Source organism: Streptomyces sp. JLBG701, assembly GCF_058544905.1.
Genome location: NZ_CM178588.1, coordinates 2771759 through 2885412, shown reverse-complemented (window position 1 = coordinate 2885412; position 113654 = coordinate 2771759). Strand labels below are relative to the sequence as shown.

The following is a 113654-nucleotide window of genomic DNA, read 5'->3' as shown; positions in this document are numbered from 1 at the left end:
GATGACGACGGTCCACGCCTACACCAACGACCAGCGCATCCTGGACTTCCCGCACTCGGACCTGCGCCGCGCCCGCGCCGCCGCCGAGAACATCATCCCGACCACCACCGGTGCCGCCAAGGCCACCGCGCTGGTCCTCCCGCAGCTCAAGGGCAAGCTGGACGGCATCGCCATGCGCGTCCCGGTCCCCACCGGCTCGGCCACCGACCTGGTCGTGACGCTGCAGCGCGAGGTCACCAAGGACGAGGTCAACGCCGCGTTCAAGAAGGCCTCCGAGGACGGCGACCTGGCGGGCTACCTGTCGTACACCGAGGACCCGATCGTCTCCTCGGACATCGTCAGCGACCCGGCCTCCTGCACCTTCGACTCCTCCCTGACCATGGTCCAGGAGGGCACCTCGGTGAAGATCCTCGGCTGGTACGACAACGAGTGGGGCTACTCCAACCGCCTCGTCGACCTGACGGTCTTCGTCGGCAACCAGCTCTGACAGACAGAGCAGGCACTTCGATGTGACAGCAGGGCTCGGGCGGCGCAGGTACGCGCCGTCCGGGCCCTGACTCACGTACGCGAACAAGAGCCCTTCCAGGAGTCCCCATATGAAGACGATCGACGAACTTCTCGCCGAAGGCGTGGACGGCAAGCGGGTCTTCGTCCGCGCCGACCTCAACGTGCCGATGGCCGACGGCCTCATCACCGACGACGGCCGCATCCGCGCCGTACTGCCCACCGTCAAGGCCCTCGCCGAAGCGGGCGCCAAGGTGGTCGTCGCCTCCCACCTGGGCCGCCCCAAGGGCGCCCCGGACCCGGCCTTCTCCCTGCTCCAGGCCGCCGAGCGGCTCGCCGAACTCCTCGGCGCCCCGGTCGCGTTCGCCCAGGACACCGTCGGCCCCGCCGCCCACGACGCGGTGAACGGCCTGCAGCCCGGCCAGGTCGCGGTCATCGAGAACCTGCGCTTCAACGCCGGCGAGACGTCCAAGGACGACACCGAGCGCGGCGAGTTCGCCGACCAGCTGGCCGCGCTCGCCGACGTGTACGTCGGTGACGGCTTCGGTGCCGTGCACCGCAAGCACGCCTCCGTCTACGACCTCCCGGCGCGCCTGCCGCACTACGCCGGATACCTCATCGCCACCGAGGTCGGTGTCCTGAAGAAGCTCACCGAGGACGTCCAGCGGCCCTACGCCGTCGTGCTGGGCGGAGCCAAGGTCTCCGACAAGCTCGCCGTCATCGACCAGCTCCTCGGCAAGGCCGACCGCATCCTCATCGGCGGCGGCATGGTGTTCACCTTCCTCAAGGCCAAGGGGTCCGAGATCGGCGCCTCCCTGGTCCAGGAGGACCAGATCCCGGCCGTCAAGGAGTACATCGAGCGCGCCGAGAAGAACGGCATCGAGCTGGTCCTCCCCGTCGACGTGCTGGTCGGCACCGCCTTCCCGGACCTGAAGACCAAGGCTCCCGCGAACCCCACCACCGTCGCCGCGGACGCGATGCCCGCCGACCAGATGGGCCTGGACATCGGTCCGGAGTCCCGCAAGCTGTACGCCTCGAAGCTCGCCGACGCCGCCACCGTCTTCTGGAACGGCCCCATGGGCGTCTTCGAGCACCCCGACTACGCCGAGGGCACCCGGGCGGTCGCCCAGGCACTGCTCGACTCCCCGGCCTTCACGGTCGTCGGCGGCGGCGACTCCGCCGCGGCCGTCCGCATCCTGGGCTTCGACGAAACCGCATTCGGCCACATCTCGACCGGTGGCGGCGCCTCCCTCGAATACCTCGAGGGCAAGACGCTCCCCGGCCTTGCCGCACTGGAGGACTGACCCCGCATGACCACTCGCACGCCGCTGATGGCGGGCAACTGGAAGATGAACCTCAACCACCTCGAGGCCATCGCCCACGTCCAGAAGCTCGCCTTCGCCCTCGCGGACAAGGACTACGAGGCCGTCGAGGTCGCCGTCCTTCCGCCCTTCACCGACCTGCGCTCCGTGCAGACCCTGGTCGACGGCGACAAGCTGAAGATCAAGTACGGCGCCCAGGACATCTCGGCACAGGACTCCGGCGCCTACACCGGCGAGATCTCCGGCGCCATGCTGGCCAAGCTGAAGTGCACGTACGTGGCCGTCGGCCACTCCGAGCGCCGCCAGTACCACGCCGAGACCGACGAGGTCGTCAACGCCAAGGTCAAGGCCGCCTACAAGCACGGTCTGACCCCGATCCTGTGCGTCGGTGAGGAGCTGGACGTCCGCGAGGCGGGCAACCACGTCACGCACACGCTCGCCCAGGTCGAGGGCGGCCTCAAGGACCTCCCGGCCGAGCAGGCCGAGACCGTCGTGATCGCCTACGAGCCGGTCTGGGCCATCGGCACCGGCAAGGTCTGCGGCGCCGAGGACGCCCAGGAGGTCTGCGCGGCGATCCGCGGCAAGCTGGCCGAGCTGTACACGCAGGAACTGGCAGACCAGGTCCGCATCCAGTACGGCGGCTCGGTCAAGGCCGGCAATGTCGCCGAGATCATGGCGCAGGCCGACATCGACGGCGCCCTGGTGGGCGGTGCGTCGCTGGACGCCGACGAGTTCGTCAAGATCGTCCGCTTCCGCGACCAGTGAGTATGCGGTAGCGGGGATCCGTCGTACCCTTGCGGGGCGTAGTGCCGCGCGGCAGAGCCGCATATTGACAGCGCCACTGCGCCCCGTTGTTTATCCGAATCCGAGGAAGTTGGTCCAGCCGTGGTTTTGGGGTTCTCGATCGCCCTGATCGTCTTCAGCCTGCTGCTGATGCTGCTGGTGCTGATGCACAAGGGGAAGGGCGGCGGCCTCTCCGACATGTTCGGTGGCGGCATGCAGTCGTCCGTCGGCGGCTCCTCGGTCGCCGAGCGCAACCTCGACCGCATCACCCTGGTGATCGGTCTGCTGTGGTTCGCGTGCATCGTCGTCCTCGGCCTCATCATGAAGACGAACAGCTGATCGGTACGTCGCTGACGCACATTCCGTACGTAAGGCCCCATGTTCGGTACGCGCATCAAAGCGCGGCCTATCATGGGGCTTGCGTCTAGGTGTGGGGGCTGTAACTCCAACCACTGGACGCGCGTTGGGCCTTACGTAGACTGAGGCGCTCGCAACGAAGCGAAAACGCCGACTCGCTTCGCGGCACCATCACGCAGGGAGTTACGACCGTGGCAAGTGGCAACGCGATCCGAGGAAGCCGGGTCGGGGCGGGGCCGATGGGCGAGGCCGAGCGGGGCGAGTCCGCGCCCCGGCTGCGCATCTCCTTCTGGTGCTCCAACGGGCACGAGACGCAGCCCAGCTTCGCCAGCGACGCGCAGGTACCCGAAACCTGGGACTGCCCGCGCTGCGGCTTTCCCGCCGGACAAGACCGGGACAACCCGCCGGACCCGCCGCGCACCGAGCCGTACAAGACGCACCTCGCGTATGTACGGGAGCGGAGAAGCGACGCGGACGGCGAGGCGATCCTCGCCGAGGCGCTCGCCAAACTGCGAGGCGAAATCTAGAAGTTGATCCGGCCGGGCGGCCCTGCCAGCGCCTGGCCGGACGTGTTTCACGCCCCGGCGGCCGACCGCCCCCGGACCGATTGTCAGTGGTGCCCTCTACGGTTTGTGAATCGGCGAATCGTGAGGGGGAGTCGTGACGACGGTCGAGGCTGCGGGCGTGGATGCGCCCGCGTGGCGTGGGGGTTTCGGACGGCTGTGGAGTGCCGCCGTCGTCTCCCGGTTCGGGGACGCGCTGCGTACGACCGCGCTGCCGCTGCTCGCTGTCCAGCTCACGGACGATCCGCTCGTCATCGCCTCCGTGACCGCCTGCGGCTACCTCCCGTGGCTTCTGTTCGGGCTGCTCGGCGGGGCCGTGGCGGACCGGGTGGACCAGCGGCGCGCGATGTGGGCCGTGGACACCGTACGAGGGCTGCTGGTCGCGGGTTTCGCGGTGGCCGTGGGACTCGGCCACGCGTCGGTCGCGCTGCTGCTCGCGCTCGCCTTCTCCCTGACCACGTTGCAGACGCTGTTCGACAACGCCTCGACGGCGCTGCTGCCCTCCCTGGTGAACCGCGAGGCCCTCGGCAGCGCCAACGCCCGGCTGATGACCGGCCAGCAGCTCGCGGGCGGACTCCTGGCCGGACCGTTCGTGCCGCTGCTGCTCACCGCCGGGGCCTTCATGCCCTTCGCCGCCGACGCGGCCACCTATCTGCTCGCCGCCGCCCTCGTGGCCTCCCTGCGGATACCGGCACCCGAGCGCGCACCGCGCCCGGCCGGCAGCACCCTCCGTGCGGAGGTGGGCGAGGGACTGCGGGCGCTGTGGGGCGACTGGTCGCTGCGCGCGGCCTGTGTGGCGACGCTGCTCTGCAACATCGGCATGGGCGCCCTGATCGCGACACTCGTGCTGCACGTGACCCGCTGGCTGCACGCGGGCAACACGGGGTACGCGGCCGCGACGACCGTCTATGCGGTCGGCAGCCTCGCCGGCGGCCTTGTCGCCCGGCGGATCGCGGACCGGGCCGGGCGGGTCGGCGCCCTGCTCGTGGCCGGGACCGTCCAGACGGCCTCCCTGCTGCTCGTCGGCACGGTCCGCCACCTGGGCGCGCTGCTCGTGGGGATGCTGCTCCTCGGCGCCATGGGCATGGTGTGGAACGTCAACCAGGTCACGCTGATGCAGCAGCGCAGTCCCGAGTCCATGGTGGGCCGCATAGCCTCCGCGTTCCGCACCGCCTCCACGTCCGGAGCGCCGCTCGGTGCCCTCCTCGGCGGGGCCGTGGCGGGGACGTACGGGCTGAACGGGCCCGCGCTGCTGGCGGCCGTGCTCTTCGGGCTCGCCGTCATCTCGTTGATACCGGCGGTCAAGCCCGACGTACCTGTTGTTGCACCGCGCGACGACGACACGACAGGTCATGTCCCACGCTGATCAATTAGGTTGGGACGGGCAGCGGGGCAAGGCAGACAGCAGCACACGCAGGCACGAAAGAAGGCTGAAGTCCGAGATGAACGCAGACAGCCGTACCCGGCTCAACCAGACGCCCGAGTGGACCGCTCTCGCCAAGCACCGCGAGGAGCTCGGCGACGCGCGGCTGCGGGAGTTGTTCGCCGCCGATCCGGGGCGCGGCTCCGGGTACACGCTCCAGGTCGGCGACCTGCACGTCGACTACTCCAAGCACCTCGTCACCGACGAGACCCTGCGGCTGCTGCGCGAACTGGCCGCCGCGACCGACGTCTTCGGCCTCCGGGACGCCATGTTCCGCGGCGAGAAGATCAACACCACCGAGGACCGGGCCGTGCTGCACACCGCGCTGCGCGCCCCACGGGACGCGGTGATCGAGGTCGACGGGGAGAACGTCGTGCCGGCCGTGCACGCCGTGCTCGACAAGATGGCCGGCTTCTCCGAGCGCGTCCGCTCCGGCGCCTGGACCGGCCACACCGGCAAGCGCATCAAGAACGTGGTCAACATCGGTATCGGCGGCTCCGACCTGGGCCCGGCGATGGCGTACGAGGTGCTGCGCAGCTTCACCGACCGCGACCTCACGGTCCGCTTCGTGTCGAACGTGGACGGCGCCGACCTGCACGAGGCCGTGAGGGACCTGGACCCGGCCGAGACGCTGTTCATCATCGCCTCGAAGACGTTCACCACGATCGAGACGATCACCAACGCGACCTCGGCCCGGAACTGGCTGCTGACCGAGCTGAAGGCCGGTCAGGAAGCCGTCGCCAAGCACTTCGTGGCGCTGTCGACCAACGCCGAGAAGGTGTCGGACTTCGGTATCGACACGGCGAACATGTTCGAGTTCTGGGACTGGGTCGGCGGGCGGTACTCCTACGACTCGGCGATCGGCCTGTCGCTGATGATCGCCATCGGCGCGGACCGCTTCCGGGAGATGCTCGACGGGTTCCGGCTCGTCGACGAGCACTTCCGCACCGCGCCCGCCGAGTCCAACGTGCCGTTGCTGCTCGGCCTGTTGGGTGTCTGGTACGGCAACTTCCACGACGCCCAGTCGCATGCCGTGCTGCCCTACAGCCACTACCTGTCCAAGTTCACCGCGTACCTCCAGCAGCTCGACATGGAGTCCAACGGCAAGTACGTCGACCGGGACGGCCAGGAGGTCGACTGGCAGACCGGGCCCGTCGTGTGGGGCACGCCCGGCACCAACGGGCAGCACGCCTACTACCAACTGATCCACCAGGGCACGAAGTTGATCCCGGCGGACTTCATCGGCTTCGCCGAGCCTGTCGCCGACCTGCTGCCCGGTCTGGTCGCCCAGCACGACCTGCTGATGGCCAACTTCTTCGCCCAGACCCAGGCGTTGGCCTTCGGCAAGACGCCGGACGAGGTGCGGGCGGAGGGTGTGGCCGAGGAGCTGGTGCCGCACAAGACCTTCAAGGGCAACCACCCCACCACCACCATCCTGGCCCGCGAGCTGACCCCGTCGGTCCTCGGCCAGCTCATCGCCCTCTACGAGCACAAGGTGTTCGTCCAGGGCGCGATCTGGAACATCGACTCCTTCGACCAGTGGGGCGTCGAGCTCGGCAAGGTGCTGGCCAAGCGCGTAGAACCCGCGCTCACCGAGGGCGCCGACGTACCCGGCCTGGACGCGTCCACCCAGGCCCTGGTCGCCAAGTACCGGGAGCTGCGCGGGCGTTGAGCCCACCGGAAGAGCTGAAGCCCCCGTGCGACCGGAGGCCGTACGGGGGCTTCAGCGGGATGCCGGTGCCGGGTGTATCAGGGCGAAGCCGGCGGATACAGCGACCTCGGCAGCCGGGAAGCCGCCGCCGAGTCCAGCAGCCACAGGGTGCGCTGCCTGCCGTACGCGCCCGCCGCCGGGGCCTGCACCTCGCCCGCGCCCGACAGGGCGATGGCCGCGGCCTGCGCCTTGTCCTCGCCGGCCGCCAGCAGCCACACCTCACGGGCCGCCCGGATCGCCGGGAGGGTGAGGGTGACCCGGGTCGGCGGGGGCTTGGGGGCGCCGTGGACGCCGACCACCGTGCGCTCGGTCTCGCGTACGGCCGGCAGCTCCGGGAAGAGCGAGGCAACGTGGGTGTCCGGGCCGACGCCCAGCATCAGGACGTCGAAGGTGGGCACCGAGCCGTGGTTCTCGGGGCCCGCGGCCAGCGCCAGCTCCTCCGCGTAGGCGGCCGCGGCCGCTTCCGCGTCGGCGCCGTGGGGACCGTCCGACGCGGGCATGGCATGCACACGCTTCGGGTCCAGCGGTACGGAGTCCAGCAGGGCCTCCCGGGCCTGCGTGACATTGCGCTCCGGATCGCCCTCGGGCAGGAACCGCTCGTCCCCCCACCACAGGTCGAGGCGGCCCCAGTCGATGGCGTCCCGGGCGGGCGCGGCCGCCAGTGCGGCGAGCAGGCCGTTGCCGTTGCGGCCGCCGGTGAGCACGACCGAGGCGTAGCCGCGCGAGGCCTGCGCGTCCACGATCTTCGTGATCAGGCGGGCCGCGGCGGCCTGGGCCATCAACTCCTTGTCGCGGTGGACGACCAGTTGGGGAGTGCTCACTGCGGATCCGCTTTCCTGACCGGGGGCATCTGTGCCGGCGTGGGCCGGTCGGTGTCGCCGTTGCCCGCCGACGTGCTGGACGTCAGGCCGGGGGCCTCCGGGTCCGGTACCGCGCGGACCGGGAGCGGGACGGACGGTGTGGGCTGGGCGATCGCCTCGACCCTCTCCATGGCCGACTGGAGCCCGCCCAGCCGGTCCACGCCGAACCGCAGGGCGGACGCGTAGGTGTCGTCCGGGTCGAGCCTGCGCAGCTCCTCCGCGAGCAGTTCGGAGGTCTCGCGGCGCTTGAGCGCCACCGCGCGGTCGGGCTGGCCGGGCAGCGCCAGCGTGGCCATGCGGCCGTCCGACCGGTGCAGCGTGATGGGGCCGGCGGTCGTCTCCAGGCGTACCTGGGTCAGGCCGGGACCGGCGGAGACCGCGCGCCGGACGTGCACATGGAGGCGGTCGGCGAGCCACATGGCGAGCAGTTCGACGCTCGGGTTGGACTCCTCGCCCGCCACTTCGGCGGAGACGATCTCGGCGTCGATCTGGTCGAGTGCGGCCGCCAGCATCGAGCGCCACGGGGTGATCCGGGCCCAGGCCAGGTCGGTGTCGCCCGGCTCGTAGCTCTCGGCGCGGGACCGTAGTTCGTCGACGGGCTTCTCCGCCGCGAAGCTGTCGGTGACCCGGCGCTGGCTCAGGGCGCCCAGCGGGTCGCTCGCCGTGTCGCGCGGGGCGTCCACCGACCACCAGACGACGACCGGCGCGTCCGGCAGCAGCAGCGGCAGCACCACGGACTGGGCGTGGTCGGAGACCTCGCCGTACAGCCGGAGTATGACCGTCTCGCCGCTACCGGCGTCCGCGCCCACCCGGACCTCGGCGTCGAGGCGGGACTGGGTGCGGCCCCGGGGCGAGCGGGAGACGCGCTTGATGACCACGAGCGTGCGCGAGGGGTGCTCGTGCGACGCGTCGTTGGCGGCCTTGAGTGCGTCGTAGGCGTTCTCCTCGTCCGTCACGACGACGAGGGTGAGGACCATGCCGACGGCGGGGGTGCCGATGGCGCGGCGGCCCTTGACGAGCGCCTTGTTGATCTTGCTGGCCGTGGTGTCGGTCAGGTCTATCTTCATGGCCTGCGCCAGCTCCGTCCGTCTCGTGCGAGCATCTCGTCCGCCTCCACGGGGCCCCAGGTGCCCGACTGGTACTGCGCGGGCTTGCCGTGCTTGTCCCAGTACTGCTCGATCGGGTCGAGGATCTGCCAGGACAGCTCGACCTCCTCGGTGCGCGGGAAGAGGTTCGAGTCGCCGAGCAGGACGTCGAGGATCAGCCGCTCGTAAGCCTCGGGGCTGGACTCCGTGAACGACTCGCCGTAGGCGAAGTCCATGGACACGTCCCGGATCTCCATCGAGGTGCCGGGCACCTTGGAGCCGAAGCGGACGGTGATGCCCTCGTCGGGCTGGACGCGGATGACGATCGCGTTCTGGCCCAGCTCCTCCGTCGCCGTGTGGTCGAAGGGAGAGTGCGGGGCGCGCTGGAAGACGACCGCGATCTCGGTGACGCGGCGGCCCAGACGCTTGCCGGTGCGCAGGTAGAAGGGGACGCCCGCCCAGCGGCGGTTGTCGACCTCCAGCTTGATCGCGGCGTACGTGTCGGTCTTCGACTTGGGGTCGATGCCCTCCTCCTGGAGGTACCCGACCGCCTTCTCGCCGCCCTGCCAGCCGGCCGCGTACTGCCCGCGGACCGTGTCCGCGCCCAGGTCCTTCGGCAGCTTGACCGCACCGAGCACCTTGGTCTTCTCGGCGGCGAGCGCGTCCGCGTCGAAGGAGGCGGGCTCCTCCATGGCAGTCAGAGCCATCAGCTGGAGGAGGTGGTTCTGGATGACGTCACGGGCGGCGCCGATGCCGTCGTAGTAGCCGGCCCGGCCGCCGATGCCGATGTCCTCGGCCATCGTGATCTGTACGTGGTCCACGAACGACCGGTTCCAGATCGGCTCGAACATCTGGTTGGCGAAGCGCAGCGCCAGGATGTTCTGGACCGTCTCCTTGCCCAGATAGTGGTCGATGCGGAAGACCTGGTCCGGGGCGAAGACCTCCTCGACCGTCGAGTTGAGCTCCTCGGCCGACTCGAGGTCGTGGCCGAAGGGCTTCTCGATGACCGCGCGCCGCCAGGATCCGCCGTCCTGGTCCGCCAGACCGTGCTTCTTCAGCTGCTTGATGACCACCGGGAAGGCGGACGGCGGCACGGAGAGGTAGAAGGCGAAGTTGCCGCCCGTCCCCTGCGCCTTGTCCAGCTCCTGGATGGTGGAGCGCAGCCGCTCGAAGGAGTCGTCGTCGTCGAAGGTGCCCTGGACGAAGCGCATCCCCTGGATGAGCTGCTGCCAGACCTCCTCGCGGAACGGCGTACGGGCGTGTTCCTTGACGGCGTCGTGGACCTCCTGGGCGAAGTCCTCGTTCTGCCACTCGCGGCGGGCGAAGCCGACGAGTGAGAAGCCCGGGGGCAGCAGCCCGCGGTTGGCGAGGTCGTAAACAGCGGGCATCAGCTTTTTACGGGACAAATCGCCTGTGACACCGAAGATGACCAGGCCCGACGGCCCCGCGATACGCGGGAGCCGTCGGTCGGCGGGGTCACGAAGCGGATTCGCTCCGGAACCGGACAGAGGAGCCAAGGTCTCAGCCCTCCGAAGGGGCGAGGCGCTCGAGTTCCGCCTCGGTCGACTTGAGCAGGTCGTTCCAGGACGCCTCGAACTTCTCGACGCCCTCGTCTTCCAGGAGCTGCACCACGTCGTCGTACGAGATCCCGAGCGCCTCGACGGCGTCGAGGTCGGCGCGGGCCTGCTCGTACGTGCCGGCGATGGTGTTGCCGATGATCTGACCGTGGTCCTCGGTGGCGAAGAGGGTGGCCTCCGGCATGGTGTTCACCGTGTTCGGCGCGACCAGGTCGTCGACGTACAGGGTGTCCTTGTACGCCTTGTCCTTGACGCCCGTCGAGGCCCACAGCGGGCGCTGCTTGTTGGCCTGCGCCTTGTCGAGGGCCGCCCAGCGGTCGGTCGAGAAGACCTCCTCGTACGCCTGGTAGGCGAGCCGCGCGTTGGCGAGGCCGGCCTTGCCACGGGCGGCCTTGGCGGCGTCCGTGCCGAGCGCGTCGATCCGCTTGTCGATCTCGGTGTCCACGCGGGACACGAAGAAGGAGGCGACGGAGTGGATCTTCGAGAGGTCGAGACCCTTCTCGCGCGCCTTCTCCAGACCCGCGAGGTAGGCGTCCATGACCTCGCGGTAGCGCTCCAGGGAGAAGATCAGCGTGACGTTGACGCTGATGCCGAGGCCGATGACCTCGGTGATCGCCGGGAGGCCCGCCTTGGTGGCCGGGATCTTGATGAGCGTGTTGGGACGGTCCACCAGCCAGGCCAGCTGCTTGGCCTCGGCGATGGTCGCCCGGGTGTTGTGCGCCAGACGCGGGTCGACCTCGATCGACACCCGGCCGTCCTGGCCCTGCGTGGCGTCGTAGACCGGGCGCAGGATGTCGGCGGCGTCGCGGACGTCCGCCGTGGTGATCATGCGGAGGGCTTCTTCGACGGTGACCTTGCGGGCGGCGAGGTCGGCCACCTGCGGCTCGTAACCGTCGCCGCTGCTGATCGCCTTCTGGAAGATCGACGGGTTGGTGGTGACGCCCACGACGTGCTGCTGGTCGATCAGTTCGGCGAGGTTGCCGGACGTGATCCGCTGGCGCGACAGGTCGTCCAGCCAGATCGCGACGCCTTCCTCGGAGAGGCGCTTGAGTGCGTCTGTCATGGAAATTGCATCTCCTACGTGTCGTATATCAGCGTCAGCGCTGGGCGGCGGCGATGGATTCCCGCGCCTTGGCGGCCACATTCTCGGCAGTGAAGCCGAACTCCTGGAAGAGCACCTTGCCGTCGGCGGAAGCACCGAAGTGCTCCAGGGAAACGATGCGACCCGCGTCCCCGACGAAGCGGTGCCACGTCAGACCGATACCGGCCTCGACCGCGACACGCGCCTTGACGGACGGGGGCAGAACGCTGTCCCGGTACCCCTGCTCCTGCTCGTCGAACCACTCCACGGACGGCATCGACACGACGCGCGTCGGAACGCCGTCGGCCTCCAGCTGCTCGCGCGCCCCGACGGCCACGTGGACCTCGGAACCGGTCGCGATGAGGATCACCTCGGGCGTGCCCGTGGAGGCCTCGAACAGGATGTAACCGCCCTTGGCGGCATCCTCGTTGGCCTCGTACGTGGGCACACCCTGACGGGTGAGCGCCAGACCGTGCGGGGCACCCTTGCCGAAGACCTTCGTCCAGCGCTTGAGGATCTCGCGCCAGGCGATGGTGGTCTCGTTGGCGTCCGCCGGGCGGACCACGTTCAGACCGGGGATCGCGCGCAGCGAGGCCAGGTGCTCGACCGGCTGGTGCGTGGGGCCGTCCTCGCCGAGACCGATCGAGTCGTGCGTCCACACGTACGTCACCGGCACGTGCATCAGAGCCGAAAGCCGCACCGCGTTGCGCATGTAGTCGGAGAAGACGAGGAACGTACCGCCGTAGACACGGGTGTTGCCGTGCAGGGCGATGCCGTTCATCTCCGCGGCCATGGAGTGCTCGCGGATACCGAAGTGGATGGTGCGGCCGTACGGGTTCGCCTCGGGCAGCGGGTTGTCCGCGGGGAGGAACGAACTCGTCTTGTCGATCGTCGTGTTGTTGGAGCCGGCCAGGTCGGCCGAGCCGCCCCACAGCTCCGGGATGACCGCACCCAGCGCCTGGAGCACCTTGCCGGACGCGGCGCGCGTGGCGACGCCCTTGCCCGTCTCGAAGACCGGGAGCTTCTCCTCCCAGCCCTTGGGCAGCTCGCCCGCGGCGATGCGGTCGAACTCGGCGGCGCGCTCGGCGTTGTTGTTGCGCCACTCCTGGAAGGACTTCTCCCACTCGGCCTTGGCCTGACGGCCGCGATCCAGCGCCGCGCGCGTGTGGTTGAGGACCTCGTCCGAGACCTCGAAGGACTTCTCCGGGTCGAAGCCGAGGACGCGCTTGGTGGCCGCGACCTCGTCGTCGCCGAGCGCCGAGCCGTGCGCGGCCTCGGTGTTCTGCGCGTTCGGGGCCGGCCAGGCGATGATCGAGCGCATCGCGATGAAGGACGGCTTGTCCGTCACCAGCTTCGCGGCCTCGATGGCGTTGTAGATGGCGTGCGGGTCGAGGTCGCCGTCCGGCTTCGGGGCGACACGCTGGACATGCCAGCCGTACGCCTCGTAGCGCTTGACGGTGTCCTCGGAGACGGCCGTCTCGGTGTCGCCCTCGATCGAGATGTGGTTGTCGTCCCACAGCAGGATCAGGTTGCCGAGCTCCTGGTGACCGGCCATCGAGGACGCCTCGGCGGAGATGCCCTCCTGGAGGCAGCCGTCACCGGCGATCGCGTAGATGAAGTGGTCGAAGGGCGACTCGCCCTGCGGGGCCTCGGGGTCGAACAGACCGCGCTCGTAGCGGGCGGCCATCGCCATGCCCACGGCGTTGGCGACACCCTGGCCCAGCGGGCCGGTGGTGGTCTCCACACCGGTGGTGTGCCCGTACTCGGGGTGACCCGGGGTCTTGGAACCCCATGTCCGGAAAGCCTTCAGGTCGTCCAGCTCAAGGCCGAAACCAGCCAGGTAGAGCTGCGTGTAGAGGGTCAGGGACGAGTGGCCCGCGGACAGCACGAAACGGTCGCGCCCGACCCAGTCGGCGTCCGCCGGGTCGTGCCGCATCACCTTCTGGAAGAGGGTGTACGCGGCGGGGGCCAGGCTCATCGCCGTACCGGGATGGCCGTTGCCGACCTTTTGTACGGCGTCGGCGGCCAGGACGCGGGCGGTGTCAACGGCCCGCTGGTCCAACTCGGTCCACTCGAGGTCTGTGGTGGTCGGCTTGGTGCTCACCCTGGGTCAGGGCTCCTCTCCACATGTCACGCATGTCGAATGCCGGTGCACTGGGCGCCCCGGCCGTTGTCGAGCCTACCCCCGTGAGTACGTGCGTTTTTTCGACTCATTCCAGACTGCCGGGAGTCCGGGGGATCCGCCTCCCGGCTGGTCGGATCACGTTCGGCAAGTGAATACGGAGGCGCTCGTCCGAGTGCTCAACAGAGTGCCGTCGAGCTCTTCCGGAGGCGCCGCCCAACACGACCCCACCCCCGCGAATATCCGGGTCTGGGCAACGTCTACAGTGGCGTGGTACGCGCGAGCCTTTACCCGGACTTCACATGGGGAGGCTTGCTGGGATGTCTCTGTCAGGGGTGTGCGTGACGGCCGTTGAATCCCGTCCAGCGGGGATTATCGGGACGAGCCAGAGCCCGAGCCACCGGCCGATCGGGGCCCGTGTCAAGGCGTTCGTGGCGCTGACCAAGCCGCGGATCATCGAGCTGCTGCTCATCACCACCGTTCCGGTGATGTTCCTGGCGGAGCAGGGTGTGCCGGACCTCCGGCTGGTCCTCCTCACCTGCGTCGGCGGCTACCTCTCCGCGGGCGGCGCCAACGCCCTCAACATGTACATCGACCGCGACATCGACGCGCTCATGGACCGCACCTCACAGCGCCCCCTGGTCACCGGCATGGTCAGCCCGCGCGAATGCCTCGCCTTCGGCAGCGCCCTCGCGGTCGTCTCGACGCTCCTGTTCGGCCTGACCGTCAACTGGCTGTCGGCCTGGCTGTCCCTCGGCGCACTCCTCTTCTACGTGGTCGTCTACACGGTGATCCTCAAGCGCCGTACCTCGCAGAACATCGTGTGGGGCGGCATCGCCGGCTGCATGCCGGTCCTGATCGGCTGGTCCGCGGTCACGGGCTCCCTCTCCTGGGCGCCGGTCATCCTCTTCCTCGTCATCTTCTTCTGGACGCCGCCGCACTACTGGCCGCTGTCCATGAAGGTGCGGGAGGACTACGCGCGCGTGGGCGTCCCGATGCTGCCGGTCATCGCCTCCAACAAGGTCGTCGCCAAGCAGATCGTCATCTACAGCTGGGTGATGGTCGCGGTCTCCCTCCTGCTGACGCCCCTCGGCTACACGGGCTGGTTCTACACGGCGGTCGCCCTGGCGGCGGGCGGCTGGTGGCTGTGGGAGGCACACGCGCTGCAGAATCGCGCACGGGGCGAGGTGACCGGCGTGAAGCTCAAGGAGATGCGCCTGTTCCACTGGTCCATCACCTACGTCTCGCTGCTGTTCGTGGCGGTGGCGGTGGACCCCTTCCTCCGCTAGCACTTCGTACGTCTCGTATACGTCGTCTGCGGGCGGGGTGCGTGGTCAAGGCCACGCACCCCGCCCGTCGCCGTTTGATCTACCCATCGGTAGCATCCTGACCATGGCAGACACGCAGCAGGTTGACGCGAAGGCCGAGCGCAAGGTGACCCGGCTCGCCAAGCAGATCAACGCCTTCTCCAAGGCGCACGGCGGGGCCGAGGGCCAGATCGCGTACATCGGCGAGCGGGGCGCCCGCATCGTCCTCGTCGGCGAGGACGGCGGCTGGGGCGATCTGGTCGCCCCCACGATGGCGATCGCCGAGCAGGCGGTGGCGAAGTCCGGGATCACGGTCCACGAGGACTTCGACGGCGAGTTCGCGGCCAAGGTGAAGACGAGCGAGTACGAGTGGAAGCGCATGGCCGGCATCCAGATCGGCGGCTGAGAAGCGAACCTCGGGGGCGACGGCTGACAGCCGTCGGTCATTCACACAGGGTGTGCGTGACCAACACCTGATCCCCGTTTCACCCGTTAGGCCCTGAGAAAGGACAAGGGCCAGCCACGGGAGTCCGGATGATCGAAACGCCGTCCCTCGTGGACCAGTACTGCCACGGCGTACTGAGAACAGAGCTGGGCCTCGGTACCTTCGAGGCCCAGCTGGCCCGCACCGAGGGCCCGCCCGCGCCCGGAACGACTCTGTTCGACACCCAGACGGGCTTCGCCGTACGCCGTTGGTGCCCCCCTCTCCTCGGCCTTGAGCCGCACTCCCCGCCCGCCCGTTATCTCGCGCGCCGCCGTGAACTCGGCGTACTGGAGGCGGGCCGCAGACTGCTGCGCGGCAGTGGCATCACGACGTATCTCGTCGACACAGGTCTGCCGGGCGACCTCACCGGACCGACCGAGATGGCCTCCGCCGGGGACGCCGACGCACGCGAGATCGTGCGTCTGGAGCTGCTGGCCGAACAGGTCGCCGACACCTCCGGGACGGTCGAGTCGTTTCTCGCCAATCTCGCCGAGTCGGTGCACGGGGCCGCCGCGAGCGCCGTCGCCTTCACCTCGGTGGCGGGCGTACGGCACGGGCTCGCGCTGGCACCGGAGCCGCCCGGGCCGGGTGAGGTACGCGGCGCGGCGGGCCGCTGGCTGGCCGGACGCGGGGTCGGCGGAACCCTGAGCGACCCGGTGCTGCTGCGCCATCTGCTGTGGATCGCGGTCGCCTCCGGGCTGCCCCTCCAGCTCCACGCCGGGCTCGGCGAACCGGGCCTGCGCATCGACCGTACCGACCCGGTCCTGCTCACGGACTTCGTCCGGGCGACGGCGGGCCTGGGCACGGACCTGGTCCTTCTCCACGGCTACCCCTACCACCGCCATGCCGCCCACCTCGCCGGCGTCTTCCCGCACGTCTACGCCGACTCGGGCGCCGCCCTCGTCCGCACCGGCGCCCGCGCCGCGACGATCCTCGCGGAGATCCTGGAGCTGGCCCCCTTCGGCAAGATCCTCTTCTCCAGCGGGGCCCACGGCCTGCCCGAGCTGCACGTCGTGGGCGCGCGGCTGTTCCGCGAGGCGCTGGGGCGCGTGCTGGGCAACTGGGTCGCCGAGGGGGCGTGGTCGCTGGCGGACGCGCAGCGGGTGGCTGGGCTGATCGCGGCGGGGACCGCGCGGAGGGTGTACGGGCTGGATGAGTGAGCCGGGGTCAGGCCTTGGTCAGCGTGGCCTCGGCCGAAAGACCGGGCACGTCGGCCGGCACGTCGGGCCGCTCCCGCAGCGCCAGCAGCACCCGCAGCACCGCGATCCACACCAGCCCCGAGCCGAGCATGTGGAGGCCGACCAGGGCTTCGGGAAGGTCCGTGAAGTACTGGACGTAGCCGATGACGCCCTGGGCCATGAGGATCAGGAAGAGGTCGCGGGCGCGGGACAGCGGGCCCTTGGGGGCGTCGACCGCCTTGAGGACGAACCACAGGGCGAAGGTCAGCGTGACCACGATCCAGGCGAGTACGGCGTGCAGCTTGCTGATGGTCTCCCAGTCCAGCGGCATGCGCTCGACCTCGCTGGAGTCGCCCGCGTGCGGGCCGGAGCCGGTCACCACCGTGCCGACCGCGATCAGCAGCACCGAGGCCGCGACCAGGAACCACACCAACTGCTGCACGGCCTTGCCGACCAGCGGACGCGGAGCTCCGTCGCCCTCCCGGGTGCGCTGCCACATCACCGTGGCGACCGCGATCAGGGCCGAGGAGAGCAGGAAGTGCGCGGCGACCGTGTACGGGTTGAGGCCCACGAGGACCACGACGCCGCCGAGTACCGCGTTGCTCATCACGACCCAGAACTGCGCCCAGCCCAGCCGGGTGAGGGCGCGCCGGTACGGCTTCTCGGAGCGCGCCGCGATGATCGCCCAGCCGACGGCGGCGCACAGCACGTACGTCAGCATGCGGTTGCCGAACTCGATCACCCCGTGCACGCCCATGGCGCTGGTGGTGGTGAGCGAGTCGTCGGTGCACTTGGGCCAGGTCGGGCAGCCGAGTCCGGACCCGGTCAGCCGCACCGCACCGCCGGTGACCACGATGACCACCGACATGACGAGCGCGGCGAGAGCCGCCCGCTGGACCGTCCGAGGAGTCGGCGTCCAACGTGCGGCGATGAAGGCGAGCGGGTTGCGCACGGCGGCTACGGCGTCGGCGGGGGTCACGTTTGGCACGGGGACCATCGTAGGGGGCCGCTTGTGCACGCTTTCACGAGGGGTCGGCACCCCTGGACCCGCTCCCGCTCACTCCCAGCGGAAGAACTTCCCGGCAGCCCCCAGCCCCACGACCGCCCACACAGCCAGGATCCCCAGGTCGCCCCACGGCATCCCGGCCCCCTGCTGCAACACATCCCGCAGCCCGTCCGACAGCGCCGAGACAGGCAGCAGCCCGAGTACGTCCTGGGCGCCCGCCGGGAACTTGTCCAGCGGGACGATCACGCCGCCGCCGACCAGGAGCAGCAGGAAGACGAGGTTCGCGGCGGCAAGGGTCGCCTCCGCTTTCAGGGTGCCGGCCATCAGCAGGCCGAGGCCCGAGAAGGCGGCTGTGCCCAGGACGAGCAGCAGGACGACGGCCAGGGGGTTGCCGTGCGGTGACCAGCCCATCGCGAAGGCGATCGCCGTCACCAGGAGGACCTGGAGGATCTCCGTGACCAGGACCGACGCCGTCTTCGCGGTCATCAGGCCCCAGCGGGGGAGCGGGGAGGAGGCGAGGCGCTTGAGGACTCCGTAGCGGCGCTCGAAGCCCGTCGCGATCGCCTGGCCCGTGAACGCCGTCGACATCACCGCGAGCGCGAGGACGCCGGGGGCGAGGAAGTCGACGGCCTTGCCGGCGCCGGTGTCGACGATGTCGACCGAGCCGAAGAGGAGCAGGAGCAGGGTGGGGATCACCACCGTCAGGAGGAGCTGTTCGCCGTTGCGCAGCAGCATCTTCGTCTCCAGGACCGCCTGCGCCGCGATCATGCGGGGAAGCGGGGCGGCGCCGGGGTGCGGGGTGTACGTCCCCGTGGTGACGGTCGTCATGAGCGCAGCTCCTTGCCGGTCAGCTCCAGGAAGACATCCTCCAGCGTGTGCCGTTCCACCGAGATCCGGTCCGGCATCACCCCGTGCTGCGCGCACCACGACGTGACCGTCGCGAGCAGCTGCGGGTCGACCTTGCCGCCCACCCGGTAGGAGCCCGGGGTCAGTTCGGCCGCCGTGCAGTCCGCCGGGAGGGCCTTCAGCAGGGAGCCCACGTCCAGACCCGGGCGGCCCGTGAAGCGCAGGGTGTTCTCGGCGCCGCCACGGCACAGCTGTTCGGGGGAGCCGTGGGCGATGACCTGGCCGGCGTCGATGATGGCGACGTCGTCGGCGAGTTGTTCGGCCTCGTCCATGTAGTGGGTGGTCAGGATGACCGAGACGCCGTCCGTGCGCAGGTCGCGGACCAGGTCCCAGGTGGCGTGACGGGCCTGCGGGTCGAGACCGGCGGTCGGCTCGTCCAGGAAGACCAGCTCGGGGCGGCCGACGACGGCCATCGCCAGCGCGAGCCGCTGCTGCTGGCCTCCCGACAGCCTGCGGTACGTGGTCCGGCCGCAACTGCCGAGGCCCAGGCGCTCTATGAGCCCGTCGACGTCCAGTGGGTGCGCGTGCAGCTTGGCCACATGGCGCAGCATCTCGTCCGCTCGCGCGCCCGAGTAGACGCCGCCGGACTGGAGCATCACGCCGATTCTGGGGCGCAGTGCGGCCGACTGTCTGACCGGGTCGAGGCCCAGGACGCGCACCGTGCCGGAGTCCGGCTTCCGGTACCCCTCGCAGGTCTCGACCGTGGTCGTCTTGCCCGCTCCGTTGGGTCCCAGTACGGCGGTGACACCCGCTTCGGCCACCAGGTCGAGGCCGTTCACCGCGGTCTTCGTGCCGTACCGCTTCACCAGGGCCTGGACCTGGACCACGGGCTGACTTCGCATGGGCACAGAGTCTAGGTACGCGATCGCCGTCTCAGACGGGCGGGTGCAGAAACTCCTCTTCACGGGGGCGATGAACCGCCAACCACCGCTCGGCGTACGCCACCGCGTCCGCCACCGGGAACAGCCGCACGTCCGCCGCGCCCACCTTTCCCCGTACGACGGGACGGTCCCGTTCGAAGTCGTGGCCCAGCTCGTCGAAGCGATCCGACGAGATCGACACCTCGGTCACCTCCTCCCACCCGGCGGCCGGGCCGGGGCGGCCCACCTCGACGAGCGGCGCAGGTATCCGGTACTCGGCCAGGTGGAAGCTGGTGCACGCGTCGTAGCCCGCGCCGAGCAGCAGCACGCGCGCGTGGAGGGACTCCAGGCGTGCCAGGGGGCTGTGCTCGCCGAGTCGGCAGTCGGGGGCGTGGCCCTCGACGATCTTCGCCGCGCGCGGTCCGAGCGCCGCGAACGAGGTCTGGGGGTGCGCGCTGCGCAGGGCGCCCGGCCAGTTCCGTACGGTCTCCGGGATCACGCCCACCCCGCGCGAGGGCGTGACGAGGGGGTCGTAGGCGGGCATGGCGGCCCGGATGGGCTCCCACCAGGACTTGGGCACGGGCGGGTTGCCCCACAGGGCCGGGTCCGAGAGGTCGCCGGACTGGGTGGGGACCACCAGGGTGCCGTCCGGGCCGAGTGCGTCCAGCAATCCCTGGACGACCGCGACGGCGCCTCCGCAGACCCAGCCGAGGGAGCTCAGGGAGGAGTGCGCGAGGAGGGTTTCACCGGGTTCGACCCCTAGTGCGCGCAGCTGTGCGGCGACTGTGCCTCGGGTGACAAGTGGGCCGGTCGGAGGGGGTGTGGACATGGTTCGGGAGTGTCCCGGAAGGGGTCCGGCCGTGCCACCGGTTTGATCGATCAGTGATCGTTTTCGCAGGTCAGATTAGGTAAACCTAAGTGACGCAGGGCACCGTCCAGCGGCCGGACGTGGGTTGCCTGCCTCTGAGGAATTACGCAACAATGGCGTTGTGAAAAACGTTGGCGAGGCTCCGCAGGAGGAACTCGCGACCGGGGAGCGGTCCACCCGCAACCGTGTCGCGCGCTCCATCCTGGACCACGGCCCGTCGACCGTGGCCGACCTCGCGGGCCGGCTGGGGCTGACCCAGGCCGCCGTACGCCGTCATCTCGACGCGCTCGTCGCCGACGATGTCGTGGAAGCACGTGAGCAGCGGGTCTACGGAGCGCGTACGCGCGGCCGTCCCGCCAAGGTGTTCGCCCTGACCGACTGTGGCCGGGACGCCTTCGACCAGTCCTACGACAAGCTCGCCGCGGACGCCCTGCGCTGGATCGCGCAGCGTGAGGGCGGGGACGAGGCGCTCGTCGCCTTCGCCCGCTCCCGGATGGCTACCCAGGCCGCCTCGTACCGCAAGGCCATCGAGGCCGCGACCCCCGAGGAGCGGACAGAAGCGCTGGCCAAGGCCCTGAGCGTGGACGGGTACGCTGCTACGGCGCGTAGCGCACCGGTCGGTGAGCAGCTCTGCCAGCACCACTGCCCGGTCGCCCATGTCGCCGAACAGTTCCCGCAGCTCTGCGAGGCGGAGACCGAGTTCTTCTCCCAGCTGCTCGGCACCCATGTCCAGCGACTGGCCACCATCGCCCACGGCGACGGTGTGTGCACCACGTTCATCCCAAAGATTTCCCACGCCACCCATAACGCATCATCTGCAAGCACCGCCGGGAGGAACCCCGCATGACGCTCCCCATCGAGGAGACTGCCCACCCCGAGCTCGAGGGGCTGGGCAACTACGAATACGGCTGGGCCGACTCCGACGTGGCCGGTGCCTCTGCGAAGCGCGGCATCAACGAGGACGTCGTCCGGGACATCTCCGCGAAGAAGAGCGAGCCGGAGTGGATGACCAAGCTCCGCCTCAAGGGCCTGCGCCTCTTCGACAAGAAGCCCATGCCGAACTGGGGCTCGGACCTCTCCGGCATCGACTTCGACAACATCAAGTACTTCGTGCGCTCCACGGAGAAGCAGGCGGAGTCCTGGGAGGACCTGCCCGAGGACATCAAGAACACGTACGACAAGCTCGGCATCCCCGAGGCGGAGAAGCAGCGCCTCGTCGCCGGTGTCGCGGCCCAGTACGAGTCCGAGGTCGTCTACCACCAGATCCGCGAGGACCTGGAGGAGCAGGGCGTCATCTTCCTCGACACCGACACCGCGCTGAAGGAGCACCCGGAGCTCTTCAAGGAGTACTTCGGCACCGTCATCCCGGTCGGTGACAACAAGTTCGCCTCGCTGAACACCGCCGTGTGGTCGGGCGGCTCCTTCATCTACGTGCCCAAGGGCGTGCAGGTCGAGATCCCGCTCCAGGCCTACTTCCGTATCAACACGGAGAACATGGGCCAGTTCGAGCGGACCCTGATCATCGTCGACGAGGGTGCCTACGTGCACTACGTCGAGGGTTGTACGGCCCCGATCTACAAGTCGGACTCGCTGCACAGCGCCGTGGTCGAGATCATCGTCAAGAAGAACGCCCGCTGCCGTTACACGACCATCCAGAACTGGTCGAACAACGTCTACAACCTGGTCACCAAGCGCGCCGTGGCGTACGAGGGCGCGACCATGGAGTGGATCGACGGCAACATCGGCTCCAAGGTGACGATGAAGTACCCGGCCGTCTACCTCATGGGTGAGCACGCCAAGGGCGAGACCCTCTCCATCGCCTTCGCGGGCGAGGGGCAGCACCAGGACGCCGGCTCCAAGATGGTCCACATGGCGCCGAACACCTCCTCCAACATCGTCTCCAAGTCGGTGGCGCGCGGTGGCGGCCGCACCTCCTACCGCGGTCTCGTCGAGATCGGCGAGGGCGCCCACGGCTCCAAGTCCAACGTGCTGTGCGACGCGCTGCTGGTGGACACCATCTCCCGCTCCGACACGTACCCCTACGTCGACGTCCGCGAGGACGACGTGTCCATGGGTCACGAGGCGACCGTCTCCAAGGTCTCCGACGACCAGCTCTTCTACCTGATGAGCCGTGGTCTGAGTGAGTTCGAGGCGATGGCGATGATCGTGCGCGGCTTCGTCGAGCCGATCGCCAAGGAGCTTCCCATGGAGTACGCACTTGAGCTCAACCGGCTGATCGAGCTGCAGATGGAAGGTGCGGTCGGCTAAGACCGCCCCCGGTAAGCAGCAAGCGAAATCTGACGCAGGAAAGAGAGCAGACCGACAGCCATGGCTGAGGCTCAGAACATCCCGGTGGGCAGCACGACCGCCGGCCAGATCGCGGTGGCCGCCGAGTCGACCGTCGCCACGCGCATGAGCGCGCCCCCGTCCTTCGACGTGGCGGACTTTCCCGTCCCCCACGGCCGCGAGGAGGAGTGGCGGTTCACCCCGCTGGAGCGCCTGCGCGGGCTGCACGACGGCACCGCGGTCGCCACCGGCGAGGGCGTGAAGGTCGACGTCCAGGCCCCCGAGGGCGTCTTGCTCGAGACCGTCGACCGTGACGACCCGCGCCTCGGCAAGGCCGGCACCCCCGTGGACCGCGTCGCCGCCCAGGCGTACTCGGCGTTCGAGAAGGCCGGCGTGGTCACCGTCCCCAAGGAGATGGTGCTCACCGAGCCGATCCGCATCACCGTGCACGGCGAGGGCGGTGTCGCCTACGGCCACCAGGTCGTCGAGCTGGGCGCCTTCGCCGAGGCCGTCGTCGTCATCGACCACACCGGTGACGCCGTGGTGGCAGCCAACGTCGACTACATCCTGGGCGACGGCGCCAAGCTCACCGTCGTCTCCGTCCAGGACTGGGACGACAAGGCCGTGCACGTCGGCCAGCACAACGCGCTGATCGGCCGCGACGCCACCTTCAAGTCCTTCGTCGTCACCTTCGGCGGCGACCTCGTACGCCTGCACCCCCGCGTCGCCTACGCCGGCCCCGGCGGCGAGGCCGAGCTCTTCGGCCTGTACTTCACGGACGCCGGCCAGCACCAGGAGCACCGCCTCCTGGTCGACCACAACACCCCGCACTGCAAGTCGAACGTGGCCTACAAGGGCGCGCTCCAGGGCGAGGGCGCCCACGCGGTGTGGATCGGTGACGTCCTCATCGAGGCCAAGGCCGAGGGCACGGACACGTACGAGATGAACCGCAACCTGGTCCTGACCGACGGCGCCCGGGTCGACTCCGTGCCCAACCTGGAGATCGAGACCGGCGAGATCATCGGCGCCGGGCACGCGAGTGCCACCGGCCGCTTCGACGACGAGCAGCTCTTCTACCTGATGGCCCGCGGCATCCCGGCCGGCGAGGCCCGTCGCCTGGTCGTCCGCGGCTTCTTCGCCGAGCTGGTCCAGCAGATCGGTGTCGACGACATCGAAGAGCGCCTCCTTGTGAAGATCGACGAGGAGCTGGAGGCGTCGGTCTGATGTCGGCCTTTGTACGCGCCTGTGGGCTGAGCGAGCTGGAGGAGGACACCCCGAAGCGGGTGGAACTCGACGGCACGCCGGTCTCGGTCGTCCGTACCGAGGGGGAGGTGTTCGCGATCAACGACATCTGCTCGCACGCGAACGTCTCGCTCTCCGAGGGCGAGGTGGAGGACTGCCAGATCGAGTGCTGGCTGCACGGCTCCAGCTTCGACCTGCGCACCGGCAAGCCGTCCGGCCTTCCCGCGACGCGCCCCGTCCCCGTTTACCCCGTAAAGATCGAAGGGGACGACGTGCTCGTCTCCCTCACCCAGGAGTCCTGAGGAACCCATGGCAACGCTTGAAATCCACGACCTGCACGTCACCGTCGAGGCCGACAACGCCACGAAGGAGATCCTCAAGGGCGTCGACCTGACCGTGAAGCAGGGCGAGACGCACGCCATCATGGGCCCCAACGGCTCCGGCAAGTCGACGCTCGCCTACTCCCTCGCGGGCCACCCCAAGTACACGATCACCGGCGGCACCGTCACCCTCGACGGCGAGAACGTCCTGGAGATGTCCGTCGACGAGCGCGCCCGCGCCGGCCTGTTCCTGGCGATGCAGTACCCGGTGGAGATCCCCGGCGTCTCCGTCTCCAACTTCCTGCGTACGTCCGCCACCGCGATCCGCGGTGAGGCGCCCAAGCTGCGTACCTGGGTGAAGGAGGTCAAGGAGACCATGGAGCGTCTCAACATGGACCCCTCCTTCGCCGAGCGCAACGTCAACGAGGGCTTCTCCGGCGGTGAGAAGAAGCGCCACGAGATCCTCCAGCTGGAGCTCCTCAAGCCGAAGATCGCGATCCTCGACGAGACGGACTCCGGTCTGGACGTCGACGCGCTGCGCATCGTCTCCGAGGGCGTCAACCGAGTGCGCGAGACCGGCGAGGTCGGCACCCTGCTGATCACCCACTACACGCGCATCCTGCGCTACATCAAGCCCGACCACGTCCACGTCTTCTCCGGCGGTCGCATCGTCGAGTCCGGCGGCGCCGAGCTCGCCGACAAGCTGGAGGACGAGGGCTACGAGGCATACACGAAGGGTGGCGCATCCGCGTGACACAGCTGCCGGGCCTCCTCGACACCGAGGCGATCCGCAAGGACTTCCCCATCCTGGACCGCCAGGTCCACGACGGTAAGAAGCTCGTGTACCTGGACAACGCGGCGACCTCGCAGAAGCCGCGCCAGGTGCTCGACGCCCTGAACGAGTACTACGAGCGCTACAACGCCAACGTCCACCGCGGTGTGCATGTGCTCGCCGAGGAGGCCACGGCGCTGTACGAGGGCGCGCGCGACAAGGTCGCCGCGTTCATCAACGCGCCCAGCCGCGACGAGGTGATCTTCACCAAGAACGCCTCCGAGTCGCTCAACCTCGTGGCGAACATGCTGGGCTGGGCCGACGAGCCCTACCGCGTGGACCACGAGACCGAGATCGTCATCACGGAGATGGAGCACCACTCCAACATCGTGCCGTGGCAGCTGCTCTCGCAGCGCACGGGCGCGAAGCTGAAGTGGTTCGGCCTGACCGACGACGGCCGGCTCGACCTCTCCAACATCGACGAGATCATCACCGAGAAGACGAAGATCGTCTCCTTCGTCCTGGTGTCGAACATCCTCGGTACGGTCAACCCCGTCGAGGCGATAGTGCGACGGGCGCAGGAGGTCGGCGCCCTGGTCTGCATCGACGCCTCGCAGGCCGCGCCGCACATGCCGCTGGACGTACAGGCCCTCCAGGCCGACTTCGTGGCCTTCACCGGCCACAAGATGTGCGGTCCGACGGGCATCGGCGTGCTGTGGGGCCGCCAGGAGCTCCTGGAGGACCTGCCCCCGTTCCTGGGCGGCGGCGAGATGATCGAGACGGTGTCGATGCACTCGTCGACGTACGCCCCGGCGCCTCACAAGTTCGAGGCGGGCACCCCGCCGATCGCGCAGGCGGTCGGTCTCGGCGCGGCGATCGACTACCTGAACTCGATCGGCATGGACAAGATCCTCGCCCACGAGCACGCCCTCACCGAGTACGCGGTGAAGAGGCTGCTCGATGTCCCGGGCCTGAAGATCATCGGCCCCACCACGGCCGAGGACCGGGGCGCGGCGATCTCCTTCACGCTCGGCGACATCCACCCGCACGACGTGGGCCAGGTCCTCGACGAGCAGGGCGTCGCGGTCCGGGTCGGACACCACTGCGCTCGGCCGGTCTGCCTGCGGTACGGAATTCCTGCGACCACGCGAGCGTCGTTCTATCTGTACTCCACGCCGGCCGAGATCGACGCACTGGTCGACGGCCTGGAGCACGTACGGAACTTCTTCGGCTGAGGAGCTGGCTGAGTCGTGAAGCTTGATTCGATGTACCAGGAAGTCATCCTGGACCACTACAAGCACCCACACGGGCGGGGCTTGCGGGATGGCGACGCCGAGGTGCACCACGTCAACCCGACGTGCGGCGACGAGATCACCCTGCGCGTGAAGTATGACGGCACGACGATCAGCGACGTCTCGTACGAGGGCCAGGGCTGCTCCATCAGCCAGGCGAGCGCGTCCGTCCTGAACGATCTGCTGGTCGGCAAGGAGCTGTCCGAGGCGCAGAAGATCCAGGAGACCTTCCTGGAGCTGATGCAGTCCAGGGGCCGGATCGAGCCGGACGACGCGATGGAGGAGGTGCTGGAGGACGCGGTCGCGTTCGCCGGTGTCTCCAAGTACCCGGCCCGGGTGAAGTGCGCGCTGCTGAGCTGGATGGCGTGGAAGGACGCGACGGCCCAGGCCCTGGGCTCGGACGCCGCCGAAAGGAAGACGGCATGAGCGAGACCATTGAGATGAAGCCGGCCTCGGAGGACGAGGTCCGCGAGGCGCTGTACGACGTAGTCGACCCGGAGCTGGGCATCGACGTCGTCAATCTGGGTCTGATCTACGGCATCCACATCGACGACGCGAACATCGCGACGATCGACATGACCCTGACGTCCGCGGCCTGCCCGCTCACGGACGTCATCGAGGACCAGGCCAAGTCCGCCACGGACGGCCTCGTCAACGAGCTCCGCATCAACTGGGTCTGGATGCCGCCGTGGGGCCCGGACAAGATCACGGACGATGGCCGTGACCAGCTCAGGGCACTGGGCTTCAACGTCTGACGGTTGGGCAGCGCCCCAAAGGGGCGCGGGGAACTGCGCGACCAGCCACGATGGCGCCGCAGACGACCGACGGCATGTCGCGGCTCTTCCCGCGGAGCGATAAGTGGCCCTCGGCTTCGATGATTCGAGCCGGGGGCCACTGGCGTCTCCCGGCGCCTCAGCTCAGGCCGCTCACCAGACGGAACGCCGAGTCCTGGCGATACAGGTCGCTGTGTTCGTACGACTCAAGGCGGACCACGAAGTTCTTGTGCCGTAGGTAGCGGCCCGGGTAGTTCACCGACTCCAGCATGACCGCGCCGGAGAAGGCCGAGGCGCGGGGGCAGAAGGTCGCGTCCTGCTTGAAGAGGGACGAGCCGTCGTTGCGGTCGGCGCGCAGGACGAAGTTGCGGTGGCGCAGGTAGGTGCCGTCGGCGGTGGCGAAGGAGTAGCAGGTCGACTTGGCCAGGCCCTTGACCAGTTTGAAGGTGGCGTCCTGCCGTGCCGACGCCGAGCTGACCGGGTCGACCTTCACGTAGCCGTCGTCCACCTGCCAGTACCGGGAGGGGTAGTTGACCGACTGGACCGACCGCCAGGTGGTCGTGGGCTTGGGGGTGGTCGGTGAACTGCTCGGCGCCGCCGACGACTTGGACGGCTTCGCCGATGTCGTGGGTGTGGAGCCGGGGTGGGCGGCCGCGCTGGTGCCGGCAGATGAGGTCGGCTTGCCGATCTTGCCTCCGGAGGGAGAGGCCGTCTTCGTCGACGGGGTGGCGAACGAGATCAGGCCCGGTACGGTCGCGTCCGCCGGGGGCGTCGGCGACTGCGTCGAATCCTTGCCTGACGCATCGTCAATCGCCCTGTCCGTTACGACGATTGCCGTCACGCACGCGGCGATGGTGGACAGGGCGAGAGCACCGGCCAGCCAGAGCCGACGGGTGCCCGGGATCCGGGAGTTGTCCGGAGACCAGCCGTCTTCCCACGGTTGCTCCCGTGGCGGCTGGGACTTGCTTTCTGGCATGCGCTGTTCCTCCAGCGGAGCCCATGGTGACCGGCCGTGACATTGACGGCCAAGTGTGTGAACGGTGAAACACTAGTGGGGGTGGAGGGGTCCCAGCAGGCGTTTCGGCGAGCGCTTTCCATGAGATTTCCGGGGTTCCGGGTGGTGTCGGGGGCGTTCGGGGCGCCAGGTGTGCCGTTTGGGACTTCATATCCCTTTCTCAGTGACCTCCCAGGCCCATCTCATCGGCCGACGGCAGCGTGGCGACGTGGCTACCTGTGCACCTGACCCTTCCGTGACCGCGTCCGCGCGGCCTGTGTTCGTCCTCGGCTGTCCCCGCTCCGGGACGACCCTGCTCCAGCTGATGCTGCACGCCCACCCGAGGATCGCGCTGCCGCCGGAGACCCGCTTCGTGCTGCCCGCCTACGAGGGTCGGCTGGGCTTCGGGGATCTGCGGGAGCCGGACAACCGGGCCGGGCTCGCCCAGTGGATCACCGGGCGGCAGGAGACCCGGTTCCACGAGCTCGGCCTGGACGCAGGCGCCGTCGCCGAGCGGATCGCCGGCGGCCCGCCCACCCTGGGCTCCGCACTGGGGATCACGCTCAAGGCGTACGCGGAGAGCCACGGCAAGGTGCGCTGGGGCGACAAGCGGCCCGCGTACGCCCTGCACGTCGAGGAGATCCTGCGGCTCTTCCCCGACGCGCAGTTCGTGCACCTGGTCCGGGACGGACGGGACTGCGTCGCCTCGCTGCTCGGCATGCCCTGGTGGCACCGCGGCTTCCACGAGGCCGTCGCCACCTGGGCGCAGGTCATGGACGTGACGCGCCGCTACGCGCGCCGGCTCGGCCCGGACAGCTGGCACGAGGTGCGCTTCGAGGACCTGATCGGCGACCCCGAGCCCCAACTGCGCGGCATCTGCGACTACTTGGGCGAGGAGTACGAACCCGGGATGACCGAGCCGCGTCGGCTGGCGAACACGGCCGTGCCCGCCCGGAAGACCTGGCACCGGCGCACCCAAGGCGCGCTGGACGCCTCCCGGGCGGGCAGCTGGCAGCAGCGGCTGACGCCGGATCAGATCCGCCTGTGCGACGCGGTGTTCGGCGATCGGCTGGTCCGCAACGGGTACGAGCTCAGCGGGGCCGTCCGGCCCGACCCCGCCGAGCTGCTGCGCTACCGGAAGGTGGCCACGCTCCGCCGGGCGGCCCACGCCAAGCGGCGGATGCTCGACCGCCTGGCGCGGGTGCGTGAGCCGGGGCCCGTCGCGGCTACCGGACTTACGGGGTGATGCGGACGACCTGCGGATCGTGGTCGCTGGTCTGGTCCGCGAACTCGCTGTTGATGTGCACGACGTCGTAGTCGTGCGACGCGATCGAGGAGCTGACCAGGGTGTGGTCGAGCACCTGCGAGATCGCCTTCGGGGCGGTTCGGTATCTCGTTTCATGTGTCTCTGCAGGGCGGCTGGAGGGCTGTCGTGCGATCGCTGTTATGTACGCTCGTACACATGGGATATCTGTTGCTCCTCGGGGCCATCGCCGCCGAGGTGGGTGGCACCACCGCCATGAAGTACAGCGACGGCTTCAGCAGGCTGTGGCCCTCGCTGCTGACGGTCCTCGGCTACGGTGTCTCCTTCGCGCTGCTCGCCCAGACCCTGAAGACCATCTCGGTCGGCACGGCCTACGCGATCTGGTCCGGCGTCGGCACCGCGGCCATCGCCACCATCGGCATCCTGTTCCTCGGGGAGGGGATGGGCGTCGCGAAGGCCGCCGGCATCGCGCTGATCATCGTCGGCGTGGTCGTGCTGAACATGGGGGGCGCGCACTGATGGCCCGGCGCTACGACCCCGAGCGGCGGCAGCGGATCATCGATGCCGCGATCCGGGTCGTGGGGGACAAGGGCCTCGCCGGGCTGAGTCATCGCTCCGTCGCAGCCGAGGCCGATGTGCCGCTCGGCTCCACGACGTACCACTTCAAGACCCTCGACGAGCTGATGGTCGCCGCCCTGCGGCAGGCCAACGAGGGCTTCGCCAAGGTGGTCGCCGCGCGCGGTGGCCTGGAGGACCCGCGGGGCGACCTGGCCGCGGAACTCGCCCGGATACTGGGCGAGTGGCTGGCCGGCGACCGCACCGGCGTGGAGCTGGAGTACGAGTTGTACCTTGCCGCACTCCGCCGCCCGGCCCTGCGCCCCGTCGCCGCCGAGTGGGCCGAGGACCTCGCCGAGCGGCTCGCCGGCCGCACGGATCCGGTGACCGCGCGGGCGTTGGTCGCGGTCCTTGACGGGATCTGCCTGCAGGTTCTGTTGACAGGGGCGGAGTACGACGAGGCGTATGCGCGGGAGGTGTTGGGGCGGATCGTCGGCGCAGGGGCGTGAACCCTTTTCACGTCCGCGGGGAACAGCGGGTGACATGCTTACCCCGACCACGCCCACGGAGGCCACCGACTTGACCGGACCACCAGATCCCGAGGTGTCCCAGGACGCCGAGGTCGTCGCCCAGTCGCTGGACGAGCCCGAACTCTTCGCGTGCCTCTACGACCGCTACGCCCCCGACATCCACCGTTACGTGACGCGCCGCCTCGGCGCGGGTGCCGCCGACGACATCACCGCGGAGACGTTCCTCATCGCCTTCCGCACCCGCGTCCGTTACGACACCGACCGTCCCAACGCCCGCCCTTGGCTCTACGGCATCGCGGGCAACCTCATCGGCAAGCAGCGCCGAACCGAGGTACGGGCCCTGCGGGCGCTGGCTCGTACTGGACACGACCCGGTCGCCGAGTCCTGGGCCGAGCGCGCCGACGCCCGGGTCACTGCACAGACGGCGCACGCCCCGCTCGCCGGGGCGCTGGCCGGCCTGTCCGCCGGTGACCGGCATGTGCTGCTGCTCGTGGCCTGGGCGGATCTGACGTACACCGAGGTCGCCGAGGCGCTCGGCATTCCCGTCGGCACTGTCCGCTCCCGGCTCAACCGGGCCCGCCGCAAGGTCCGTTCGGCGCTCGGTGCCGACCCCGCATTCACGCTCGACACCACGGAGGTGGTCTGACCATGGACGAGATGACGACGGTCCGTGAACTGCGGGCCGAGGCCCCCGACGCGTCGCGCGCACGGCTGGCGGCCGGACGGCAGCGGCTGCTGCGGGAGACGGCCTCGCGGGGCAGCCGTATGCGCGGAGCCCCGGTCAGTCGGCGGTTCGTCGTGGCCGGGGCGGCGGCCGCGATCACGGCGGTCGCGGTGATCGGCACGCAGGTGCTGGGCGGCACCGAGGGCGTCCAGCCGGGCGCCGGTCCGGGCTACACCTTCGAACTGGGCAGCGCGAAGGCCCTGTTGAACGACGCCGCGGACGTGATCGCGGCCGGCCCCGCGGTCACCGCCCGCGACGGGCAGTGGATCTACACCAAGACCGTCGCGACGAACGTCACGGACGACGAGAAGCCCGGACCGCAGACCAGCGAGAACTGGGTGAAGTACGCCGATCCGAAAATGGAGGACGGCCGGGCCGGCGACGACCACTCGCCGAGGGAGGAGTACGAGTTCCTCAAGAGCCTCCCGGACGACCCGGCGAAGGTACGGGCGAAGGCGCGCGCCTTCTTCTACGCCACCGACGACTCCGAGACCCGTACGCAACACGAGTACCGGGCGCTCACCGTGGTCCTCAGCCGCGCCTATGTCTACGACCCCGAAGGTCTCGCCAAGATCTACCGGGCCCTGGCCACCATCCCCGGCGTACGCGCCGCGCAGGTCGAGGACGCGGCCGGGCGGGACGCCGTCGCGCTGTACCTGAAGAGCGACGATCCGACCGCGAGCCGGAACGAGACACTGATCGACCCGAGCACCTACCTCTACACCGGATTCCGGTACGTGGCCGGGAGCGATGGCACGGAGCCGGAGTGGAAGAAGGGCGACGTGATCATCAGCGGCGCCCGCCTCGCCCTGGCGGTGGTGGACAAGGAGGGCGAACGGCACTGAACCGTCCGGTGCGCCCGGAAGGTGAGATGCCGGGCGCACCGGTTGGTCCGCGCGGGCCCCGCCAAGTTAGGTTTCCCCTATGACCGACACGACTGCACCCCGCACCACCGGCGCCGTTGCCGCCGGGCTTGCCACCGTCACCGCCGACGGCACCGTCCTCGACACCTGGTTCCCCGCCCCCGAGCTCTCCGTCGAGCCCGGCCCGTCAGGCACCGAGCGGCTGCCGGCCGAGCGGGCCGTCGAACTGCTCGGCGAGGGCGCCGCCAAGGCGATCGGCCCGGACGCCCGCCGGGGTGTCGAGGTGGTAGCGGTCCGCACGGTCATCGCGTCGCTCGACGAGAAGCCGACCGACGCCCACGACGTCTACCTCCGCCTGCACCTCCTCTCCCACCGCCTGGTCAAGCCGCACGGCCAGAGCCTCGACGGCATGTTCGGCTTCCTGGCCAACGTCGCCTGGACCTCGCTCGGCCCGGTCGCGGTCGACGACGTCGAGAAGGTGCGCCTCAACGCCCGCGCGGAGGGCCTGCACCTCCAGGTGACGTCCATCGACAAGTTCCCCCGCATGACGGACTACGTCGCCCCCAAGGGCGTCCGCATCGCCGACGCCGACCGGGTCCGCCTCGGCGCGCACCTCGCCGAGGGCACGACCGTCATGCACGAGGGCTTCGTCAACTTCAACGCGGGCACCCTCGGCACGTCGATGGTCGAGGGCCGTATCTCCGCCGGTGTCGTGGTCGGCGACGGCTCGGACATCGGCGGCGGCGCCTCCACGATGGGCACCCTCTCCGGGGGCGGCAACGTCATCATCTCCATCGGCGAACGCTGCCTGATCGGCGCCGAGGCGGGCGTCGGCATCGCACTGGGCGACGAGTGCGTGGTCGAAGCGGGCCTCTACGTCACGGCAGGCACCCGCGTGACCATGCCCGACGGCCAGATCGTCAAGGCCCGCGAACTCTCCGGCGCCTCCAACATCCTCTTCCGCCGCAACTCGGTCACGGGCGCGGTGGAGGCCCGCCCGAACAACGCGGTGTGGGGCGGGCTGAACGAGATCCTGCACAGCCACAACTGAGCCGCCGACTGCTTGAGCGCCCTCCCATGCTCAGGGGGAGGGCGCTCGCTCATGTCCGCAGCGCGGCCGCGAACTCCGCCAGTACCGTGAAGTCGTCCTCGCGCAGCCCGAGCCTCGGACTGACGTGGTGCAGCAGCGCGGGCCCGGGATGGCGGGCGGCCACGTACGCGTCGTCCGCCGGGCTCAGTTCGTCGTCCACCCAGGCGAAGGAACGGCCCCGCGCATACGTGACGATCGCCTCCGTCTTCCAGTGGACACCGTCGGGCCGCCCGGCGAACAGGGAGTCACCGAAGTCGACGTACGGCAGCTCGGGCAGGCCGATCACCGGGGCGATCCAGCGGTTCGCCGCCTCCATCCAGGTGGTCGCCCAGCACAGGTCGTACCCGAGGGCCAGTAGTGCCGGGCCGTGCTCCGGGTTCAGCCAGACCCGTAGGGGCCTTCCCGGGTGCACGGCCGCCCTGAGTGTCGTGTAACCCTCGGGGCGGCGCTCGGGCTTCGCCGCGTACGGGTTGAGGGGGCCGTCGACGTCGAGGAACAGCAGGGGGCGGCTCACGGGGACAACGTACGGGGCCGGTGGGGGAAGGGCCGTGGAATTTTCTCCCCGGAGTGAGGCATAGCAGGGTGCGGGCGCGCGCGTCACAAGGGGCACAGGGGCGGTGCACAGGTGCCGTCGGGGAAGAGAAGGTGACGATGGATGCCGAAGGGCTGGAGAGTTTCCGGGAGTTCGTGGACAGTCGGTCGTCGGCGTTGTTGAAGACGGCCGTGCTGCTCAGTGGTGGGGATCGGCACGCCGGTGAGGATCTGTTGCAGAGTGCGCTGGTCAAGGCGGCCGGGCGGTGGCAGCGGATCGATGAGCCCGAGGCGTATGTACGGCGGGTTCTCTACCGGCAGCAGGTCAGTCGCTGGCGGCTGAAGTGGCCCCGCCGCGAGGTCAGTGTCGCCGAGCCGCCCGAGACGGGTGCCGCCGACGGTGTCTCCGCCGCCGAACTGCGCGTCGTGATGCGCGCGGCACTGTCCCGGCTCACCGCCCGCCAGCGCACCGTGCTCGTGCTGCGCTACTTCGAGGACCTGCCCGAGGCCGACGTGGCGCGTCTGCTGGGCTGCTCCGTCGGCACCGTGCGCTCCACCACCCACCGCTCCCTCGCCCGTCTGCGCACCCTCGCGCCCGAACTCGCCGCCCTCGGGCCATCCCAGGACGTGACCCCGCCGGCGCCGTCCCGTGACTACTCGCCCGTGGAGGTGCGTCCGTGAACGTCGACGATCTCGTGCGTGACTCCCTGCGGGAGCAGGCCGCCGAACAGGCCCCGGCGGGACCGGGGTTCGCCGACCGGGTGCTCACCGCCCGCCGACGCCGCCGTACCCGCACGTTCGCGTCCGTCGCCGCGGCCACCGCCGCCGTGGTCGCGATCGCCGTCGGGGTGCCGCTGCTGGACTCCGGCAAGCACGACGTACGTCCCGCGAACGTCCTGAACCAGGACGGCATCCACGCTCACCCAGACCAATCGCCGCCGCGCGACATGATCGGGGCCGGGGACGCGGTGCTGGCCGCGTACTACACGGCGGAGATCCAGCCGCAGACCGACAAGCGGGCCGTCTCCGCGCGCACTTACTGGCTGCTGGACGAGAAGACCGGAACATACGAGAAGGACACCCGATGGTCCTTCGTCGCCGTTGCCCCCGGACTGAAGACCGCTGCCGTGCTGGAGCGGAACCTGCCCGCTCACCGGATCGGCCTGCTCGACCTCGCGACGGGGGAGGTCGAGCGGTGGGTCCCGGTCGAGCAGGGGGTCGGCGCGCTCGCGTTCTCGTACGACGGCAGCAGGATCGTCGCGACGACCTACGACGAGAACCCCGATCTGCGCGTCAAGGAGAAGGTGATCAACCAGGACGGCCAGGAGGAGTGGATGTGGGGCGGGTTCGGCGGCTCCAGCCGGTCCGGCTTCTACGATCTGGGCGTAGCCTCCGGCGAGGGCTCCTGGAGCCCGGTCGCACCTGACCGCAGCTTCAACCCCCGCCAGGACTTCGCTTTCAGCCGCACCGGGGACCAGGTGTACGCGCACGTCAGCGGCAGCCGGGACGGTATGCAGCAGTTCTACGACCTCAAGGGCGACAAGGTCGCCGCGCCCGCGAATGAGAAGTACCTGCGGGCGGACGTCCTCGCACGCCTTTCCCCGAACGGCAAGCTCGCCGCCCTCGGTCTGACGAAAGAGGTCGCCGGCAACCCCGGCAAGGGCTACTCGTCCATCCGTGACCCCCTTACGGGCAAGGAGATCACCAAGGTCCGCAGCGGCCAGTTGGTCGCCTGGGTCGACGACACGCACCTCATCGGCTGGGAGCGGGTCACGAGCCTGGAGGAGGAGTACCGGCCCCAGCTCGTGCTGGTCACGATCGGCAGCGACAAGGTCGTACCGCTGAGCGGCGTCCGTGAGCCGACCAGCAAGACCATCGAGCAGGAGGAGTGGGAGCCCATCTTCGCCCGCCGCTGATCAGCTCGCGGTGAGCGCCCCGTACGCCGCCCGCAGCCCCTCGACCGCATCCCGGTCGGCGGGCAGCAGCGGTGACCGGACCGGGCCCGCGGGCAGGCCCAGCTCGTTGAGGATCGCCTTCGCGGTGACGGTGCCGGGCAGGCCCGCCGACATCATCAACTCGATGAGTGGCGTGGCGCGTTGCTGGAGGCGGGCGGACACGGGGGTGTCGCCCGCCTCGAACGCGTCCAGGATCGACCTGAGTTGGGACGGGACGACGTTGGCGACCGTGCTGATGTAGCCGGCGGCGCCCACCGCGTACAGCGCGAGGATGTGCTCGTCGCAGCCCGCGTAGTACGCCAACTCCGTGCGGGACAGGACCTTTTGGGTGCCGAGGAAGTCGTAGGCGCAGTCCTTCACCGCGACGATCCTGGGGTGTTCGGCGAGACGGATGATCGTGTCCGGTTCGATGCGGGTGCCGGTGCGGCCCGGGATGTCGTACAGGGCCATCGGCAGGCCGGACGCGTCCGCGATCTCCCGGAAGTGTGCCTCCAGGGCGTCCTGCGGGGGCTTGCTGTAGTACGGCGTGACCACCAATACGCCGTCCGCGCCCGCCTTTTCGGCCTCCAGGGCCAGTTCGACGGTGTGCCGGGTGTCGAAGGTGCCCACGCCCGCCACGATCGACGCCCGCTCCCCGACCACCTCGCGCACGGCTCGGACGAGCGCCGACTTCTCGGCGTCCGTCGTGGTCGGCGACTCGCCCGTCGTACCGGACAGCACCAGTCCGTCGCAGCCCTCCGACACCAGCCGGTCGGCGAGCAGCTGCGCGCCGTCGACGTCGAGCGCGCCCTCCTCGGTGAAGGGGGTGATCATCGCGCAGAGGGCGCGGCCGAAGGGCGGGGCGGAAGGACCGGAGTACGTCATGGGGGACAGTCTCGGCAGGGCGATCGTGAAGCTCCACTTAATTCTCCTTCAGGATATTGATAAGCAGTAGTGAGAAGTGGGGCTCTCGGCGTGCGGCAGGCCCTATGTCCAATTCGGCCCCTCATGGGTCACCATGGCCGGGACGGTCATCGACCCCTGGTCATGGGAGGCGTCATGAAGCTCGGCAAGGCACTGGCCACCGGAGTCGCGGAAGAACAGCCGCAGGTCCATGAGGAAGAACCCGGACTCGAACTCCCTGAAGAGATCAAGGAACTGAAGGCCCCCGAAGAGGTTCCGGCGGCCCGATGAGGCTGCGGCTTCCCGAGGAACGCCCGACGGAGCCGCCGACCGGATACAAGATCGCCCACCCGGTGCTGTCCCAGGACGGCACCCGGGCCGGGTTCACCGGTGTGTCGCTGGGCGGCGCGCTGCCGTACGGAGTCCTGGACGACGCCCACTGTGTCTACGGCCTGCGGCACCGGGCACCGCACCGCCGCTGCGACTGCGGCTTCCACTGCGTCCACGACCGTACGACAGCCGAGGGGCTGCTCTGCACGGCCGAGCACCGGGCGGCCGTCCTGCTCGAAGTCTCCGTCCTCGGCGCCTACATCCGCTTCGAGCTCGGTTTCCGCTATGCCCGCCAGCGGGTGCGCACGGCGACCGTCGGGCCATGCGCGTGCGGCGCGACGGCGGTGGCCCTCGCCGACGCCGGCTGGGGCCGGCCCGGCTGGCGCGGCCTGGCCGCCTCCTGCGCGGGCTGCGTCCGCGGCCGTACGACGGTGTCGCTCGCCGGATTCGCCCGGCTGGCCGGAGACAGGCTGCGAGTGGTGGCGGGCGGTGCCGCAGGGGCTGGGGTGGCGCCGGTGGCCGACGGGCTCGGCGTGCCCGAACTCGTCGCGGAGGCAGCCCTGTTGCAGGCCCGGCTCGACTGGTTCCAGACCCAGCTGGCCCGCCTCGGCGAGCACGGAACCGGCGGCGGCCCCCAGGGATAGCCGAGGTCGGGCCGGGTACCCGGGTGTCCTCGACCGGGAAGGGGCACACCGATGGCGGATACGAGGAGCAGCGGGGTCAAGGGGCCCGATGAGCTGCGGCGGCAGTTCGAGGAGATCAAGACGCAACTCGGTGACGCCGTCGCGGGGTTGGCGGCCAAGGCCGACATGAAGGGGCGGGCGCAGGCCCGGGCGGCGGACCTCAGGGACAAGGCCGGCGCGATGACCGTACAACTGCGCAGCAGCGCCGGGCAGGCGGGCGACGTCGGGAGGCGACACCCCGGACCGGCGCTGGTCGCGGGCGCCGCGGGCGTGGTCGTAGCGGCCGGGTTGCTGCGACACCGGCGCAACGGGCGCCGGAGGCGGTGCCAAGGGGCTTCGTAGCGCCTCCCCTGCTCTCGTCCCCGAGTGGCAGCCGTCCGTCCACTCACCGAAAACTCCAGCCTCCTGGACAAATAAATTGTTCGGTGGGATCGTGGAGTCATGTTGGACGTGACCGTGATCGAGGACCCCGAGGCCGCCGCCGTCTCCCTGGACCCGACCAGGGCCCGGCTGCTCGCCGAGCTGGCGGCCGGGCCGGCGTCGGCCGCCATGCTGGCCGGCCGGGTCGGGCTTCCCCGGCAGAAGGTGAACTACCACCTCAAGGCGCTGGAGCGGCATGGTCTGGTCGAGCTGGCGGGGGAGCGGCGCAAGGGCAATGTCACCGAGCGGCTGATGCGCGCGACCGCCGCGTCGTACGTCATCTCGCCGCTCGCGCTCGCCTCCGTGCAGCCGGACCCGGACCGCTTCCGCGACCAGCTGTCCGCACGCTGGCTGCTGGCGCTCGGCGCCCGACTGGTGCGGGACGTCGGCTCGTTGATCACCGGCGCGACCAAGGCCCGCAAGGGGCTGGCGACTTACGCGCTCGACGGTGAGCTGCGCTTTGCCTCGGCCGCCGAACGAGCCGCGTTCATCCAGGAGTTGACGGCCGGGGTGAGCGCGCTGATCCGCAAGTACGACGCCCCGGACGCCGAGGGCGGTCGGGACCACCGGATCGTCGTGGCCGTCCATCCCACGCTCAAGCCCACTCCCCAGGAAATCGAGCAGGACTAGTCAGGAGTTCCACCATGTCCAAGGAATTCGAGATCGCCCGCGAGTTCGAGGTCGATGCCACACCCGAGGAGGTGTGGGAGGCGATCACCACCGGGACCGGCGGGTATCTGTGGCCGATGGAGCCGCCCGAGCCCCGGGTCGGCGGCAAGGGGCCCTTCGGGTCCACGGTCACCGCCTGGGACCCGCCGCACCGCTACATCAACCGTGTCGAGGACGTCGAGGGGATCTCCGAGCAGACCCTCAACCAGCTCGACTACACCGTCGAACCCCGCGACGACGGCCGACGGGCCTGGGTACGGTACGTGCACAGCGGCGTCTTCGTCGACGACTGGGACAACCAGTACGACGGCGCCGCCAAGCACACCGACTTCTACCTGCACACCCTGCGCGAGTACCTCACTCACTTCGCGCCCCGGCCGGCCGCCTTCGCCACCTTCGACGGGCCCGACGCCTCGAAGGCCCCGGACGCCCTCGCCGTCGTAGGGCGGGCGCTCGGTGTCGGGGAGGACGTGGCCGTGGGAACGCGGGTGACGGTCACAGGGCCCGACGAGTTCGACGCCGTGGTCGACTTCCGCAACCCGTACTTCATCGGGCTGCGCACGGACCGGGGCCTCACCCGTGTCTTCGGGCGCAACCACTGGGGTTACCCGGTCGGCATCTCCCTGCACGACTTCACACCCGGCACCGACATCAAGGAGTGCGAAACCGCCTGGCAGGGCTGGCTGAACGCGGTGTTCGGCTGAGCGGCCTGTTCAACCAGCCCCTGTGCGGCCCGAGTTACGGGCGGAACCGCAGCACCTGCGGGTCGTGGTCGCTGATCTGGTCGTTGAACTCCGAGTTGACGTGCACGCTGTCGTAGTCGAAGTCGCAGCTCTTGCGGATCGACGGGCTGATCAGGATCTGGTCCAGAACCTGCTGGTTGCCCTGATAGTCGTAGGTGTAACGCTCGCTCTTCGGCAGCGACTTGATCGCCGAGAACAGCTCGCCGTCGCCTTCGAGGATCTTCGTGGTGTCGGAGAACTCGAAGTCGTTGATATCGCCGAGCGTGATGACGTCCGCGTTCTTCTGCGCGGCGAGGAGCTCCTTGACGAAGGTGTTCACCGCCGTCGCCTGGAGGTGACGCTGGGTCTCCGAGCTGCGCACCACCGGCTGGTACTGCGAGGTCAGACCCTGGTCACCACCCTTGGAGTTGAAGTGGTTGGCGATCACGAAGACCGTCTTGCCGCGGAAGACGAACTCGCCGGCCAGCGGCTTGCGGCTGGTCGTCCAGGCCGCGTTGGCCGGGTCGATACGGCCGGGCGAAGCGGTCAGCTGGGCCTTGCCGTTGACCTTCGTGACACCGACCGCAGTGGTGGCGTCGCCGCCCGCGCGGTCGGTGAAGGAGACCCGCTCCGGGTTGAACAGGAACACCTGGCGGATGTTGCCGCCCGGCTCGCCGCCGTCGGTGTTGTTGGTCGGGTCGATCGAGCGCCAGTCGTACGCCGGGCCGCCCGCCGCGACGATCGCGTCGATCAGCTTCTGCACCGTCACGTCGGCGGCGACCGTGCCGTCGTTCGTCGTGCCGTTGTTGTCCTGGATCTCCTCCAGGGACACGATGTCCGGCGACTGCAGATTGTTCACGATCGCGGCGGCGTGCTCCTCGAACGTGGCGTCCGACGGGTCGAGGTTCTCGACGTTGTACGTCGCCACCGCGAGCTCGCTCCGGGACTGCTTGCGGGTCGTCTCCCGCTCCAGGCCGCCGCTCTTGAGCGTGCCGAGCTGGGTGGCCACCAGGGTGTAGCCGCCGTACTGGTTGTAGTCCAGCGGGCCCGCGGTGGTGCCCGTCAGGGTATCGCCGACGTTCGCGGTCGGGAAGTCGGCGACCGCGGCGAGCGACTGGATCTGCAGGCGTCCGGTGTTCTGCGAGGTGTACGAGCCGTAGACCGTGCCGCCGCGCCGGTTGGCGTTCTCGCGCGGCTTCACCGTCACCCACAGCTCGGTGTACGGGTCGGTGGCGGTGACCACGCGGGCGTCGGCGACCTGGACGTTCATGCCCTCAAGGGACTCGTAGTGGTCCAGGGCGTACCTCGCCGGCTCCAGCGTCAGACCGTTGATCGAGCCGCTCGCGGCCGTGTCGCCGGCCGGGGTGTAGGCGGCGGGCACCGACTTGGCGTCCACGACCGTGGCGGCCGGGACCGTGTTGCCGCTGGAGACCACGGTGATCACCGGCTTGGTGATCTCTGTGACCGCCTGGTTGCCGGTCGAGGCGCCGCCCGGGACGTACTCCGTGACCGTGCCCGAGACCAGGACCGAGTCGCCGACGGCGACCTTCGGCGTGGAGCTGGTGAAGACGAACACGCCCTCGCTGGTGGCCGGGTCGGCGTCCGGGTTCGGGTCCTGGATCCAGAAACCGCGGGAACCGTAGGTCCGCACACCCGTGACGATTCCGGCCACATCCGTGACCGCCGTGCCCGCGAGCGGGGATATCCGGGTGGTGCCCTGGATGTCATGAATGCGCACCGTGTCGGCGTGCGCGGGCGTGGTCAGCACCACGGCGGAGGCCGCGGAACAAACGGCGGCGACGGTGAGCGCGGCGAGGCGCGCGGAAGACTTGCTCGGCAACGGGATCCCTCCGGGGACATGCATGAGTGCCGGGACGAGGGTGAACGGGTGGAACAAAGTGTGGAACGCAACCGGTGGGGCGGTGGCGACGCGCGTAGACCTCCGGGTGAGGACCACCTGTGCGGGAGGCAGGAGCTACCCATGAGTGTCTACGCGCGTCAATCTCGTGCCTGGCCAGGCCAGTTGTCAAGGTTTCGGCCATGTACAGCCCCCTGCGGGGAGATGAACCGGGCGGCATGGGTGGATATCCGTCTAGGCTGAGCGGCTGAGCCGTACGGTGGCCCGAGGGCTGTCGTACGGCGTCCAGGTGGTCGTACGGCCTTCGAGGCGCCCGAGGAGAACCAACCGATGTCAGACAGCTCCCCACTGCCGCCGGTGCGGCTGCACTCCGAAGCGGAGCTGGCGAGGGACGCGCTCGCCACGCCCCTGCTGTCGCGGGCGGCCCTGCTCGCCCGCTGGGCCGGTCCTGACACCCGGGTCGACGCCGGGGGCGGGCTGATCGAGGAGCAGCTGGCGGACGCCGCCGAGGTGCTCGGGCTGAGCGGGGACGAGGCCGCCGCCTACGCGAGCGAGGCCTGGCGGGTCGCCGTCGACACCGGGCTCGTCGAGGTCGTCGACGAGGACGAAGGGACCGTCGCGGCAGGCGAGGACCTCTCGTTGCTCACCACCGGTTCGCCGCACGACGTGCTCGCGGTGTGGCTCGGCGCGCTGGAGACCGTGGTCGCCGACGCGGGCGTGCCCGACCTCGACGACCTGGCCGACGCGATGGACCAGGGCGGCGAGATCGACTTCTCGTCCCTCGACTGGGACCCGGAGGCGGAGGCGACCTTCCTCGACGGAGTCCTGGGCAACCTCTACCTGCTGACGGCGGGCGAGGACAGCTCCGGCGACGGCACGGTCCCGCTGCCCGCGCTGGCCGCCTCGATGCTCGTGCCCCGCGACATGGGGGAGCCCACCAACGACGTGCTGGAGCAGGTGTCCGACGCGATGATGCGGCTGGACGACCAGTTCCGGATGCTGGAGCCGATCGGCCTCGTGGCCTACCAGCCGGTGGACGAGGCGCTCATGGCCGACCTCGACGACTCCGGCGAGGACGTCACCGCGCCGATCGACGAGACCGACGTCTCCCGCTACGGCATGGTGCGCCTCACCCCGCTCGGCATCTACGGGCTGCGGGCGCGGCTCCTGGAGGCCGGGTTGGAGGCGCCCGCGGTCGGCGACCTCGCGGACAAGGGGGCGGACGCGCTGCTCGACGGGACGTCGGGATTCCCGCCGGCCGCCGCCCAGGCCGAGACCGAGCAGTGGCTGGCGCGCCGTCAGCCCCTTGACGCGGCAAGGGAGTTGCTGGCGGCGGCCCGTGGCGGGGACACCGGTGCGCCTCTGCGCCGGCTGCGCTGCCAGCAGGCGCTGTCCCTGGTCGGCGGCGAGGCCGAACCGGCGCTGCGCGAGGTGCTCGACGACGCCGAGTTGGGCGGGCTCGCCCGGGTCTGGCTGAGCGAGCACGGGGCGGCCGATGTGCCGGTGCCCTCGCAGGAGATGGTCTTCTGGCTGACCGTCGACACGGTCGCCGCCCAGCTCGCCGCCGAGGGCAACTCGGACGAACTCCAGGCCCTCGTCGAGGGGTTGGCGCAGCAGCACGGCGGATTCTTCGCGGCGGCGTGGCGGGTGGAGCACCCGGCGACCGCGGATGTGCTGGAGGCGATGGGGCGGCTGCATCCGGACAAGAAGATCGCGAAGGAAGCCAGGAAGGCGGCCTTCAAGGCGCGGTCGCAGCAAGGGGGTTGAAGTCGGCCACCCAATGTCCGGTATGGCGGATCTTAAGGCTTTCCTCCGTGAATCACGATACTGCTGATGATCTGTTACTCGTTGACCTTCTTTATGGAGAGGGGGCGGATTCACGGAAGCGGGTCCGGTGAAGTCGCGTGGTGTTCAACTCCCGTTCAGTCGTGGGCGGGACCGTGGCGCCGAACCGAGGTCCGCCACCCTCCACGGCACACCCACCGTCACAGGAGACACCATGTCGCTCACCCGCAGGGACTTCGCCAGAAAATCCGCGATCACCGGTGCCGGTGTCGCGCTGGCGGGCAGCGCCGGCGTCCTGGCCACCGCCCCGAACGCCCTCGCGTCAACGGACACCGAGACCGCCGAGGACGAGGTCGAAGCGCTCGGCGGAAACGGCGGAGTCGGCTACGGACCGCTGATCCCCGACCCCGACGGCATCCTCGCGCTGCCCGCCGGGTTCAAGTACCGCGTCATCACCTACAGCGGCAAGACCAGGCTGGAGTCCGGCGAGTTCACCCCGTCCAACCACGACGGCACGTCCACCTTCGACGGCCCCCGCGGCGCGACCCTCCTGGTCAACAACCACGAGCTGGCCGGCCCCCGCGCCAACTGGCCCCACCCGGTGCCGCTCATCGACGGCCTGGTCTACGACCCGGCCGCGGCCGGCGGCTGCACGGTCGTCGAGGTCCGCCCCGGCGGCCACGTCGCCGAGTGGGTCGGCATCGCGGGCACCGCCACCAACTGCGCCGGCGGCAACACCCCTTGGGGCACCTGGCTCACCTGCGAGGAGACCGAGGACAAGACCGGCACCAACGGCTTCACCAAGGACCACGGCTACGTCTTCGAGGTCGACCCCGAGGACCGCCGCGCCAACAAGAACCCCAAGCCCATCAAGGCACTCGGCCGCTACGCCCACGAGGCCGTCGTAGTCGACCCCAAGCGCGGCCACCTCTACCTCACCGAGGACGCGTCCAACCCCAACGGCCTGCTCTACCGCTGGACCCCGCCGGAGGACTTCCACCACGGCCGCGGCAAGCTGCGCACCCTCGCCGACGACGCGGGCGTCCTGCAGGCCTTCAAGTGCTTCGACTCCGGAGGCCAGTTCGTCGACGACCTCTCCCGCGCCACCAAGATCGGCACGGTGTACGGCGTCGACTGGGTGGACGTGCCGGACCGCGACGCGAAGACCACCTCCGTCCGCAAGCAGTTCACCACCGGCCAGGTCACCCGCGCCCGCAAGCTGGAGGGCATGTGGTGGGGCGACGGCGGCACGTACGTCGTCTCCTCGTACGCCCGCACCGAGAGCCCCGGCGCGCAGCACGATGGCGCGGTCTGGTTCTACGACCCCAAGCGCCGCACCCTGACGCTGAAGGTCCTCATCGGCGTCAACCCCGACCCCTCCGTCGACGGCGCCTTCGACGGCCCCGACAACATCACCGTCTCCCCCTACGGCGGCCTCGTCATCGCCGAGGACGGCGAGGGCATCCAGCACCTCTTCGGCGCGACCGACAGCGGCCGCACCTACCCGATCGCCCGCAACGAACTGAACCAGGGCACCGCGGACGCGCCCGAGTACAGCGAGTTCACCGGCGTCACCTTCTCGCCCGACGGAAAGACGCTCTACGCCAACATCCAGACGCCCGGCATCATGCTGGCGATCACTGGGCCCTGGAAGCGGCAGCGACGCTGACCGTCACCGACCGGGTCCCAGCCGCTCGTCGGTGGGGAAGAGCAGATGTTCCGCGGCGATCCTGACGAGCGGCACCTCGCGCCCCAGGGCGGGCTCGTCGGTGTACGGGCTGTACCGGTCGCCGGACTCCTTGCTGTGCGTGATCGCGCACCGGATCTGGTAAATGCGCTCTGCGGCGCGCTCCCTGAGAACCGCCTGCCCGGCCGGGTCACCGGCACGGCCCAAGTCCAGGTGCGGCACCTGGGCGAAGGGAACCGTGCCGGTGGCGAAGTGATCGGCCGCGCCCAGGACATACCGGTCCAGGTCGGCGCCGAGCGCACCGATGTCGAGATGCCTGTCCAACACCGCCTTCAGGCCTCGGACCTCAGTGAGGGCGAGATCCTCGGTGCGCTCGCCGAGGACGCTGGCGGCCGGTTTGGCGGCCTTGCGGATGCTGTCCGCGGGGCGCTCCAGCACGCCGCCCGCGGCTTCGACCCGTCGGCGCAGTGCCTGGAACCACTCCTCCTCCATGCTGTACTCCAGCACCTGGTAATAGCCCATGAAGGCCGCGAAGGGATCGGTCGCCGAGATGGCCCGGAGATAGCGCTGGGACAGCTCTTCCTGGACCTCGGGCGCCGGGCCCAGCAGTCGGTCGCCCGTGAATCCGGTCGCCGTGCCCTGACCGATCGCCTCCACGAACTCCTCTGCCCTCAGCGGCAGTTGGCGGATCAGCCGAGGCTGGGACGACCCGTCGAGGCGGTTTACGTCGAGTACCGGTACGAGCACCACGTCGCTCTCGTAGGCCAGCCGCACCCGGAATGCCGTCGCCACCTGCTCCAGTTCGGCGAGGTCGATGCCGGGCGGGCCGTCGAGCCGCAATGAGCACAGCCGGGGCTCGGCCGTCACGCCGAGCAGCCGCTGCGCCGAGATCGGGGCGACGGCGCCTTCGGTCAGCCCCTTGCGCCGCTCCTGCTCGATGAGGTGAGCGAGCGTCCGCTGACGGTCGAACACCGACAGACGCTCCATCCCGGAGCGCCTCAGCGCGAGCCGCAGCAGTAGGGGGAGCGAGGGTGGACCGACCGTGACCGTGCACGTTCCCTTCGGCGTCGGCACCTCGTACACCATGACTGTGCCTTCTGGGGCGCGCAGCACCTCATGCTGTGTCTCGTCACGGACGAGCAGTTCCAGGCCGGCCGGTTGGACGATCTGTGTCTCGGGGCGTTCCCGTGAGTCCATCAGCGTTCGCGCCAGCGCGGCGATCGCGTCGAAGTCCGCCTCCGCGTGCCACTCCGCGAGCGGCCGGTCGTCGAAGGACAGGTACTTCTCCCGGAGTATCTCGTCCATCTCGGCGTCGCCCGAGCCACCGCGCAGAAGGCTCGCCCCAAACTCGAAGACGACCCGCCGCCCGCCCTCGTCCCTCGGTTCGTAGTCGCTGAACAAGTTGCTCATGAGGCCGACGATCGCCGAGGCGACCTCCTCGACGTCGGTTAACGACGACAGTTCACCGAAGGTGTTCCGCCCGCGCCTCCGGTGACGGCTGGTCCCTCTGTTCCATCTGCCCCCCTCTGGCATGACGGACCGCACTATCGGTGCGGACCCCGCTCTCTTCCTTGAGATTGACATCTAACATTTCAGTTCTATTATTCGGTTCATGGAAGCCCTACGACCCGTCCGCCGCACCCTGCTCAGGGACCGCGCCTACGAGGCGATCCGGGACGCCATCGTGGCCGGGGAGATCGAGCCCGGCGCGGTGGTGCGGGACGCCGATCTCGCCGAGCGGCTCGGGCTGTCCCGGGCGCCCGTGCGGGAGGCCTTCGCCCGGCTCGTGGACGAGGGGCTGCTGGAAAGCAAGCCGCAGAGCTACACCCGGGTGACCCCGGTCGTGGCCGCCGAGGTGCGGGACGCCGCGGCCGTGGTCGGGGCCATGCACGAGCTGGCCACCCGGGTCGCCGTGCCCCTCCTGCGGGACACCGACGTGGACGTGATGCGCGCGGCCAACGACCGCTTCGCCACCGCCGTGCACGCCGGAGACGTGGACGCCGCGCTGCGCGCCGACGACGAACTGCACGACGTCCTGGTCCGCGCCAGCGGCAACCGTGCCGCCGCGGCCACCGTCGCCCGCTACACCCCGCTCATCCGCCGGCTGGAGCGCCGCCGCTTCGGCGAGGGCGGCAACTGTCGTTCGGCCGGCCTGCACGAGCGGCTCATCGACGCCTGTGCCGGCGGTGACGTGGACGAAGCGGTCCGCGTGACGGCGGAGATCTGGCGGGGACTCGAAGGCCTCGCCGACCCCGACTGACCCGTGTCCTGGGAGGACCCATGTCCCTTGCCCCTTCCGTTTCCTCGTACGACCGCTACCCCCTCCTCTTCGGTCCCTCGCCCGTGCATCCGCTGGAGCGGCTCACGAAGCACCTCGGCGGCGCCTCCCTCTGGGCCAAGCGGGAGGACTGCAACTCCGGTGTCGCGTACGGCGGGAACAAGACGCGCAAGCTGGAGTACCTGATCGCCGACGCCCTCGCGCAGGGCTGCGACACGCTCGTGTCGATCGGCGGGGTGCAGTCCAACCACACCCGTCAGGTCGCGGCCTGCGCCGCACGTGCCGGGCTGAAGTGCGTGCTGATCCAGGAGAGTTGGGTGGAGTGGCCCGACTCCGTGTACGACAAGGTCGGCAACATCCTGATCAGCCGCCTCGCCGGTGCCGACATACGGCTGGTGAAGGCCGGGTTCGGCATCGGCTTCAAGGAGAGCTGGGAGCAGGCGCTGCGGGAGGTCGAGGAGAGCGGCGGCAAGCCGTACGCCATCCCGGCCGGCGCCTCCGACCACCCGCTCGGCGGCCTCGGTTTCGCCAACTGGGCCCACGAAGTCGCCGAGCAGGAGCGGGAGTCGGGCGTCTTCTTCGATACCGTGGTGGTGTGCTCGGTGACCGGGTCGACCCAGGCCGGCATGGTCGCCGGGTTCAAGGCGATCGAGGAGGCGGGCGGGCGCGAGCGGCGCGTGCTCGGCATCGACGCGTCGGCGAAGCCCGCCGAGACCCGCGAGCAGGTGGCCCGTATCGCGCAGGGGACCGGCCGGCTCATCGGTGTCAAGCGGGAGTTGACCGTCGACGACATCGAACTGGACGACCGCTACCACGCCGGGATCTACGGCATCCCGGACGAGACCACCCTGGAGGCGATGCGCCTCGCCGCCCGCACCGAGGGCATGGTCACCGATCCCGTGTACGAGGGCAAGTCGATGGCCGGGATGGTCGATCTCGTCTCACGTGGCGAGATCGACCGGGACTCCACCGTGCTCTACGCCCACCTCGGCGGACAGCCCGCGCTGAACGCGTACAGCGCGCTGTTCTAGGCAGCCTTCCCGGTCCTCCTGCCGGTTATCACGAACGCCGAGACCAGCAGCGCGGTCAGGGCGATCAGCGCGCCGACGCCGAACGCGCGGGCCGAGCCGTGGACGAGGATGTCGGACGGCGATCCGGTCGCGTGCCGGGTCGCCGTACCGAAGACCGTGACCAGGATGGACAGGCCGAGGGTGCCGCCCAGCCACTGCAGGGTCTGGAGGAGGCCGGACGCCGCTCCCGCCTCGTGGGGCTCGATACCCGCGAGGATCGTCGCGTTGAGGGGCATGAAGCTGAGTCCGACGCCCACGCCCATCAGGAGGAGCGGGCCGAGGAGGCCGGTCAAGTAGCCGTCGCCGGGCCGCAGTTGCCACAGCCATGTGGCCGATACGACGAGCAGGGCCATGCCGGTGAGCAGCACCGGTTTGGCGCCGAGGCGGGCCAGCAGCCGGGGTACGACGCGGACGACCGTGAACATCGCCAGGGTCATCGGCAGGAAGGCGAAGCCCGCGCGCAACGGGCTGTAGTCCAGGACCCGTTGGCTGATCAGGGTGAGGAAGTAGAACGCGCCGAACATGCCCGCCGGCAGCAGCAGGACGCCCGCGTAACCGCCCGCCCGGTTGCGGTCGGCGAACAGGCGCAGCGGCATGATCGGCTGGCCGGCGCGGGACTCGATGAGGGTGAAGCCCGCCAACAGGGCCACCGCCGCGCTGAATCCGAGCTGTGCCTGGAGGTCTCCCCAGCCGTCCGACGAGACCCGGATGAACGCGTACACCAGCGAGGTCGTCCCAGCGGTGCCGGTGAGCGCGCCCGCCGCGTCGAATTGGCCCGCGTGGCGCGGGGTCTCGGCGACGAAGCGGGGGAGGGCGGCGGCCACGGCGATGCCGATCGGCACGTTGATCAGCAGGGCCCAGCGCCAGGACGCCCAGGAGGTGAGCATCCCGCCGAGGACCAGGCCTGTCGAGGCGCCGATGCCCGCCATGGAGGTGTAGATGCCGAGGGCGTGGTGCCGGCGCGGGCCCTCCGGGAAGTTGGTGGTGATCAGCGCGAGTGTGCTGGGCGCGGTGAGCGCGGCGCCCACGCCCTGGAGCGCGCGGGCCGCGAGCAGCCAGGCGCTGTCGGTGGCGAGGCCGCCGAGCAGGGAGGACAGGGCGAAGAGCAGGACGCCGATCGTGAGCGTACGGCGGCGGCCGATGATGTCTCCGGTCCGGCCGCCCAGCAGGAGCAGTCCGCCGAAGCTGAGCGTGTAGGCGTTGAGGACCCAGGACAGGCCGGTGGGGCTGAAGCCGAGGTCCTTCTGGATGTCCGGCAGCGCGACGTTGACGACGGTGGAGTCGACGCCGACCATCAGATAGGCGGTCACGATCACGAAGAGGACGGTGCCGAGCCTGGCGGGTCCGGGCGGCGCGGAGGGAGTATCGGGGGTGGTGGACGGTGCGGACGGGGTGGACATGGAGTTCTCCCGGTCTGGCGTCCCCGGGTGAGAGGCGTGCGGGCAGCACGGACTGCCCGCACAGGTAAGCGGGGACTGTCTCCGTTTAGTACTCGGTAAGATACGGAGAGGGTCCCCGGTTCGCAAGGAGTTTCTGGATGACGCAGGTCAGACCCATGCGCGCGGATGCCCGGCGCAACTACGAGCGGCTGCTGAAGGTGGCGGCGGAGGCCTTCGCCGAGCATGGGGAGAACGCGTCGCTCGACGACATCGCCAAGCGCGCGGGTGTCGGGTCGGGCACGCTGTACCGGCACTTCCCGACCCGGCAGGCGCTGCTGGAGGCGGCCTACGTCGAACGGATCGAGGCGCTCGCGTCCCGCGCGGACGAGATCGCGAAGGAACTCCCGCCCGGCGAGGCGCTGGTCGAGTGGCTGTACTGGGTCGGCCTCGGCATGATTCAAGTGCGCGGCATGAAAGCCCTGTTGGGCTCGGCCGTCACCGATGGCAGCCAGGCCGCGCTCACGGCATGCGCCGGCTCCATGAAGGGGGCGGCGCAGCGGCTGGTCGAGGCGGCGCAGCGGGAGGGGACCCTGCGGCAGGACATCGAGCCGATCGAGATTCTGCGGCTGGCCCACGGGGTGTCCACGGCTTCCGAACTGGCGGACGGCCAGGGGAAGTTCATCCGCCGCTATCTGTCCCTGCTGACAGATGGGCTACGGCCCTTGACCGGGGACTGAAACGCCGGGCGCCCCCCGAAAGGGGCGCCCGCAGCGGTCGTACGGCTGCTTATAGCGCTTGGGCTGCCGGCTTCACCATGCCCCGCACCGTACGGGACTTGACGAAGTCGCCCATCGCCGTCATCTCCCACTCGCCGGAGAACTGCTTGATCAGTTTCGCCATGATGACGCCGGTCTGGGGTTCGGCGCTGGTCAGGTCGAAGCGGACCAGTTCCTCGCCGGTGGCTGCGTCCAGGAGGCGGCAGTAGGCCTTGGCGACCTCGGTGAACTTCTGGCCGGAGAAGGAGTTGACCGTGAAGACCAGGCCGGTGGCTTCCTGGGGGATGCGGCCGAGGTCGACCACGATGACCTCGTCGTCGCCCCCGCCCTCGCCGGTGAGGTTGTCGCCGGAGTGCTTGATCGCGCCGTTGAGGATGGACAGCTTGCCGAAGTAGCAGCTGTCGATGTGGTTGCGCTGCGGACCGTAGGCGATGACCGAGGCGTCCAGGTCGATGTCCTTGCCGCGGAACGCAGGCTCCCAGCCGAGGCCCATCTTGACCTGGGAGAGGAGCGGGCGGCCGCCCTTGACCAGGGACACGGTCTGGTTCTTCTGGAGGCTGACCCGGCCCTTGTCGAGGTTGATCTTTCCCGCGCCGAGGGTGGGGGCGGGCGGGGCCGGAGGTGCGGGGGGCGGCGGCGGGGTGACCGGGGTGTGGGTGACCGGCGGCTGCGTGATGGGTGCGGGCGGGGCGACCGGCTGCTGGGGTGCGGGCGGCTCGTCCACCGAGACGCCGAAGTCCGTGGCGATACCCGCCAGGCCGTTGGCGTATCCCTGGCCCACCGCGCGGGCCTTCCAGGCGCCGTTGCGCAGGTAGATCTCCACGATCACCAGTGCGGTTTCGGTGCCGAGCTGTGGGGGCGTGAACGTGGCCAGGACCGAGTTGTCGGCCGTGTTGCGGATCGTGGCTGTCGGTTCGATGCCCTGGAAGGTCTGGCCGGTGGCGTCCGGGCTTGCCGTGACGATGATCTTCTCGATGCCAGGGGGGACGGTGCCGGTGTCGACGATGATCGCGTCGGGGGCGGTGCCGCCGCCGGAGCGGTAGGTGACACCGGGGCCGGTGGGCTGGTTGTAGAAGATGAAGTCGTCGTCGGAGCGCACCTTGCCGTCGGCGGTGAGCAGCAGGCCCGATACGTCGAGCCGCACCGGGGCGGCGACGTCCACCGTCACGCTCGCGGCGGAGAGAGGGATGTTCGAGCCGGGGGTCATAGCTGTCATGGTCAGTGAACGAGCGATGGCGTTTTACCGTTCCCTTACCCGGGGGCTGTTTGGCGCAGTGTGCGATCACAGGGCTTTTTCGCCCCCGCCGCCCCTACCCGTCCCATCCCCAGGGGCTGCCGCCCCTTCGACCCCGTCCCCAGGGGGCTCTGCCCCCTGGACCTCCGCTCCTCAAACGCCGGAGGGGCTGGATTTTTGCCGGCCTGGGCTGGATTCTTTTAGCCCGTCCGGCGTTTGAGGACAAGGCCCGTTCAGGGCCGACAGTGGGGGTCTGGGGGCGCAGCCCCCAGGGATGGGACGGGTAGGGGCGGCGGGGGCGAGAAACGCCTACGGCACCACCACGATCTTCCTCCCCACCCCCGACGCGAACTGCCCCAACGCCTCCGGATACCGCTCCAGCGGGATCCGGTCGCTGATGAAGATCTCAGGGTCCAGGACCCCGTTCGCGAACAGTTCCGCCGCCCGCTCGAAGCTGTGCAGCACCGCCATCGAGCCGGTGATCGTGATCTCCTGGTTGTAGATGCGGTACGGGTCGATCGTCACGCGGGTCGCGTAGTCGGCGACGCCGAACTGGAGGAACGTGCCCGCCTTGGCGACCCGGTCCAGGCCGTCCTGGATCGCCGCCGCGTTGCCCGTCGCGTCGATCACCACGTCCCAGCCCTGCGGCCGGTCCAGCTCGTCGGCGTTCGCGGCGGATCCCGAGACACCCAGACGGCGGGCCGTTTCCAGGCGGGCGGCGTTCAGGTCGACGACGTCCACGCTGGCCGCGCCGGTGCGCTTCGCGAGCTCCAGCATCATCAGACCCATCGTCCCGGAGCCGTAGATCAGGACGTGGGCGCCCAGTCGGGACTGCAGGACGTCGTAGCCGCGGACCGCGCAGGACAGGGGTTCCACCAGGGCTGCGTCCTGGGTGCGGACGTGCTCGGGGAGCCGTACGCAGTTCGCCACCGGCGCCACCGCGTACTGGGCCGCCCCGCCGGCCGTCGTCACGCCGATCGCGGCCCAGCGTTCGCAGAGGTTGTTGTGGCCGGCACGGCAGTAGCGGCACTCGTAGCAGTACAGGGACGGGTCCACCGCCACCCGGTCGCCGGTCGTCAGTTCCGTGACCGCCTTGCCCACCGCGACCACCTCGCCCGCGAACTCGTGCCCCGGCACGATCGGCAGCCTGGGTGCGAACTCGCCCTGGAGGATGTGCAGGTCCGTGCCGCACAGGCCGCAGGCCGCGACCTCGACGACGACCTCGCGGGGGCCGGGTGTCGGATCCGGGACCTCGGCGACGGTGGCCTTGCCCACGGACTCGATGACGGCGGCCTTCATTTCACTGCTCCCAACGACAGACCCTGGACCAGCTTGTCCTGGGCGGCGAATCCTGCGGCGAGTACCGGCAGGGAGATCACGAGCGACGCGGCGCACACCTTCGCCAGGAACAGGCCCTGACTGGTGATGAAGCCGGTCAGGAAGACGGGGGCCGTCTCGGCCACCACGCCCGTCAGAACCCTCGCGAACAGCAGCTCGTTCCAGCTGAAGATGAAGCAGATCAGCGCTGTTGCCGCGATGCCAGGGAGGGCGATCGGGGCCACCACGCGCGCGAGGATCGTCGGCAGCCTCGCCCCGTCGATCTGCGCCGCCTCGATCACCGCCACCGGGACCTCGGCCAGGAACGACTGCATCATCCACACCGCGATCGGCAGGTTCATCGAGGTGTAGAGGATGACCAGCAGCCAGATGTTGTCGAGCATCCCCGCGTTCTTCGCGAAGAGGTAGATCGGCAGCAGGCCCGCCACCACCGGCAGCATCTTCGTCGACAGGAAGAAGAACAGGACGTCCGTCCACTTCTTCACCGGGCGGATCGAGAGGGCGTATGCCGCCGGGAAGGCCAGGAGGAGGACGAGCAGCGTCGAGACCAGCGACGCCACCGCCGAGTTGGCGAGGGCCGGCCAGGGGGTCGCGCCGCCGCCCGTGCCGAAGAACTCCCGGTAGCCGTCCAGGGTGAGGGCGGCGCCGAAGGACGGTGGGTTGGTCGCGGCGTCCTCCTCCGAGTGGAAGGACGTCAGCGCCATCCAGGCGATGGGGAGGAAGAAGACGATGCCGAGCAGCCAGGCTGCCAGGCCCAGGCCGGCTCCCCGGTTGCGGCGGGGACGTACACGTGTCGCGTTGGCGCTCATGCGCGGGACACCTCCTCGCGGAACAGGGACGAGACCACGCGCAGGGCGAAGGTCGCGATGATGATCGAGCCGATGACCACCAGGACGCCGGCGGCCGAGGCGAGGCCGTTCTCGTGGGCCTGGTAGAAGCTCTGGTAGACGGTGTAGGGGAGGTTCGCCGTGCCCAGGCCGCCCGAGGTGATCGTGAAGACCGCGTCGAAGTTCTGGACTATGTAGATCGAGCCCAGCAGGGCGCCCAGTTCGAGGTAGCGGCGCAGGTGGGGGAGGGTCAGGTAGCGGAAGATCTGCCAGTCGCTCGCGCCGTCCACCCTCGCCGCTTCCATCTGCTGTTGATCGCGGCTCTGCAGGCCCGCCAGCAGGATCAGCATCATGAACGGCGTCCACTGCCAGACCAGCGAGGCCTCCACCGCCAGGAGTGGGGTGTTGCTGATCCAGTCCGGCTGTGGGCCGCCCACATAGTGCAACAACCCATTGAAGAGGCCGTATTCAGGGTTGTAGAGCACATGCTTCCAGAGCAGGGCCGCCGCCACCGGGACCACCAGGAAGGGGGCGATGAGGAGGGTGCGGACTATGCCCCGGCCCCGGAACTTCCGGTCCAGGAGCAGTGCCAGGAGCAGCCCCAGCACCAGGCTGGCCAGTACCACCGCCACTGTGAGCAGCACCGTCGTCCACACCGAGTGGCGCAGGTCGGTGTCGGTGAGGACCTGGCGGTAGTTGTCGACGCCGGTGAAGTGGCGGGCGTCGGGGTAGAGGGCGTTCCAGTCGAAGAACGAGATCACCAGCGTGGCCACGAACGGGAGTTGGGTCACCACGATCATGAACACGAGGGCGGGGAGGAGCGGGGCGCGGGTGGCCCAGGCGCGCATCCGGTTGGAGGGGGCGCGCAGGCTGCGGTTCGGCGTGGTCGCCATCGGTGCTGTGGTCGCTGCGGTCATCGTCCCTCGTACTCCTCGGAGATCTGCTCGGCGAGCTGCTGGGACTTCTTCAGGGCCGACTCGACGGACTGGCGTCCGGCGATGGCCGCGCTGATCTCCTGCGAGACCTTGGTGCCGAGGTCGGTGAACTCGGGGATGCCGACGAACTGGATGCCGGGCGCGGGGCGCGGCTGTACGCCGGGGTTGCCCGGCTGGGCGCCTTCGATCGCCTCCTTCGTCATCTCCTGGAAGGCCGCGGCCTCCGCGCGGTAGTCGGCGTTCTCGTACGTCGACGCGCGCTTGCCGGCGGGCACATTGGACCAGCCGATCTTGTCGCCGACCAGCTGCTCGTACTGCTTGCTCGACGCCCAGGACACGAACTTCCAGGCCTTGTCGGGGTTGCGGGACGCGTCCTGGATGCCCCAGGCCCAGGTGTAGAGCCAGCCCGAGGACTTGGTCTCCTCGACGGGCGCGGGGGCGTAGCCGACCTTGCCCTTGACCGGGGAGTCGGCCGACTCCAGGGAACCGGCCGCGGAGGTGGCGTCGTACCACATGGCGACCTTGCCCTGGGTCATGTTGTTGAGGCACTCGGCGAAGCCGGACTGGGGGGCGCCGGACTCGCCGTGCTCACGGACCAGGTCGACATAGAACTTCGTCGCCTTCTCCCATTCCGGGGAGTCGAGCCGCGCCTTCCAGTCCTTGTCGAACCAGGTGCCGCCGAAGGTGTTCACGATGGTCGTCAGCGGGGCCATGACCTCGCCCCAGCCGGGCAGTCCGCGCAGACAGATGCCCTTCATGCCGGACTCGGCCCCGTCCACCTTCGCGGCGAGGTCCGCGATCTGCGTCCAGGTCGGGTTCGCGGGCATGGTCAGGCCCTTCGCCGCGAACACGTCCTTGCGGTACATCAGGAAGGACGACTCGCCGTAGAAGGGCTGGCCGTAGAGCTTGCCGTCGTCGCCGGTGAGGGACTCGCGCATCGGCTTGAGGACGTCCTGCTCGTCGTAGGCCGGGTCCTTGGCGACGTAGGAGTCCATCTCCTTCAGCCAGCCGTTCTTGGCGTAGATCGGTATCTCGTAGTTGGACAGGGTCGCCACGTCGTACTGGCCGGCCTGGTTGGCGAAGTCCTGGCTGATCTTGTCGCGGACGTCGTTCTCGGGCAGGACGGTGAAGTTGACCTTGATGCCGGTCTCTTTGGTGAAGTTGGCGGCGGTCAGCTTCTGCAGTTCCACCATCTGCGGGTTGTTCACCATCAGGACGTTGATGGAGTCACCGCCGGAACCGGACCCGCCCGCTCCGACCCAGCAGCCGGAGAGCAGCGGGGCGAGCAGCGTCCCTGCGGCGGCCATGGCGAGCGTGGCTCGCGGCCTCCGTCGGCTCTGGGTTCGCATGGATCGCTCCTGGGATCTATCGGGAGAAATGGTATGAGTCTGGGCAGTGCTTCGCCCTGTGGTGGGTCGGTTGGGTTTTCAGACTCGGATGACCTGGGGGCCCTGCAAGGAATAGCGGTGGGCCTCGGCCGTGGGCAGCAGGGTGCTCGTCACGATCGTCTCCAGCGCCCCGATCTCGGCGAACCGGCAGAAGCTGACCGCTCCGAACTTGGTGTGCACGCCCGCGAACACGGTGCGCCGGGAGGCCCGGATCGCCTGCGCCTTGACCTCGCTGACGGCGGGGTCGGGCGTGGTCAGACCGTGTTCTCGGGAGATGCCGTTGGCGCCGATGTAGGCGAGGTCGATGACGAAGCCGGCCAGCATCTTCGTCGTCCAGTGGTCGACGGTGGCGAGGGTGCCGGCCCGGACCCGGCCGCCGAGCAGCAGGACCGAGACGTTCTCGGCCTCGGCGAGCGCGCCCGCGACAGGGAGGGACGCGGTGACCACGGTCAGTGGCCGGTCCCGGGGCAGGGCCTCGGCGATGAGCTGCGGGGTGAAGCCCTCGTCGACGAAGACCGTCTCGGCGTCCCCGAGCAGCTCGGCCGCGGCGGCCGCGATCCTGCGCTTCTCGGGCACATGGCTGGTGGCGCGGAAGGAGAGCGTCGTCTCGAAACCGGCGCTCTCCACGGGATAGGCGCCGCCGTGGGTGCGGCGGACCAGGCCGTGGTCCTCCAGAAGGCGCAGATCCCGCCGTACGGTCTCCTTGGCGACGCCCAGCTCGGCGGCGAGCCCGGTGACATCGACCGAGCCGGTGCGCCGCGCGGCCCGCACGATCTCCCGCTGACGATCCTCCGCCGAACTCGTGCTCATGGCCGACACCTGCCTTAGTGCTGAGGGCTTCGTTGCCCGTTCGGGCCCCGTGAGGCCCTTGGGGGAAGTTTTACAGCGGGTGCGCGGCACTGACCAGGTCTGTTGCGGGCCCGATACTGCCCGGGTGTGCCCGTTCGGTCCGGGGCGTGCCCGTCGCGGACCTGCGGGGGAGCGGGGTGGCGGGTGGGATCGGGCAGGGGCTATGCCCGAACGCGGCGGCGGGCGGGCCCGTTCGGTGCCCGCCCGCGGTTATGTCCGATGAATCAGTATGGTCGGCGAATCAATACGGCCAGATCGGCGGGTCGCTCACGAAGTGGCCGCCCAGGTAGGCCTGGGCCACGTTCTCCGAGTCCAGCTCGCCCTGCTCGGCGATCAGCTTCTCGGCGTACGGCTCGGAGTCGTCCTGCGGCTCGTAGCCCAGGGCCCGTGCGCTGGTCAGGTCCCACCACAGGCGGGTGTTGGCGGACGAGCCGTAGACGACGGTGTGCTTGACGTCCTCGGCGGTCAGGGCCGCGTGCAGGAGGCGGGCGCCGTCGGCGGGGCTCATCCACAGCGACAGCATGCGGACGCTGGTGGGCTCGGCGAAGCAGGAGCCGATGCGCACCGAGACGGTCTCCAGGCCGTGCTTGTCCCAGTAGAGCTGGGCGAGGTCCTCGCTGAAGGACTTCGACAGGCCGTAGAAGGTGTCCGGGCGGTGCGGGACGTCGATCGGGATGAGCACGCCTGGATCAAGAGGTGTGTCGCCCTCGGGGCGGGGGGTGAAGCCCACCGCGTGGTTGGAGGAGGCGAAGACGATGCGCGCGACGCCCTCCTCGCGGGCCGCCTCGTACAGGTTGTAGGTGCCCTCGATGTTCGACTTCAGGATCTTCTCGAAGGGGGCTTCCAGGGAGATGCCCGCGAGGTGGATGATCGCGTCGACGCCCCGGACGGCCTCGCGCAGGGCCGCCCTGTCGGCGAGGTCCGCGATGATCGCGTCCGGCTCGCCCTCGATGGGCCGCACGTCCAGCAGCCGCAGCTGGTAGCCGTAGCCCGGGAGCAGGTCCCGCATCAGGGTGCCGAGCCCGCCGGCGGCGCCGGTGAGCAGAACGGTGCGGGGCGCTGGCATCCTCGGTTCTCCTTGAGTCGAAGACTGCGTGAGTGCACGGTATTCACATTCGTGGACAAGGTAAGGATCATTGCCGTGTCCGGTCAAGGGTGGCGTGACCCTTGTTCATAAATGTAAACTCTGATCAGAAGCTTGCACGCTCCTGTTCCTGCTTCCTGTTCCTGCTTCTCGTTCTAGGGAGAGCCCGTGACGCCTGCCGACCTGGCCACCCGACTCGGCATCCCCAGCGGGCCGCTGTTCTTCCCCGTCACCGCCTACGGCCCCGACGGCGCCCTCGATCTCGACGTCTACCGCGCCCATGTGCGCCGTGGGGTCGAGGCCGGGGCCGCCGCCGTCTTCGCGTGCTGCGGCACGGGGGAGTTCCACGCGCTCACGCCCGAGGAGTTCGAGGCGTGCGTACGGGCCGCCGTCGAGGCGACCGAGGGGCGCGTGCCCGTCGTCGCGGGCGCGGGCTACGGCACCGCGCTCGCCGTGCGGTACGCGCGCGTGGCCGAGGCGGCCGGGGCCGACGGGCTGCTCGCCATGCCGCCCTACCTCGTCGTCGCCGGGCAGGAGGGACTTCTGCGGCACTACCGGGAGGTGGCCGCGGCGACCTCGCTGCCCGTCATCGTCTACCAGCGCGACAACGCCGTGTTCACCCCGGAGACCGTCGTCGGGCTGGCCCGCACGGACGGAATCATCGGGTTCAAGGACGGGCTCGGCGACCTGGACCTGATGCAGCGGATCGTCAGCGCCGTACGCGCCGAAGTCCCCGGCGAGTTCCTCTACTTCAACGGTCTGCCGACCGCCGAGCAGACCCAGCTCGCCTACCGCGCGATCGGCGTCCCGCTCTACTCCTCCGCCGTGTTCTGCTTCGCCCCGGAGATCGCCCTCGCCTTCTACGAGGCGCTCAAGACCGGTGACGACACCACCGCGAACCGCCTCCTGGACGGCTTCTACCGGCCCTTCGTCGAACTGCGCGCCCAGGGCCGCGGCTACGCCGTCGCCCTCGTCAAGGCCGGTGTACGGCTGCGCGGGCTCGACGTGGGGGAGGTCAGGCCGCCGCTGCACGAGCCGACCGAGGACCATGTCAAGCAGCTCGCCCAGGTGATCGAGCGCGGGTACGCGCTGCTGGAGGAGGACAAGTGAAGGCGTCCGCGTTCGTCTACCCCTGGGACGTCAACGGCGATTCGGAGGCCGCGGAGAGGATCGCCTCCCTCGGTGTGGAACAGGTGACCCTCGCCGCCGCCTACCACTCCACCCGCGCCCTCACCCCCCGCCACCCGCGCCACCGCATCGTCACCGCCGAGCACGCCGCCGTCCTCTACCCCACGGACGCCCGCTGGGCCGGCCGCACCCTGCGCCCGTACACGGCCGGGGACTGGGCCCCCGGGGACGCCTACGGCGAGGCCGCCGATCAGCTCGCGGGCGCCGGCCTGGAGGTGCACACCTGGGTCGTGCTCGCGCACAACTCCCGCCTGGGCGCAGAGCATCCGGACACCTCGGTCGTCAACGCCTACGGCGACCGCTACCCCTGGGCCCCCTGCATCGCCCAGCCCGCCACGCGCGCGTACCTCGTCGACCTGGCCGCGGAAGCCGCGGTACGGCCCGGAGCGCGCGGCACCGAACTGGAGTCCCTCGGCTGGTACGGGCTGGCCCATCTGCACGGCCACGACAAGATCGGCGGGGTCGGGCTCGGTGACGCCGGCCAGTACCTGATGTCGCTCTGCTTCTGCCCGGCCTGCCGCGCGGGGTACGGGGAACAGGGCCTGGATGCCGAGGAGTTGGCGGCCTCGGTGCGGGCCGCGCTGGAGCCGTTGTGGCAGGGGGCGCCGTCCGACGGGGGCTGGGCGGGCGTCGCGAAGCTCCTCGGTGAGGCCACGGCCGACGCCACGCGCGCGTGGCGCGACGAAACCTCCCGCACGCTCCAGGAGGCGGCGGTCGCGGCGGTCCGCTCGGCCGCGCCCGACGGCTTCCAGGTGCTGCTGCACGCCGACCCGGTGTCGTACCACTGCGGTGCCAACGCGGGCGTGGATCCGGCGTACATCCTGACCGTCGCCGACGGCGTGGTCCTGCCGTGCACGGGCGGGGCGGGGCTGCTGACGCCGTTCGCGGAACAGGGGCGGGCGGACGCCGTCCTCGCCGCCAACCTCACCGTGGTCTCCGGCATGGGCGGCAGGCCGGGCACCCTGGCGGCGGACGCCGCACGAGCCCGCGACCTCGGCGCGAGCGAACTGCGGCTCTATCACGCCGGGCTGGCGTCCGAGGGCGATCTGACCGCCGTACGGGAGGCGCTTGCCCGGCTCTGACGGCGAACAGCGGGGTGTGCGCGGTGGCGTAGATGAGTTTTGGGGGCGGCGCCGGTCTACCCCCTGAATGGACCCTTCGACCCGTGAGGTGAAGAGGATGACCGGCACCACCCTTCTCGACCTCGGACCGCAGACCCGTGTCATCGCCCGGCTCGCCGCCGGGGTGCAGGACGGGCAGCTCGCCGATGTGACGCCGTGTCCCGACCACGCCGTGCGGAACATGCTGGGGCACCTGGCCGGACTGTCCGCCGCCTTCCGGGACGCCGGGCGCAAGGACCTCGGCGTCACCACGGACACCGACCCGAACCTGACCGAGCCGGACGTCGGGCCCGGCTGGCGTGCCGAACTGCCCCAGGTCCTCGACGAGTTGGCGGAGGCCTGGCGCGACCCGGCGGCCTGGACGGGGATGACCCGCGCGGGCGGAATCGACCTGCCGGGCGAGATCGCCGGGGCCGTCGCGGTCGACGAACTGGTGATCCACGGCTGGGACCTGGCCCGGGCCACCGGCCAGGAGTACGAACCCGACCCGGCCGCGCTGCGAGCGTCGTACGACTTCCTGCTCGCGGCGGCCGAGGACCCGACCCGCGGTGGCGGCATCTTCGGACCGGTGGTGCCCGTGCCCGCCGACGCGCCGCTGCTGGACCGGGCGGTCGGGCTGAGCGGGCGGGATCCGGGCTGGAAGCCGTAGCGAGCTGTAGCGATCCGTAGCAAGCCTTGGGAAGCCGCCTACACGGTAAGAGCCCCCGCGCCCTCGACAGCCGCAAAAGATGAACGCGCCGAGTGCCGGATCCGTACTCTCCCGGCCATGCCCCTCAGTCTCACCATCCTCGGCACCGCCTCCCCGCACCCCGGGCCGGACCGCCCCTGCTCGGGCTATCTGCTGCGCGGTGGGGGCGCCGAGGTGTGGGTGGACGCGGGGCCCGGCACCTTCGCCGAGTTGCAGCGGCACACGGATCCCTCGCGGCTCACGGCGATCTGGATCTCCCACCTCCATGCGGACCACAGCGCCGATCTGCTGTCGGCGATCTACGCGTTCGTCTACGGCGGGCTCACTCCCGCGGCCCCGATTCCGGTGTACGCGCCCAGGGACTGCCTGCGCCGGCTCGCCGCGTTCTTCGGGCGGCCGGAGGCGGGATTCCTGAGCGGCATCCTCGAGTTCCGCTCCCTGTACGACGGCCATGCCGTCCGGCACTGGAACCTCCGCCTAAGCGCGCGAGCCGTCCTTCACGACACCGAGGCCTACGGGCTGCGCGCCGAGTGCCAGGAGAGCGTCTTCGCGTACTCCGGGGACAGCGGACCCTGCGACGCGCTCACCGAACTCGCCTCCGGAGCCGACCTGTTCCTCTGCGAGGCCGACATCGACCGGCATCGCGAAGGCGAACAGAAGTTCCACCTCACGCCGGAGGACGCGGGCGCCCACGCGAAGGGTGCGCGCGAACTCCTGATCACCCATGTCGGGCCCACGCTCACCCGCGAGACGGCCGCCCTGCGCGCCGGCGTCGTCTTCGGCGGACGTACCGCGATCGCCCGTGAGCGGGACACCAGGAGCATCTGACTTCCCCGCGACCCCAACTCCCGCAACTCCAACTTCCTTTGTCGGAAGCATTGACGAAACACAGGGGCACTCCTACCTTCAACGCGTCGTACTTCGTACGTCATATATGAGACGCGATACGCGAGATCCGCTACGTGAGATCCGAGAGGCGCGCATGACCTCTGTGCCCACCCCGATCCCCTCCCGCACCCAGTTCGTGCTGGAGGCGATCAAACGCCGCATCCTCACCGGGCAGTTGACGCCGGGCCAGCCGTTGGTCGAGACCGAGCTCGCCGCACAGTTCGGGGTGTCCAAGACCCCGGTGCGCGAGGCGCTCAAGACCCTCGCCGGGACCGGGCTCGTCGTGATGAGCCAGTACAAGGGCGTCACGGTGCGCATGGTGGACGCGGACATGGCGCGCGAGGTCTACGACGTGCGGCTCCTGCTGGAGCCCGAGGCACTCAAGCGCGCCGTGCGCCGCGGAGCCTCCCTGGACGCCGCGCGCACCGCGCTCACCAGTGCCGACGAGGCCACCGACACCGCCGAACGCTCCCTCGCCAACCGGGAGTTCCACCGCGCCCTGTATCTGCCGTGCGGCAACCCGCTGCTGGGCCGGATGCTCGACGAGGTCCGCGACCAGGCCGCTCTGGTCTCCGCCGTCGCCTGGGCCGCCGATCCCTCGTGGGAGCGGGAGGCCAGCGAGCACCGGGAGATTCTGCGGCTCGCCCTCGAAGGCGACGCGGACGGCGCGGCGAGTGCCCTGCGCGCGCACATCGCGTCGTTCGTGCGGCGGGCCTTCCCGGGGGTCCACGAAGAGCTCCAGGCAGAGGAAGGCAAGGGATGAGCGGCGTGAGGTTCGAGACCCAGCGGACGGCGCTGGCCGATGTGGTGGCGATCCCGGTGACGCCGTTCGCCGAGGACGGCTCCGTCGACCAGGACGCCCACCGGGCCCTGCTGCGCCGGCTGCTCGACGGCGGGGTCAGGACGCTCACGCCCAACGGGAACACCGGCGAGTTCTACGCCCTCACCCCCCAAGAGCGCAGGCTCGTCACGGAGTTGACCATCGACGAGGTGGGCGAGAGGGCCGTGATCCTCGTCGGCGTCGGCCATGACGTACCGACCGCCGTGGCCTCCGCCCTGCACGCCCGCGAACTGGGGGCGCAGATGGTGATGGTCCATCAGCCCGTGCACCCGTACGTCTCGCAGAGCGGCTGGGTCGACTACCATCACGCCATCGCCGAGGCCGTCCCCGAGCTGGGCGTCGTCCCGTACATCCGCAACGCCCAGCTCGCCGGCGCCCGGCTCGCCGAACTCGCCGACGCCTGCCCCAACGTGATCGGCGTCAAGTACGCCGTGCCGGACGCCGCCCGCTTCGCCGCCTTCGCCCGGGACGCGGGCCTGGAACGCTTCGTGTGGGTGGCAGGGCTCGCCGAACCGTACGCGCCCTCGTACTTCTCGGCGGGTGCCACCGGCTTCACCTCAGGACTCGTGAACGTCACCCCTTCCGTTTCGCTGAACATGATCGAAGCGCTTCGATCAGGCGACTATCCGGCCGCCATGAAGGTCTGGGAGCAGATCCGCCGCTTCGAGGAACTCCGTGCCGCGAACGGCTCCGCCAACAACGTCACGGTCGTCAAGGAGGCCCTCGCCTCCCTTGGCCTGTGCCGGCGCGAGGTGCGCCCGCCGAGCAGGCAGCTGCCCGAGGACGAGCGCGCCGAGGTCGCCGCGATAGCCGCGAGGTGGTCCATGTGAAGCGCTTCGACGATCATCCCCGAAAGGCCCCCGAACAGCTCAGAAGCCACCAGTGGTACGGCACCGAGGGCCTCCGCTCCTTCAGCCACCGGGCCCGGACCCGCCAGCTCGGCTACCTCCCCGAGGAACATCTCGGCAAGCCCGTCATCGCGATCCTCAACACCTGGTCGGACATCAATCCCTGTCATGTGCACCTCCGTGATCGCGCCCAGGCGGTCAAGCGGGGCGTGTGGCAGGCGGGCGGCTTCCCGCTCGAATTCCCGGTCTCCACGCTCAGCGAGACCTTCCAGAAGCCGACCCCGATGCTCTACCGCAACCTCCTCTCCATGGAGACCGAGGAGCTGCTGCGGTCCTACCCGGTCGACGGGGCCGTCCTGATGGGCGGCTGTGACAAGTCGACTCCCGCGCTGCTGATGGGCGCCGCCTCCGTCGACCTGCCGACCGTGTTCGTGCCCGCCGGGCCCATGCTGCCGGGGCACTGGCGGGGCGAGGTCCTCGGCTCCGGCACCGACATGTGGAAGTACTGGGACGACAAGCGCGCCGGCCTCATCGGCGACTGCGAGATGACCGAACTGGAGAGCGGCCTCGCGCGCTCTCCCGGCCACTGCATGACGATGGGTACGGCGTCCACGCTGACCGCCGCCGCCGAGGCGCTCGGGGTCACCGTCCCCGGCGCGTCCAGCATCCCCGCCGTGGACTCCGGACACGACCGGATGGCCGCCGCCTCGGGCCTCAGGATCGTCGAACTGGTCCACCGAGACCGGAAGTTGAGCGACCTCCTCACCGCCGACGCCTTCGAGGACGCGGTCACCACCGTCCTCGGCCTCGGCGGCTCCACCAACGCCGTGATCCACCTGATCGCCATGGCGGGACGGGCCGGCGTCCGCCTCACCCTCGACGACTTCGACCGCATCGCCCGCACGGTGCCGGTGCTGGCCAACGTACGGCCCGGCGGACGGACGTACCTCATGGAGGACTTCCACTTCGCCGGCGGCCTGACCGGGTTCCTCTCCCGGATCACCGACCTGCTGCACCTGGACCGGCCGACGGTCTCCCACGACACCCTGCGCGAGCAGCTCGCCGGCGCGCAGGTGCACAACGACGACGTCATCCGGCCGCGCGACAACCCGGTCGCGAGCGAGGGAGGGGTCGCCGTGCTGCGCGGCAACCTCTGCCCGGACGGCGCCGTCATCAAGCACATCGCGGCGCAGCCGCATCTGCTCAAGCACACCGGCCCCGCGGTCGTCTTCGACGACTACAGGACGATGCAGCGGACCATCAACGACCCGTCCCTGAACATCACCGCGGACAGCGTCCTGGTGCTGCGCAACTCCGGTCCCAAAGGCGGTCCCGGCATGCCCGAGTACGGCATGCTGCCCCTCCCCGACCACCTGCTCAAGCAGGGCGTACGGGACATGGTCCGGATCTCCGACGCCCGGATGAGCGGCACGAGTTACGGCGCGTGCGTGCTGCACATCGCACCCGAGTCGTACGTCGGCGGGCCGCTCGCGCTCGTTCGCACGGGCGACACCATCACCCTCGACGTCGAGGCGCGGCTCCTCCAACTCAACGTGGACAACGAGGAGTTGGAGCGCAGAAGAGCGGAGTGGACCCCGCCGCCCGTCCGTTACGAGCGCGGCTACGGCGCGCTCTACAACGAGCAGATCACGCAGGCCGACACCGGCTGCGACTTCGAGTTCCTGGCCAGGCCGGGCAAGGTGCGGGACCCCTACGCGGGCTGAACCACCCTCGGCCTCACTCCATTTGGCCGAGATCTCGAACAACGTATGCGAAGCGCTTCACCGAGAACGGAGAACTGTCATGGCCCAAGCCGCAGCCGTGGCGAAACCGCCCGCGCCACCCCGGCGGCGCCGTGCCTCCGCGACGCCCCGCAGGCTCCCGTACCTGCTGATCGCGCCGGCGGCCCTGCTGATGCTGGGCTTCATCGCCTACCCGGTCATCAGCGTCTTCTACTACAGCCTGCAGAACTTCAACCCCACCAAGCCGTGGCGCAACGGCTTCGCGGGCTTCGACAACTTCGTCCACGCCTTCACCGACGACCCGCAGTTCTGGGACACGCTGACCTTCAGCGCCAAGTGGGTCGTCGTCGAGGTCGGGCTGCAGCTGCTGTTCGGTCTGGCGCTGGCGCTGATCGTCAACCAGACCTTCGTGGGCCGGGGCCTTGGCCGCGCGCTCGTCTTCTCCCCGTGGGCCGTGTCGGGCGTACTGACCTCCGCGATCTGGGTGCTGCTCTACAACTCCCAGACGGGCATCACCCGTTACCTCGCCGACGCGGGCATCGGCGAGTACGGCACCAGCTGGCTGTCGGACACCTCCACCGTGTTCCCGGCGGCGGTCGTCGCCGACCTGTGGCGCGGCGTCCCCTTCTTCGCGATCCTCATCCTCGCCGACCTCCAGTCCGTCTCGAAGGACCTGTACGAGGCCGCCGAGGTCGACGGGGCCAGCCGCCTCAAGCAGTTCTGGCACATCACGCTGCCCCACCTCAAGGACGCCATCGTGCTGTCCACGCTGCTGCGCGCGGTGTGGGAGTTCAACAACGTCGACCTGCTCTACACCCTCACCGGCGGCGGACCGGCGGGCGAGACGACGACACTCCCGCTCTACATCGCCAACACCAGCGTGGACGCGCACAACTTCGGCTACGCCTCGGCCCTGACGACGGTGGCGTTCGTGATTCTGCTCTTCTGCTCGATCGCCTACCTGCGGCTGAGCAAGTTCGGAGGTGGGGACAAGTGATCACCAAGGAGGCCACCGTGGTCGCGCCGGCACCGGCGCCCGAGATTCCGCAGCCGCCGCGCCCGCGCAAGGCACGCCGAGCCTGGGACGAGGCCCCGCGCTGGCAGATCTACCTCCCCCTGGGGATCTACCTGGTCTTCACCCTGATCCCCTTCTACTGGATTCTGCTCTTCGCCCTGCGCCCGGCCGGCTCCACCTCGCTCGTGCCCTGGCCCATGACCTTCGACCACTTCGAGAAGGTGTGGACGGAACGGGCCTTCGCCACCTACTTCCAGAACAGCGTCCTCATCGGCATCGCCACCCTGGTGCTCACCACGGTCGTCGCCCTGGCCGGCGGATACGCCCTGGCCCGCTTCGACTTCAAGGTCAAGCGCGCCTTCATGCTGGCGCTGCTGTGCTCCCAGTTCGTCCCGGGCGCACTGCTGCTTGTCCCGCTCTTCCAGATCTTCGCCAAGCTCCAGATGATCAACTCGCTCGGCAGCGTCATCCTCGCCGAGACCGTCTTCCAGCTGCCCCTGTCGATGATCCTGATCAGCGGGTTCATCAGGAACGTCCCCTACTCCCTGGAAGAGGCCGCCTGGGTCGACGGCTGCAACCGCCTCACCGCGTTCCGCATCGTCGTACTCCCGCTGCTGCGGCCCGGGTTGATCGCGGTGGGCTCCTTCGCCTTCGTGCACGCCTGGAACCACTTCCTGTTCGCCCTGATGTTCCTCAGCGACCAGACCAAGCAGACCATCCCGGTCGGCCTCAACACCCTGATGAGCGCGGACAGCGTCGACCTGGGCGCGCTCGCCGCGGGCGGCATCATCGCCGCCGTACCGGTGGTCATCGTGTTCGCCTTCATCCAGAAGTGGCTGATCACCGGCTTCAGCGCCGGGGCGGTGAAGGGATGAGACTCCGTCAGATCGCCTTAGTAACAGGTGTGTTGGGACTGCTCTGCGTCCCCGCGCACGCAGAGGCCCGTGACATCAGCCGCGACACCCTGCCCGTGAACGACGGCTGGGCCGCCGAGGGCACGGGCACCACGGGCGGCGCGGCCGCCGACGACGCCCACGTCTATACGGTCACCAACCGCGCCGGACTCGTCCGCGCCCTGGACGGCGGAAGCGCCACCCCGAAGATCATCAGGATCGCCGGCACTATCGACGCCAACACCGACGACGGTGACCACCTGGACTGCGGCGACTACGCCACCGACGGCTACAGCACCAAGAAGTACCTGGCCGCCTACGATCCCCGCACCTGGGGCGGTGCGAAGCCGGCCGGCGAACAGGAGGACGCCCGCCAGGCCTCCGCCGCCCGGCAGGCCGAGCGGATCGTGCTGCCGGTCGGCTCGAACACCACGATCGTCGGCCTGAGGGGTGCCGTCCTCAAGGGCGCCAGTCTCCAGGTCAAGAACGCGGACAACGTCATCGTCCGCAACCTCGAACTCCGCGACGCCTACGACTGCTTCCCCGTCTGGCAGCCCAACACCGGCGGCCTCGGCGACTGGAAGACGGCCTACGACAACCTGTGGCTGACCGGCGCCACCCACGTCTGGGTCGACCACATCACCGCGAGCGACAAGGGCCACCCCGACGCCGCCGAGCCCACCTACTTCGCCCGCAACTACCTGCGCCACGACGGCCTGTTGGACATCACCAACGGCTCCGACCTGGTCACCGTCTCCTGGAGCCGCTTCGCCGACCACGACAAGGCGATGCTCATCGGCAGCGGCGACTCGGCCACCGGGGACCGGGGAAAACTCCGGGTCACCCTGCACCACAACCAGTTCGAGTCCGTCGTACAGCGCGCGCCCCGCGTCCGCTTCGGACAGGTGCACGTTTATAACAACCGGTACGTGGTGACCGGCGACGACTACCGGTACTCCCTCGGCGTCTCCACCGAGTCCGGCGTCTACGCCGAGAACAACTCCTTCACCGCCCCCGGCCACATCGAGGTCGCCGACCTGGTCAAGAGCTGGAACGGCACCGCCCTGCACCAGACGGGCACCCTCTTCGACGGCTACCCCGTCGACCTGCTCTCCATCTACAACGCCTACAACTCCGGCAGCGAGCGCGACCTCACGGCGGACGTCGGCTGGACGCCTACCCTGCACGGAAAGATCGACAGCGCCGAGGTGGCCGACCGAGAGGTGGCGCGCGGCGCGGGCGCAGGGAGGATCCCATGACCACACCCATCGTTCTCGCGGGTGCGCGCGGCCACGGCCACTGGCACCTGGACAACATCCGCCGGCTCCAGGACAAGGGCCTCGTCCGCCTCGCCGGCATCTGCGAGCTGACCCCGCTGACCGCCGACGAACTGCCCGAAGGCCTCGGCACGCCCGAGCAGTCCGCCGACTTCGGGGCCCTCCTCCACGCCACCGGCGCGCGGATCGCCGTGATCTGCACGCCGATCCCCACCCACACGGACCTGGCGCTCACGGCGGCCCGACGTGGCGTGCATCTGCTGCTTGAGAAGCCGCCCGCGCCGTCGTACGCCGAGTTCCGCCGGATGGCCGACGGGGTCGCCGAGGCGGGCGTGGTCTGCCAGATCGGGTTCCAGTCGCTGGGCTCGCACGCCGTGCCCGCGATCCGCGAGCTGATTGCCGAGGGCGCGATCGGTGAGGTGGCCGGGGTCGGCGGGGCCGGTGCCTGGGCGCGTGCCGAGGCGTACTACCGGCGCGCGCCCTGGGCCGGCAAGCGCAGGCTGAACGGTGCCGACGTCATCGACGGCGCGCTCACCAACCCGCTCGCGCACGCCGTCGCCACCGCCCTGGCGCTCAACGGATCGACCCGCGCCGAGGACGTCACCGACATCGAGACCGAGCTGCTGCGCGCCAACGACATCGAGTCCGACGACACGTCCTGCGTCCGCGTCACCACCGCACAGGGCCGCCCGGTCACCGTCGCGGCGACCCTGTGCGCCGAGGACCCCGACGAGCCGTACGTCGTCGTCCACGGCGACCGCGGCCGGATCACCTTCTGGTACAAGCAGGACCGCGTCCTCCTCCAGCGGGCCGACCACGGCCCCGAGGAGATGGAGTACGGCCGCACCGACCTGCTGGAGAACCTGGTCGACCACCTCGACACGGGGGCCGAGCTGCTGGTGCCCCCGGCCGTGACGGGCGCCTTCATGAAGGTCGTCGAGGCGATCCGCCGGGCCCCCGACCCGGCCCAACTGCCCTCTGAGGCCTGGCACTTGATCCCCGGGGAGCAGCGTCGGGTGGTGCCCGGCATCGACGGCCTCGTCGCGGCCGCCGCCGACAGCCTCGCCCTCTACTCCGAGCTGGGCGCGCCCTGGGCGCTCCCGCCGGCCCACCCGTACGCCCTGCCAAAAGAGGTGAGTACCTGATGACGCCCAACGACTCGCCCGTCCTGCGCGTCGCGGGCCGCCCGGTCGGCCGCTACGTCACCCGGCCCGAGCTGCCGCCCCGGCTCTCCCCGCGCCCGTATCTCCACCCCGTCACCACCCTGGCCGGCACGGCGGTCACCGAGCTCAGCCCCGCCGACCACACCCACCACCTCGGCGTCGGTGTAGCCGTACCCGACGTCGAGGGGCGCAACTTCTGGGGCGGCAGGACCTACGTCCGCGACCAGGGCCCCACCGAGCTGGACAACCACGGCGCCCAGCGCCACTCCGCCTTCCAGCTCCGCGACCCCGACGGCTTCGTCGAGGAGCTGCGCTGGGTGGCGGCGGGCGGCGAGCTGCTGCGCGAGCGCCGCACGGTCGCGGCCACCGAACTCACCGACACCGCCTGGGCGTTGGACTTCACCTTCTCCCTCACCAACGTCACCCCGGACCCCCTGTCGATCGGCAGCCCCGCCACCAACGGACGTCCCGGCGCGGCCTACGGCGGCTTCTTCTGGCGCGCCCGCAAGGAGCCCACGGCCCCGGACGTGTTCACCGCGGGCACCGAGGGCGAGGCGGAGATCCACGGCACCCGCGCCGACTGGCTCGCCCTCGTCGGCGCCACCTGGACGCTGGTCTTCGCCGGGGCCACGGACGACACCCGCCGCGACCCGTGGTTCGTGCGCACCGACGAATACCCGGGCGTGGGCTCGTCGTTGGCCTCCGAGCAGCGGCTCCCGATCCCGCCCGGCGACACCGTCGTACGCCGCGTCGTCACCGTCGTCGCCGACGGCCGCCTGGACCGGGGCGAGGCCGCCGCGCTGGTACGGAAGGCGGTGAGCCCGTGATCAGCGCCGATCTCGGGGACGGCACCTACCGCAACCCGGTCCTCGACGCCGACTGGTCCGACCCGGACGTCGTCCGCGTGGGCGACGACTTCTACCTGACCGCGTCCAGCTTCGGCCGCGCCCCCGGCCTGCCGCTGCTGCACTCCCGCGACATGGTCAACTGGACGCTGATCGGCCACGCCGTCGAACGCCTGCAGCCCGCCGCCGAGTTCAGGACCCCGCGCCACGACTGCGGCGTCTGGGCCCCGTCGCTCCGCCATCACGACGACCGCTTCTGGATCTTCTGGGGCGACCCCGATCAGGGCATCTTCCAGGTCAACGCCCCCGGAATACGCGGTCCTTGGACCCACCCCCACCTGGTCAAGGAGGGCAAGGGCCTGATCGACCCGTGCCCACTGTGGGACGACGAGACCGGTGAGGCATACCTCGTGCACGCCTGGGCCAAATCCCGCTCGGGCATCAAGAACCGCCTGACCGGCCACCGCATGCACGAGGACGGGACCTCCCTCCTCGACGAGGGCAAGGTCATCGTCGACGGGGACCGCATCCCCGGCTGGTTCACGCTCGAAGGACCCAAGCTCTACCAACACGACGGCTGGTTCTGGATCTTCGCGCCCGCCGGGGGAGTGGAGACCGGCTGGCAGGGCGCCTTACGCTCGCGCGGCTTCTTCGGGCCGTACGAGGAGAAGGTCGTCCTGGAGCAGAAGGACACCGACGTCAACGGCCCCCACCAGGGCGGCTGGGTGCGCACCCCCTCCGGCGAGGACTGGTTCGTGCACTTCCAGCAGCGGGGCGCCTACGGCCGTGTCGTGCACCTCCAGCCGATGCGCTGGGGCACGGACGGCTGGCCGGTGCTCGGGGACGAGGGCGCCCCCGTCGCCGTACACCGCAAACCCGACCTGCCACCGCAGCCGCCCGCCGCGCCCGCCACCGACGACGACTTCCCCGGCGGACGGTACGGCCGCCAGTGGCAGTGGGCGGCCAACCCGCAGGACGGCTGGGCCACCCAGCACTCCGGCGACGGGCTGCGACTGGCCTGCGTACGCACCACCGACGCCCACGACCTGCGCAAACTGTCCAACGTCCTCACCCAACGGCTCCCCGGCATACCGGCCGCCGTCGAGGTGGAGCTGCGCCTGCACGGCGAGGAGCCGGGAGCACGGGCCGGGCTCGCGGTCCTAGGGGATGCCTTCAGCTGGATCGGCCTGCAGCGGGGGACCGACGGGACGGTCCACCTCGTACACCGCTTCGCCGAGGCCGTCGCCGACCAGGAACGCGACGCCAACCACCCGCGACTCGCCCCCGAGGGACGGGCCCGGCTGCGGATCGAGATCGGCGCGGGCGCGCGCTGCCGCTTCTTCTACGACATCGGTGACGGACTCAGGCCGTCGGGTCCCGTCTTCGCCGCCACCCCCTGGCGCTGGGTCGGCGCCCTGCTCGGGCTCTTCGCGCTCGCGCCCGCCGGCGGGGGCCACGCCGGCGCGGCCGCCTTCACGCAGTTCCGGATCACCGCTTTGTAACTCACGTCACCCGTAAGCCTGTTGGGAGCCGCAATGACGCAGCACCTTCATAGCAAGCGCTTGCCGAGACCGGGGCCGATTCCGGCACTGGGACCCGGCAGGGTTCTGGCCGCCGTGATCGGTCTTGTGGCCGCGCTGTGCCTCGGGGCGGTCGGGGAGGCGAAGGCCACTGTCCGGACGCCGGCCCCGGTGGACCGCTTCGACGACCAGCCGCACGGCTTCGCCTCACTCGCCGGCGGCACCACGGGCGGGGCCGGCGGCAAGGTGGTCACGGTCACCGACCAGGCCTCGCTGGCCCGGTTCGCGGCGGCCGAAGAGCCGTGCATCATAAGGGTGTTGGGGGCGATTGCCGTCGAGCCCTTCGGCTCGGACATCGTCGTGGCCTCGGACAAGACGATCATCGGCGTCGGCGACACCGGCGAGATCGTCCACGGCGAGCTGCATCTGAACCCCGGTACGAGCAACGTGATCATCCGCAATCTGACGATCCGTGACTCGTACGTCGAGGGCGACTGGGACGGGAAGACGACGGACTTCGACGCCATCCAGATGGACACCGTCGACCACGTCTGGATCGACCACAACCGCTTCACGCACATGGGCGACGGGCTGCTCGACATCCGCAAGGACAGTCAGTACATCACCGTCTCCTACAACCGGTTCAGCAACCATAACAAGGCGTTCGGCATCGGCTGGACCACCAATGTGCTGACGCAGATCACCATCGACCACAACTGGTTCACGGGGACGAAGCAGCGGAATCCGTCCGCCGACAACTGTGCTTACGCCCACCTCTACAACAACTACCTGTCGGCCCAGGTGGCCGACGGGGATCCGGTGTGGACGTACGGGAACTGGTCGCGTGGCCACACCAAGATGGTCATCGAGAACAGCTACTACGACGGGGTCCAGCACCCCTACCAGGCCGACGCCACCGCCGAGTTGGTGCAGCGCGGGTCGATTCTGAAGGACGTCGGCGGGCGTACCGACGAGTGGGGTGCCGCCTTCGATCCGCGGGAGTTCTACTCGTATCGGCTCGATCCGGCCGCCGCCGTACCGGCGTTGGTCGAGCGGCTCTCCGGGCCGCGGAAGCGGATCGGGGTGACCCTGCACGTCCCGGGCGACTACCCGACCGTGCAGGCCGCCGTGGACGCCGTGCCCGACGGGAACGCCGTGCCGGTGACGATCGCGGTCGCGCCGGGGACGTACCGGGCCAAGGTCTTCGTCCCCGCGAGCAAGCCGAACATCCTGTTGCAGGGGACTGGACAAGATCGCTCCGACACCGTCATCGTCTACGACACGCCTGCCGCGTACGGCGGTTCGACGGGAAGCGCGACGGTCCGGATCGCCGCGAACGACGTCACCGCCCGCAACCTCACCTTCAGCAACGACTTCGACGAGGCCGCGGTCGAGCTGAACGGCGAGCAGGCCCTCGCCATGAAGACGACCGGCGACCGGATCGTCTTCGAGGACACCGCCTTCCTGGGCAACCAGGACACCCTGATGACCGACAGCCCCAAGCTGGACGTGATCAGCCGGGTCTACATCCGCGACTCGTACATCGAGGGCGATGTCGACTTCATCTACGGGCGGGCGACCACCGTCATCGAGCGGTCCGTCATTCGGGCGCTGAGCCGGGGGTCCGACAGCAACAACGGGTACATCACCGCCGCTTCGACCTGGACGGGCAATCCGTACGGGTTCCTGATCACCCGGTCGAAGGTCGTGAGCGACGCGCCGGCCGACTCCTTCCATCTGGGGCGGCCCTGGCATCCGGGCGGTGAACCGGCTGCGGTCGCCCAGGTGTTGATCCGCGACACCGAGCTGCCCGCCGCGGTCAAGGCCTCGCCGTGGACCGACATGAGCGGGTTCTCGTGGAGGGACGCGCGGTTCACGGAGTACCGGAACTTCGGGGCGGGCGCGGGCATCACGGTGGACCGGCCGCAGATGAGTGACACCGACGCACGGACTCACACCGTCGCGAACTACCTCCAGGGGGCGGACGGCTGGGCGCCGTACGCCGCCCGTCACTGACCCCCACAACTTCATATCTCCGTTGGATCCAGAAGAAGAGAGCCGATCAATGAAGACCAGTATCAGCAGAAGCAGGCGCGCCGCCATCGCCGTCGCCCTGGGCTCCGTGCTCGCGCTGACCGCCACCGCCTGCGGCGACGACGGCAGCGGTGCGGCGGGTGACAAGGGTGGCGAGGGCTCCGGCAAGGGCGAGATCACCTTCTGGGACAACAACGGCGGTGTCCGCACCGACATCTGGAAGGAGATCATCGCCGACTTCGAGAAGAAGTACCCGGACATCAAGGTCAACTACGTCGGGGTGCCGGCCGCGAGCGTCCAGTCCAAGTACGACACCGCCATCCAGGGCGGCGGGCTGCCGGACGTCGGTGGCGTGGGCGCCGCGATGCTCGCCGAGGTCGCCGCGCAGAACGCCCTGGAGCCGCTCGACAGCCGTATCGAGAAGAGCTCGCTGAACGGCAAGCTCAACCAGAACTTCCTCGACAGCGTCAAGTCCGCGGGCGGTGGCGAGAGCCTGTTCACGGTTCCGACCTCCGCCAACAACGGCACCCTGTGGTACCGGACCGACCTGTTCGAGGCGGCGGGTCTTGACGCGCCGACCACGTGGACGAAGTTCTACGAGGCCGCCGACAAGCTCACCGACAAGGACGACAACAAGTTCGGGTACACGATCCGCGGCGGCGAGGGCTCGATCGCGCAGGCCCTGGACGCGAGTTACGGGCAGAGCGGGATCGACACGTTCTGGAACGGCGACAAGACCACGGTCAACGACCCGAAGAACGTGGCGGCGCTGGAGAAGTACGTCGCGCTCTACAAGAAGGACACTCCATCCGCCGACGTCAACAACGACTTCACCAAGATGGTCGCCCAGTGGGACAGCGGCACGATCGGCATGCTGAGCCACAACCTGGGGTCCTACCAGGACCATCTGAAGGCGCTGGGCGCGGACAAGTTCAAGGGCATTCCCAACCCGACGCTCGACGACGGGACCCGGGTGCAGGTGTCCAACCCCGTTGACGGGCTTGGGTTGTTCAAGTCCAGCAAGAACAAGACGGCGGCGTGGAAGTTCATCGAGTTCGCCGTGTCCCACGAGTCCAACAGCAAGTGGAACGAGTCCGCCGGGGCGATTCCGGCCAACACCGAGGCCGCGCAGGATTCGTGGATTCAGGGGGCCGAGGCTACGAAGCTGGCCGCCGAGGCGATTGGCGGGACCGCTACGAAGATCGTGCAGCTTCCTTACTACCTGCCTGACTGGAACACCATCTCGAAGGCGGACAACGAGCCGAACTTCCAGAAGGTGCTGCTCGGGAAGATGAGTGCGGAGGAATTTCTGAACACGTTGGCCGAGCAGTTGAATGCGGCTCAGGCGGACTGGCAGGCAAATAACTGAGTTCGTTCGGGTGGGTTCGGTTGTGGGGAGCTGCGGGTCCGTTGTGGCTGGTCGCGCAGTTCCCCGCGCCCCTAGGTAGGTCAGCTTCCCCCCTGTTGAAAGGGCACATCCCTGTGGCTCTTACCCGTAGGCAGGTCACCTTCGCCGCCCTTTCCGGCATTCCGCTCTCCGTGGCGGCTGCCGGATCCGTGCAGGCTGCTGCCCGGCCCCGCACCCTCTACATCGCCGGCGATTCCACCGCCGCCCAGAAATACGCCGACGCCGCCCCGGAAACCGGGTGGGGCATGGCTCTTCCCTTCTTTCTCCACAAGGATCGGCCCGTCGCCAATCACGCGGTGAACGGGCGGAGTTCGAAGAGCTTTGTCGATGAAGGGCGGCTCGATGTCATCCTTTCCGCCATTCAGCCCGGTGATTTCCTGCTGATCCAGTTCGCGCACAACGACGAGAAGAGCGCCGATCCCGTTCGGTACACCGAGCCCTGGACGACATACCAGGACTATCTGCGGCTGTATGTCGACGGGGCCCGGGCCCGGGGTGCGCGGCCCGTGCTCGCCACCCCCGTCGAGCGCCGCAGGTTCGACGTGGACGGCAACTCTTCGCCGACCCACGGCGACTATCCGGCGGCGATGCGCGCGCTCGCCGAGGAGGAGCGCGTGGCGCTGCTCGACATTCAGGCACTGTCGCTCGCGCTGTGGCAGGAGCTGGGGGTCGAGGAGACGAAGAAGTACTTCAACTGGACCGCGACGGAGCAGGACAACACGCACTTCAACCCGCCGGGCGCGATCGCCGTGGCGCGGCTCGTGGTGCGGGAGCTGCTGCGTACGCGGGTGCTGGCACCCCGGGATGTGTGCCGGCTCGACGAGGAGATCCCCGAGTCCTGGATCACCTGGCCGGACGCGGCCGCCGCCTGACAACCACCCCCTTACCGGAAGAGAGAGCCGCACCATGAACACACGGATATGGCATGCACATGCCATTGCGAGAACCGCCGGGCTTGTCGGCTGCACCGCGCTCGTGCTGTCCCTGACCGGGCCCGCCGCCCAGGCCCAGCCCCGCGACCCCGCCCGGCAGGTGCTCGCCGCCGGTGACGGCTGGGGCTCCTACGGCACCGGCACCACCGGCGGTGCCGCGGCCGACGCCGATCACGTGTACACCGTCACCACCTGGGCCGAGTTCAAGGCCGCCCTCGCCGCCGGCGGCACCGCGCCGAAGATCATCAAGGTCAGGGGCACCATCGACGCGGTCTCCGAGGGGTGCGACTCGCTTGCCGCGCCCGGCTACGACTTCGACGCCTACCTGGCCAAGTACTCGCCGGAGGCCTGGGGGCTCGACACCGACCTGAGCGCTGAGCCGGACGACAGCCCCGAAGGCCTGCGCCGTGCCTCCGCCGCCAACCAGGACTCGACCATCAAGGCGATCGTCCCCGCCAACACCACCATCATCGGCGTCGGCAAGGACGCCGGCTTCAAGGGCGCCAGCCTCCAGATCAAGGCCGTCGACAACGTCATCGTCCGCAACCTCACCTTCGAGAGCCCCATCGACTGCTTCCCGCAGTGGGACCCAACGGACGGCTCAAGCGGCAACTGGAACTCCGAGTACGACACCGCCGTCGTCTACGGCTCCACCCATGTGTGGCTGGACCACAACACGTTCACCGACGGCAGCCACCCCGACAGCGCCGCACCCACCTACTTCGGCCTGCTCTACCAGCAGCACGACGGCGAGCTCGACATCGTCCGCGGCGCGGACCACGTCACCGCCTCCTGGAACGTCTTCACCGAGCACGACAAGACGATCCTCATCGGCAACAGCGACAGTGAGTCGACGGCCGCCGGTGACCGGGGGCATCTGAAAGTCACCTTCCACCACAACCTGTTCTCCGGCCTTGTGGAGCGCGCGCCGCGCGTTCGCTTCGGGCAGGTCGACTCCTACAACAACCACTTCGTGGCCACCGAGGGCTACGCCTACAGCTTCGGCATCGGCAAGGAGTCCCAACTCGTCGCCGAGCACAACGCGTTCACGCTGCCGGAGGGGGTCAGCGCGGCCAAGGTGCTCAAGCGGTGGAATGTGTCGCCGCTGACCGCGGACGACAACTACGTCAACGGTGAGGTTGTGGACCTGATCGCCGTTCACAATGCCGAGATCCCTGCGGAGGCGTTGGAGTCGGGCGCGGGTTGGACGCCGGTTTTGCGTACCAAGGTCGATCCGGCGCAGGCGGTTCCGGGGATCGTCGATCACTGTGCCGGTGCGGGTCGTTTGAGCTAACCGTTTGCGCCGTCGATCGTCTGCGGCGCCGTTGTGGCTGGTCGCGCAGTTCCCCGCGCCCCTGGGGGGCGGGGCTGCGCCCCAGCCCCCCATCAAGAGCCGCGCACTCAAGGAGCACCCGCATGCCCTTGCCCAATGCTCAACTCCCCCTGTCCAGAAGGGGTTTCCTGCTGGCGAGCGCCGGCGCATCCGCCGCTCTCGCCCTTGCGTCCGTGCCCGCGTGGGCCGCCTCGCGGCCGTGCCCGTTCGGCCGGTACGGTTCGCCCGCCGCGCGCCTCACCCCGAAGACCCTGTACGTCGCCCCGGACGGCACCGGCGACTTCACCTCCGTCCAGGCCGCCGTCAACGCCGCCACCACGGCCGGGTACACCCTCGTCATCGCCCCCGGCGTCTACCGCGAGACCGTGATCGCCGGTGTCGTCGACCCCGTCACGGGGCTGCGTACCGAGGCCGCCTCCGAGATGACCTGGATCGGTGCGAGCGAGGACCCGTGTGATGTCGTCATCGTGTACGACAACGCCAACGGCACCAAGAAGCCCGACGGTTCGGGCACCTACGGCACCACCGGCTCGGCCACCACCCTGATCCGCACCGACGGCTTCACCGCCCGCTGGATCACCTTCGCCAACGACTGGCTGCGCGCCGACCACCCCGACATCACCGGCACCCAGGCCGTCGCCATCAAGGTGCAGGGCGACCGGTCCGCCTTCCACCACTGCCGTTTCCTCGGCCACCAGGACACCCTGTACGCCGATTCGTTCGCCCTCGGAGTCTTCGCCCGCCAGTACTTCGCGCACTGCTACATCGAGGGCGACGTCGACTTCGTCTTCGGGCGGGCCACCGGCGTCTACGACTCCTGCCACTTCCGCACGCTCACCCGCACCGACCTGGCCGCCGCCCCGTACGGCTTCGTCTTTGCGCCCTCCACGGCGGGCGCAAACCCGCGCGGATATCTGGTGCTGCGCAGCCGCGTCACGAGTGAAGCCCCCGACGGCTACTACAAGTTGGCCCGTCCCTGGGTGCCCAGCTCCGACACCACCGCCCGGCCCATGCTCACCGTCCGGGACACCCACCTCGGCCCTGGCACCGACGCGGTCGCGCCCTACACCAACATGTCGGACGCCTACCCGTGGCAGAACCAGCGGTTCGCCGAGTACCGGAACACGGGGCCCGGCGCCGAGATCACCGTCCCCGACAACCGCCCCCAACTCACCGACGAGGAAGCCGAGTCGGCGACCCGCAAGGCGTACCTCGGTGACTGGACGCCCTGGAAGGTGCGCTGAAGATGCTGAGCAGACGCACACTGATCGCCGGAATCGCCGGCGGGTTCGTGGCCGTCGGGGCCGTCCCCGCCCTCGCCTCCACCGGCCGCCGGGTGCTGCACGTCCGGCCCGGTGACTCCGTACAGGCCGCCGTGGACGCGGTGGCCGGGCCAGGTTGGACGATCGTCGTGCACCCGGGTACGTATCGCGAGGTCGTCAACATCCCCGCCGGGAAGCCGGAGTTGACCTTGCGTGGCGCCACCTGTGATCCGCGTGACGCCGTCATCGTCTACGACAACGCCAACGGCACCCAGAAGCCCGACGGTTCGGGCACCTACGGCACGGCGGGCTCCGCCACCTTCACCTCGGCCGCCGCCGGACTGACCGTCCGCGACCTGACCCTCGCCAACGACTGGCTGCGCGCCGACCACCCGGAGATCACCGGCACGCAGGCGGTCGCCGCGTATGTCACCGGCGACCGGTCCCACTTCGAGAACGTCCGGCTGCTGGCCCACCAGGACACCCTGTTCGCCGACACCACGGCCCTGGACGCCTTCGACCGCCACTACTACCGCGACTGCTACATCGAGGGCGACGTCGATTTCGTCTTCGGGCGGGCCCGGGCGGTCTTCGCGCACTGTCACTTCCACACTCTCGACCGGGACGTCACCTTCAAGCCCGAGGGCATGGTCTTCGCCCCGGCCACGGCCCGCGCCAACCCCTACGGCTTCCTGGCCCTCCGCAGCCGTGTCACCTCCGGTGCCGAGGACGCGGCCTACAAGATCGCGCGCCCATGGGTCCCGTCGTACGAGACGACGGCCTGGCCGTCCCTCGTCGTCCGGGACACCTGGCTCGGCCCGGGCATCGACGCGGTCACGCCCTACATCAACATGCGGGAGGCCTACCCCTGGCAGACCATGCGTTTCCGCGAGTACCGCAACACCGGGCCGGGCGCCGAGATCACCGTTCCCGACAACCGGCCCCAACTCACCGACACCGAGGCCGAGTCGCACACCCCCGCGACCTACCTCGGCGACTGGAACCCCCACATCCCCAACCAGTTCCCCGAGTAGTTCCCCAATCAGTTCCTCGACAAAGAGACGAAAGGACCGCACTCCATGTCTCGTCGTACCGCTCTCGGCCTGGGCACCGCCCTCGCCCTCGGCGCCGGCCTCGCCGTGCTCCCCACCCAGGCCCAGGCAGCAACCGTCGTCGTCGACACGACCGCCGAGCTGACCAGCGCGATCTCCAGCGCCACCGCCGGGACCGTCATCCAGGTGCGCGCCGGCACCTACTACCCGACGGCCACCCTCCAGTCCACGACGAACGGTACCTCCGCCAGCCGCATCTACCTCCAGGCGTACGGCTCGGAGACCGTGAAGATCGACGGCTCCTCGCTGCCCGACGGCGACTGGATCTTCAAGCTGACCGCCGACTACTGGAACGTCTCCAACATCACCTTCCAGAACTCCCCGGACAGCGCGGTCGTCTGCCAGTCCTGCACCGGCACGGTGTGGAGCAACATCAAGACCATCAACGGCGGCGACTCCGGCTTCACCCTCACCGGCGACGGCACGGTCAACAACACCGTCAAGAACATCGACTCCTACGGCCACTACGACTCCGCCAACCACGGCGAGAACGCGGACGGAATCGCGGTCAAGTACGGCTCCGGCACCGGCAATCTGATCACCGGGGCCCGCCTCTACAACAACTCGGACGACGGCCTCGACTTCTGGTCCTTCTCCTCGCCTGTCACCGTCGAGCACACCTGGGCCTTCGGCAACGGCGTCAACCGCTGGTCGGACTCGGCCTTCGCGGGTGACGGCAACGGCTACAAGCTGGGCGGCGACGGCGAGGTCGTCGCGCACGTCGTCAACAACTCGGCCGCCTGGGGCAACGCCGGCAACGGCTTCACCGAGAACTCCAACACCGGGGCGATCGTCATCAACCGGACGACCGCGTACGCCAACTCCAAGTGGGGCTACTACTTCGCCACCGGCGCGGCCAGGCTCGGCAAGAACCTGGCCGTGAGCAACGGCAGCGGCTCGGTCAGCAAGAGCTCCTCGGTCACCTCCGCCGGCAACAACTGGGACTCCGGCATCTCGACCCCGTCCTTCGTCTCCACGGACGCGTCCACGACGTACAACTCCCGCCAGTCGGACGGCTCCCTGCCCGCCACCACCTTCCTCACCACGGGCAGCACCACCATCGGCGCGACGATGAACTGACCTGCCCCGCCACTCGTCCGGGGCGCTTGACCCGATTTTTGCCTGTGAAGGAGGTCTCGATCAGGCAACGGGTCTCGCGCCCGGGAGGGTGACGCGCGTAGAACTCCTGTCATGCATAAGCCACTCCGCATCGCGGCGATCGCCGCCACGTGTGCCGTCGCCGGTGCCGCCCTGTACGGCACCGGCGTCGCGACCGCCGGCCAGTCGACGGCCAACTCGACCCACGAGCCCTACAACATCGGGCTGCTGGTCAAGGACATCGACACCTACTACGGCACCACGCTCGACGCCAACGGCGTCTACCAGGCGTCCACGGACAGCGCGTACGCCAAGGACCTCGCGCGCATCGACGCCGCCGCCAAGAAGTACATCGACCAGGCGGCGCGCAAGGCGCTCCACAAGGGCGAGAAGCCCGCGGTCGTCTTCGACATCGACGACACGCTGCTGCTCAGCCTCGACTACGAGAAGAAGACCAACTACACGTACAACTCGGCCAGTTGGGCCGAGTACGTGGCCAAGGCGGACCGCCCGGCGGTCTTCGGCAGCCCCGAGCTGGTGAAGTACGCCGCGGCCAAGGGCGTCGAGGTGTTCTACAACTCGGGCCTGAAGGAGTCGCAGCGCACCGCCGCCGTCGACAACCTGAAGAAGATCGGTGTCGACATCAACCTCGACTCCGCCCACATGTTCCTCAAGGACACGGCGAACCCGCCCGCGTACCTGAGCGACTGCGCCACCGCGGGTACCTGGACCTGCACCACCGTGCAGTACAAGTCCGGCACCCGCGCGCACATCGAGGACCTCGGGTACGAGATCGTCGCCAACTTCGGCGACCAGTACTCGGACCTCGACGGGGGCTACGCCGACAGGACGTACAAGCTGCCCAACCCGACGTACTTCGTCAGCTAGTTCCGTCAGTTCTCAACTGGCCTGATCGATCCCAGAGTTGGCACCACCGGCTCGATGGTCCCGTCCGCCGCGAAGGTGAGACGGTCGATCGTCGTCTCGCGGTGCATACCGTCACCGCCGGCCTTTCCGGGGCCGTTCAGGGCGAACCGGTGATAGACGATGTACCAGTCGTCGGTACCGGGGACGTTGACCACCGAGTGGTGGCCGGTGGCCTTGATGCCGTACTCGGGACGCTTGGACAGGATCGTCCCCCGCTTGGTCCACGGGCCGAGCGGGGACGGTCCCGTCGCGTAGGCCACGTGGTAGTTCTCGCTGCGGGTGTCGTCCTCGGACCACATGAGGTAGTACGTCCCCTGCCGCTTCACGACGAAGGAACCCTCGCGGAAGTTGTCCGGGGTGATGTCCTTCACCTGCGAGGCGTCGTACGACACCATGTCGTCGTTCAGCGGCACGACGTAACCGTGCCCGTTGCCCCAGTAGAGATACGACGTCCCGTCGTCGTCCGTGAACACGGCCGGGTCGATCATCTGCCCGCTGAGGGAACCGCCCTTCGCGACCAAGGGCTTGCCGAGCGCGTCCTTGAAGGGCCCGGCCGGAGAGTCCGCGACGGCCACGCCTATCTGCTGCTCGGCACAGAAGTAGAAGTAGTACTTGCCGTCGTGCTCGGCGATCGCCGGGGCCCAGGCGTTCTTGTCCGCCCAGGAGACGTCCGCCCCCAGGTCGAGGATCACCCCATGGTCCGTCCAGTGGACCAGGTCCGTGGAGGAGAAGGCCTTGAACTGCGTGCCGCTCCAGCCCTGGAAGCCGTCCGTCGTCGGGTATATCCAGTAACGACCGTCCATGTAGCGGATGTCGGGGTCGGCGTAGAGGCCTGGCAGCACCGGACTGCGGGTCGGCACCGCCTCGACCGTCCAGGTGCGGGCCGTGCCGTCCGCCGAAGTCACCGTGTAGGTCTGCGGCTTGCGGAAGTCGCGCCGGGTACCGGAGGGCGGGCTCACGGTCGCGCCCGCGCCGATGGCCAGGGCGGGCGCCAAGTGCCGTAGATCCGCGTCGGGTTGCATGGGGAGGACGACCTTGTCCGCCGCCTCCGTGACGATCGCGTACGCCTTCTGGTCCTTGGCCGTCGCGTCCACGACGGACATCGGGGTGGCCGGGTAGGCGGCGAGCAGCCGGTCGTACTCGGCCTGCGTCACCGGAATCACCGTGCCGTGGCGGGGACTCGCGGGCAGCTGGTAGTTGGTGGACATCGTCCACTGGCCCGAGTCGAGGTCGGTGGTCTCGAAGGGGACGTAGCCGCGGCCGCCGTACTCGTCGATGAACAGGTACCACTTCTTCTCGGTGTTGGACTTGAAGACCGTCGGCCCCTCGCCGCGGTCGATCGAGCCGCTGCCGATGCAGTCGGCGACGAAGTCGTACGACGTGTCCGTCAGGCTCGTCGACTTCTCCCCGGTGATGAACTTCGAGCAGGGGCTGGAGGACGTGGGGTCCCGCTCGTCCTTGGTGTAGCGGTAGTACGTGTCCTTGTACTTCACGACCGTCGAGTCGATGACCGAGTAGCCGGGGTCGTCCCAGACCTTCGGCTCGCTGAAGGTGCGGAAGTCCTTCGTGGTCGCGTACAGCATCTTGTTGTACGTCGAGCCCGTGTGGCCGGGGTCGTCGTCGGCGTAGAGCTTCGACGCCCAGAAGACGACGTACTCGCCGAGCGAGTCGTCCCAATAGGCCTCCGGCGCCCAGGTGTTGCCCGCCGTGTCCGGTGACACCTTCACCAGGCGCTGGTCGGTCCAGTGGACCAGGTCGGTGGACTCCCAGATCATGATGGACTTGCTGCCGTGGCGCTGGACGTAGTCCCAACTGCCGCTGCTGCTCTGGTACATGCGCAGGTCGGTCGCGATCAGATAGAACTTGTCGCCCTCGGGGGAGCGGATCACGAACGGGTCGCGCAGGCCCTTCTCGCCGATGGTGGAGGTGAGGACGGGCTGTCCGGCGTTCAGCTCACGCCAGTGCAGCGCGTCGTTGCCGCGGCTGAGGGCGTAGCGGATCTGCTCGCCGTCGGCGGTGCCCTCGCCGGTGAAGTAGGCGAAGAGATAGCCGGCGTACTTCGGTTTGTTCACGTGGGGGGCTCCGGTCTGGGCCGAACTGGGCGGGGCGGCGATCAGGCTCAGCAGAAGAGCCAGCAGGGGCAGCAGGATCGCGCGGGCGGTGCGGCGTCGCATGTCACATCCTGTGGGGGTCTGATGGATTGTGTTGGGCGAACTGCCCTCGGAGTGTCATCAGCCGGGAACCGTGCGTCAATCGGTGCGGACGCGGCGCGGGGTACCGAAAATTTCGACGACTTTCGAAGGGGCCACGGCAACCCTTTCCGGGTGCGGCGGCGACCAGAGATCAGAAACGGGCCGGGGCGGCCCCTCCGGCCCGTTTCGTCTGATCTGGTCTCCACCCCCTAGGAAAGGAACGCCCCCGTGCGTTTGTCCACCGGACGCCACCGCAGAACGCGGACCCTCTCGATCGCCGCCGCGGTGGCGGTCTCCGCCGGGGCGGGCGGCGTCTACCTCGGCCTCTCGAACGGCGGCGCGCAGGCCGCCTCGTCGACGGTCACCGTGACCACCAGCGCACAGCTGGAGTCGGCCGTCGCCGGCGCCACCGCCGGCACCGTCATCCAGCTGCGCGCCGGCACGTACTACCCGACGGCCACCCTCAAGTCGACGGCGAACGGCACCAGTTCGGCACGGATCACGCTCCAGGCGTACGGCAGCGAGAAGGTGAAGATCGACGGTTCCCGGCTGGCCGACGGCTCCTGGCTGGCCGGGATCTACGGCGACTACTGGACCGTCCAGAACCTCACCTTCCAGAACTCCCCGGCCCAGGGCTTCGTCGTCACCTCCTCCGTCGGCGGCATCTTCAAGAACCTGGTCACCGCGAACAACGGTGACTCCGGCTTCACCCTGCGCGGCGACGGCACCACCAACAACCTCGTGCAGAACCTGGACAGTTACGGCAACTACGACGCCGCCGGTCACGGGCAGAACGCCGACGGAATCGCCATCAAGTTCGGCTCCGGCACGGGGAACAAGGTCACGGGCGCCCGCCTGTACAACAACTCGGACGACGGCCTCGACCTGTGGCAGTTCTCCTCGCCGGTCACCATCGACCACTCCTGGGCGTTCGGCAACGGCAAGAACCGCTGGAGCGACTCGGCCTTCGAGGGCAACGGCAACGGGTTCAAGCTGGGCGGCGGAGGCGTCGCGGTCGCGCATGTCGTCAACAACAACGCGGCCTGGGACAACACGCTGAACGGGTTCACCGAGAACTCCAACACCGGGGCGATCATCCTCAACCGCAACACCGCGTACGCCAACACCGAGGCCGGCTTCTACTTCGCCACGGGCAAGGCGCGGCTCGCCAGGAACCTCGCGGTCGGCAACAAGGGCGGTTTGGACAAGCTCGGTTCGTCCACCGTCTCCGCGGCCAACAACTGGGACAGCGGCGTCAGCACTCCGTCGTTCAAGTCGACGGACGCGACAACGGCGTATGCCTCCCGGCAGGCGAGCGGGGCATTGCCGGCGACGACGTTTCTGACTACGGGGTCGACGACTCTCGGATCGACCATGAACTGACTGTGGTCTTCGGACTGCGGGACCGTCGTGGCTGGTCGCGCAGTTCCCCGCGCCCCTAACGGGGCGCGAACGCCCCCGTCCGGTCGTCACCGGGCGGGGGCGTTCTTCTGCTGACCGAGGGGGGCTCAGGTCAGCAGGTCCATGCAGTCGAACGACGTGCCCGGGCTGAGGTAGGCCGTGCCTGTCGAACCACTGACGATGTTGAGCTTCAGCACGTTGTACTGAGAGGTGTCCGTCTTCCACGCACTTGTAGGGACGTTGAAAGTGAACGTCTGGTTGTTTCCGCGATAGGAACCCGTGGTGAGCGAGCGCGTCGCGGGCTGCGTGGGGGCCGCGGGAATGGCCGAGACCCAGTCGTTGACACTCACCCGGGGACGCCCGTTGAGGAACGCGTCCGTCACCCCGACGCGCAGTGTGTGCGCGGCGGCGGCCTGGGCCGCGGTGAGCTTGAAGTAGACGAGGATGCCGTCGTTGACGTCCTTCCACATGTACGCGGGGAAGGACGCGGCCTCGTCGCCGCTGCCGATGGTGACGTTGCCGGTCCACTTCGCCGCGCGACCGTCGGACGGATGCGCGTACGTCATCAGCTGGGCGTTCTTGAACTCACCGGGCGTGCCGTCCCAGTCGCCGAGCCGCCACACGGTCTGCGCGGCGGACGGATCGCCGGTGACGGTGATCGAGTTGAGCGCGGTCGAGCCGCCCGCCGTCACCTTCACCTCCCGTGTGTGCACGGCGAGTTCGCCCTTGAAGACGGTCAGGGTGTACGTCCCCGGCAGCATCCCCTTGCAGGAGAAGGCGCCGGAGCCGGACGCGGCCTTCGCCCAGTACTGGGCGTCCGCGTTGGCGAAGCCCACCGTGTAGGCGTACTTGGCGTCCATGCCCTTCAGACCGACGCCCGCCACCTTGCCGCGGCCCGCCTTGCCCACCCAGCCGGTGATGCCGAGGCCGTCCACCCACGAGGTGTCGAGGTTGGCGTGGAAGAGGGAGGACGAGGGAGCGCCGCCGTCGGTGAAGGCCAGGACGAACGGGCCCTGGAGACCGAAGCGTTCGGGCTCGGTCTGCGCCTGGTTGTAGTGCAGGATCTCGTACAGGCCGGCGCCGAGGTCGTTCGAGTGGCGCAGCAGTGAGCGGTAGAACGGGCCGCCGGACGCCTTCTCGTGGTTGGAGCGGACGATCCACAGACCCACCGAGCCGGTTGTGAAGCCGACGTAGTCGTAGTCGATGACCCGCTTGCCCGAGTAGTGCTTGGAGTGGGTCGTGCCGTCCGAGCGCTTCCAGACGTCACCGGCCTCGATGATCGAGTCGGACGCCTCGATCCAGGTGTCCGAGCCCTCGTTGGGGAACATTCCCGGCTTGAGGCGGACCAGGTAGCGGGTCGCGGTGAAGGAGGCGTCCGCCTTGTTGGTCCACTGGTGGACGTTGTTCTGGCCGCTGCGGGCCGCGTACCACTGGGTGATCGCACCGTGCACGACCTTGATCAGGATCGTCGATCCCGACTGCTTGATCGTGACGGTGGAGGCCCCGAGGCCCGACTCGACGTGCGAGTGCTTGCCGCCGTAGCCCTCGTACTCCTTGCCCTTGTAGACCAGGGACGTGATGTCGCCGGTCGACTTGGAGACCTTGAAGACGAGGGAGGCGCCGGTGTCGACGACGTAGTTCTTGCCGTCGTCCGTGTAACCGAAGGCCGCTGCGGACGCGGACGAGAGGAGGCCGGTGCCTGTCGCGACGGCGGCGCCGGTGGCGGCGACGCCGATCGCGGAGGCCCCGAGCACACGTCTGCGCGTGAGGTGCTTCTTGTGCGTGCTCAAGGAACGTACTCCGTCATACTTGAAGGTTCACTCAGTTGTATGTGATGTCAGATGACGAGAAGTTGCAGGTCGTTCCGTCCGCGCCGGTGCCCAGCTCGGTCGGCTCCGCACCCGTGTTGTTGCCCTTGAAGCGCACGCAGGTCTTGATCTTCTTGCCGCTGTCGCCGTGGATACGGATCTTGCGCAGCGAGGCGGTGTCGCCGTAGTTGGCGTTGACGCCGACGATCGCCTTGAGCGGGGCGGTCACATCGACGTCGTTGATGATGATCGTGCGCTTGTACTGCGTCTTGCAGTTGCCGCAACTGCGCACCAGCTTGCCGGAGTTCTCGACCTGGAACTTGCTGACGACCAGCTTGCCCGCGCCGTTGAACTGCAGCACCTTGTCGGAGGCACCCTTGGCGCCGCCGCCGTAGACCGTGTACACGGACGACGAGGACTTGCCCTTGAAGCTGGCGGCGTCCTCGCCGACGTCCAGCCACCACACGTTCTGGATCGTGCAGCTGCCCAGGCAGTGGACGCCGTCCGCGGCCGGGGTGCCGATGATCACGTTCTTCAGGGTCGCGCCGTCGGCGAGTTCGAAGATCGCGCCCTGGCTCTCGTCCTGACTGTCGCTGCCGAGGGCGCCGCTGCCGTAGAACTTGGCGAGCTTCCCGTCGTAGGTGCCGGACACCTTGATCGTCGACGACACGGCCTTGCTGCCGTTGGCGGTCGGCCAGGCGCTCGCCGCGCCGGCGGTGGACAGCATCGTCGTGGTGACGACCGCCGCCGCGGTGATGCCGAGGGCGGCGGCTCCGCCGATCACCGCCCGCCGCCTGGTGACCCGGCGACGGTGGCGGACGCGCTGTTCAGCTGGTGCAGTCATGCCCATTCCTTGCCTGGGGAGAGGATCCTTGCGTCTCCTGGTCGCCACGGGTGAGGAAAGGGTTGCCGCCCCTCCGGGAATTCTTTACGAATCCCCTTCGTCTGCCGAGTCGTTGTCGTCCGTGGCCGCGAAGTCGCCCTTCACGGACAGCTGTTGGGATCCGACCGTGCCCGCCGCCGCGTATGTGTCGTCCTTGGCGTCACGGCCGCCGCGCTCATGGTCGTACTGCCCCGCGAACACCCACTCGCCGGGCGCGACCGTACGGCCCTCCTTGAGGACCCATGTGTACACCAGGAAGCCGTCCTGCTCGGCGACCGTCAGCGTGAAGTCCTGCTCCGGCAGCGAGCGCCAGGCGCCCGCCGAGGTGACCCCGCCGGTCTGCGCGATCTTCAACTCGACGGTCAACGCGGTCAGTTGCTTGCTCGTCTTGAGGGTCACATTGCTCTGCGCCCAGAAGTCGTTGCTGTGCGGGTCCACCGAACCGTCCGACCACAGTGGGCCGTCCTCGGAGCCCGACGCGGCCGGCAGCGCGGACGCGGAGGCCTTGGCGGTCGGGGTCGGTGTCGGCGACACACTCGCCTTGCCCGAGTTGTCGGACCCGCCGGAACTCGGCGTCGGATCCGGCGGCGGGACCGGGGCCCGGCTCGTCGCGTCCGGGGACGGTGTGGGCGTCGGCGAGACCGCGACCGTCTTCTCCGGGAGGGTGTCGTCCTTCACCGCGGAGGCGACCGCGTAACCGCCGACCGCGAGCACGCTCGCGACCGCGGCCGTGGCACCCACCACCCGGGCCCAGCCAAGGAGCGGCGGGCGGTACGCCCGGCTGCGGCCGGTCCGCGGATCCGGCGCCATGCCGCGTTCGATCCGCGCCAGGATGCGCGCGCGGTCGGGTTCGTGCGCCTCGGCCGCCTCGTGCAGCCGGGCGCGCAGCTCGTTGTGCACGTCCTGCTGCCTCATCGGGTCGTTCCTCCGGTCTCGCCGCCGCGCGCCATCGCCGCGTGCACTCTACGCGGGGCCGCCTGCGTGCCGAGCAGCCGCTGCAGTTCGGCCATGCCCTTCGACGTCTGACTCTTCACGGTACCCACCGAGACGCCCAGAGCGAGCGCCGTGTCCTTCTCCGAGAGGTCGAACGCGTGCCGCAGCACGACGCAGGCCCGCTTCCTGAACGGCAGTCTGCGCAGGGCCTCCTGGACGTCCACCACGCCCGCTATATCCGGGTTCTCGACCTTCTCCTCGCGCTGCGACCAGAACAGGGCGATGCGCCGCCGCTCCCGCACCGCGCTGCGGATCCGGGTGCGGGCCATGTTGGCGACCACTCCACGCGCGTACGCGACCGGGTGATCGGCGTCGCGCACCCGGTCCCAGCGGTGCCACAGTGCCAGCAGCGCATCGGCCGCCAGATCGTCGGCGGCGTCCGATTCGCCCGTCAACAGGTGGGCGAGGCGGGACAGTTCGGCGTAGTGCCGTTCGAAGAAGGCGTGGAACTCCACGGAGGCTGCGTCGTCGACGACAGTGCCCACGGCGACCTCTTCCTGCCTGTGCGTGTCATGTAGATGACATGGGGAGATCCGGTATGCACCGGATGAGATCCGGAAGCGTAGCAGTGATCGTCGGGCGGGTTCGTACGCGGCTTCGAACCTCAAGTGGCGCTCTGACGCCCATTCCGTAACACGGAGAAAACCTGAAACCGGTTCAACAAGGGAACAATCCAGCCAGCATCCGCACCGATCAACCAGGCAACGAGGAGTTACGCGCCATGTCCGAATCGCAGAAGGTGGCCGACCGGCCAAGTGCCTCGCCCCCGGCGCTGAGCAGTGTCGACAGGTTCTTCAAGATCTCCGAGCGGGGGTCCACCTTCAGCCGTGAGATACGCGGCGGTTTCGCCACGTTCTTCACGATGGCCTACATCCTTGTCCTGAACCCCATCATCCTGGGCAGCGCGAAGGACAAGTTCGGGCACCAGCTGGACGCCGTTCAGCTGACCACCGCCACCGCCCTGGTGGCCGCCGTCATGACGATCATCATGGGCGTCGGCGGCAACCTGCCCCTCGCCCTCGCCGCCGGCCTCGGCCTGAACGCGGTCGTCGCCTTCCAGATCGCCCCGCTGATGAGCTGGGACGACGCGATGGGCCTCATCGTCATCGAGGGCCTGCTGATCTGCGTACTGGTGGTGACCGGCCTGCGCGAGGCCGTCATGCACGCCATCCCGCAACAGCTCAAGCAGGCGATCGGCGTCGGCATCGGCCTGTTCATCGCCTTCATCGGCTTCGTCGACGCCGGCTTCGTCAGCCGTATCCCCGACATCGCGAACACCACGGTCCCGGTCCAGCTCGGCGGCACCGGCACCCTCACCGGGTGGCCGGTTCTCGTCTTCTGTCTCGGCGTGCTGCTGACCATCGGACTGCTCGCCCGCAAGGTCAAGGGCGCCATCCTGATCAGCATCGTCACCATGACGATCGTCGCGATCATCATCAACTCGATCGCCGACATCAAGTCCTGGGGTCTGACCACGCCCGCGTGGCCCGACAAGATCGTCGACACCCCCGACTTCGGACTGATCGGTCACTTCAGCCTGTTCGGCGCCTTCGGCGAGACCGCTGCCATCACCGTCGTCCTGCTGATCTTCACGCTGATCCTGTCGGACTTCTTCGACACCATGGGCACCGTCCTCGGCATCAGCGCCGAGGCTGGCCTGCTGGACGAGGAGGGCAAGGTGCCCAACCTCGGCCGCGTGCTGCTCATCGACGGTGCGGCGGCGGTCGCGGGCGGCGCGTCCTCCTCGTCCTCCGCGACCTCGTACATCGAGTCGGCGGCGGGCGTCGGCGAGGGCTCGCGCACCGGCTTCTCCAACGTGATCACCGGCGGCCTCTTCGCCCTGGCGCTCTTCTTCACCCCGCTGCTGACCATCGTCCCGCTCCAGGCCGCCGCCCCCGCGCTCGTCGCCGTCGGCTTCCTGATGATGACGCAGGTCAAGCACATCGACTGGGACAAGTACGAGATCGCCATCCCGGCGTTCCTGACCATCGCCGTGATGCCGTTCACGTACTCGATCACCAACGGCATCGGCGCGGGCTTCCTCGCCTACATCGTGATCAAGACGGTCCTGGGCAAGGCCAAGGAGATCCACTGGCTGATGTGGGGCGCGTCGGCGCTGTTCCTCATCTACTTCGCGATCGACCCGATCGAGCAGATTCTGGGCGTGTGAAGTAAGTAAGCGGTTCGGGGGCCTCGGCGTGTGCCGAGGCCCCTTCTTCTCAGCTCTTGAGTGCTGCCTGCATCATCGCCTTGGCCACCGGCGCCGCCAGCCCGTTGCCGCTGACCTCGGACCGAGCCGCATCCGACTGCTCGACCATGACGGCGACGGCGACCTCCTTGCCGGTCGAGTCGGACTTCGCATACGAAGTGAACCAGGCATACGGCGTCTGGCTGTTGTTCTCGCCGTGTTGGGCCGTACCCGTCTTGCCACCCACCGTCGCCCCGGAGATCTGCGCGTTCGTCCCGGTACCGTCGGAGACAACCGTCTGCATCGCGGACTGCAACTGCTCGGCGGTGTCCGAGCTGACGACCTGCGTGGTCTCGGTCTCGTCGTCGTAGTTCTTCAACACATCGCCGCCACTGTCGGTGGTCTGCGACACCATGTGCGGCGTCACCATCTTGCCGCCGTTGGATATCGCCGCCGACACCATGGCCATCTGCAGCGGCGTCGCCGTGACATCGAACTGGCCGATGCCCGACAGGCCCGTCTGCGCCTTGTCCATGTCCGAGGGGTACACGCTCGCGTAGGCCCGCACCGGCATGTCCTGCTCGTCGTCGTTGAAGCCGAACTTGTCGGCCATCGCCTTCACCTTGTCCTGGCCCAGGTCGACGGCCATCTTCGCGAAGACGTTGTTGCAGGAGTACTGGAGCGCCGTACGGATCGTGGCGTTCTCGCAGGGCGCCGAGGTGTTCTCGTTCGCCAGCTCGGTCGTCGTACCCGGCAGGGTGTACGGGTCAGGACTGTCGGTCTTCGTGTCCACGTCCGCGTACAGCCCGTCCTCCAGCGCGGCCGCCGCCACGACCAGCTTGAACGTCGACCCCGGCGCCACCGGCTGGCGGATCGCGCGGTTGGTCAGCGGCTTGTCCGAGTCCTTGGTCAGCTTCGACCAGGCCGCCGCGGCGGTGTTGGCATCGGTCAGCGACGAGGGGTCGTACGACGGCGTCGACACGACCGCAAGGATCTTGCCGGTCGTCGGATCGATCGCGACGGCCGCGCCCTTCTTGTCGCCGAGCGCCCGATAGGCCGCCTTCTGCACATCCGGGTCGATCGTCGTGACGACGTTGCCCGGATCGGCCCGCTTGTTGGTGACCGTGTCCATGGCGGTCTTCAGCGAGCTGTCCGTGCCGTTGAGGAGGTCCTGGTAGATGCCCTCCAGCTGCGTCGGCGCGTAGCTCTGCGAGGCATAGCCCGTCACCGCCGCGTACAGCTCGCCGTCCGTGTACGTGCGCTTGTACTCGAGGTCGCTGCTGCCCTTCGTCCGCGCGGATCCGGTGATCGACTTCCCGGCCACGATGATGTTCCCGAGCGGCGACGCGTACGTCTCGATCGCGTTCCGCCGGTTGTCCTTGTCGTCCGCGAGCGCGGTCCCGTCGTAGAACTGCACCCAGGTCGCCCTGATCAGCAGAGCGAGCACCAGGAGCAGTGAGAAGACCGCCGCGCGCCTGATCGTCTTGTTCATCCCACACAGAAAGACGATCAGGCCGGAGCGATTCGTTCCCTTCGGGGTGCTTTTCTCATCGGGTGTTCATGAACCTCGGGTGTTCATGAAGGGTGTTCACGAACCCAGCGTCAGCAAGACCTCGTCGATCTCCGCGCCCCGAGCGTTCGCGTACCCTCTGTCCGCTCCTGTGACCCTGAACCCGCACTTCTCCAGCACGCGCCGCGACCCCGCGTTGTCGGACGCCGCACGCGCGTACAGCGGGCGCTCGCGCACCTCGGTCAGCAGGGCCCGTAGCGCGGCCGTCGCGATGCCCTGGCCCCAGTACGCCCGGTCGACCCAGTAGGTGACCTCGCGCTCGCCCGGCTCCCCGTACACCGCCGCGTGCCCCACCACGTCGCCGTCCGCCAGCACCGTACGGATGACGACGTCGGCCGACGAGCGGATCCGCTTCCAGTGGGCGTCGAAGGCGTCCCGGTCGGCCGGGTCCTTGGCGGTGAAGGCCGCCATGGTCAGCGACTCGGGGTCGTTCATCTGGCGGAAGAAGACCGGCAGGTCGCTGTCGTGGACCGGGCGCAGTGCGATGTCCATCGTTCAGAGCCTCCGGGTCGCGAGGGTGAGTCGGTCGCGCGCGTCGAACAGGGCGTCCTTCACCATCTGCTCGTGCGCGGGTGTCAGCCGGGCCACCGGCACCGAGCAGCTGATCGCGTCGCGGGCCGGGGTGCGGTAGGGGATCGCCACGCCGAAGCAGCGCAGCCCCAGCGTGTTCTCCTCGCGGTCGACCGCGAAGCCCTGCTCCCGCACCTGGTGCAGCTCCTCGATGAGCTTCTCCCGGTCCGTGATCGTGTTCTCGGTCAGGGCGGGGAGGGTCTCCGGGAGCAGCTTGCGGACCTGTTCGTCCGTGTAGGTGCTCAGCAGCGCCTTGCCGAGGGACGTCGAGTGCGCGGGGAGCCGGCGGCCGACCCGGGTGAACGGGCGCAGGTAGTGCTGCGACTGGCGGGTGGCGAGATAGACGACGTTCGTGCCGTCCAGGCGCGCCAGGTGGATCGTCTCGGTCGTGTCGTCCGACAGCCGGTCCAGCGTCGGCCGGGCCGCCGCGACCACCTCGTCGCCGTCGATGTACGACGTACCGACGAGCAGCGCCCGCACCCCGATGCCGTACCGCGTGCCCGTCGCGTCCGTCTCCACCCAGCCCAGGTCCACGAGCGTGCGAAGGAGCATGTACAGGCTGGACTTGGGATAACCCACGGCCTCCTGGACCGACGCGAGGGAGTGCATTCCGGGCCGTCCGGCGAAATACTCGAGCAGCTCAACCGTCCGCACCGCGGACTTGACCTGCGCCCCGCCCCCCGTCTCGCCAGCCGACATCGCCCTTGACCCCTTCGTTCGACGGGAAATAGTCTCCGAGAGCATATTCATCATCAGAGACAGCGTTCAGTATATCGAACGACTCTGGTGGATGACCCAGAACTGCGGCATTACATGTGTGGAGGGACCCGCGGTGGCAGCAGCACCAGTCTGGAGTGTCGACCCCCGAACCGGGAAGCAGCGTGAACAGGTTGCGGTGGAGGCTACAGCCCAGGAGGTGGACACCGCCGTCCGTGCTGCGCACGCCGCCCGTGGCGCCCTCGCCGACCGGGCCGTCCGCTCGGCCTTCCTGCGTACCGCCGCCGATCAGCTCGAAGCGGCCAAGGACCAGCTCGTCGAGGCCGCCGACGCCGAGACCGCGCTCGGCCCGGTCCGGCTGACCGGTGAACTCGCCCGCACCTGCTACCAGTTGCGGGCCTTCGCGGACATCGTCGACGAGGGCGCCTTCCTCGACGTCGTCATCAACCACCCCGACGACACCGCGACCCCGCCCATCCCGGACCTGCGCCGCTACAAGGTCCCGCTGGGCGTCGTGGCCGTGTACTCGGCCTCCAACTTCCCCTTCGCCTTCTCGGTCCCCGGCGGCGACACCGCGAGCGCGCTCGCCGCAGGCTGCCCCGTCGTCGTCAAGGCCCACCCCGACCACCCGGCGCTGTCCGAGCTGGTCGCCAAGGTGCTGCGCCGGGCCGCCGCCGCGCACGGCATCCCCGACGGCGTCCTCGGTCTCGTGCACGGCTTCGAGGCGGGCGTCGAACTCGTGAAGCATCCGTTGGTCTCGGCGGCCGGTTTCACCGGGTCCGTACGGGGCGGGCGGGCGTTGTTCGACGCGGCGGCCGCGCGGCCCGTGCCGATTCCGTTCCACGGTGAACTGGGGTCGCTGAACCCGGTGGTGATCACCGAGGCGGCCGCCGCCGAGCGGGCCGAGGCGATCGGTGCGGGGCTGGCCGGGTCGATGACGCTGGGTGTCGGGCAGTTCTGCGTGAAGCCCGGTCTGGTGCTGGCCCCTGCGGGTGCCTCCGGTGACCGACTGCTCAAGTCCCTTACGGACGCGGTCAGTAACACCGACGCCGGGGTTCTTCTCGACCACCGGATGCGGGACAACTTCGTCGCCGGTGTGGCCGAGCGGGCCGAACTGCCCGACGTGGACTCGCCGGTGACGCCGGGGGCGGGCAGTGAGCACACGGTCAGTCCCGGGTTCCTCACGGTGTCGGCGGACAAGCTGACGGCCGAGGGGGCGTACGACCTTCTCCTTGAGGAGTGCTTCGGGCCTGTCACCGTGGTGGTTCGTTACGAGGACGAGGATGAGGCGAGCGCGGTTCTTTCGCGCCTGCCGGGGAACTTGACCGCGACGGTTCACCTCTCGGCGGAGGAAGCGGCCGGGGAGGGGCGGGGCGCGGAGATTCTCGCCGAGCTGACGCCGCTTGCGGGGCGTGTGCTGGTGAATGGGTGGCCTACGGGGGTTGCCGTTGCCCCGGCTCAGCATCATGGCGGGCCCTACCCGGCTACGACTTCCACGTCGACGTCCGTGGGCGGTACGGCTATTGAGCGGTGGCTGCGGCCTGTTGCCTACCAGGGGGCGCCTGAGGCGTTGCTGCCGGTGGAGTTGCGGGATGACAATCCGCTGGGGCTGCCTCGTCGGTTCAACGGGCGGTTGGAGCGGTAGTCGCCGTTGGGGGTGCGGTGGTCTGCGGGCTGCGGGTTCGTCGTGGCTTGTCGCGCCCACGCGGCGGAGCCGCATATCGATACAGCCCCGCGCCCCTTAGGTGACTCCACTGGACCTGAGACAATTTGGCGATGGATATAGAGCTTCCCGAACTTCCTTTCTCCCTCCGCACCTATGGACCCGACGGGCACTGGTCCCACGAGGACGGTGTTCTCACCGGGTGGGCAGGGTCCCGGCAGGATCGGTTCGTGCCGCCCACCGGGGAAGCCGTGGACCCCGCCTCCGACGCGCCGCGGCTGCTCGGGGCGCCCGTGGGCGATTTCCAGCTGATCGCCCGGGTCACGGTCGGGTTCGCGGCGTCGTTCGATGCCGGGGTGCTGTATGTCCATGTGGGGGAGCGGGCCTGGGCCAAGCTCTGTCTGGAGTACTCCCCGGATGTGCCCACCGTCTGCACGGTGGTGACCCGGGGGCACTCCGACGACGCCAACTCCTTCACCGTGGAGGGGAGTTCCGTGTGGCTGCGAATAAGCCGGACGGGGCGTTCCTTCGCGTTTCACGCCTCCCGTGACGGTGAGCGCTGGGTCTTCGTGCGGCTGTTCACCCTGGGTGGCGAGGAGGAGACCGCCGCGGCCCTGATCGGCTTCATGACGCAGTCGCCGATGGGGGAGGGGTGCGTGGTGACGTACGACCACATCGAGTTCAGGCCCGACTGGCCGAAGGATCTGAGAGACGGCAGCTGACGGGAACCGGAACGCCGCCTCTCACGTCCTCCGGTGCATGATCCGTGACCGTCAGAGACCCATGAGCCGAGTGACCGGTGGCCGGGTGATCCGTACCGTCCTGCCCGCCGAGGCGGAGGCCGTCGCCGCGCTGCATGCGCGGGCCCGGGCGACGTACTACCCGGACGGGATCCCCGACGACGGCACCGACTGGCTCGTCGCCTGGTACGGGGCCATCGCGCGGCCGGAAGGGCATGTGCTGTGCGTCGTCGAGCAGGGGCGTATCGCCGGGATCGCGTCCTTCCGGACCCCGGAGGGTGCCTCCGCTGAAACGATCAAGCTGTTTCAGTTCCACGTCGACCCCGACCACTGGCGTTCCGGAATCGGTACGGCCCTGCACGCGGCCTGCGTGGAGGAGTGGCGAGCCGACGGCAGGCGGACGGCCGTGCTCGACGTGCACGTCGACAACCTGCGGGCCCAGGGCTTCTACGCCCGCCAGGGCTGGGTCGCGGATCCGGCCGACGGGAGTCACCACCTGAGGATGCGGTTCTCCGTGACAGAGGCTCCGTGACCGGGGAATGAAGCCCGCCGCTTGAACGTTCATGCACTTCGGCGGAGGGAGCCTCCGTGTCCGTACGAACTGGAGAGCCGAAGACATGCGCGTCGAGATCTGGAGCGACATCGCCTGCCCCTGGTGCTACGTGGGCAAGGCCCGCTTCGAGAAGGCGCTGGACGCCTTCGCGCACCGCGACGACGTCGAGGTCGTGCACCGGTCCTTCGAGCTGGACCCGGGCCGCGCCAAGGGCGACATCCAGCCCGTGGTCAAGATGCTCACCAAGAAGTACGGCATGAGCGAGGCACAGGCGCACGCCGGCGAGGACAACCTGGGCGCGCAGGCCGCCGCCGAGGGCCTGGCGTACCGCACCCGCGACCGCGACCACGGCAACACCTTCGACATGCACCGCCTCCTGCACTTCGCCAAGGAGCAGGGCCGCCAGGACGAGCTGATCCAGCTGCTGTACCAGGCCAACTTCGCCGAGGAGCGGTCCGTCTTCGCCGACGACGAGCGGCTCGTCGAGCTGGCCGTCGCCGCCGGACTCGACGCGGACGCGGCCCGCAAGGTGCTCGCCGACCCGGCCGCCTACGCCGACGACGTCCGCGCCGACGAGCGCGAGGCCGCACAGCTCGGCGCGAACGGCGTGCCCTTCTTCGTCCTCGACCGCAAGTACGGCATCTCCGGCGCCCAGCCCGCCGAGGTCTTCGCCCAGGCGCTGAACCAGGCGTGGGGCGAGCGGTCGCCGCTGAAGCTGATCGACGACGGGGGCGCGGAGGCGTGCGGTCCCGACGGGTGTGCGGTGCCGCAGGGCTGAAAGCAGCAGGTCGGGGCGGATCTATAAGCGTTCCTTAGCGGAACCACGTAAAAACGCGCAATGGACGACGACTTCCCGGGGCCGCAGAGTGGACCCATGGAGACCTTCGAGAGCCTGGTCCGCGCCGAATTCGCCCCGAAGAACACCTTCCTGAACACCGCGAGCAACGGCCTGCTGCCGGCCCGTGCCGTGGCCGCGCTGCACGAAGCCGTGCTGATCAGAGCCGAGGGCCGGCCGCTCGACCCGCTGTACGCGGACGTGGAGGAGGCCCGGGCCGCCTTCGGTCGGCTGGCGGGCGTCCCGGCCGACCGGGTGGCGGCCGGAGTCTCGGTCGCGGCCCACACCGGGGTGATCGCGGCCTCGCTGCCCTCCGGCGCCGAAGTCCTCACCGCCGAGGACGACTTCACCTCCGTCCTCAACCCCTTCCACGTGCGCGGCGACCTCAAGGTGCGCACGGTCCCCCTGGAGCGGCTCGCCGAGTCCGTCCGCCCGGGCACCGCGCTCGTCGCGGTCAGCGCGGCCCAGTCCGCCGACGGCCGCATCGCCGACCTGCCCGCGCTGCGGGACGCGGCCCGGGAGCACGGGGCCCGCACCTACGTCGACTTCTCCCAGGCCGCCGGCTGGCTGCCGATGGAGGCCGACGCGTACGACTTCACCGCCACCGTGAGCTTCAAGTGGCTGCTCGGTCCGCACGGGGCCACCTTCCTCACCGTGCCGGAGGACTTCGGCGGGCTGACGCCGATCCTGGCCGGCTGGGTCGCGGGCGAGATCCCCTGGGACAGCTGCTACGGCCCCGTGACCGAACTCGCCCACTCCGCCCGGCGCTTCGACCTCACCCACGCCCTCTTCACCTACTCCGCACTGCGCAATTCCCTCGCCCTGATCGAGGAACTCGGCGTGGACGCCGTACGCGCCCACGACCTGGCCCTGGCCGACCGCTTCCGTACGGGGCTCGCGGAGCTCGGCCACGAACCCGTGCCCGCGCCCGGCTCTGCGATCGTCTCCGTGCCCGGACTCGGCCATCGCCAGCCCGAGTTGAGGGAGGCGGGCATCGAGGTCTCCAACCGCGCGGGCAACCTGCGCGCCGCCTTCCACCTGTACAACACAACCACCGACGTCGAACGCCTGTTGGACGTCCTGTCTTCCTGAACCACTGGCGCGCGCCCGGTGGGGAGGATAGGAAGGGCACCAAGGGGTGGTGGTGCCGTGGAGTCCACGGGCAATGTGTCCGTCGATCTGCCTGCCGACGCGGAGCTGCATCGGCGGCTGGTGTACGGCGACGAGTCCGCACTGGCCGAGGCGTACACGGCGTACGGGGGGCTGGTGCGGCGGATCGCCATGCGCGTCACCCGCAGTCCGGGCGCCGCCGAGGACGTGGCGCAGGAGGTCTTCGCCCAGCTGTGGAGCAGGCCGTACGCCTTCGACGCGCGTCGTGGCTCACTGCGCACCTGGCTGTCCATGCTGGCCCACCGGCGGGCCGTGGACTGGGTGCGCAGCGAGGCCCGGCACCGCAAGGACGCCCGCGCCGACGACTCCGCGCTGCACGCCATCCCCGACGCCTCGCCCGGCCCCGACGAGACGGTCGTCGACCGAGAACGCTCCCTCCTCCTGCACTCCGCCCTCGCCGAACTCCCGCAGCCCCAGCGGGAGGTGGTCCACCTCGCCTATTTCGCGGGCCGCACCTACCGCCAGGCAGCGGTGGAACTCGGCATTCCCGAAGGGACCGCCAAGACCCGCCTGCGCACCGCCTTACGCACATTGGCTGCTTCTTTGGCGGATTCGGCAGACCCGCCCGACCCGGCGCTCGAAAGAGGCGCATGATGGCAGACAGGGGAACAACGGGGGAGAGCTGGAAAGGTGGTGGGCGGTGACCACGGATCACGAGGGTACTGACCACGACGACGTACGGGACCTGCTGGCCGCCTGGGCCTTCGAGGCGCTGGAATCCGGCGACGAGGTCACGGTCCGCGCGCACCTGGCCGAGTGCGAGAGCTGCGCCGCGGAGGCGCGCCGGCTGCGCGCGACGGTACGGCTGCTGGACGGAACGCCCGTCGAGGAGCCGATCGAGTCCCTTGACGAGCACGAGCACGAGCACGAGCCGCGGTCCCACAACGGCAGCGGTGTCGCCGACATCCTGGCCGTCGCTCTACGCACCCGCCCCGCCGCTTCCCGGGTCGCCGCACACGCCGCCCCCTACACCGCAGCCGTGGCCGGCCTGAAGGCGCTGCTGCACGAGGCTGACGGCCGCTGGAACACCCCGGTCGTGCACGATTGGGACGTCCACGCCACGGTCGCCCATCTCCTCGCCGCCGACGAGCACTTGGCGGCCCGGCTCGGCATCGACGCACGCGTACCGCCCTCCCGGTTCGAGGAGGGCGTCAGCTGGGCGGACGCCTGGAACCGGCGCACGGCCGACGTGATCGCCCACGAACGGGGCCGCAGGCCCGAGGAGACCGTCGACACCTGGTCCGCGCAGGCCGGCGCGCTGCTCGCATCGCCGGAGGCCCACGACCCCGAACTCGCCGCCAGGGCAACGATGTTGATGGGCGTACGGCTCCCGGTCGCCGACCACTTCGTCGTGCGGGCCTTCGAGGCGTGGATCCACTCCGACGACATCGGCCGAGCCCTGGGCGTGAACGTTCCGCCGCCGCCCGAGGAACACCTGTGGCAACTCGTCCACCTCGCCGTGCGCATCCTCGGCCTCGCCCTCGGGCCCACCGCACCGCCGGTGCTCGTCGCGATCACCGGCGGGGAGGAGTGGGTGCTGGGCTCCGAGGACGAACCCGTACAGGCCGAACTCGTCCTGGATCCCGTCGACTTCTGCCTGCTGGTCGGCGGACGCTACACGCCCGACGAGGTGCCGCGGGGCACCACCGGCGACGAGAGTGCCGTACAGAACCTACTGGAGCGGGCGGCGTCACTCGCTTGGCTGTGACACCGCCCGCTTGTAAGGGAGTTGGTCCTACCGGACCGGGGTGAAGTCCCTGGCGCCGATGAAGGACGGCCGGGGTACCGGCGCCGCGAACGGCTCGACCGCCTTGTTCTCCACGCTGTTGAACACGATGAAGACGTTGCTGCGCGGGAACGGGGTGATGTTGTCGCCGGACCCGTGCATGCAGTTGCAGTCGAACCAGGTCGCCGAACCCGCCTTCCCGGTGAACAACTTGATGCCGTACTCGCCCGCCATCGCGGTCAGCGCCTCGTCCGAGGGCGTGCCCGCGTCCTGCATCTGGAGCGACTTCTTGTAGTTGTCCTTCGGGGTGGCTCCGGCGCAGCCCAGGAACGTGCGGTGGGAGCCCGGCATGATCATGAGGCCGCCGTTGGTGTCGTGGTTCTCGGTCAGCGCGATCGAGACGGACACCGTCCGCATGTTCGGCAGACCGTCCTCGGCGTGCCAGGTCTCGAAGTCCGAGTGCCAGTAGAAGCCGCTGGCCCCGAACCCCGGCTTGACGTTGATCCGCGACTGGTGGACGTACACGTCCGAGCCGAGGATCTGCCGCGCCCGCCCGACGACCCGCTCGTCGCGCACGAGGCTCGCAAACAGCTCGCTGAGCCGGTGCACCTCGAAGACGGACCGGATCTCCTGGGACTTCGGCTCGACGATCGACCGCTCGTCACCGCGGATCGCCGGGTCGGCGATGAGCCGCTCCAACTCCGCGTGGTAGACAGCGACTTCGTCCTCGCCGATGAGCTGCTCGACGGGCAGGAAGCCGTCACGCTCGTACGCCTGGAGTTCGGCGACGGAGATCGGCCCGGGCGTGGTGGGTGTGCCCCAGACGACGGGGTCCCGGCGGGGCGCGGACACCTCGGTGGCGCCGCGGCTCGGGTACAGGTCGGTGATCGTGATGGTCATGGGCTCAGACCTCCTCGGGCTCGGGCTCCGTCAGCAGGGGATAGACACCGTTCTCGTCGTGGTCCTCCCGGCCGGTCACGGGCGGGTTGAAGACGCAGAGGCAGCGGAAGTCCTCCTTGATCCGCATGGTGTGCCGCTCGTGCCCGTCGAGGAGGTACATGGTCCCGGGCGTGATCGTGTACCTCTTCCCGGTCTCGTCGTCGGTGAGTTCGGCCTCGCCCTCGACGCACACGACGGCCTCGATGTGGTTGGCGTACCACATGGACGTCTCCGTACCCGCGTACAGGATCGTCTCGTGCAGGGAGAAGCCGACCCTCTCCTTGGCAAGCACGATCCGCTTGCTCTCCCAGGTGCCGGACGCGGATTTCACATGCCGGTCGGTGTCCTCGATGTCCTTGAACGAACGGACGATCACGGTGATCGACAACCCTTCTCTCAAACGGTTTTCATACGGTCTCTCGTACGGCGCGGGCGAGGGTGCGCAGGCCCTCGTCCAGCTCTTCGGGCATGATGGTGAGCGCGGGGAGCAGCTTCACCACCTCGCCCTCCGGGCCGGACGTCTCGATGAGCAGGCCGAGTTCGAAGGCGCGTCGCGCGACCCGGTCCGCGCGCGCCTTGTCGTGGAACTCGATGCCCCAGACCAGCCCCCGCCCGCGGTACTCCTTGACGTCGGCGAGGTTCTCCTCGGTGATCGAGATCAGCGCCTGCTCGATCTGCTCGCCGCGGGCGCGGGTCTGCTTCTCCATGACGGATCCGTCGGCCCAGTACGTCTCCAGGGCGGCTGCGGCCGTGACGAACGCCGGGTTGTTGCCGCGGAAGGTGCCGTTGTGCTCGCCCGGCTCCCAGATGTCCAGCTCCGGCTTGAACAGGCAGAGGGCCATGGGCAGTCCGTAGCCGCTGATGGACTTCGACACGGTGACGATGTCGGGGGTGATGCCGGCCTCCTCGAAGGAGAAGAAGGCGCCCGTGCGGCCGCAGCCCATCTGGATGTCGTCGACGATGAGCAGCATGTCCTGCCGCTCGCACAGGTCGGCGAGCGCGCGCAGCCACTCCGGGCGTGCCACGTTGATGCCGCCCTCGCCCTGCACGGTCTCCACGATCACCGCGGCGGGCTTGTTGAGCCCGGACCCCTGGTCCTCCAACAGCCGCTCGAACCACAGGAAGTCGGGGACCTGGCCGTCGAAGTAGTTGTCGAAGGGCATGGGCGTGCCGTGCACGAGCGGAATCCCGGCCCCGGCCCGCTTGAAGGCGTTGCCGGTGACGGCGAGGGAGCCGAGCGACATCCCGTGGAAGGCGTTGGTGAACGACACGATCGCCTCGCGCCCCTTCACCTTCCGCGCCAGCTTCAGCGCGGACTCCACGGCGTTGGTGCCGGTCGGGCCCGGGAACATGACCTTGTACGGCAGATCACGCGGCCGCAGCACGACGTCCTGGAAGGTCTGGAGGAAGGCGCGCTTGGCGGTGGTCGACATGTCGAGCCCGTGCGTGACGCCGTCCCGCATCAGGTAGTCGATCAACGCCCGTTTGAGAACGGGGTTGTTGTGCCCGTAGTTGAGGGAGCCCGCGCCCGCGAAGAAGTCCAGGTACGCGTGGCCGTCCTCGTCGTACATACGGCTGCCCTGCGCGCGGTCGAAGACGACGGGCCAGCCGCGGCAGTAACTGCGGACCTCGGACTCCAGGGTCTCGAAGACGCTGAGATCGGGCTGGGTGATGGTCACGACGAATCGCTCCTCGGTGTGGGGGGAGTGGGAGTGACGAACGGTGCGAGGGGGGTTGCGAGGGGGGTTCAGAGGCTGAGTGGGCCGATGCGGTACAGCACTTCGGGGTCGTGCGGCCCGTCCGGGAAGTCACCGGCCTCGAACAGGACCGTGCGCTCCATGGCGGCGGCGTGCCGCTCGGCGTACGACGCGAAGAGCCGCTCGGAGGCGAGGTTGCCGGGGGTGATCGTGGTCTCGACCTCGGACAGGCCGCGCTCCGCCGACACGCGTTCGGTGAGCCCGTCGAGCAGCCGCGCGGCCAGCCCGTGTCCCCGGTGCGCGGCGTCGACGGCCACCTGCCACACGAGCAGCGTGCTCGGCCGCTCCGGCCTCACATACCCGGTGACGAAGCCGACCGGCTCACCGCGCCCGTCCCGCACGACGGCCGACGTGGCGGCGAAGTCACGACACCACAGCAGATAGCTGTACGAAGAGTTGAGATCGAGGGATTTCGAGTCCTTGGCGATACGCCACAATGCGGCGCCGTCCGCCACGGCGGGGCGGTCGATGTGCAGGTCTGCTTGCGCGGCAGTCATGCGAATTGAACTTAGCGAGGGAAAATCGAAATTGCATGGCGGAACGGGGTTACGCCTGGGGCTGGGACGTGCTATCACGCGGGCGTGCGCATGAGATATGGGACGATTTGACCGGTAAATAAGGTGCAGATCGACCGCCCTGTGTGACGAGTCACAGATATGTAACCCTCACGAGATCTCTGCGAATTATTTGCGTTTAGCCACAAGGAAAGCGGGCAGAAGAATACGGGGAGCTACTCTGAAGCGAATTCCAGAATTAGCCCCAATTCACGCCCCGGTCACCCCGTCGATTCGCTCCCGCAGGATGTCCGCGTGACCGTTGTGCCGGGCGTACTCCTCGACCATGTGAATGAGCACCCACCGAAGGCTGACCTCCAGCCCGGCCATGGGCCCGTCGGCGATCCGCCCGACATCGTCCAGCGACCGCCCGGCGTACAACTCCCGCCCCCGAGCGACTTCCCGTCGCCAGACGGCGAGCGCCTCTTCGAGCCCTCGCTCCGGATCGAGGACGTACCCGGTCTCCTCCTCGAACACCGGCGGCACGTCGAGCCCCGCGACCGCCCGCTGGAACCAGTTCCGTTCGACCTCGGCCAGGTGCTGGACCAGCCCGAGCAGAGTCAGTGACGAGGGTTCGGCGGACGCGAGTCGCACCTGGGCGTCGTCCAGGCCCGCGCACTTCAACTCCAGCGTGGCGCGATGGAAGTCGAGCCAGCTGTCGAGCATGGCGCGCTCGTCGCCGGTCAGGTGGGGAACGGGGCGGCCGTCGGGGAGGGTCATCGGCGTGTCAGTAGTCATGAGGTGAGCCTGGCACGAGGGTCTGACATCAGCTGTACGCAAGCGGAGTCCAGGCCCGCACTTCCGGCAGCGGCACAACCATCCGGCGGAACCGCCCATCTAAGACGGCGAAATCGATCAGCACGGGGACGCTCCCCGCCGGGCGGACAGGTACAGGTGTGAAACCCGCGAGCCGTTCATCCGAGCCGAAGGCCGGAGCCGTCCTTGGCGGCGAAAGACCGACCGCCGCCCTGTTGGCGGCGGTCATCACCGTCACCGTGTTCTGCGCCGCGGACGCGGTGGCCCGCAGCTACCCCTTCGGCCCGCGCACCCGTAGCGTCAACGACCTGGGCAACCAGTACGTGCCCTTCCACGCGCACCTCTGGGACCTGCTGCACGGACGGGCCGACGGCGGACTCCTCGTCAACTGGCAGTCCGGATACGGCTCCAGCTTCCTCCCCGACCTCGGCACCTACCTCGGCAGCCCGTTCGCCCTGCTCGTCGCGGTGTTCCCACGGGACGAGATCGACCTCGCGGTGTATGTCGTCACCCTGCTGAAGGTGGCGTCGGCCGGGGCCGCCATGGCCTGGCTGTTGCTCGCGCTGCGCCCCGGCCGCTGGTGGGCGGCGGGCCTGCTGGGCGCGTCGTACGCCCTGTGCGGCTGGACCGTGACGGGCGGCGCGTACAACCCGATGTGGCTGGACGGCCTCGTCGCCTTCCCGCTGCTGTGCCTGGTCGGCGAGTGGGTGCTGACCGACCGGCGCCGGGTTCTCGGCGTGACGGTCGTCGCCCTCGCCTGGATCGCCAACTTCTACACGGCGTACATGGCCACCCTGGCCGCCGGTCTCGTCTTCCTGCTCCGGCTGTGGCTCGCCGGCCACCCGCGCCGGCGAAGCCTCGCGGCGGCGGCCCGGGCCGGTGTCACCGTCGCGCTCGGCATGGGCCTGGCCGCGCCGCTGGTGACGGTGGTCTACTTCGGCACCAAGCACGCCTACCCAGGCAGGGTCAGACAGTTCGTGCCCGTGCCGACGGAGGACCTGCTGGCCCGGCTGCTGCCGACGACGTACACCTTCGGTACGCCCGCCCTGTACGTCGGCACCACGGCACTGCTCCTCGCCCTCGCCCTGCCCTTCCACCGGTCGGCTCCCCGGCGCGTGCGCATCGGCTGGACCCTGCTGGCCGCCGGCGTGGCCCTGTCACTCCAGTGGGGCCCGACCCACCTCCTCTGGCACGCCTTCGCCACCCCGCAGGGAAGCCCGTACCGCCAGACGTTCGTCCTCTGCGGACTGTTGGTCATCGCCGCCTGGCACACGCTCTCCTACGGCCTTCCCGGCCGGCGCGCGCTGGCCGCGGCGGGGGCGCTGCTCGCCCTGGTCATCGCCGTCGCGAGCGGCAGCGCGCTGACGCAGCGGGCCTTCACCCTGCCGATCGCCCTGCTCGCGGCCGTGGGCGCGCTGGCCGGACTGGCCCTGCTCGCCCGCACCGAGGGCGGGCCCCTCGGTAGCGGGAGGCGCCGCACCGTACTCGCCGCTCTGGCCGTGACGCTCCTCGTCGGTACGCAGCTCGGAGAGGCCACCGCCACCTCGGCCGTCGCCACCCGGCTGCGCTTCGGGCACATGGACGACTACGCGCCCTGGGGAGCGCGGCAGCAGACGCAGGCGGAGGCGATCGCCGAGGCCGACGGCTGGCCCCGCTACCGCACCGACCCGGGCCGCGAACAGACCGTCGGCAACGACCCGCTGATGGTCGGCGGACAGGGCGCCCAGTACTACAGCAGCCTCACCGCCGACGTCCTCAGCCGTACCCTCACCGCCCTCGGGGACGGCTGGACCTCGCGGGGCCGCAATCTGCAGAGCCTGGACAACGCCGTCACGGACGCGATCTTCTCTGTCGGCGCGCGGGTCCACTCACCGCCGGACCCGCACCAGAGCTGGTTCCCGCAGAACGGCGGCCGGGTGACCGTGTCCCGGCAGGAGGTTCCGCCCCTGGTGACGGTGCGCCCGTCCGGCGAGCCGACTGTCGCCGACTTCGGCCCGTCCCCGTACCGCAACCAGGAACTGCTGCTGGGCACCCGCGTCTACACGGTGCCCCGCATCACCGTACGCACGGCCGACGGCAAGTCCCCGGCCCGCAGCCAAGACGACCGCCCGGGCGTACTCCTCGACCCGGCGGGCAAGCCGACGATCACCGCCAACTGCCCGTCCGGCAACGAGGTTTACCTCTGGGCCCCGCACTTCTCGGGCACCGCGCAACTCACCGGCGCGAGTGCCGACGGCCTGACCGGACGGTTCCGGGCCGACCACCCCGTCACCAAGATCGCCGCCATGCAGCGGCTCGGCACGGTTCCGGCCTCCGGACGCCTGCGGATCGAGCTGACGCCCGACCGGGCGGGCGTCGTCCCCGACGGCGCGGTCGGCTGCCTGGACACCACCCGGCTGCGTACGGCCGTCGAAGGGCTCACGTCCACCGGCGCCACCGACGTGACCGTCTCCGACGGCACCGTCCGGGCCCAACTCCCGCCCGGCAGCAAGGGAACCGCCGTCATCGCGGCCCCCAGGATCGCCGGCTGGCGCTGCGCCGCGGGCGACGGCCCAGCCGTACCCGCGGGGGAGTACTACGGGTTGATCGCCGTCCCCCTCGACGGTTCCTCGACCAGCGTCACCTGCACGTTCCACCCGCCCGGCCTCCGCCTGGGCGGTGCCGTGGGAGGCGCCGCACTCCTGACCCTGATCCTGCTCTGCGTCCTCGACGCCATCCGCCGCCGGCGTGCCACGGGTCGCCCCGCACCACCCACGACCACACCACGACTCGACCGCGCGGACGCCTGACCGACGCTCGCCGACCGCGCCAGGGGGAAAGCCCATGCTCATCTCGATCGTCGCACCCTGCTACAACGAAGAAGACGTCATCGCCCGCTTCCACGACCAGGTCATGAAGGTCGCGGAGCAACTCCTGCCGCTAGGCCACGACATGGAGTTCGTCTACGTCGACGACGGCAGCCGCGACAAGACCCTCGCCGTCCTGGAGGAACTCGCCGAACTCGACTCACGCGTCCGCTACGTCTCCTTCAGCCGCAACTTCGGCAAGGAGTCCGCCCTCCTCGCCGGCCTGAGCCACGCCTCCGGAGACTCCGTGATCGTCATGGACGCGGACCTCCAGCACCCGCCCGAACTCATCGAGCGCATGGTGGACTTGCGCGCCCAGGGCTATGACCAGGTCATCGCCCGGCGCTCCAGAACCGGCGAGGGATTCGTCCGCACCATCACCGCCCGCCTCTACTACCGGTTCGTCAACCGTCTCGTCGACGTCGAACTCGTGGACGGGGTAGGCGACTTCAGGCTGCTGTCCCGCCGGGTGGTGGACGCGGTCCTGGACCTCACCGAGTACAACCGCTTCTCCAAGGGCCTGTTCGCCTGGGTCGGCTTCCCCGGCACCACCTTCGAGTACGAGAACGCCGTACGCACCCACGGCCGGACTTCGTGGAGCTTCCGCAGCCTCCTCAACTACGGGCTCGACGGCCTGCTCTCCTTCAACAACCGCCCGCTGCGCGCCGCCCTCTACGTCGGCATGGGGCTGCTCTTCTGCACCGGCCTGTACACGGCGTGGATCGTCGGCGCCGCACTCGTCAACGGCGTGGAGACGCCCGGCTATGTCACCCTCATCACAGCGGTCACCGCCGCCGCGGGCATGCAGATGATCCTGCTCGGGATCATCGGCGAGTACACGGGCCGGATCTACTACGAGGTCAAAGGCCGCCCGCACTTCCTGGTGAAGGCGACGAACGTGAACCGAACACAGGACCGCACCGCGTGCGACACGACCAAGGACCTCATACCCTGATGCACACCGCACAGAAGACCGGGCAGAAGACCGGCCGGGAATCGGCCCAAGTGCGCCCGATATCCGGCCAGATCCTCACCTTCGCCTTGGTGGGCGTCGTCAACACCCTGACGTACTACGGCTTTTACCTGCTGTTCCTGACCCAGCTGCCCTATCTCGCCGCGCACATCATCGCGTTCGGCCTCAGCATGACCGGATCCTTCTTCCTGAACGCCCGGTTCACCTACCGGATCCGGCCGACGTGGCGGAAGTTCCTGCTGTTCCCCCTGACGAACGCCACCAACTTCGTGGTCTCGACCGCGGGTGTCTACGTCCTCGTCGACATCCTGCACGCCGGGAACCGCTTCGCCCCCCTGCTCGCCTCCGCGGCGGCGGTCCCGGTGACGTTCATCGTCTCCCGGACGATCATGCTCCGGAAGGAGGGAAACACTCCCTGACCGCGCGCCGGGCCCCCGCCACATCCACCGTCAGCCCCTTCGCGGCGAGCGCGGCGCCCAGCGCGGCGAGGCAGGAGTCGACCACCCGCTCGGTCGCGTCAGGGCCGTAGTGGTTGACCCGGATCATCTCCTTGGCCAGCGCACCCCCACCCGCGGCCAGCGGCAGCGCCGGGTCGGACTCCAGGGCACTCGCCACCAGCTCCGACGCGACGACACCCGACGGCGCCCGCAGTGTCGTGGCGACCGGCGCCGCGTCCACGGCCTCGTACACATACGGCTCAAGACCGCCGCCCAGAGCGACAGCCCCCGCCCGCGTGGCCGACGCGGCGGCCCGGTGCCGGGCCATCACCACGTCGAGCCCCACCGCCTCGATCCGCTCGACGCACGCCTCAAGGGCCAGCATCTCCAACTGGGCGGGAGCGTGCAGGAGAGTGCGCCGGCCGCCGTCGACCCACCGCTCCTTCCAGTCCAGCAGGGAGAGGTACGACCGCCGCGGCGCCCCCGGATTCGCCGCCATCCGCGCCCACGCCCGCTCGCTGACCGACACCGCCGACACGCCCGCCGGGCCGCCCATCGCCTTCTGCGCCCCGATCACACACAGGTCCACGCCCCACGCGTCCGGCAGCACCGGCTCGGCCCCGACGGAGGCGACGGCGTCCAGATAGAGCAGGGCGCCCTGCTCCCGTACGACTTCACCGATCTCCGCGACCGGGTTGGTGTTGCCGGTCGCCGCCTCCGCGTGGACCAGTGACACGAAGTCGATCTCGGGGTGCTCGGCGAAGGCGTCCCGGATCTGCGCGGCGGTGACCGCCGTGTGGAAGGGCACCGCGAGGTCGATCACCGTGGCGCCGCAGTCCCGCAGCCAGTCGCCGAAGGTCTGCCCGTAGGGGCCGGTGACGACGTTCAGCGCGGTCGTGCCCGGACCGGCCGTCGCGCGGATCGCGCCCTCCAGCGGCAGCAGCGCCTCACCTTGCATGATCACGACATCCTGCTCGGTGCCAAGCAGCCGGGCCACCCGGTCCTCGATCGAGGCGAAGTGCGCGGCGCTCAGCGGGGCGAGGTCCAGGAAGGGGTGGGTCACGGCGGTGCTCTCTTCGCTCACGTGGGTCGTCGCAGACGAGGGTAACCGGCGGGCACCACCGTCCCCTGACCGGCGACTTCTTAGGCCGTACAGCCCCGTAGCCATCGGTTTGATTTGAGAGACCCAAACTTCTCCTTATAATCAGAACCCGAATCACCGGAACCCACAGTTCCCTCACAGCCGCAGATCCCCCCACAGGAGGTCCCCGCGTGAACACGCTCCTCGGGCGCCGGGCCCGCGTCCTGGCCGCCACCACCGCCACGGCCGGGCTGGTGCTCGTGGCCGGCTGCACGTCGAGCGACGACGGAGGCAGCGCCACGAAGACCGCCGCCGGCGGGGTCGAGCTCGTCAAGGCGGGTCAGCTCACCACCTGCACGCACCTGCCCTACCCGCCCTTCCAGTCGGAGATCGACGGCAAGGTCCAGGGCTTCGACGTCTCCCTCATCGACCTGGTCGCCGACGACCTGGGCGTGAAGCAGGAGATCCTCGACACCCCGTTCGAGAACTTCAAGACCGGCGCCTTCCTCAACGCCGGCGAGTGCGACCTGGCCGCGGCCGGCATGACCATCACCGCCGAGCGCAAGAAGAACGTCGACTTCTCGGACCCGTACTTCGACGCCACCCAGGCCCTTCTCGTCGACAAGGACGGCGGGATCACCTCGCTCGCCGACGCGAAGTCCAAGGGCGTCAAGCTCGGCGCCCAGGCGCAGACCACCGGCGAGGACTACGCCAAGAGCCAGGGCTTCGACCCGGTCTCCTTCGAGTCCTCCGACGCGGTCCTGAGCGGCTTGCGCTCCGGCCAGGTCAAGGCCGTCATCATCGACTACCCGGTGGTCCAGGGCTGGCTCAAGACCGAGGCCAACGCCGACGCCTTCGAGGTCGCCGACAACATCAACACCGGCGAGCAGTACGGCTTCACGGTCAAGAAGGGCAACGCCAAGCTGCTGGCCGCCATCAACAAGGCGCTCACGGACGCCAAGGCGGACGGCACGTACAAGAAGCTGTACGAGAAGTGGATCGGCCCGTATGACGAGACCGCGGCGTCCCCGTCGGCGTCATGACCTCCACGGACGTACAACTCCAGCCGAAGAAAAAGGGCCTGACCCGGCGTCAGAAGCGCAGCCTGTCCCGCGGCATCCAGTACACCGTCTTCGTCGCCGCCGTGATCGCCTTCGCGTTCTCGGCGGACTGGGGCCGGCTGAAGAACCAGTTCGCCCAGTGGGACATCGCCGAGCAGATGTTCCCGGACGTCATCACGCTGGCGCTGAAGAACACCGTGCTCTACACCCTGTCCGGCTTCGTGGTCGGCCTGGTGCTCGGCATGGTCATCGCGCTGATGCGGCTGTCGTCGGTGGGGCCGTACCGCTGGTTCGCCGGGGTGTACATCGAGATCTTCCGCGGCCTGCCCGCCCTGCTGATCTTCATCTTCATCGGCGTCGCCGTCCCGCTGGCCTTCCCGGGCACGGAGATCGTCGGCGGCACGTACGGCAAGGTCGCCCTCGCGCTGGGCCTGGTGGCGGCCGCGTACATGGCGGAGACGATCCGCGCGGGCATCCAGGCAGTCCCCAAGGGCCAGATGGAGGCGGCCCGTTCACTGGGCTTCTCACCGGCTCGCGCGATGATCTCGATCATCATCCCGCAGGCGTTCAGGATCATCCTCCCGCCGCTCACCAACGAACTCGTCCTCCTCTTCAAGGACTCCTCGCTGGTGCTGTTCCTCGGTGTCACCCTGGAGGAACGCGAACTGTCCAAGTACGGCCGCGATCTGGCCAGTACGACCGCCAACTCCACGCCGATCCTCGTCGCGGGCCTGTGCTACCTGCTGGTCACGATCCCGCTCGGCTTCGTCGTACGCCGCATGGAGACGAAGGCCGGGGAGGCCGTCAGATGAGCCGACCGGAGATTCAAGTACGCGGGCTGCACAAGTCGTTCGGCGACAACGAGGTCCTGCGCGGCATCGACCTGGAGGTCGGACAGGGCGAGGTCGTCTGCGTCATCGGCCCCTCCGGCTCCGGCAAGTCGACACTGCTGCGCTGCGTGAACCTGCTCGAAGAGCCCACCAAGGGCCAGGTGTTCGTCGGCGGTACGGAGGTCACCGACCCCGATGTCGACATCGACGCCGTACGCCGCCGTATCGGCATGGTCTTCCAGCAGTTCAACCTCTTCCCGCACCTGTCGGTGACCGAGAACCTCACGCTCCCGCAGCGAAGGGTGCTGCGCCGGGACAAGGCGCAGGCGGCGCAGGTGGCGGCCGAGAACCTGGAGCGAGTGGGCCTGTCGGAAAAGGCCGACGCCTACCCGGCCTCCCTCTCCGGCGGCCAGCAACAGCGGGTCGCGATCGCCCGAGCCCTGGCCATGGGCCCCGAGGTGATGCTCTTCGACGAACCGACGTCCGCACTCGACCCCGAGCTGGTGGGCGACGTACTCGCGGTCATGCGCATGCTCGCCAACGAGGGCATGACGATGATGGTCGTAACCCACGAGATGACGTTCGCGCGAGAGGTGGCCGACCGGGTCGTCTTCATGGACGGCGGAGTGATCGTAGAGGACGGCACCCCGGCGGAGGTCATCACCAACCCGCGCCATGAACGAACGCGCCACTTCCTGTCACGCCTGCTGGACCCGGCGATGGCTGATGTAGAGGACGACCACGACAGCGCCGGGTAGGGGCGCGGGGCTGTATCGATATGCGGCTCCGCCGCGTGGGCGCGACCAGCCACAATGCACCCGCAGCCGACGAACTATGGTGCGTGGCATGAGCCATCACGCGGTGCTGCATGTAAAGGGACGGGTCCTCGTCGGCCCAGAAGACGTCCGCGACGAGCTGTGGGTCGTAGACGGCCGAATCTCCTACGACCGTCCAGCCCGCGCACGCGACACCCGCACGGTGCAGGGCTGGACCCTGCCCGGCTTGGTCGACGCCCACTGCCACGTGGGCCTCGGCCCTCACGGCCTGGTTCCGGAGGACGTCGCGGAGAAGCAGGCGCTGACCGACCGAGAGGCCGGCACCCTCCTCATCCGAGACGCCGGTTCCCCCTCCGACACCCGCTGGGTGGACGACCGCGAGGACCTCCCGAAGATCATCAGGGCCGGCAGGCACATCGCCCGCACCCGCCGCTACATCCGCGGCTACGCCCACGAAATCGAACCGGAGGACCTCGTCGCGTACGTCGCCCAGGAGGCCGGCCGAGGCGACGGCTGGGTCAAGCTGGTCGGCGACTGGATCGACCGCGACCTGGGCGACCTGGCCCCCAGCTGGCCACGGGACGCGGTGGAGGCGGCCATCGCGGAGGCCCACCGCCTCGGCGCCCGCGTCACCGCGCACTGCTTCTCCGAGGCATCCCTCCCGGACCTGGTCGAGGCCGGTATCGACTGCGTCGAGCACGCGACGGGCCTGACCGAGGACCTCATCCCCCTCTTCGCCGCGCGGGGCGTCGCCATCGTCCCGACGCTCGTCAACATCGCCACCTTCCCGAAGCTCGCCGACGGCGGCGAGTCCAAGTTCCCCCGCTGGTCCGCCCATATGCGCCGCCTCCACGAACGCCGCTACGACACGGTCCGCTCGGCGTACGACGCCGGCATCCCGGTGTACGTCGGCACCGACGCCGGCGGCACCCTCGCCCACGGCCTGGTGGCGGGCGAGGTCGCGGAACTGGTCACCGCCGGCATCCCCCCGGTCGAGGCGCTGTCCGCGACGACCTGGGGCGCCCGGCGGTGGCTCGGCCGCCCGGGCCTGGACGAGGGCGCACCGGCGGACCTCGTCGTGTACGAGGGGGACCCGAGGGCGGACGTACGCGTGCTGG

At 69.5% G+C, this 113654-nt stretch carries 110 protein-coding genes (2 of these 110 running past the window's edge); 73 read left to right on the top strand and 37 right to left on the bottom strand.

The window, feature by feature from the left end; all coding sequences use genetic code 11:
• The 7 genes from gap to pgi form a co-directional block, all read left to right on the top strand.
• Positions 1-487 carry the final stretch of a type I glyceraldehyde-3-phosphate dehydrogenase gene (gap, locus tag AC5DRG_RS13210; RefSeq protein WP_491810447.1) on the top strand. Its footprint begins 524 nt before the window's first position, so only the last 487 of its 1011 coding nucleotides appear in the window; its start codon lies off the left edge, out of view; its stop codon occupies positions 485-487.
• Positions 488-596: 109 nt separating this feature from the next.
• A complete protein-coding gene (locus AC5DRG_RS13205) occupies positions 597-1808 on the top strand; it encodes a phosphoglycerate kinase (RefSeq protein ID WP_491810445.1) in 1212 nt (403 codons plus the stop codon).
• A gap of 6 nt (positions 1809-1814) precedes the next feature.
• The gene (gene tpiA, locus AC5DRG_RS13200) at positions 1815-2591 is read left to right on the top strand and encodes a triose-phosphate isomerase (RefSeq protein WP_491810443.1); all 777 of its coding nucleotides are present in this window, start codon (positions 1815-1817) and stop codon (positions 2589-2591) included.
• Between the two features lie 120 nt (positions 2592-2711).
• Positions 2712-2948, top strand: a complete 237-nt coding sequence (secG, locus tag AC5DRG_RS13195; RefSeq protein WP_491810441.1) for a preprotein translocase subunit SecG — start codon at positions 2712-2714, stop codon at positions 2946-2948.
• 209 nt (positions 2949-3157) lie between these two features.
• Positions 3158-3493 (top strand): RNA polymerase-binding protein RbpA, encoded by a 336-nt coding sequence (locus AC5DRG_RS13190; RefSeq protein ID WP_003976875.1) that lies wholly within the window; start codon positions 3158-3160, stop codon positions 3491-3493.
• A 133-nt stretch (positions 3494-3626) separates the two neighbouring features.
• On the top strand, positions 3627-4895 hold the full coding sequence (locus AC5DRG_RS13185) for an MFS transporter (protein WP_491810435.1): 1269 nt from the start codon (positions 3627-3629) through the stop codon (positions 4893-4895).
• A 76-nt stretch (positions 4896-4971) separates the two neighbouring features.
• Positions 4972-6624, top strand: a complete 1653-nt coding sequence (pgi, locus tag AC5DRG_RS13180) for a glucose-6-phosphate isomerase (protein ID WP_491810433.1) — start codon at positions 4972-4974, stop codon at positions 6622-6624.
• A 77-nt stretch (positions 6625-6701) separates the two neighbouring features.
• Here the strand turns inward: pgi and pgl are convergent, their stop codons facing one another.
• From pgl to tkt, 5 genes are read right to left on the bottom strand one after another with little or no spacing between them, the layout of a single operon-like run.
• A complete protein-coding gene (gene pgl / locus AC5DRG_RS13175; RefSeq protein WP_491810431.1) occupies positions 6702-7484 on the bottom strand; it encodes a 6-phosphogluconolactonase in 783 nt (260 codons plus the stop codon).
• The gene (opcA, locus tag AC5DRG_RS13170) at positions 7481-8590 is read right to left on the bottom strand and encodes a glucose-6-phosphate dehydrogenase assembly protein OpcA (protein WP_491810429.1); all 1110 of its coding nucleotides are present in this window, start codon (positions 8588-8590) and stop codon (positions 7481-7483) included. The genes pgl and opcA overlap by 4 nt, the downstream gene beginning before the upstream one ends.
• Positions 8587-10116, bottom strand: a complete 1530-nt coding sequence (gene zwf, locus AC5DRG_RS13165) for a glucose-6-phosphate dehydrogenase (protein ID WP_491813029.1) — start codon at positions 10114-10116, stop codon at positions 8587-8589. Before zwf ends, opcA begins: the two co-directional genes overlap by 4 nt.
• 13 nt (positions 10117-10129) lie before the next feature.
• Positions 10130-11248, bottom strand: a complete 1119-nt coding sequence (tal, locus tag AC5DRG_RS13160) for a transaldolase (protein ID WP_491810428.1) — start codon at positions 11246-11248, stop codon at positions 10130-10132.
• Between the two features lie 34 nt (positions 11249-11282).
• Positions 11283-13370 carry a transketolase gene (gene tkt / locus AC5DRG_RS13155; RefSeq protein WP_491810427.1) on the bottom strand — a complete coding sequence of 696 codons (2088 nt, stop codon included), beginning with the start codon at positions 13368-13370 and terminating at the stop codon, positions 11283-11285.
• Positions 13371-13723: 353 nt separating this feature from the next.
• Between tkt and AC5DRG_RS13150 the strand changes: the two genes are divergently transcribed.
• The 3 genes from AC5DRG_RS13150 to AC5DRG_RS13140 all read left to right on the top strand — a co-directional run bounded on the left by AC5DRG_RS13150 (position 13724) and on the right by AC5DRG_RS13140 (position 16339).
• Positions 13724-14677, top strand: coding sequence for a heme o synthase (locus AC5DRG_RS13150; RefSeq protein WP_491813028.1), 954 nt, complete (start codon positions 13724-13726; stop codon positions 14675-14677).
• Between the two features lie 103 nt (positions 14678-14780).
• Entirely contained in the window at positions 14781-15101 is a 321-nt protein-coding gene (locus AC5DRG_RS13145) for a hypothetical protein (protein WP_491810425.1), read from the top strand.
• Positions 15102-15229: 128 nt separating this feature from the next.
• Positions 15230-16339, top strand: coding sequence for an amidohydrolase family protein (locus tag AC5DRG_RS13140; protein WP_491810423.1), 1110 nt, complete (start codon positions 15230-15232; stop codon positions 16337-16339).
• 7 nt (positions 16340-16346) lie between these two features.
• Here the strand turns inward: AC5DRG_RS13140 and AC5DRG_RS13135 are convergent, their stop codons facing one another.
• The 4 genes from AC5DRG_RS13135 to AC5DRG_RS13120 are packed head-to-tail and all read right to left on the bottom strand — an operon-like array spanning position 16347 to position 19958.
• Positions 16347-17354, bottom strand: a complete 1008-nt coding sequence (locus AC5DRG_RS13135) for a COX15/CtaA family protein (protein ID WP_491810421.1) — start codon at positions 17352-17354, stop codon at positions 16347-16349.
• A gap of 60 nt (positions 17355-17414) precedes the next feature.
• Positions 17415-18191 (bottom strand): ABC transporter permease, encoded by a 777-nt coding sequence (locus tag AC5DRG_RS13130; protein ID WP_491810419.1) that lies wholly within the window; start codon positions 18189-18191, stop codon positions 17415-17417.
• Complete coding sequence (locus AC5DRG_RS13125; RefSeq protein WP_491810417.1) at positions 18188-19111, bottom strand: ABC transporter ATP-binding protein; 924 nt, start codon at positions 19109-19111, stop codon at positions 18188-18190. Before AC5DRG_RS13125 ends, AC5DRG_RS13130 begins: the two co-directional genes overlap by 4 nt.
• Before the next feature lie 31 nt (positions 19112-19142).
• Entirely contained in the window at positions 19143-19958 is an 816-nt protein-coding gene (locus tag AC5DRG_RS13120) for an AAC(3) family N-acetyltransferase (RefSeq protein WP_491810415.1), read from the bottom strand.
• Between the two features lie 160 nt (positions 19959-20118).
• Between AC5DRG_RS13120 and AC5DRG_RS13115 the strand changes: the two genes are divergently transcribed.
• Genes AC5DRG_RS13115 through AC5DRG_RS13080 form a run of 8 tightly spaced genes read left to right on the top strand, consistent with a single transcriptional unit; the run spans position 20119 to position 26664 of the window.
• On the top strand, positions 20119-20844 hold the full coding sequence (locus tag AC5DRG_RS13115; protein WP_491810413.1) for a helix-turn-helix transcriptional regulator: 726 nt from the start codon (positions 20119-20121) through the stop codon (positions 20842-20844).
• Positions 20841-22265: a Fe-S cluster assembly protein SufB gene (sufB, locus tag AC5DRG_RS13110; protein ID WP_491810411.1), complete on the top strand. Its 1425-nt coding sequence runs from the start codon at positions 20841-20843 to the stop codon at positions 22263-22265. Before AC5DRG_RS13115 ends, sufB begins: the two co-directional genes overlap by 4 nt.
• 60 nt (positions 22266-22325) lie before the next feature.
• Positions 22326-23507, top strand: coding sequence for a Fe-S cluster assembly protein SufD (sufD, locus tag AC5DRG_RS13105; RefSeq protein ID WP_491810409.1), 1182 nt, complete (start codon positions 22326-22328; stop codon positions 23505-23507).
• Entirely contained in the window at positions 23507-23827 is a 321-nt protein-coding gene (locus AC5DRG_RS13100; RefSeq protein ID WP_491810408.1) for a bifunctional 3-phenylpropionate/cinnamic acid dioxygenase ferredoxin subunit, read from the top strand. Before sufD ends, AC5DRG_RS13100 begins: the two co-directional genes overlap by 1 nt.
• 7 nt (positions 23828-23834) lie before the next feature.
• On the top strand, positions 23835-24599 hold the full coding sequence (gene sufC, locus AC5DRG_RS13095; RefSeq protein ID WP_491810406.1) for a Fe-S cluster assembly ATPase SufC: 765 nt from the start codon (positions 23835-23837) through the stop codon (positions 24597-24599).
• Positions 24596-25852, top strand: a complete 1257-nt coding sequence (locus AC5DRG_RS13090; RefSeq protein WP_491810404.1) for a cysteine desulfurase — start codon at positions 24596-24598, stop codon at positions 25850-25852. The genes sufC and AC5DRG_RS13090 overlap by 4 nt, the downstream gene beginning before the upstream one ends.
• 15 nt (positions 25853-25867) lie before the next feature.
• Positions 25868-26335 carry a Fe-S cluster assembly sulfur transfer protein SufU gene (gene sufU / locus AC5DRG_RS13085; RefSeq protein WP_491810402.1) on the top strand — a complete coding sequence of 156 codons (468 nt, stop codon included), beginning with the start codon at positions 25868-25870 and terminating at the stop codon, positions 26333-26335.
• Positions 26332-26664 (top strand): metal-sulfur cluster assembly factor, encoded by a 333-nt coding sequence (locus AC5DRG_RS13080; RefSeq protein ID WP_010352445.1) that lies wholly within the window; start codon positions 26332-26334, stop codon positions 26662-26664. Before sufU ends, AC5DRG_RS13080 begins: the two co-directional genes overlap by 4 nt.
• Positions 26665-26821: 157 nt before the next feature.
• On the opposite strand, the gene AC5DRG_RS13075 is transcribed toward AC5DRG_RS13080, so the two are convergent.
• The gene (locus AC5DRG_RS13075; RefSeq protein WP_491810400.1) at positions 26822-27658 is read right to left on the bottom strand and encodes an AbfB domain-containing protein; all 837 of its coding nucleotides are present in this window, start codon (positions 27656-27658) and stop codon (positions 26822-26824) included.
• A gap of 274 nt (positions 27659-27932) precedes the next feature.
• Between AC5DRG_RS13075 and AC5DRG_RS13070 the strand changes: the two genes are divergently transcribed.
• Complete coding sequence (locus AC5DRG_RS13070) at positions 27933-28922, top strand: sulfotransferase family protein (protein WP_491810398.1); 990 nt, start codon at positions 27933-27935, stop codon at positions 28920-28922.
• On the opposite strand, the gene AC5DRG_RS13065 is transcribed toward AC5DRG_RS13070, so the two are convergent.
• Entirely contained in the window at positions 28912-29037 is a 126-nt protein-coding gene (locus tag AC5DRG_RS13065; protein ID WP_491810396.1) for a hypothetical protein, read from the bottom strand. The two genes, AC5DRG_RS13070 and AC5DRG_RS13065, sit on opposite strands and share 11 nt — an antisense overlap.
• A 101-nt stretch (positions 29038-29138) precedes the next feature.
• Here AC5DRG_RS13065 and AC5DRG_RS13060 point away from each other — a divergent pair, with 101 nt between their 5' ends.
• The 5 genes from AC5DRG_RS13060 (at position 29139) to dapD (ending at position 32663) form a co-directional block, all read left to right on the top strand.
• Positions 29139-29459 (top strand): DMT family transporter, encoded by a 321-nt coding sequence (locus AC5DRG_RS13060; protein WP_491810395.1) that lies wholly within the window; start codon positions 29139-29141, stop codon positions 29457-29459.
• Positions 29459-30004, top strand: coding sequence for a TetR/AcrR family transcriptional regulator (locus tag AC5DRG_RS13055; protein WP_491810393.1), 546 nt, complete (start codon positions 29459-29461; stop codon positions 30002-30004). Before AC5DRG_RS13060 ends, AC5DRG_RS13055 begins: the two co-directional genes overlap by 1 nt.
• A gap of 70 nt (positions 30005-30074) precedes the next feature.
• Complete coding sequence (locus tag AC5DRG_RS13050) at positions 30075-30671, top strand: RNA polymerase sigma factor (protein ID WP_491813027.1); 597 nt, start codon at positions 30075-30077, stop codon at positions 30669-30671.
• 2 nt (positions 30672-30673) lie between these two features.
• Positions 30674-31594 (top strand): CU044_5270 family protein, encoded by a 921-nt coding sequence (locus AC5DRG_RS13045; protein WP_491810391.1) that lies wholly within the window; start codon positions 30674-30676, stop codon positions 31592-31594.
• 79 nt (positions 31595-31673) lie between these two features.
• Positions 31674-32663 carry a 2,3,4,5-tetrahydropyridine-2,6-dicarboxylate N-succinyltransferase gene (gene dapD, locus AC5DRG_RS13040; RefSeq protein WP_491810389.1) on the top strand — a complete coding sequence of 330 codons (990 nt, stop codon included), beginning with the start codon at positions 31674-31676 and terminating at the stop codon, positions 32661-32663.
• A 49-nt stretch (positions 32664-32712) separates the two neighbouring features.
• Here the strand turns inward: dapD and AC5DRG_RS13035 are convergent, their stop codons facing one another.
• Complete coding sequence (locus AC5DRG_RS13035; RefSeq protein WP_491810387.1) at positions 32713-33216, bottom strand: HAD domain-containing protein; 504 nt, start codon at positions 33214-33216, stop codon at positions 32713-32715.
• Positions 33217-33353: 137 nt separating this feature from the next.
• On the opposite strand from AC5DRG_RS13035, the gene AC5DRG_RS13030 reads away from it, so the two are divergent.
• Both AC5DRG_RS13030 and AC5DRG_RS13025 read left to right on the top strand, forming a co-directional pair.
• The gene (locus AC5DRG_RS13030; protein ID WP_491810385.1) at positions 33354-33914 is read left to right on the top strand and encodes a SigE family RNA polymerase sigma factor; all 561 of its coding nucleotides are present in this window, start codon (positions 33354-33356) and stop codon (positions 33912-33914) included.
• On the top strand, positions 33911-35149 hold the full coding sequence (locus AC5DRG_RS13025; RefSeq protein WP_491810384.1) for a WD40 repeat domain-containing protein: 1239 nt from the start codon (positions 33911-33913) through the stop codon (positions 35147-35149). The genes AC5DRG_RS13030 and AC5DRG_RS13025 overlap by 4 nt, the downstream gene beginning before the upstream one ends.
• Here AC5DRG_RS13025 and dapA read toward each other — a convergent pair whose 3' ends face one another.
• Positions 35150-36052, bottom strand: a complete 903-nt coding sequence (gene dapA / locus AC5DRG_RS13020) for a 4-hydroxy-tetrahydrodipicolinate synthase (RefSeq protein WP_491810382.1) — start codon at positions 36050-36052, stop codon at positions 35150-35152.
• A gap of 174 nt (positions 36053-36226) precedes the next feature.
• Here dapA and AC5DRG_RS13015 point away from each other — a divergent pair, with 174 nt between their 5' ends.
• The 5 genes from AC5DRG_RS13015 (at position 36227) to AC5DRG_RS12995 (ending at position 38876) form a co-directional block, all read left to right on the top strand.
• Entirely contained in the window at positions 36227-36361 is a 135-nt protein-coding gene (locus AC5DRG_RS13015) for a hypothetical protein (RefSeq protein ID WP_491810381.1), read from the top strand.
• Positions 36358-37044: a hypothetical protein gene (locus tag AC5DRG_RS13010; protein WP_491810379.1), complete on the top strand. Its 687-nt coding sequence runs from the start codon at positions 36358-36360 to the stop codon at positions 37042-37044. Before AC5DRG_RS13015 ends, AC5DRG_RS13010 begins: the two co-directional genes overlap by 4 nt.
• A gap of 51 nt (positions 37045-37095) precedes the next feature.
• The gene (locus AC5DRG_RS13005) at positions 37096-37425 is read left to right on the top strand and encodes a DUF3618 domain-containing protein (protein WP_491810377.1); all 330 of its coding nucleotides are present in this window, start codon (positions 37096-37098) and stop codon (positions 37423-37425) included.
• 99 nt (positions 37426-37524) lie between these two features.
• On the top strand, positions 37525-38133 hold the full coding sequence (locus AC5DRG_RS13000; RefSeq protein ID WP_491810375.1) for an ArsR/SmtB family transcription factor: 609 nt from the start codon (positions 37525-37527) through the stop codon (positions 38131-38133).
• Between the two features lie 14 nt (positions 38134-38147).
• Positions 38148-38876 (top strand): SRPBCC family protein, encoded by a 729-nt coding sequence (locus tag AC5DRG_RS12995; protein WP_491810374.1) that lies wholly within the window; start codon positions 38148-38150, stop codon positions 38874-38876.
• A 34-nt stretch (positions 38877-38910) separates the two neighbouring features.
• On the opposite strand, the gene AC5DRG_RS12990 is transcribed toward AC5DRG_RS12995, so the two are convergent.
• On the bottom strand, positions 38911-40734 hold the full coding sequence (locus tag AC5DRG_RS12990; protein ID WP_491810372.1) for a DUF8508 domain-containing protein: 1824 nt from the start codon (positions 40732-40734) through the stop codon (positions 38911-38913).
• Positions 40735-41082: 348 nt separating this feature from the next.
• Between AC5DRG_RS12990 and AC5DRG_RS12985 the strand changes: the two genes are divergently transcribed.
• Together AC5DRG_RS12985 and AC5DRG_RS12980 are read left to right on the top strand one after the other, a co-directional pair.
• Positions 41083-42519: a hypothetical protein gene (locus tag AC5DRG_RS12985; protein ID WP_491810370.1), complete on the top strand. Its 1437-nt coding sequence runs from the start codon at positions 41083-41085 to the stop codon at positions 42517-42519.
• Positions 42520-42751: 232 nt separating this feature from the next.
• Positions 42752-44206, top strand: coding sequence for an alkaline phosphatase PhoX (locus AC5DRG_RS12980; protein ID WP_491810368.1), 1455 nt, complete (start codon positions 42752-42754; stop codon positions 44204-44206).
• 3 nt (positions 44207-44209) lie between these two features.
• Here the strand turns inward: AC5DRG_RS12980 and AC5DRG_RS12975 are convergent, their stop codons facing one another.
• On the bottom strand, positions 44210-45634 hold the full coding sequence (locus tag AC5DRG_RS12975; RefSeq protein ID WP_491810366.1) for a hypothetical protein: 1425 nt from the start codon (positions 45632-45634) through the stop codon (positions 44210-44212).
• A 202-nt stretch (positions 45635-45836) separates the two neighbouring features.
• Here AC5DRG_RS12975 and AC5DRG_RS12970 point away from each other — a divergent pair, with 202 nt between their 5' ends.
• Positions 45837-46484, top strand: a complete 648-nt coding sequence (locus AC5DRG_RS12970; protein WP_491810364.1) for a GntR family transcriptional regulator — start codon at positions 45837-45839, stop codon at positions 46482-46484.
• A 20-nt stretch (positions 46485-46504) separates the two neighbouring features.
• Entirely contained in the window at positions 46505-47533 is a 1029-nt protein-coding gene (locus AC5DRG_RS12965) for a 1-aminocyclopropane-1-carboxylate deaminase (protein WP_491810362.1), read from the top strand.
• Here the strand turns inward: AC5DRG_RS12965 and AC5DRG_RS12960 are convergent.
• Complete coding sequence (locus tag AC5DRG_RS12960) at positions 47530-48972, bottom strand: MFS transporter (protein ID WP_491810360.1); 1443 nt, start codon at positions 48970-48972, stop codon at positions 47530-47532. The genes AC5DRG_RS12965 and AC5DRG_RS12960 overlap by 4 nt on opposite strands.
• Positions 48973-49109: 137 nt before the next feature.
• On the opposite strand from AC5DRG_RS12960, the gene AC5DRG_RS12955 reads away from it, so the two are divergent.
• Positions 49110-49688 (top strand): TetR/AcrR family transcriptional regulator, encoded by a 579-nt coding sequence (locus tag AC5DRG_RS12955; protein ID WP_491810359.1) that lies wholly within the window; start codon positions 49110-49112, stop codon positions 49686-49688.
• Between the two features lie 49 nt (positions 49689-49737).
• On the opposite strand, the gene AC5DRG_RS12950 is transcribed toward AC5DRG_RS12955, so the two are convergent.
• The 7 genes from AC5DRG_RS12950 to AC5DRG_RS12920 form a co-directional block, all read right to left on the bottom strand.
• A complete protein-coding gene (locus AC5DRG_RS12950; RefSeq protein ID WP_491810357.1) occupies positions 49738-50934 on the bottom strand; it encodes a TerD family protein in 1197 nt (398 codons plus the stop codon).
• A gap of 336 nt (positions 50935-51270) precedes the next feature.
• Entirely contained in the window at positions 51271-52260 is a 990-nt protein-coding gene (locus AC5DRG_RS12945) for a zinc-dependent alcohol dehydrogenase family protein (RefSeq protein WP_491810355.1), read from the bottom strand.
• Complete coding sequence (locus AC5DRG_RS12940; protein ID WP_491810353.1) at positions 52257-53108, bottom strand: carbohydrate ABC transporter permease; 852 nt, start codon at positions 53106-53108, stop codon at positions 52257-52259. The genes AC5DRG_RS12945 and AC5DRG_RS12940 overlap by 4 nt, the downstream gene beginning before the upstream one ends.
• Positions 53105-54043, bottom strand: coding sequence for a carbohydrate ABC transporter permease (locus AC5DRG_RS12935; protein ID WP_491810351.1), 939 nt, complete (start codon positions 54041-54043; stop codon positions 53105-53107). The genes AC5DRG_RS12940 and AC5DRG_RS12935 overlap by 4 nt, the downstream gene beginning before the upstream one ends.
• Positions 54040-55410, bottom strand: a complete 1371-nt coding sequence (locus tag AC5DRG_RS12930) for an ABC transporter substrate-binding protein (protein ID WP_491810349.1) — start codon at positions 55408-55410, stop codon at positions 54040-54042. The genes AC5DRG_RS12935 and AC5DRG_RS12930 overlap by 4 nt, the downstream gene beginning before the upstream one ends.
• Positions 55411-55488: 78 nt before the next feature.
• On the bottom strand, positions 55489-56259 hold the full coding sequence (locus AC5DRG_RS12925; RefSeq protein ID WP_491810347.1) for a DeoR/GlpR family DNA-binding transcription regulator: 771 nt from the start codon (positions 56257-56259) through the stop codon (positions 55489-55491).
• A 280-nt stretch (positions 56260-56539) separates the two neighbouring features.
• Positions 56540-57364 carry an NAD-dependent epimerase/dehydratase family protein gene (locus tag AC5DRG_RS12920; RefSeq protein WP_491810345.1) on the bottom strand — a complete coding sequence of 275 codons (825 nt, stop codon included), beginning with the start codon at positions 57362-57364 and terminating at the stop codon, positions 56540-56542.
• Between the two features lie 186 nt (positions 57365-57550).
• Here AC5DRG_RS12920 and AC5DRG_RS12915 point away from each other — a divergent pair, with 186 nt between their 5' ends.
• The 21 genes from AC5DRG_RS12915 (at position 57551) to AC5DRG_RS12815 (ending at position 81478) form a co-directional block, all read left to right on the top strand.
• Positions 57551-58492 (top strand): 5-dehydro-4-deoxyglucarate dehydratase, encoded by a 942-nt coding sequence (locus AC5DRG_RS12915; RefSeq protein WP_491810343.1) that lies wholly within the window; start codon positions 57551-57553, stop codon positions 58490-58492.
• Positions 58489-59652, top strand: coding sequence for a hypothetical protein (locus AC5DRG_RS12910; RefSeq protein WP_491810341.1), 1164 nt, complete (start codon positions 58489-58491; stop codon positions 59650-59652). The genes AC5DRG_RS12915 and AC5DRG_RS12910 overlap by 4 nt, the downstream gene beginning before the upstream one ends.
• Positions 59653-59749: 97 nt before the next feature.
• Positions 59750-60340, top strand: coding sequence for a TIGR03086 family metal-binding protein (locus AC5DRG_RS12905; RefSeq protein WP_491810339.1), 591 nt, complete (start codon positions 59750-59752; stop codon positions 60338-60340).
• Positions 60341-60457: 117 nt separating this feature from the next.
• On the top strand, positions 60458-61207 hold the full coding sequence (locus tag AC5DRG_RS12900; protein ID WP_491810337.1) for an MBL fold metallo-hydrolase: 750 nt from the start codon (positions 60458-60460) through the stop codon (positions 61205-61207).
• A 154-nt stretch (positions 61208-61361) separates the two neighbouring features.
• Positions 61362-62030 (top strand): GntR family transcriptional regulator, encoded by a 669-nt coding sequence (locus AC5DRG_RS12895; protein WP_491810336.1) that lies wholly within the window; start codon positions 61362-61364, stop codon positions 62028-62030.
• Positions 62027-62938: a dihydrodipicolinate synthase family protein gene (locus AC5DRG_RS12890; protein ID WP_491810334.1), complete on the top strand. Its 912-nt coding sequence runs from the start codon at positions 62027-62029 to the stop codon at positions 62936-62938. The genes AC5DRG_RS12895 and AC5DRG_RS12890 overlap by 4 nt, the downstream gene beginning before the upstream one ends.
• Positions 62935-64680, top strand: coding sequence for an L-arabinonate dehydratase (gene araD / locus AC5DRG_RS12885; RefSeq protein WP_491810332.1), 1746 nt, complete (start codon positions 62935-62937; stop codon positions 64678-64680). The genes AC5DRG_RS12890 and araD overlap by 4 nt, the downstream gene beginning before the upstream one ends.
• A gap of 79 nt (positions 64681-64759) precedes the next feature.
• A complete protein-coding gene (locus AC5DRG_RS12880; RefSeq protein ID WP_491810330.1) occupies positions 64760-65695 on the top strand; it encodes a carbohydrate ABC transporter permease in 936 nt (311 codons plus the stop codon).
• Complete coding sequence (locus tag AC5DRG_RS12875; RefSeq protein WP_491810329.1) at positions 65692-66588, top strand: carbohydrate ABC transporter permease; 897 nt, start codon at positions 65692-65694, stop codon at positions 66586-66588. Before AC5DRG_RS12880 ends, AC5DRG_RS12875 begins: the two co-directional genes overlap by 4 nt.
• Positions 66585-67865, top strand: a complete 1281-nt coding sequence (locus AC5DRG_RS12870) for a pectate lyase family protein (protein ID WP_491810327.1) — start codon at positions 66585-66587, stop codon at positions 67863-67865. The genes AC5DRG_RS12875 and AC5DRG_RS12870 overlap by 4 nt, the downstream gene beginning before the upstream one ends.
• Positions 67862-69028 carry a Gfo/Idh/MocA family protein gene (locus AC5DRG_RS12865; protein ID WP_491810325.1) on the top strand — a complete coding sequence of 389 codons (1167 nt, stop codon included), beginning with the start codon at positions 67862-67864 and terminating at the stop codon, positions 69026-69028. Before AC5DRG_RS12870 ends, AC5DRG_RS12865 begins: the two co-directional genes overlap by 4 nt.
• Entirely contained in the window at positions 69028-69873 is an 846-nt protein-coding gene (locus AC5DRG_RS12860; protein WP_491810323.1) for a DUF6807 domain-containing protein, read from the top strand. Before AC5DRG_RS12865 ends, AC5DRG_RS12860 begins: the two co-directional genes overlap by 1 nt.
• The gene (locus tag AC5DRG_RS12855; protein ID WP_491810321.1) at positions 69870-71393 is read left to right on the top strand and encodes a glycoside hydrolase family 43 protein; all 1524 of its coding nucleotides are present in this window, start codon (positions 69870-69872) and stop codon (positions 71391-71393) included. The genes AC5DRG_RS12860 and AC5DRG_RS12855 overlap by 4 nt, the downstream gene beginning before the upstream one ends.
• A gap of 33 nt (positions 71394-71426) precedes the next feature.
• Positions 71427-73427, top strand: coding sequence for a pectinesterase family protein (locus tag AC5DRG_RS12850; protein WP_491810319.1), 2001 nt, complete (start codon positions 71427-71429; stop codon positions 73425-73427).
• A gap of 49 nt (positions 73428-73476) precedes the next feature.
• On the top strand, positions 73477-74814 hold the full coding sequence (locus AC5DRG_RS12845) for an ABC transporter substrate-binding protein (RefSeq protein ID WP_491810317.1): 1338 nt from the start codon (positions 73477-73479) through the stop codon (positions 74812-74814).
• A gap of 113 nt (positions 74815-74927) precedes the next feature.
• Entirely contained in the window at positions 74928-75725 is a 798-nt protein-coding gene (locus AC5DRG_RS12840) for a rhamnogalacturonan acetylesterase (RefSeq protein WP_491810315.1), read from the top strand.
• Positions 75726-75759: 34 nt separating this feature from the next.
• Positions 75760-77079 carry a pectate lyase family protein gene (locus AC5DRG_RS12835; RefSeq protein ID WP_491810313.1) on the top strand — a complete coding sequence of 440 codons (1320 nt, stop codon included), beginning with the start codon at positions 75760-75762 and terminating at the stop codon, positions 77077-77079.
• A 122-nt stretch (positions 77080-77201) separates the two neighbouring features.
• The gene (locus AC5DRG_RS12830) at positions 77202-78362 is read left to right on the top strand and encodes a pectinesterase family protein (protein WP_491810311.1); all 1161 of its coding nucleotides are present in this window, start codon (positions 77202-77204) and stop codon (positions 78360-78362) included.
• A gap of 2 nt (positions 78363-78364) precedes the next feature.
• Positions 78365-79414: a pectinesterase family protein gene (locus tag AC5DRG_RS12825; protein WP_491810309.1), complete on the top strand. Its 1050-nt coding sequence runs from the start codon at positions 78365-78367 to the stop codon at positions 79412-79414.
• Positions 79415-79459: 45 nt separating this feature from the next.
• Positions 79460-80572 carry a right-handed parallel beta-helix repeat-containing protein gene (locus tag AC5DRG_RS12820; RefSeq protein WP_491810307.1) on the top strand — a complete coding sequence of 371 codons (1113 nt, stop codon included), beginning with the start codon at positions 79460-79462 and terminating at the stop codon, positions 80570-80572.
• A 111-nt stretch (positions 80573-80683) separates the two neighbouring features.
• A complete protein-coding gene (locus AC5DRG_RS12815) occupies positions 80684-81478 on the top strand; it encodes an HAD family acid phosphatase (protein ID WP_491810305.1) in 795 nt (264 codons plus the stop codon).
• Between the two features lie 5 nt (positions 81479-81483).
• Here the strand turns inward: AC5DRG_RS12815 and AC5DRG_RS12810 are convergent, their stop codons facing one another.
• On the bottom strand, positions 81484-83691 hold the full coding sequence (locus AC5DRG_RS12810) for a glycoside hydrolase family 43 protein (protein WP_491810303.1): 2208 nt from the start codon (positions 83689-83691) through the stop codon (positions 81484-81486).
• Between the two features lie 246 nt (positions 83692-83937).
• Here AC5DRG_RS12810 and AC5DRG_RS12805 point away from each other — a divergent pair, with 246 nt between their 5' ends.
• Complete coding sequence (locus tag AC5DRG_RS12805) at positions 83938-85092, top strand: right-handed parallel beta-helix repeat-containing protein (protein ID WP_491810301.1); 1155 nt, start codon at positions 83938-83940, stop codon at positions 85090-85092.
• Between the two features lie 125 nt (positions 85093-85217).
• On the opposite strand, the gene AC5DRG_RS12800 is transcribed toward AC5DRG_RS12805, so the two are convergent.
• The 4 genes from AC5DRG_RS12800 to AC5DRG_RS12785 all read right to left on the bottom strand — a co-directional run bounded on the left by AC5DRG_RS12800 (position 85218) and on the right by AC5DRG_RS12785 (position 89279).
• The gene (locus AC5DRG_RS12800) at positions 85218-86900 is read right to left on the bottom strand and encodes a rhamnogalacturonan lyase B N-terminal domain-containing protein (RefSeq protein ID WP_491810299.1); all 1683 of its coding nucleotides are present in this window, start codon (positions 86898-86900) and stop codon (positions 85218-85220) included.
• 31 nt (positions 86901-86931) lie between these two features.
• Positions 86932-87762: a pectate lyase gene (locus AC5DRG_RS12795; RefSeq protein ID WP_491810297.1), complete on the bottom strand. Its 831-nt coding sequence runs from the start codon at positions 87760-87762 to the stop codon at positions 86932-86934.
• 84 nt (positions 87763-87846) lie between these two features.
• Entirely contained in the window at positions 87847-88716 is an 870-nt protein-coding gene (locus tag AC5DRG_RS12790) for a hypothetical protein (protein ID WP_491810295.1), read from the bottom strand.
• Positions 88713-89279, bottom strand: a complete 567-nt coding sequence (locus tag AC5DRG_RS12785; RefSeq protein ID WP_491810293.1) for a SigE family RNA polymerase sigma factor — start codon at positions 89277-89279, stop codon at positions 88713-88715. The genes AC5DRG_RS12790 and AC5DRG_RS12785 overlap by 4 nt, the downstream gene beginning before the upstream one ends.
• A gap of 236 nt (positions 89280-89515) precedes the next feature.
• Between AC5DRG_RS12785 and AC5DRG_RS12780 the strand changes: the two genes are divergently transcribed.
• Entirely contained in the window at positions 89516-90964 is a 1449-nt protein-coding gene (locus AC5DRG_RS12780; protein ID WP_491810291.1) for an NCS2 family permease, read from the top strand.
• A gap of 49 nt (positions 90965-91013) precedes the next feature.
• On the opposite strand, the gene AC5DRG_RS12775 is transcribed toward AC5DRG_RS12780, so the two are convergent.
• From AC5DRG_RS12775 to AC5DRG_RS12765, 3 genes are all read right to left on the bottom strand, one after another.
• Positions 91014-92474 carry a peptidoglycan D,D-transpeptidase FtsI family protein gene (locus AC5DRG_RS12775; RefSeq protein ID WP_491810289.1) on the bottom strand — a complete coding sequence of 487 codons (1461 nt, stop codon included), beginning with the start codon at positions 92472-92474 and terminating at the stop codon, positions 91014-91016.
• Positions 92475-92570: 96 nt separating this feature from the next.
• Entirely contained in the window at positions 92571-93044 is a 474-nt protein-coding gene (locus tag AC5DRG_RS12770; protein WP_491810287.1) for a GNAT family N-acetyltransferase, read from the bottom strand.
• Between the two features lie 3 nt (positions 93045-93047).
• Complete coding sequence (locus tag AC5DRG_RS12765) at positions 93048-93821, bottom strand: IclR family transcriptional regulator (RefSeq protein ID WP_491810285.1); 774 nt, start codon at positions 93819-93821, stop codon at positions 93048-93050.
• Between the two features lie 133 nt (positions 93822-93954).
• On the opposite strand from AC5DRG_RS12765, the gene AC5DRG_RS12760 reads away from it, so the two are divergent.
• From AC5DRG_RS12760 to AC5DRG_RS12730, 7 genes are all read left to right on the top strand, one after another.
• On the top strand, positions 93955-95484 hold the full coding sequence (locus AC5DRG_RS12760; protein ID WP_491810284.1) for an aldehyde dehydrogenase (NADP(+)): 1530 nt from the start codon (positions 93955-93957) through the stop codon (positions 95482-95484).
• A 131-nt stretch (positions 95485-95615) separates the two neighbouring features.
• On the top strand, positions 95616-96224 hold the full coding sequence (locus AC5DRG_RS12755) for a DUF1349 domain-containing protein (RefSeq protein WP_491810282.1): 609 nt from the start codon (positions 95616-95618) through the stop codon (positions 96222-96224).
• 61 nt (positions 96225-96285) lie between these two features.
• Entirely contained in the window at positions 96286-96774 is a 489-nt protein-coding gene (locus AC5DRG_RS12750; RefSeq protein ID WP_491810280.1) for a GNAT family N-acetyltransferase, read from the top strand.
• Positions 96775-96859: 85 nt separating this feature from the next.
• Positions 96860-97573 carry a DsbA family oxidoreductase gene (locus AC5DRG_RS12745; protein WP_491810278.1) on the top strand — a complete coding sequence of 238 codons (714 nt, stop codon included), beginning with the start codon at positions 96860-96862 and terminating at the stop codon, positions 97571-97573.
• A gap of 96 nt (positions 97574-97669) precedes the next feature.
• Positions 97670-98722: an aminotransferase class V-fold PLP-dependent enzyme gene (locus AC5DRG_RS12740; RefSeq protein WP_491810276.1), complete on the top strand. Its 1053-nt coding sequence runs from the start codon at positions 97670-97672 to the stop codon at positions 98720-98722.
• A gap of 57 nt (positions 98723-98779) precedes the next feature.
• Complete coding sequence (locus AC5DRG_RS12735) at positions 98780-99394, top strand: RNA polymerase sigma factor (RefSeq protein WP_491810274.1); 615 nt, start codon at positions 98780-98782, stop codon at positions 99392-99394.
• Between the two features lie 46 nt (positions 99395-99440).
• Positions 99441-100508 (top strand): maleylpyruvate isomerase family mycothiol-dependent enzyme, encoded by a 1068-nt coding sequence (locus AC5DRG_RS12730; protein ID WP_491810273.1) that lies wholly within the window; start codon positions 99441-99443, stop codon positions 100506-100508.
• A 27-nt stretch (positions 100509-100535) separates the two neighbouring features.
• Here the strand turns inward: AC5DRG_RS12730 and thpD are convergent, their stop codons facing one another.
• From thpD to AC5DRG_RS12705, 5 genes are all read right to left on the bottom strand, one after another.
• Positions 100536-101426: an ectoine hydroxylase gene (gene thpD / locus AC5DRG_RS12725; protein WP_491810271.1), complete on the bottom strand. Its 891-nt coding sequence runs from the start codon at positions 101424-101426 to the stop codon at positions 100536-100538.
• Positions 101427-101430: 4 nt separating this feature from the next.
• Positions 101431-101841 carry an ectoine synthase gene (locus AC5DRG_RS12720; RefSeq protein WP_491813026.1) on the bottom strand — a complete coding sequence of 137 codons (411 nt, stop codon included), beginning with the start codon at positions 101839-101841 and terminating at the stop codon, positions 101431-101433.
• Positions 101842-101872: 31 nt separating this feature from the next.
• Positions 101873-103144: a diaminobutyrate--2-oxoglutarate transaminase gene (gene ectB / locus AC5DRG_RS12715; RefSeq protein WP_491810270.1), complete on the bottom strand. Its 1272-nt coding sequence runs from the start codon at positions 103142-103144 to the stop codon at positions 101873-101875.
• 68 nt (positions 103145-103212) lie between these two features.
• Positions 103213-103719 carry a diaminobutyrate acetyltransferase gene (gene ectA / locus AC5DRG_RS12710; protein WP_491810268.1) on the bottom strand — a complete coding sequence of 169 codons (507 nt, stop codon included), beginning with the start codon at positions 103717-103719 and terminating at the stop codon, positions 103213-103215.
• 267 nt (positions 103720-103986) lie between these two features.
• Positions 103987-104514 carry a DinB family protein gene (locus tag AC5DRG_RS12705; RefSeq protein WP_491810267.1) on the bottom strand — a complete coding sequence of 176 codons (528 nt, stop codon included), beginning with the start codon at positions 104512-104514 and terminating at the stop codon, positions 103987-103989.
• A 158-nt stretch (positions 104515-104672) separates the two neighbouring features.
• Between AC5DRG_RS12705 and AC5DRG_RS12700 the strand changes: the two genes are divergently transcribed.
• From AC5DRG_RS12700 to AC5DRG_RS12690, 3 genes are read left to right on the top strand one after another with little or no spacing between them, the layout of a single operon-like run.
• A complete protein-coding gene (locus tag AC5DRG_RS12700) occupies positions 104673-107321 on the top strand; it encodes a YfhO family protein (RefSeq protein WP_491810265.1) in 2649 nt (882 codons plus the stop codon).
• 34 nt (positions 107322-107355) lie between these two features.
• The gene (locus tag AC5DRG_RS12695; protein ID WP_491810263.1) at positions 107356-108333 is read left to right on the top strand and encodes a glycosyltransferase family 2 protein; all 978 of its coding nucleotides are present in this window, start codon (positions 107356-107358) and stop codon (positions 108331-108333) included.
• Positions 108333-108770, top strand: coding sequence for a GtrA family protein (locus AC5DRG_RS12690; protein ID WP_491810261.1), 438 nt, complete (start codon positions 108333-108335; stop codon positions 108768-108770). The genes AC5DRG_RS12695 and AC5DRG_RS12690 overlap by 1 nt, the downstream gene beginning before the upstream one ends.
• Here AC5DRG_RS12690 and AC5DRG_RS12685 read toward each other — a convergent pair.
• A complete protein-coding gene (locus AC5DRG_RS12685; protein WP_491810259.1) occupies positions 108739-109872 on the bottom strand; it encodes a pyridoxal-phosphate-dependent aminotransferase family protein in 1134 nt (377 codons plus the stop codon). The two genes, AC5DRG_RS12690 and AC5DRG_RS12685, sit on opposite strands and share 32 nt — an antisense overlap.
• Before the next feature lie 188 nt (positions 109873-110060).
• Here AC5DRG_RS12685 and AC5DRG_RS12680 point away from each other — a divergent pair, with 188 nt between their 5' ends.
• The 4 genes from AC5DRG_RS12680 to AC5DRG_RS12665 form a co-directional block, all read left to right on the top strand.
• Complete coding sequence (locus AC5DRG_RS12680; protein ID WP_491810257.1) at positions 110061-110912, top strand: ABC transporter substrate-binding protein; 852 nt, start codon at positions 110061-110063, stop codon at positions 110910-110912.
• Positions 110909-111742: an amino acid ABC transporter permease gene (locus tag AC5DRG_RS12675; protein WP_491810255.1), complete on the top strand. Its 834-nt coding sequence runs from the start codon at positions 110909-110911 to the stop codon at positions 111740-111742. The genes AC5DRG_RS12680 and AC5DRG_RS12675 overlap by 4 nt, the downstream gene beginning before the upstream one ends.
• Positions 111739-112518 carry an amino acid ABC transporter ATP-binding protein gene (locus AC5DRG_RS12670; protein WP_491810254.1) on the top strand — a complete coding sequence of 260 codons (780 nt, stop codon included), beginning with the start codon at positions 111739-111741 and terminating at the stop codon, positions 112516-112518. The genes AC5DRG_RS12675 and AC5DRG_RS12670 overlap by 4 nt, the downstream gene beginning before the upstream one ends.
• 88 nt (positions 112519-112606) lie before the next feature.
• Positions 112607-113654 carry the 5' portion of an amidohydrolase family protein gene (locus tag AC5DRG_RS12665; RefSeq protein WP_491810252.1) on the top strand. It continues 44 nt past the right edge of the window, so only the first 1048 of its 1092 coding nucleotides appear in the window; its start codon is at positions 112607-112609; the stop codon falls past the right edge of the window.

Coding starts and splice junctions, on each gene's coding strand:
- AC5DRG_RS12675 (WP_491810255.1), top strand. CDS start 110,909: ATGACCTCCACGGACGTACAACTCCAGCCGAAGAAAAAGGGCCTGACC.
- AC5DRG_RS13130 (WP_491810419.1), bottom strand. CDS start 18,191: ATGACGACCGTCACCACGGGGACGTACACCCCGCACCCCGGCGCCGCC.
- AC5DRG_RS12895 (WP_491810336.1), top strand. CDS start 61,362: ATGACCTCTGTGCCCACCCCGATCCCCTCCCGCACCCAGTTCGTGCTG.
- AC5DRG_RS13075 (WP_491810400.1), bottom strand. CDS start 27,658: ATGCCAGAAAGCAAGTCCCAGCCGCCACGGGAGCAACCGTGGGAAGAC.
- AC5DRG_RS12985 (WP_491810370.1), top strand. CDS start 41,083: ATGTCAGACAGCTCCCCACTGCCGCCGGTGCGGCTGCACTCCGAAGCG.
- sufB (WP_491810411.1), top strand. CDS start 20,841: ATGACGCTCCCCATCGAGGAGACTGCCCACCCCGAGCTCGAGGGGCTG.
- AC5DRG_RS12750 (WP_491810280.1), top strand. CDS start 96,286: ATGAGCCGAGTGACCGGTGGCCGGGTGATCCGTACCGTCCTGCCCGCC.
- AC5DRG_RS12950 (WP_491810357.1), bottom strand. CDS start 50,934: ATGACCCCCGGCTCGAACATCCCTCTCTCCGCCGCGAGCGTGACGGTG.
- AC5DRG_RS12900 (WP_491810337.1), top strand. CDS start 60,458: ATGCCCCTCAGTCTCACCATCCTCGGCACCGCCTCCCCGCACCCCGGG.
- AC5DRG_RS13060 (WP_491810395.1), top strand. CDS start 29,139: ATGGGATATCTGTTGCTCCTCGGGGCCATCGCCGCCGAGGTGGGTGGC.
- AC5DRG_RS12825 (WP_491810309.1), top strand. CDS start 78,365: ATGCTGAGCAGACGCACACTGATCGCCGGAATCGCCGGCGGGTTCGTG.
- dapD (WP_491810389.1), top strand. CDS start 31,674: ATGACCGACACGACTGCACCCCGCACCACCGGCGCCGTTGCCGCCGGG.
- AC5DRG_RS12775 (WP_491810289.1), bottom strand. CDS start 92,474: ATGAACAAGACGATCAGGCGCGCGGCGGTCTTCTCACTGCTCCTGGTG.
- AC5DRG_RS12745 (WP_491810278.1), top strand. CDS start 96,860: ATGCGCGTCGAGATCTGGAGCGACATCGCCTGCCCCTGGTGCTACGTG.
- AC5DRG_RS12905 (WP_491810339.1), top strand. CDS start 59,750: ATGACCGGCACCACCCTTCTCGACCTCGGACCGCAGACCCGTGTCATC.
- AC5DRG_RS12830 (WP_491810311.1), top strand. CDS start 77,202: ATGCCCTTGCCCAATGCTCAACTCCCCCTGTCCAGAAGGGGTTTCCTG.
- AC5DRG_RS13000 (WP_491810375.1), top strand. CDS start 37,525: ATGTTGGACGTGACCGTGATCGAGGACCCCGAGGCCGCCGCCGTCTCC.
- AC5DRG_RS12690 (WP_491810261.1), top strand. CDS start 108,333: ATGCACACCGCACAGAAGACCGGGCAGAAGACCGGCCGGGAATCGGCC.
- AC5DRG_RS12810 (WP_491810303.1), bottom strand. CDS start 83,691: ATGCGACGCCGCACCGCCCGCGCGATCCTGCTGCCCCTGCTGGCTCTT.
- AC5DRG_RS12705 (WP_491810267.1), bottom strand. CDS start 104,514: ATGACTACTGACACGCCGATGACCCTCCCCGACGGCCGCCCCGTTCCC.
- AC5DRG_RS12955 (WP_491810359.1), top strand. CDS start 49,110: ATGACGCAGGTCAGACCCATGCGCGCGGATGCCCGGCGCAACTACGAG.
- AC5DRG_RS12970 (WP_491810364.1), top strand. CDS start 45,837: ATGGAAGCCCTACGACCCGTCCGCCGCACCCTGCTCAGGGACCGCGCC.
- AC5DRG_RS12695 (WP_491810263.1), top strand. CDS start 107,356: ATGCTCATCTCGATCGTCGCACCCTGCTACAACGAAGAAGACGTCATC.
- AC5DRG_RS12935 (WP_491810351.1), bottom strand. CDS start 54,043: ATGACCGCAGCGACCACAGCACCGATGGCGACCACGCCGAACCGCAGC.
- AC5DRG_RS13205 (WP_491810445.1), top strand. CDS start 597: ATGAAGACGATCGACGAACTTCTCGCCGAAGGCGTGGACGGCAAGCGG.
- AC5DRG_RS12790 (WP_491810295.1), bottom strand. CDS start 88,716: ATGAGGCAGCAGGACGTGCACAACGAGCTGCGCGCCCGGCTGCACGAG.
- AC5DRG_RS13135 (WP_491810421.1), bottom strand. CDS start 17,354: ATGGTCCCCGTGCCAAACGTGACCCCCGCCGACGCCGTAGCCGCCGTG.
- AC5DRG_RS13055 (WP_491810393.1), top strand. CDS start 29,459: ATGGCCCGGCGCTACGACCCCGAGCGGCGGCAGCGGATCATCGATGCC.
- AC5DRG_RS12975 (WP_491810366.1), bottom strand. CDS start 45,634: ATGAGCAACTTGTTCAGCGACTACGAACCGAGGGACGAGGGCGGGCGG.
- thpD (WP_491810271.1), bottom strand. CDS start 101,426: ATGACCATCACGATCACCGACCTGTACCCGAGCCGCGGCGCCACCGAG.
- AC5DRG_RS13030 (WP_491810385.1), top strand. CDS start 33,354: ATGGATGCCGAAGGGCTGGAGAGTTTCCGGGAGTTCGTGGACAGTCGG.
- AC5DRG_RS12920 (WP_491810345.1), bottom strand. CDS start 57,364: ATGCCAGCGCCCCGCACCGTTCTGCTCACCGGCGCCGCCGGCGGGCTC.
- sufD (WP_491810409.1), top strand. CDS start 22,326: ATGGCTGAGGCTCAGAACATCCCGGTGGGCAGCACGACCGCCGGCCAG.
- AC5DRG_RS12930 (WP_491810349.1), bottom strand. CDS start 55,410: ATGCGAACCCAGAGCCGACGGAGGCCGCGAGCCACGCTCGCCATGGCC.
- opcA (WP_491810429.1), bottom strand. CDS start 8,590: ATGAAGATAGACCTGACCGACACCACGGCCAGCAAGATCAACAAGGCG.
- AC5DRG_RS12815 (WP_491810305.1), top strand. CDS start 80,684: ATGCATAAGCCACTCCGCATCGCGGCGATCGCCGCCACGTGTGCCGTC.
- AC5DRG_RS13015 (WP_491810381.1), top strand. CDS start 36,227: ATGAAGCTCGGCAAGGCACTGGCCACCGGAGTCGCGGAAGAACAGCCG.
- AC5DRG_RS12890 (WP_491810334.1), top strand. CDS start 62,027: ATGAGCGGCGTGAGGTTCGAGACCCAGCGGACGGCGCTGGCCGATGTG.
- AC5DRG_RS13080 (WP_010352445.1), top strand. CDS start 26,332: ATGAGCGAGACCATTGAGATGAAGCCGGCCTCGGAGGACGAGGTCCGC.
- AC5DRG_RS13140 (WP_491810423.1), top strand. CDS start 15,230: ATGATCGAAACGCCGTCCCTCGTGGACCAGTACTGCCACGGCGTACTG.
- AC5DRG_RS12860 (WP_491810323.1), top strand. CDS start 69,028: ATGACGCCCAACGACTCGCCCGTCCTGCGCGTCGCGGGCCGCCCGGTC.
- dapA (WP_491810382.1), bottom strand. CDS start 36,052: ATGACGTACTCCGGTCCTTCCGCCCCGCCCTTCGGCCGCGCCCTCTGC.
- tpiA (WP_491810443.1), top strand. CDS start 1,815: ATGACCACTCGCACGCCGCTGATGGCGGGCAACTGGAAGATGAACCTC.
- AC5DRG_RS12755 (WP_491810282.1), top strand. CDS start 95,616: ATGGATATAGAGCTTCCCGAACTTCCTTTCTCCCTCCGCACCTATGGA.
- pgi (WP_491810433.1), top strand. CDS start 4,972: ATGAACGCAGACAGCCGTACCCGGCTCAACCAGACGCCCGAGTGGACC.
- AC5DRG_RS12960 (WP_491810360.1), bottom strand. CDS start 48,972: ATGTCCACCCCGTCCGCACCGTCCACCACCCCCGATACTCCCTCCGCG.
- AC5DRG_RS12870 (WP_491810327.1), top strand. CDS start 66,585: ATGAGACTCCGTCAGATCGCCTTAGTAACAGGTGTGTTGGGACTGCTC.
- AC5DRG_RS12925 (WP_491810347.1), bottom strand. CDS start 56,259: ATGAGCACGAGTTCGGCGGAGGATCGTCAGCGGGAGATCGTGCGGGCC.
- AC5DRG_RS13045 (WP_491810391.1), top strand. CDS start 30,674: ATGGACGAGATGACGACGGTCCGTGAACTGCGGGCCGAGGCCCCCGAC.
- AC5DRG_RS12845 (WP_491810317.1), top strand. CDS start 73,477: ATGAAGACCAGTATCAGCAGAAGCAGGCGCGCCGCCATCGCCGTCGCC.
- tal (WP_491810428.1), bottom strand. CDS start 11,248: ATGACAGACGCACTCAAGCGCCTCTCCGAGGAAGGCGTCGCGATCTGG.
- AC5DRG_RS13145 (WP_491810425.1), top strand. CDS start 14,781: ATGGCAGACACGCAGCAGGTTGACGCGAAGGCCGAGCGCAAGGTGACC.
- AC5DRG_RS12965 (WP_491810362.1), top strand. CDS start 46,505: ATGTCCCTTGCCCCTTCCGTTTCCTCGTACGACCGCTACCCCCTCCTC.
- AC5DRG_RS12820 (WP_491810307.1), top strand. CDS start 79,460: ATGTCTCGTCGTACCGCTCTCGGCCTGGGCACCGCCCTCGCCCTCGGC.
- AC5DRG_RS12940 (WP_491810353.1), bottom strand. CDS start 53,108: ATGAGCGCCAACGCGACACGTGTACGTCCCCGCCGCAACCGGGGAGCC.
- AC5DRG_RS12835 (WP_491810313.1), top strand. CDS start 75,760: ATGAACACACGGATATGGCATGCACATGCCATTGCGAGAACCGCCGGG.
- AC5DRG_RS12770 (WP_491810287.1), bottom strand. CDS start 93,044: ATGGACATCGCACTGCGCCCGGTCCACGACAGCGACCTGCCGGTCTTC.
- AC5DRG_RS12980 (WP_491810368.1), top strand. CDS start 42,752: ATGTCGCTCACCCGCAGGGACTTCGCCAGAAAATCCGCGATCACCGGT.
- AC5DRG_RS13010 (WP_491810379.1), top strand. CDS start 36,358: ATGAGGCTGCGGCTTCCCGAGGAACGCCCGACGGAGCCGCCGACCGGA.
- AC5DRG_RS12865 (WP_491810325.1), top strand. CDS start 67,862: ATGACCACACCCATCGTTCTCGCGGGTGCGCGCGGCCACGGCCACTGG.
- AC5DRG_RS12880 (WP_491810330.1), top strand. CDS start 64,760: ATGGCCCAAGCCGCAGCCGTGGCGAAACCGCCCGCGCCACCCCGGCGG.
- AC5DRG_RS12795 (WP_491810297.1), bottom strand. CDS start 87,762: ATGACTGCACCAGCTGAACAGCGCGTCCGCCACCGTCGCCGGGTCACC.
- AC5DRG_RS12995 (WP_491810374.1), top strand. CDS start 38,148: ATGTCCAAGGAATTCGAGATCGCCCGCGAGTTCGAGGTCGATGCCACA.
- AC5DRG_RS12765 (WP_491810285.1), bottom strand. CDS start 93,821: ATGTCGGCTGGCGAGACGGGGGGCGGGGCGCAGGTCAAGTCCGCGGTG.
- ectA (WP_491810268.1), bottom strand. CDS start 103,719: ATGACTGCCGCGCAAGCAGACCTGCACATCGACCGCCCCGCCGTGGCG.
- AC5DRG_RS12945 (WP_491810355.1), bottom strand. CDS start 52,260: ATGAAGGCCGCCGTCATCGAGTCCGTGGGCAAGGCCACCGTCGCCGAG.
- sufC (WP_491810406.1), top strand. CDS start 23,835: ATGGCAACGCTTGAAATCCACGACCTGCACGTCACCGTCGAGGCCGAC.
- AC5DRG_RS12850 (WP_491810319.1), top strand. CDS start 71,427: ATGACGCAGCACCTTCATAGCAAGCGCTTGCCGAGACCGGGGCCGATT.
- AC5DRG_RS13120 (WP_491810415.1), bottom strand. CDS start 19,958: ATGTCCACACCCCCTCCGACCGGCCCACTTGTCACCCGAGGCACAGTC.
- AC5DRG_RS12740 (WP_491810276.1), top strand. CDS start 97,670: ATGGAGACCTTCGAGAGCCTGGTCCGCGCCGAATTCGCCCCGAAGAAC.
- AC5DRG_RS13100 (WP_491810408.1), top strand. CDS start 23,507: ATGTCGGCCTTTGTACGCGCCTGTGGGCTGAGCGAGCTGGAGGAGGAC.
- AC5DRG_RS13005 (WP_491810377.1), top strand. CDS start 37,096: ATGGCGGATACGAGGAGCAGCGGGGTCAAGGGGCCCGATGAGCTGCGG.
- AC5DRG_RS13125 (WP_491810417.1), bottom strand. CDS start 19,111: ATGCGAAGTCAGCCCGTGGTCCAGGTCCAGGCCCTGGTGAAGCGGTAC.
- AC5DRG_RS12780 (WP_491810291.1), top strand. CDS start 89,516: ATGTCCGAATCGCAGAAGGTGGCCGACCGGCCAAGTGCCTCGCCCCCG.
- AC5DRG_RS12670 (WP_491810254.1), top strand. CDS start 111,739: ATGAGCCGACCGGAGATTCAAGTACGCGGGCTGCACAAGTCGTTCGGC.